The sequence below is a fragment of the Burkholderia sp. 9779_493 genome, from assembly GCF_015712215.1.
Lineage (GTDB): Bacteria > Pseudomonadota > Gammaproteobacteria > Burkholderiales > Burkholderiaceae > Burkholderia > Burkholderia cenocepacia.
Genome location: NZ_JACCQA010000010.1, coordinates 115,343 through 226,667 on the forward strand (window position 1 = coordinate 115,343; position 111,325 = coordinate 226,667).

93 protein-coding genes (1 of these 93 only partly in view) are annotated in these 111,325 nt (G+C 68.0%); 51 read left to right on the top strand and 42 right to left on the bottom strand.

All coding sequences use genetic code 11. The features are described 5' to 3' along the window. Together H0X95_RS12710 and H0X95_RS12715 are read right to left on the bottom strand one after the other, a co-directional pair. Positions 1-632, bottom strand: partial view of a diguanylate cyclase gene (locus H0X95_RS12710; protein ID WP_059722682.1) — the 5' portion only. The gene continues 430 nt to the left of window position 1, outside the view; the window shows 632 of its 1,062 coding nt (coding positions 1-632); its start codon is at positions 630-632; the stop codon falls past the left edge of the window. Between the two features lie 67 nt (positions 633-699). Beyond that, positions 700-1,704, bottom strand: coding sequence for a chemotaxis response regulator protein-glutamate methylesterase (locus H0X95_RS12715; RefSeq protein WP_006495190.1), 1,005 nt, complete (start codon positions 1,702-1,704; stop codon positions 700-702). A gap of 313 nt (positions 1,705-2,017) precedes the next feature. On the opposite strand from H0X95_RS12715, the gene H0X95_RS12720 reads away from it, so the two are divergent. Then, a complete protein-coding gene (locus H0X95_RS12720) occupies positions 2,018-2,446 on the top strand; it encodes a hypothetical protein (protein WP_059722684.1) in 429 nt (142 codons plus the stop codon). A gap of 49 nt (positions 2,447-2,495) precedes the next feature. Here H0X95_RS12720 and H0X95_RS12725 read toward each other — a convergent pair whose 3' ends face one another. Then, a complete protein-coding gene (locus H0X95_RS12725) occupies positions 2,496-2,720 on the bottom strand; it encodes a hypothetical protein (protein ID WP_006491315.1) in 225 nt (74 codons plus the stop codon). A 275-nt stretch (positions 2,721-2,995) separates the two neighbouring features. On the opposite strand from H0X95_RS12725, the gene H0X95_RS12730 reads away from it, so the two are divergent. The 4 genes from H0X95_RS12730 (at position 2,996) to H0X95_RS12745 (ending at position 6,116) form a co-directional block, all read left to right on the top strand. Continuing rightward, on the top strand, positions 2,996-3,685 hold the full coding sequence (locus tag H0X95_RS12730) for a DUF969 domain-containing protein (RefSeq protein ID WP_006491314.1): 690 nt from the start codon (positions 2,996-2,998) through the stop codon (positions 3,683-3,685). Then, on the top strand, positions 3,682-4,632 hold the full coding sequence (locus tag H0X95_RS12735; protein WP_006491307.1) for a DUF979 domain-containing protein: 951 nt from the start codon (positions 3,682-3,684) through the stop codon (positions 4,630-4,632). Before H0X95_RS12730 ends, H0X95_RS12735 begins: the two co-directional genes overlap by 4 nt. 21 nt (positions 4,633-4,653) lie before the next feature. After that, on the top strand, positions 4,654-5,676 hold the full coding sequence (locus H0X95_RS12740; RefSeq protein WP_059722743.1) for a DUF2891 domain-containing protein: 1,023 nt from the start codon (positions 4,654-4,656) through the stop codon (positions 5,674-5,676). A gap of 116 nt (positions 5,677-5,792) precedes the next feature. Beyond that, the gene (locus H0X95_RS12745; RefSeq protein ID WP_006495187.1) at positions 5,793-6,116 is read left to right on the top strand and encodes a hypothetical protein; all 324 of its coding nucleotides are present in this window, start codon (positions 5,793-5,795) and stop codon (positions 6,114-6,116) included. A 39-nt stretch (positions 6,117-6,155) separates the two neighbouring features. Here the strand turns inward: H0X95_RS12745 and H0X95_RS12750 are convergent, their stop codons facing one another. Then, positions 6,156-6,980, bottom strand: coding sequence for an IclR family transcriptional regulator (locus H0X95_RS12750; RefSeq protein ID WP_006495186.1), 825 nt, complete (start codon positions 6,978-6,980; stop codon positions 6,156-6,158). 187 nt (positions 6,981-7,167) lie between these two features. Here H0X95_RS12750 and H0X95_RS12755 point away from each other — a divergent pair, with 187 nt between their 5' ends. The 7 genes from H0X95_RS12755 (at position 7,168) to H0X95_RS12785 (ending at position 18,566) form a co-directional block, all read left to right on the top strand. After that, positions 7,168-8,823: a GMC family oxidoreductase gene (locus tag H0X95_RS12755; RefSeq protein ID WP_059722686.1), complete on the top strand. Its 1,656-nt coding sequence runs from the start codon at positions 7,168-7,170 to the stop codon at positions 8,821-8,823. Between the two features lie 119 nt (positions 8,824-8,942). Continuing rightward, entirely contained in the window at positions 8,943-10,247 is a 1,305-nt protein-coding gene (locus H0X95_RS12760) for an MFS transporter (protein WP_006483640.1), read from the top strand. Positions 10,248-10,647: 400 nt separating this feature from the next. Next, positions 10,648-12,063 (top strand): NAD(P)/FAD-dependent oxidoreductase, encoded by a 1,416-nt coding sequence (locus tag H0X95_RS12765; RefSeq protein ID WP_006481990.1) that lies wholly within the window; start codon positions 10,648-10,650, stop codon positions 12,061-12,063. Positions 12,064-12,247: 184 nt separating this feature from the next. Then, positions 12,248-13,672, top strand: a complete 1,425-nt coding sequence (locus H0X95_RS12770) for an amino acid permease (RefSeq protein ID WP_006491514.1) — start codon at positions 12,248-12,250, stop codon at positions 13,670-13,672. 212 nt (positions 13,673-13,884) lie between these two features. Next, positions 13,885-16,821: a molybdopterin oxidoreductase family protein gene (locus tag H0X95_RS12775; protein WP_059722745.1), complete on the top strand. Its 2,937-nt coding sequence runs from the start codon at positions 13,885-13,887 to the stop codon at positions 16,819-16,821. Between the two features lie 16 nt (positions 16,822-16,837). Then, positions 16,838-17,581: a 4Fe-4S dicluster domain-containing protein gene (locus H0X95_RS12780; RefSeq protein ID WP_006481995.1), complete on the top strand. Its 744-nt coding sequence runs from the start codon at positions 16,838-16,840 to the stop codon at positions 17,579-17,581. 37 nt (positions 17,582-17,618) lie between these two features. Continuing rightward, positions 17,619-18,566, top strand: coding sequence for a dimethyl sulfoxide reductase anchor subunit family protein (locus H0X95_RS12785; protein ID WP_059722687.1), 948 nt, complete (start codon positions 17,619-17,621; stop codon positions 18,564-18,566). Between the two features lie 26 nt (positions 18,567-18,592). Here the strand turns inward: H0X95_RS12785 and H0X95_RS12790 are convergent, their stop codons facing one another. Beyond that, a complete protein-coding gene (locus H0X95_RS12790) occupies positions 18,593-19,345 on the bottom strand; it encodes an IclR family transcriptional regulator (protein WP_006481989.1) in 753 nt (250 codons plus the stop codon). A 185-nt stretch (positions 19,346-19,530) separates the two neighbouring features. Between H0X95_RS12790 and H0X95_RS12795 the strand changes: the two genes are divergently transcribed. Together H0X95_RS12795 and H0X95_RS12800 are read left to right on the top strand one after the other, a co-directional pair. Continuing rightward, positions 19,531-20,520, top strand: a complete 990-nt coding sequence (locus H0X95_RS12795; RefSeq protein ID WP_006491513.1) for an AAA family ATPase — start codon at positions 19,531-19,533, stop codon at positions 20,518-20,520. Continuing rightward, positions 20,517-22,238 (top strand): cobaltochelatase CobT-related protein, encoded by a 1,722-nt coding sequence (locus tag H0X95_RS12800; protein ID WP_059722689.1) that lies wholly within the window; start codon positions 20,517-20,519, stop codon positions 22,236-22,238. Before H0X95_RS12795 ends, H0X95_RS12800 begins: the two co-directional genes overlap by 4 nt. A gap of 12 nt (positions 22,239-22,250) precedes the next feature. On the opposite strand, the gene H0X95_RS12805 is transcribed toward H0X95_RS12800, so the two are convergent. From H0X95_RS12805 to pdxR, 5 genes are all read right to left on the bottom strand, one after another. After that, on the bottom strand, positions 22,251-23,018 hold the full coding sequence (locus H0X95_RS12805; protein ID WP_006491153.1) for a sulfite exporter TauE/SafE family protein: 768 nt from the start codon (positions 23,016-23,018) through the stop codon (positions 22,251-22,253). Beyond that, positions 23,015-24,049 carry a phosphate acetyltransferase gene (pta, locus tag H0X95_RS12810; RefSeq protein WP_059722690.1) on the bottom strand — a complete coding sequence of 345 codons (1,035 nt, stop codon included), beginning with the start codon at positions 24,047-24,049 and terminating at the stop codon, positions 23,015-23,017. The genes H0X95_RS12805 and pta overlap by 4 nt, the downstream gene beginning before the upstream one ends. 117 nt (positions 24,050-24,166) lie before the next feature. Continuing rightward, positions 24,167-25,984, bottom strand: a complete 1,818-nt coding sequence (gene xsc, locus H0X95_RS12815) for a sulfoacetaldehyde acetyltransferase (protein WP_059722692.1) — start codon at positions 25,982-25,984, stop codon at positions 24,167-24,169. Positions 25,985-26,155: 171 nt separating this feature from the next. Then, complete coding sequence (locus H0X95_RS12820; protein WP_006491152.1) at positions 26,156-26,554, bottom strand: nuclear transport factor 2 family protein; 399 nt, start codon at positions 26,552-26,554, stop codon at positions 26,156-26,158. Positions 26,555-26,714: 160 nt separating this feature from the next. Then, positions 26,715-28,241 (bottom strand): MocR-like pyridoxine biosynthesis transcription factor PdxR, encoded by a 1,527-nt coding sequence (gene pdxR / locus H0X95_RS12825; protein ID WP_196446071.1) that lies wholly within the window; start codon positions 28,239-28,241, stop codon positions 26,715-26,717. A gap of 263 nt (positions 28,242-28,504) precedes the next feature. Between pdxR and H0X95_RS12830 the strand changes: the two genes are divergently transcribed. Beyond that, a complete protein-coding gene (locus tag H0X95_RS12830; RefSeq protein ID WP_059722694.1) occupies positions 28,505-28,840 on the top strand; it encodes a GNAT family N-acetyltransferase in 336 nt (111 codons plus the stop codon). A gap of 45 nt (positions 28,841-28,885) precedes the next feature. Continuing rightward, positions 28,886-30,340, top strand: a complete 1,455-nt coding sequence (gene phnY / locus H0X95_RS12835; protein ID WP_196446072.1) for a phosphonoacetaldehyde dehydrogenase — start codon at positions 28,886-28,888, stop codon at positions 30,338-30,340. A gap of 45 nt (positions 30,341-30,385) precedes the next feature. Here phnY and H0X95_RS12840 read toward each other — a convergent pair whose 3' ends face one another. Continuing rightward, positions 30,386-32,605, bottom strand: a complete 2,220-nt coding sequence (locus tag H0X95_RS12840) for a TonB-dependent receptor (RefSeq protein WP_034202508.1) — start codon at positions 32,603-32,605, stop codon at positions 30,386-30,388. A gap of 325 nt (positions 32,606-32,930) precedes the next feature. Between H0X95_RS12840 and H0X95_RS12845 the strand changes: the two genes are divergently transcribed. Next, complete coding sequence (locus tag H0X95_RS12845) at positions 32,931-33,992, top strand: asparaginase (protein ID WP_059723126.1); 1,062 nt, start codon at positions 32,931-32,933, stop codon at positions 33,990-33,992. A 56-nt stretch (positions 33,993-34,048) separates the two neighbouring features. Here the strand turns inward: H0X95_RS12845 and H0X95_RS12850 are convergent, their stop codons facing one another. Continuing rightward, the gene (locus H0X95_RS12850; protein ID WP_012493259.1) at positions 34,049-35,023 is read right to left on the bottom strand and encodes a LysR family transcriptional regulator; all 975 of its coding nucleotides are present in this window, start codon (positions 35,021-35,023) and stop codon (positions 34,049-34,051) included. 141 nt (positions 35,024-35,164) lie between these two features. Between H0X95_RS12850 and aspA the strand changes: the two genes are divergently transcribed. Then, positions 35,165-36,571 carry an aspartate ammonia-lyase gene (aspA, locus tag H0X95_RS12855; protein WP_006491136.1) on the top strand — a complete coding sequence of 469 codons (1,407 nt, stop codon included), beginning with the start codon at positions 35,165-35,167 and terminating at the stop codon, positions 36,569-36,571. Positions 36,572-36,648: 77 nt separating this feature from the next. Further along, positions 36,649-38,154, top strand: coding sequence for an amino acid permease (locus tag H0X95_RS12860; protein ID WP_059723130.1), 1,506 nt, complete (start codon positions 36,649-36,651; stop codon positions 38,152-38,154). 65 nt (positions 38,155-38,219) lie between these two features. On the opposite strand, the gene H0X95_RS12865 is transcribed toward H0X95_RS12860, so the two are convergent. Beyond that, positions 38,220-38,903 (bottom strand): alpha/beta hydrolase, encoded by a 684-nt coding sequence (locus H0X95_RS12865; RefSeq protein WP_059723132.1) that lies wholly within the window; start codon positions 38,901-38,903, stop codon positions 38,220-38,222. 258 nt (positions 38,904-39,161) lie between these two features. On the opposite strand from H0X95_RS12865, the gene H0X95_RS12870 reads away from it, so the two are divergent. Together H0X95_RS12870 and H0X95_RS12875 are read left to right on the top strand one after the other, a co-directional pair. Beyond that, on the top strand, positions 39,162-39,404 hold the full coding sequence (locus H0X95_RS12870) for an antitoxin (protein WP_006491146.1): 243 nt from the start codon (positions 39,162-39,164) through the stop codon (positions 39,402-39,404). After that, on the top strand, positions 39,401-39,808 hold the full coding sequence (locus tag H0X95_RS12875; protein WP_059723134.1) for a type II toxin-antitoxin system VapC family toxin: 408 nt from the start codon (positions 39,401-39,403) through the stop codon (positions 39,806-39,808). Before H0X95_RS12870 ends, H0X95_RS12875 begins: the two co-directional genes overlap by 4 nt. Positions 39,809-39,923: 115 nt before the next feature. Here H0X95_RS12875 and H0X95_RS12880 read toward each other — a convergent pair whose 3' ends face one another. Continuing rightward, positions 39,924-40,151: a hypothetical protein gene (locus tag H0X95_RS12880; protein WP_080403584.1), complete on the bottom strand. Its 228-nt coding sequence runs from the start codon at positions 40,149-40,151 to the stop codon at positions 39,924-39,926. A gap of 57 nt (positions 40,152-40,208) precedes the next feature. Here H0X95_RS12880 and H0X95_RS12885 point away from each other — a divergent pair, with 57 nt between their 5' ends. The 6 genes from H0X95_RS12885 (at position 40,209) to H0X95_RS12910 (ending at position 45,899) form a co-directional block, all read left to right on the top strand. After that, the gene (locus H0X95_RS12885; protein WP_059723136.1) at positions 40,209-42,584 is read left to right on the top strand and encodes an MCP four helix bundle domain-containing protein; all 2,376 of its coding nucleotides are present in this window, start codon (positions 40,209-40,211) and stop codon (positions 42,582-42,584) included. Between the two features lie 22 nt (positions 42,585-42,606). Beyond that, positions 42,607-43,335 (top strand): methyl-accepting chemotaxis protein, encoded by a 729-nt coding sequence (locus H0X95_RS36170; protein WP_059723489.1) that lies wholly within the window; start codon positions 42,607-42,609, stop codon positions 43,333-43,335. Beyond that, positions 43,332-43,913, top strand: a complete 582-nt coding sequence (locus H0X95_RS12895) for a hypothetical protein (protein ID WP_059723139.1) — start codon at positions 43,332-43,334, stop codon at positions 43,911-43,913. The genes H0X95_RS36170 and H0X95_RS12895 overlap by 4 nt, the downstream gene beginning before the upstream one ends. 22 nt (positions 43,914-43,935) lie before the next feature. Next, positions 43,936-44,895, top strand: coding sequence for a chemotaxis protein CheX (locus H0X95_RS12900; protein ID WP_059723142.1), 960 nt, complete (start codon positions 43,936-43,938; stop codon positions 44,893-44,895). A 36-nt stretch (positions 44,896-44,931) separates the two neighbouring features. Continuing rightward, entirely contained in the window at positions 44,932-45,297 is a 366-nt protein-coding gene (locus tag H0X95_RS12905) for a response regulator (protein ID WP_006486240.1), read from the top strand. 143 nt (positions 45,298-45,440) lie between these two features. After that, a complete protein-coding gene (locus H0X95_RS12910; protein WP_059723144.1) occupies positions 45,441-45,899 on the top strand; it encodes a DUF3592 domain-containing protein in 459 nt (152 codons plus the stop codon). Between the two features lie 30 nt (positions 45,900-45,929). On the opposite strand, the gene H0X95_RS12915 is transcribed toward H0X95_RS12910, so the two are convergent. Then, on the bottom strand, positions 45,930-46,820 hold the full coding sequence (locus H0X95_RS12915; protein WP_006491368.1) for a LysR family transcriptional regulator: 891 nt from the start codon (positions 46,818-46,820) through the stop codon (positions 45,930-45,932). A gap of 137 nt (positions 46,821-46,957) precedes the next feature. Between H0X95_RS12915 and H0X95_RS12920 the strand changes: the two genes are divergently transcribed. Together H0X95_RS12920 and H0X95_RS12925 are read left to right on the top strand one after the other, a co-directional pair. After that, on the top strand, positions 46,958-48,391 hold the full coding sequence (locus H0X95_RS12920) for an MFS transporter (protein WP_059723147.1): 1,434 nt from the start codon (positions 46,958-46,960) through the stop codon (positions 48,389-48,391). A 183-nt stretch (positions 48,392-48,574) separates the two neighbouring features. After that, the gene (locus H0X95_RS12925) at positions 48,575-49,369 is read left to right on the top strand and encodes an enoyl-CoA hydratase (RefSeq protein ID WP_059723151.1); all 795 of its coding nucleotides are present in this window, start codon (positions 48,575-48,577) and stop codon (positions 49,367-49,369) included. Between the two features lie 204 nt (positions 49,370-49,573). On the opposite strand, the gene alr is transcribed toward H0X95_RS12925, so the two are convergent. After that, positions 49,574-50,695, bottom strand: coding sequence for an alanine racemase (alr, locus tag H0X95_RS12930; RefSeq protein WP_059723153.1), 1,122 nt, complete (start codon positions 50,693-50,695; stop codon positions 49,574-49,576). Positions 50,696-50,996: 301 nt separating this feature from the next. Between alr and H0X95_RS12935 the strand changes: the two genes are divergently transcribed. Next, a complete protein-coding gene (locus H0X95_RS12935; protein WP_006495095.1) occupies positions 50,997-51,368 on the top strand; it encodes an MAPEG family protein in 372 nt (123 codons plus the stop codon). A 42-nt stretch (positions 51,369-51,410) separates the two neighbouring features. Here H0X95_RS12935 and H0X95_RS12940 read toward each other — a convergent pair whose 3' ends face one another. Beyond that, positions 51,411-52,358 (bottom strand): LysR family transcriptional regulator, encoded by a 948-nt coding sequence (locus H0X95_RS12940; RefSeq protein WP_059723155.1) that lies wholly within the window; start codon positions 52,356-52,358, stop codon positions 51,411-51,413. 118 nt (positions 52,359-52,476) lie between these two features. Between H0X95_RS12940 and H0X95_RS12945 the strand changes: the two genes are divergently transcribed. The 9 genes from H0X95_RS12945 to H0X95_RS12985 all read left to right on the top strand — a co-directional run bounded on the left by H0X95_RS12945 (position 52,477) and on the right by H0X95_RS12985 (position 63,687). Further along, the gene (locus H0X95_RS12945; RefSeq protein WP_196446073.1) at positions 52,477-56,016 is read left to right on the top strand and encodes an ABC transporter ATP-binding protein/permease; all 3,540 of its coding nucleotides are present in this window, start codon (positions 52,477-52,479) and stop codon (positions 56,014-56,016) included. Positions 56,017-56,413: 397 nt separating this feature from the next. Beyond that, on the top strand, positions 56,414-57,166 hold the full coding sequence (gene glnH, locus H0X95_RS12950; protein ID WP_006486224.1) for a glutamine ABC transporter substrate-binding protein GlnH: 753 nt from the start codon (positions 56,414-56,416) through the stop codon (positions 57,164-57,166). A 15-nt stretch (positions 57,167-57,181) separates the two neighbouring features. Further along, positions 57,182-57,889: a glutamine ABC transporter permease GlnP gene (glnP, locus tag H0X95_RS12955; RefSeq protein WP_020979474.1), complete on the top strand. Its 708-nt coding sequence runs from the start codon at positions 57,182-57,184 to the stop codon at positions 57,887-57,889. Then, complete coding sequence (glnQ, locus tag H0X95_RS12960) at positions 57,886-58,614, top strand: glutamine ABC transporter ATP-binding protein GlnQ (RefSeq protein ID WP_006486238.1); 729 nt, start codon at positions 57,886-57,888, stop codon at positions 58,612-58,614. The genes glnP and glnQ overlap by 4 nt, the downstream gene beginning before the upstream one ends. Before the next feature lie 20 nt (positions 58,615-58,634). Next, the gene (locus tag H0X95_RS12965; RefSeq protein WP_059723162.1) at positions 58,635-59,684 is read left to right on the top strand and encodes a C45 family autoproteolytic acyltransferase/hydolase; all 1,050 of its coding nucleotides are present in this window, start codon (positions 58,635-58,637) and stop codon (positions 59,682-59,684) included. Between the two features lie 15 nt (positions 59,685-59,699). Further along, positions 59,700-61,034: an aspartate aminotransferase family protein gene (locus H0X95_RS12970; RefSeq protein WP_059723165.1), complete on the top strand. Its 1,335-nt coding sequence runs from the start codon at positions 59,700-59,702 to the stop codon at positions 61,032-61,034. Positions 61,035-61,059: 25 nt separating this feature from the next. Beyond that, positions 61,060-61,614 carry a carboxymuconolactone decarboxylase family protein gene (locus H0X95_RS12975; protein WP_006486233.1) on the top strand — a complete coding sequence of 185 codons (555 nt, stop codon included), beginning with the start codon at positions 61,060-61,062 and terminating at the stop codon, positions 61,612-61,614. A gap of 207 nt (positions 61,615-61,821) precedes the next feature. After that, complete coding sequence (gene lpxO, locus H0X95_RS12980; RefSeq protein WP_006486222.1) at positions 61,822-62,721, top strand: lipid A hydroxylase LpxO; 900 nt, start codon at positions 61,822-61,824, stop codon at positions 62,719-62,721. 168 nt (positions 62,722-62,889) lie between these two features. Continuing rightward, positions 62,890-63,687, top strand: a complete 798-nt coding sequence (locus tag H0X95_RS12985) for a hypothetical protein (RefSeq protein WP_048989112.1) — start codon at positions 62,890-62,892, stop codon at positions 63,685-63,687. Between the two features lie 94 nt (positions 63,688-63,781). Here the strand turns inward: H0X95_RS12985 and ahpF are convergent, their stop codons facing one another. The 4 genes from ahpF to H0X95_RS13005 form a co-directional block, all read right to left on the bottom strand. Continuing rightward, on the bottom strand, positions 63,782-65,383 hold the full coding sequence (gene ahpF / locus H0X95_RS12990) for an alkyl hydroperoxide reductase subunit F (protein WP_048989113.1): 1,602 nt from the start codon (positions 65,381-65,383) through the stop codon (positions 63,782-63,784). 117 nt (positions 65,384-65,500) lie between these two features. Further along, the gene (ahpC, locus tag H0X95_RS12995; RefSeq protein ID WP_006488685.1) at positions 65,501-66,064 is read right to left on the bottom strand and encodes an alkyl hydroperoxide reductase subunit C; all 564 of its coding nucleotides are present in this window, start codon (positions 66,062-66,064) and stop codon (positions 65,501-65,503) included. Between the two features lie 173 nt (positions 66,065-66,237). Further along, positions 66,238-66,447 carry a hypothetical protein gene (locus H0X95_RS13000; protein ID WP_059723166.1) on the bottom strand — a complete coding sequence of 70 codons (210 nt, stop codon included), beginning with the start codon at positions 66,445-66,447 and terminating at the stop codon, positions 66,238-66,240. Between the two features lie 115 nt (positions 66,448-66,562). Then, entirely contained in the window at positions 66,563-67,459 is an 897-nt protein-coding gene (locus H0X95_RS13005; RefSeq protein WP_006488686.1) for a LysR substrate-binding domain-containing protein, read from the bottom strand. A 178-nt stretch (positions 67,460-67,637) separates the two neighbouring features. Here H0X95_RS13005 and H0X95_RS13010 point away from each other — a divergent pair, with 178 nt between their 5' ends. Genes H0X95_RS13010 through H0X95_RS13020 form a run of 3 tightly spaced genes read left to right on the top strand, consistent with a single transcriptional unit; the run spans position 67,638 to position 70,597 of the window. Then, a complete protein-coding gene (locus H0X95_RS13010; RefSeq protein ID WP_059723169.1) occupies positions 67,638-68,804 on the top strand; it encodes a branched-chain amino acid ABC transporter substrate-binding protein in 1,167 nt (388 codons plus the stop codon). A gap of 25 nt (positions 68,805-68,829) precedes the next feature. Beyond that, positions 68,830-69,354, top strand: coding sequence for an L-2-amino-thiazoline-4-carboxylic acid hydrolase (locus H0X95_RS13015; RefSeq protein ID WP_059723172.1), 525 nt, complete (start codon positions 68,830-68,832; stop codon positions 69,352-69,354). After that, entirely contained in the window at positions 69,347-70,597 is a 1,251-nt protein-coding gene (locus H0X95_RS13020; protein ID WP_006493440.1) for a Zn-dependent hydrolase, read from the top strand. The genes H0X95_RS13015 and H0X95_RS13020 overlap by 8 nt, the downstream gene beginning before the upstream one ends. A 30-nt stretch (positions 70,598-70,627) precedes the next feature. Here H0X95_RS13020 and H0X95_RS13025 read toward each other — a convergent pair whose 3' ends face one another. The 10 genes from H0X95_RS13025 to H0X95_RS13070 form a co-directional block, all read right to left on the bottom strand. Continuing rightward, complete coding sequence (locus tag H0X95_RS13025; protein ID WP_006488689.1) at positions 70,628-71,464, bottom strand: c-type cytochrome; 837 nt, start codon at positions 71,462-71,464, stop codon at positions 70,628-70,630. Positions 71,465-71,743: 279 nt separating this feature from the next. Further along, positions 71,744-73,000 carry a hypothetical protein gene (locus H0X95_RS13030; protein ID WP_006488680.1) on the bottom strand — a complete coding sequence of 419 codons (1,257 nt, stop codon included), beginning with the start codon at positions 72,998-73,000 and terminating at the stop codon, positions 71,744-71,746. An 8-nt stretch (positions 73,001-73,008) separates the two neighbouring features. After that, on the bottom strand, positions 73,009-74,832 hold the full coding sequence (gene glmS, locus H0X95_RS13035) for a glutamine--fructose-6-phosphate transaminase (isomerizing) (RefSeq protein ID WP_059723176.1): 1,824 nt from the start codon (positions 74,830-74,832) through the stop codon (positions 73,009-73,011). A gap of 118 nt (positions 74,833-74,950) precedes the next feature. Next, positions 74,951-75,439 (bottom strand): hypothetical protein, encoded by a 489-nt coding sequence (locus H0X95_RS13040; RefSeq protein WP_006488692.1) that lies wholly within the window; start codon positions 75,437-75,439, stop codon positions 74,951-74,953. After that, entirely contained in the window at positions 75,417-76,688 is a 1,272-nt protein-coding gene (gene pgaC, locus H0X95_RS13045; protein WP_006488682.1) for a poly-beta-1,6-N-acetyl-D-glucosamine synthase, read from the bottom strand. The genes H0X95_RS13040 and pgaC overlap by 23 nt, the downstream gene beginning before the upstream one ends. After that, positions 76,685-78,778 carry a poly-beta-1,6-N-acetyl-D-glucosamine N-deacetylase PgaB gene (gene pgaB / locus H0X95_RS13050; protein WP_034178464.1) on the bottom strand — a complete coding sequence of 698 codons (2,094 nt, stop codon included), beginning with the start codon at positions 78,776-78,778 and terminating at the stop codon, positions 76,685-76,687. Before pgaB ends, pgaC begins: the two co-directional genes overlap by 4 nt. 17 nt (positions 78,779-78,795) lie before the next feature. After that, positions 78,796-81,429 (bottom strand): poly-beta-1,6 N-acetyl-D-glucosamine export porin PgaA, encoded by a 2,634-nt coding sequence (pgaA, locus tag H0X95_RS13055; protein WP_196446074.1) that lies wholly within the window; start codon positions 81,427-81,429, stop codon positions 78,796-78,798. Between the two features lie 104 nt (positions 81,430-81,533). Beyond that, complete coding sequence (locus H0X95_RS13060) at positions 81,534-82,292, bottom strand: hypothetical protein (protein ID WP_059723183.1); 759 nt, start codon at positions 82,290-82,292, stop codon at positions 81,534-81,536. 62 nt (positions 82,293-82,354) lie between these two features. After that, on the bottom strand, positions 82,355-82,780 hold the full coding sequence (locus tag H0X95_RS13065) for a hypothetical protein (RefSeq protein ID WP_034178463.1): 426 nt from the start codon (positions 82,778-82,780) through the stop codon (positions 82,355-82,357). A gap of 633 nt (positions 82,781-83,413) precedes the next feature. After that, positions 83,414-84,409 carry a LysR substrate-binding domain-containing protein gene (locus H0X95_RS13070; protein ID WP_006481636.1) on the bottom strand — a complete coding sequence of 332 codons (996 nt, stop codon included), beginning with the start codon at positions 84,407-84,409 and terminating at the stop codon, positions 83,414-83,416. 588 nt (positions 84,410-84,997) lie between these two features. On the opposite strand from H0X95_RS13070, the gene H0X95_RS13075 reads away from it, so the two are divergent. The 7 genes from H0X95_RS13075 to H0X95_RS13105 all read left to right on the top strand — a co-directional run bounded on the left by H0X95_RS13075 (position 84,998) and on the right by H0X95_RS13105 (position 96,225). Further along, a complete protein-coding gene (locus H0X95_RS13075; RefSeq protein WP_006481635.1) occupies positions 84,998-86,413 on the top strand; it encodes a circularly permuted type 2 ATP-grasp protein in 1,416 nt (471 codons plus the stop codon). A 64-nt stretch (positions 86,414-86,477) separates the two neighbouring features. Next, positions 86,478-87,419 carry an alpha-E domain-containing protein gene (locus H0X95_RS13080; RefSeq protein WP_196446075.1) on the top strand — a complete coding sequence of 314 codons (942 nt, stop codon included), beginning with the start codon at positions 86,478-86,480 and terminating at the stop codon, positions 87,417-87,419. An 8-nt stretch (positions 87,420-87,427) separates the two neighbouring features. Next, complete coding sequence (locus H0X95_RS13085) at positions 87,428-88,411, top strand: transglutaminase family protein (protein WP_006481639.1); 984 nt, start codon at positions 87,428-87,430, stop codon at positions 88,409-88,411. 93 nt (positions 88,412-88,504) lie between these two features. Continuing rightward, positions 88,505-91,918, top strand: coding sequence for a transglutaminase family protein (locus tag H0X95_RS13090; RefSeq protein ID WP_059723187.1), 3,414 nt, complete (start codon positions 88,505-88,507; stop codon positions 91,916-91,918). Between the two features lie 202 nt (positions 91,919-92,120). Further along, complete coding sequence (locus H0X95_RS13095; RefSeq protein ID WP_059723492.1) at positions 92,121-94,727, top strand: circularly permuted type 2 ATP-grasp protein; 2,607 nt, start codon at positions 92,121-92,123, stop codon at positions 94,725-94,727. Continuing rightward, complete coding sequence (locus tag H0X95_RS13100) at positions 94,721-95,776, top strand: transglutaminase family protein (protein ID WP_059723190.1); 1,056 nt, start codon at positions 94,721-94,723, stop codon at positions 95,774-95,776. Before H0X95_RS13095 ends, H0X95_RS13100 begins: the two co-directional genes overlap by 7 nt. A 176-nt stretch (positions 95,777-95,952) precedes the next feature. Continuing rightward, positions 95,953-96,225, top strand: a complete 273-nt coding sequence (locus H0X95_RS13105; RefSeq protein WP_006492692.1) for a hypothetical protein — start codon at positions 95,953-95,955, stop codon at positions 96,223-96,225. Between the two features lie 68 nt (positions 96,226-96,293). Here H0X95_RS13105 and pip read toward each other — a convergent pair whose 3' ends face one another. Then, positions 96,294-97,226, bottom strand: a complete 933-nt coding sequence (gene pip, locus H0X95_RS13110) for a prolyl aminopeptidase (RefSeq protein ID WP_006484702.1) — start codon at positions 97,224-97,226, stop codon at positions 96,294-96,296. Positions 97,227-97,550: 324 nt separating this feature from the next. Here pip and H0X95_RS13115 point away from each other — a divergent pair, with 324 nt between their 5' ends. Continuing rightward, entirely contained in the window at positions 97,551-98,702 is a 1,152-nt protein-coding gene (locus tag H0X95_RS13115; protein ID WP_059723192.1) for an acyltransferase family protein, read from the top strand. A gap of 27 nt (positions 98,703-98,729) precedes the next feature. On the opposite strand, the gene H0X95_RS13120 is transcribed toward H0X95_RS13115, so the two are convergent. The 9 genes from H0X95_RS13120 to H0X95_RS13160 form a co-directional block, all read right to left on the bottom strand. Further along, complete coding sequence (locus tag H0X95_RS13120) at positions 98,730-99,548, bottom strand: hypothetical protein (RefSeq protein ID WP_059723194.1); 819 nt, start codon at positions 99,546-99,548, stop codon at positions 98,730-98,732. Between the two features lie 169 nt (positions 99,549-99,717). After that, on the bottom strand, positions 99,718-100,158 hold the full coding sequence (locus H0X95_RS13125) for a lysozyme inhibitor LprI family protein (RefSeq protein WP_080403585.1): 441 nt from the start codon (positions 100,156-100,158) through the stop codon (positions 99,718-99,720). Positions 100,159-100,420: 262 nt separating this feature from the next. Beyond that, a complete protein-coding gene (locus H0X95_RS13130; protein WP_048985784.1) occupies positions 100,421-101,485 on the bottom strand; it encodes a 2-aminoethylphosphonate aminotransferase in 1,065 nt (354 codons plus the stop codon). After that, on the bottom strand, positions 101,485-102,666 hold the full coding sequence (gene aepY / locus H0X95_RS13135; protein WP_006484696.1) for a phosphonopyruvate decarboxylase: 1,182 nt from the start codon (positions 102,664-102,666) through the stop codon (positions 101,485-101,487). The genes H0X95_RS13130 and aepY overlap by 1 nt, the downstream gene beginning before the upstream one ends. After that, positions 102,663-104,351 carry a phosphoenolpyruvate mutase gene (aepX, locus tag H0X95_RS13140; protein ID WP_006484687.1) on the bottom strand — a complete coding sequence of 563 codons (1,689 nt, stop codon included), beginning with the start codon at positions 104,349-104,351 and terminating at the stop codon, positions 102,663-102,665. Before aepX ends, aepY begins: the two co-directional genes overlap by 4 nt. Next, a complete protein-coding gene (locus tag H0X95_RS13145; RefSeq protein ID WP_006492690.1) occupies positions 104,348-105,115 on the bottom strand; it encodes a phosphocholine cytidylyltransferase family protein in 768 nt (255 codons plus the stop codon). The genes aepX and H0X95_RS13145 overlap by 4 nt, the downstream gene beginning before the upstream one ends. Before the next feature lie 35 nt (positions 105,116-105,150). Then, positions 105,151-106,152 carry an HpnL family protein gene (locus H0X95_RS13150; RefSeq protein ID WP_006484682.1) on the bottom strand — a complete coding sequence of 334 codons (1,002 nt, stop codon included), beginning with the start codon at positions 106,150-106,152 and terminating at the stop codon, positions 105,151-105,153. After that, positions 106,149-106,958 carry a HalD/BesD family halogenase gene (locus tag H0X95_RS13155; RefSeq protein ID WP_058902992.1) on the bottom strand — a complete coding sequence of 270 codons (810 nt, stop codon included), beginning with the start codon at positions 106,956-106,958 and terminating at the stop codon, positions 106,149-106,151. The genes H0X95_RS13150 and H0X95_RS13155 overlap by 4 nt, the downstream gene beginning before the upstream one ends. Then, complete coding sequence (locus H0X95_RS13160; RefSeq protein WP_058902993.1) at positions 106,955-107,638, bottom strand: CDP-alcohol phosphatidyltransferase family protein; 684 nt, start codon at positions 107,636-107,638, stop codon at positions 106,955-106,957. The genes H0X95_RS13155 and H0X95_RS13160 overlap by 4 nt, the downstream gene beginning before the upstream one ends. A gap of 650 nt (positions 107,639-108,288) precedes the next feature. Here H0X95_RS13160 and H0X95_RS13165 point away from each other — a divergent pair. Then, complete coding sequence (locus H0X95_RS13165) at positions 108,289-109,803, top strand: acetyl-CoA hydrolase/transferase family protein (RefSeq protein ID WP_006495070.1); 1,515 nt, start codon at positions 108,289-108,291, stop codon at positions 109,801-109,803. A gap of 30 nt (positions 109,804-109,833) precedes the next feature. Here H0X95_RS13165 and H0X95_RS13170 read toward each other — a convergent pair. Beyond that, positions 109,834-111,325: DHA2 family efflux MFS transporter permease subunit (locus H0X95_RS13170; RefSeq protein WP_230878199.1), on the bottom strand; the 1,492-nt coding region annotated here is incomplete at its 5' end.

Below are 111,325 nucleotides of genomic sequence, written 5' to 3' on the forward strand. Positions count from 1 at the left end.
TCGATCATCAGCAGCGACAGCTCGCTGCGCTCGCGCGTGCCGCGCCGCCACTCGGCGGCCAGGTATTCGTCGAGATAGCGCCGGTTCGACAGTCCGGTCAGGCCGTCGGAATGCGTGAGGCGCCGCAGTTCGAGATTGGCCTCGAGCAGTTGCTGCTGCGATTGCCGCAGCGCGCGATAGGCTTCGTCGCGCTGCAGCAGGTTCAGGTACGAGCGCGAATGGTAGCGGATGCGCGCGACGAGCTCGATGCGATCGGGCAGCTTGACCAGGTAGTCGTTCGCGCCGGACGCGAACGCGGCGCTCTTGATCACCGGTTCCTCCTGCGTCGACAGCACGATGATCGGCACGTCGCGCATCGCCGGATTCGCGCGGTACGCCTTGACGAGGCTCAGCCCGTCGGTGCCCGGCATCACGAGGTCCTGCAGGATCACGGTCGGGCGCGTCTCGATCGCGGTGGCCATCGCGTCGTCCGAGCGCGGGCAGTAGTGGAAGTCGATGCCTTCCTCGTCGACGAGCGCGCGCCGCACGGCTTCCGCGACGATCGTCTGGTCGTCGACCAGCAGCACCATCGCCGGCACGTCGGCGGGCGACGCGGTCGGGCCGCCGGGCGGGCGAGTCAGGTCAATCGTCATGGTCGATGCGGGTTGTTGCGGTCGTTGCAAGGGCGGGCATGGGTGTTGCGGACGGTCATCGTCGGGCTCAGATCCGTGCGAGCGCCGCCAGTTCGCCCGCGATGCGCCCGAGCGGCAGGATCGCACGCGCCGCGCCGAGCGTCGCGGCCGCCTTCGGCATCCCGTATACCGCGCTGGTCGCCTCGTCCTGCGCGATCGTATGGTAGCCCTTCATCCGCAGCGCCTTCAGGCCGATCGCGCCGTCGCGGCCCATCCCCGTCAGCAGCACGCCGATCACGCGGCCGGGCCAGTGCTCGGTCAGGCTGTTGAAGAACACGTCGACCGACGGACGATACGGCGTGGCGGCCGGCTCCCGCGTGTATTCGAGCGTGCCGGCGCGCGTGATGCGCAGGTGATCGTCGGTCGCGGCGAGCAGCGCGACGCCCGGCTGCGGGCGGTCGCCTTCGCGGGCGACGCGCACGGCGAGCCGGGTCTGGCCGTCGAGCCATTGCGCCATGCCTTCGGCGAACGCGCGATCGACGTGCTGCACGATCACGATCGGCGCATTGAAATCGGCGGGCAGGCTACCGAGGATCGACGCGAGCGCGCCGGGGCCGCCGGCCGATGCGCCGATCGCGACCAGCGGGCCGCCGCCGTTGCGCGCGGCCGTGCCGGCGATGCGCGGGCCGCCCGGCGCGTCGAGCAGGCGGCCGATCTGGTCGATCTTCGCGAGCAGCAGTTTCGTCGTGTCGCCGGCCGCGCCGTCGCCGAGCCGCGGCGTGTCGACCGCGTCGAGCGCGCCGGCGCCCATCGCCTCGAACACGCGCCACGCGTTCGCGCCGATGCAGCTCGTCACGATCAGGATCGCGCATGGTCGTTCGGAGCGCATGATCCGCCGCGTCGCTTCGATCCCGTCGAATTTCGGCATGATCAGGTCCATCAGCACGATGTCGGGCGGCTGCGCGGCGCACAGTTCGACGGCCTGCGCGCCGTCGGTCGCGACCCACAGCACGCGGTGCTCGGGCCGTCGCGCGATCGCGCGGCGCATCGCCTCGACGGCAAGCGGGAGGTCGTTGACGATGCCGATGTTCACAAGCGGAATTCTCCGGTCGGTTCGTAGTGTTGGAGGTGGGCCGGGTTCATGGAAGGGCGTAGCCTGTTCGGCGCTGCCGGGCGGCATCGGCGGCCGGACGGCGCGGCATTCTTTTCGGTTGGCGACGCCCGAATGCTGTCATGCGGCGCGGGCGGCGGCAATCGAAAAATGTGCGCATGATGCCGTTTCAGTGCGTTTCCTCTATGGCCGTGCGGCATTGCCCGCAAGCGGGCCGGTCGATCCTGCCCGGACCGGCCGTGAAAGTCCGCATGTTACCGTGTCGGCATCGACAAAAAAGAAAGGAGGGAGCCGGATGACCGCGCCCCATACCGTACTCGTCAGCCGCAACCCGCATGCGCCGATCGTGATCGAGCAGGACGGCCGTTTGCTGTACCGGATCTACATCGAGAGCGGACACGCGTCGTTCTACCGCGATTTTCCGGTCGAACCCGATGCGGTGCGCGTGCTGCGCGACGATGCCGAGCGCTACTACTTCCTGTTCGCGGCGCTTCACCATCCGTACCAGTTGAGCGGGACGAACCTCTCCGACGCGGAACGCGCGCGCTATTTCGGCACGATCCTGTTTGCCGGCCGCGACGAGGTCGAAGCCTTCATGACGGAGCGCGATCGCGCCAGCCACGGCGCGGTGGCGAATCTGCTGCAAATCTTCACGCAGGCCGACTACCGGCAACTGCGCGAGGGCCGGTGGTTCGGCATGGGCGCGGGCACGCCGGCCGCGTAGCGGTCGCGACCGGGTCGCCGGCGGCACGCGGGGACGCGCCGCCGCGTCGTCAATGGCTGCGCGCGTAGCCCTGGATCAGCGCGCGCATCATCCCTTCGACCGTCGCGTCGAGCAGGTCGTCTTCCTGCTCGGCTTCCTCGACGAGCGCGGCATAGGCGGTCGCGAGCGTCACGCGGTCGACTTCCTGGCGTTGCTCCATCAGCGTCACCATCCCGTCCTTCGCCAGATGGGCGGAGAACGCGCGGCTGCCGATGGTCTGGAATACGTCAATCATGGCGGCTCTCCCGTACGTTGCCGATGCTTTTCAGTGTAGTCGGCGTCCCGGGCCCGCGCCACGCGCGCCGGCCGGCCCGCCCGATTCGTCCGATGAAATGTGGCCGACACACGGCGCGGGCACGGTGTCCGTCGGCTTCAACGTTTACCCGAACCGGCAAATTGTCGACTTTTTATCGATAAAGTCTCGTGTTAGATTTCGCCGTCCGAGCCCGATGCAAACCGGGCCGGCCGCGCGTGGCCGACGTGCCGCACGTCCAGACACAAGGAGGGGAAATGCTGGTGCTGATTGGGGTGCCGATCGTCGTGATCGGCTTCGCGCTGCGCTTCAATGCGCTGCTGGTGGTCACGATCGCGGGGCTCGCGACGGGGCTGGCGGGCGGGCTGAATCTCGTCGACATCGTCAGCGCGTTCGGCAAGGCGTTCACCGAGAACCGCTACATGGGGCTGATCTGGCTCACGCTGCCGGTGATCGCGCTGCTCGAGCGCAACGGGCTCAAGGAGCAGGCGAAGCGGATGATCTCGCGGGTGCAGGCGGCCACCACGGGCCGCGTGCTGATGCTGTACTTCGTGCTGCGCCAGGCGACGGCCGCGCTCGGCCTCACGTCGCTCGGCGGCCACGCGCAGATGGTGCGGCCGCTGATCGCGCCGATGGCCGAGGCCGCCGCGGTCAGCCGGCACGGCGAGCTGCCCGAGTCGGTGCGCCAGCAGATCCGCGCGCATGCGTCGGGCGCCGACAACGTCGCCGTGTTCTTCGGCGAGGACATCTTCATCGCGATCCAGTCGATCCTGCTGATCAAGGGCTTTCTCGAACAGAACGGCCTGTCCATCGAGCCGCTGCACCTGTCGGTGTGGGCGATCCCGACCGCGATCGCCGCGCTGCTGATCCATTGCACGCGCCTCGCGCTGCTCGACCGCCGGCTCGCGCGCGGCTTCGGCCTGGTGAAGCAGGAGGGCGCGCGATGATCGGCCTCGAATCGCTGTACACGCTCGCGGGACTGATGTTCGCCGCGTTCGCGTATTTCAACCTGACGGACCGCACGAACCCGCGGCGCGTCGTCAATTTCGCGTTCTGGGCGATCTACGCGGTCACGTTCCTGTTCGGCGCGCTGCTGCCGCATGTCGTGACGGGCTGCCTCGCGATCGCGCTCGCGGTGATCGCCGGCTCCGGCAAGCTCGGCCGCGGCCAGTCCGACGAGGCCGGCGAAGCGGCGGCCGTGCGGCGCGAGACGCTCGCGCAGCGCTTCGGCAACCGGCTGTTCCTGCCCGCGCTGCTGATTCCGGTCGTCACGCTGATCGGCACGTTCGCGTTGAAGAGCGTGCCGTTCGTCGAGTCGAAGAGCGTGACGCTGATCTCGCTCGTGCTCGGCACGATCGTCGCGTTCGTCGTCGCGCTCGCGATGCTGCGCGATTCGCCCGTGCATGCGCTGAAGGAAGCACGCCACACGATGGACGCGGTCGGCTGGGCCGCGATCCTGCCGCAGATGCTCGCGGCGCTCGGCGCATTGTTCGCGGTGGCGGGCGTCGGCGGCGTGGTGTCGGGGCTCGTGAAGGAGTGGGTGCCGATCGATTCGCCGTTCGCGGTGGTCGCGGCCTATACGGTCGGCATGGCGCTCTTCACGATGATCATGGGTAACGGCTTCGCCGCGTTTCCGGTGATGACGGCCGGCATCGGCCTGCCGCTGATCGTCCACCAGTTCCACGGCAATCCGGCGATCATGGGCGCGATCGGGATGCTGAGCGGCTTCTGCGGTACGCTGATGACGCCGATGGCCGCGAACTTCAACATCGTGCCCGCGGCGCTGCTCGAACTGAAGGACAAGAACGGCGTGATCAAGGCGCAGTGGCCGACGGCCGTGCTGCTGCTGGCCGTGAACACGCTGCTGATGTACGCGTTCGTATTCCGCTTCTGATTCGATGGACGAGAGATGCTCATGACCGACCGACTCACCCCCGAACTCGCTTCGAAATTCGCGTCGCTCGCGCTCGCGCACCTGACCCGCGAATATCCGAACAAGCTCACGCATGCGCTCGAAGGGCCGCACGACGTGCAGGGCCCGCGCGCATTGCACCCGATCTTCTACGGCAGCTACGACTGGCATTCGTGCGTGCACGGCTACTGGCTCGTGCTGCGCGTGCTCGAACGCTACCCGGCACTGCCGGAGGCCGAGCGCATCGTCGCGATCGTCGACGCGCATTTCACCGACGCGAACGTCGCCGGCGAGCGCGCGTATCTCGCGCTGCCGCACAACAGCGGCTTCGAGCGGCCGTACGGCTGGGCGTGGCTGCTCGCGCTATCCGCGCAGCTCGAGCGGCTCGCGCTGAAGGGCGTGTTGCCGCAGGCCGCGCGCTGGGCGAAGACGATGGCGCCGCTGGCCGATTTGTTCGTGTCGCGCTTCGAGACATTTCTGCCGAAGGCGACTTATCCGCTGCGCGTCGGCACGCACTTCAACACCGCGTTCGCGCTGGCGCTCGCGCTCGATTTCGCGCGCGATACGCAGCGCGACGGGCTCGCGGCGCTGATCGTCGATACCGCGAAGCGCTGGTACCTGAACGATGTCGCGTGCCAGGCGTGGGAGCCGTCCGGCGACGAATTCCTGTCGCCCGCGCTGATGGAGGCCGAGCTGATGCGGCGCGTGCTGCCGGCCGCCGAGTTCGACGGCTGGTTCGCGCGCTTTTTGCCCGACCTCGCGCGCGGCGAGCCGGCGACGCTGTTCCAGCCGGCGACCGTCAGCGATCGCAGCGACGGCAAGATCGCACACCTCGACGGGCTGAACCTGAGCCGTGCATGGTGCCAGCGTTCGCTGGCCGGCGCGCTGCCGGAAGGCGATGCGCGGCGCGCGAAGCTGCTCGACGCGGCCGACCGGCATCTCGCGAGCGCGCTCGCGCACGTGGCCGGCGATTACATGGGCGAGCACTGGCTCGCGACGTTCGCGTTGCTCGCGCTGGACGCGTAGCGCGCGAAACCCCGCCGGCCGCAAGATCTTCGGCCCGCGGCTATACTCGCCGCTCGGGCCGCTTCGCGCCGCATGCGCGGCGCGAAGCGCGCCATCCGCCAGTTCGCCGCCTCGCCATGGACAAGCTCATCTCCTATGTCGCCGCGATCCACGGGCTCGCCGGCCCGGTGCAGATCGTGTCGCACGCCACGTCGCACGACCGCTGGACCGACGACGACGTCGAGGTCACGCGCGACGAAACCGAATACCGTTTCGACAACGGCGCGATCGTGCGCCGCTCGGTCGAGCAGGACCGCGCGCCGTCCGACCTGCTGTGCGCCGAATGCTGGATCGACTACGACGTGCTGCGCCATCCCGATGCGCAGCCGATCAATCCGTCGCGGCTGACGTTCGACAACGCATGCCGCGAAACCTTCTGGCTGCGCTACCACCTCGCATGAGCGCGCGACCGCGCGCAGGCACGAGCGCGCGCGGCCGCATCAACCCGGCGACGCGCCTTCAGTCGCATGCAGCAGCGGCGCGAGCCGCGTGGCCGCGTCGCGCATCTTCTGCACGTTCTCCAGCAGATCGTTGAGCGTCGCGCGCGCGGTCGGTGCATGCACGGCGAGCGCCGCGAGCACGCGACCGCTCGCCGCATCCTTCACCGGCACCGCGACGGCCACCATTCCGCGTACGAATTCCTCGTTGTCGATGCCGACGCCGCGCGCGGCCAGCCGGTCGAGCTCGGCCGCGAGCAATTGCGCATCGGTCAGCGTCCGGTAGGTCATCTTCTGCAACGTGAGCCGCGCGAGCAGCGCGTTGCGCTCCAGCGCATTCATCTGCGACAGGAACAGCTTGCCGCTCGCCGTGCAATGCAGCGGCACGCGCATGCCGGGCCGCATCTCGAGCCGCAGCGGTTCGGTGGTCTCGACGCGTTCGACGTACAGCACCGTGTCGCCGTCGAGCGCGGTGAGGTTGCAGGTCTCGCCGAGCACGTCGACGAGCGTGCGCAGCACCGACCGGCAACCGCGCGTAAACGTGTTGTTCGACAGCGCCGCGAGCGCGAACTGCGCGGCGCGCGGGCCGAGCGCGATGCCGCGGTCGTGGCCGCGCGAGTCGGGCATGTGGATCACGTAGCCGCGCGTTTCGAGCGATTCGATCAGGCGCAGCAGCGTCGCCTTCGGGATGTGCAGCCGTGCGGCGAGCTGCGACAGCGTGTACGGCTGTCCGGCCGCGGCCAGCGCTTCCAGCACGGCGAGCGCGCGCAGCACGCGCGCATCGTCGGCGGGCGCGCCGTCGGGCGGCGCGGGGGCGGTGTCGCGCATGTGTCTCCTCCGTCGGGATCGGCGTGCGTCCCGGGATGGTGTGTGCGAGAGAAATGAAACGAATTGAACGGTTTTTGTACCACATTCGCGGCGTGGACAATAAATCGGCTTGTACGTGGTCCGTGTGCTCAATAAATTTGGACAAAACATACCGGATTTTTCGCATACCCCGGAACGGAGACACGGAATGACACGCAGCTTCGACTATGTCGTGGTCGGCGCAGGATCGGCCGGTTGCGTCCTCGCCAACCGGCTGTCCGACGGCGGCCGCCATACGGTGTGCCTGCTGGAGGCGGGCCCCGCCGACAACTACATGTGGATCCACGTGCCGATCGGTTATGGCAAGACGATGTTCCACCCGGTGTACAACTGGGGCTTTCATACCGATCCCGATCCGAACATGCACAACCGCCGCCTGTACTGGCCGCGCGGCCGCACGCTCGGCGGCTGCAGCTCGATCAACGGGCTGATCTACGTGCGCGGGCAGCAGCAGGACTACGACCACTGGGCCGCGCTCGGCAATCGCGGCTGGAGCTGGCGCGACTGTCTGCCGTATTTCCGGCGGCTCGAACACAACACGCTCGGCGAAGGCCCGACGCGCGGCACCGGCGGCCCGCTGTGGGCGTCGGCGATCCGGCAGCGGCACGAACTCGTCGATGCGTTCGTCGCCGCGTCGAACCGGCTCGGCGTGCGCACGGTCGACGACTTCAACACGGGCGACCAGGAGGGAGTCGGCTACTACCAGCTGACGACGCGCAACGGCCTGCGCTGCTCGACCGCGGTCGCGTACTTGAAGCCCGCGCGCGGACGGCCGAACCTGCACGTCGAGACCGACGCGCAGGCGCTGAAGGTGCTGTTCGACGGCGCGCAGGCGTCCGGCGTGCGCTACGTGCAGCACGGCAAGGTGCACGAGGTGCGCGCGCTGCGCGAGGTGATCCTCGCGGCCGGCGCGCTGCAGTCGCCGCAATTGCTGCAGGTGTCGGGCGTCGGGCCCGCCGCGCTGCTGGACCGGCACGGGATTGCGGTCGTGGCCGATCGGAAGGGCGTCGGCGAGAACCTGCAGGATCATCTGCAGGTACGGCTGATCTACGAGGTGACGAAGCCGATCACGACCAACGACGAGCTGCATTCGTGGGTCGGCCGCGCGAAGATGGGGCTGCAATGGGCGCTGTTCCGAGGCGGCCCGCTCGCGATCGGGATCAATCAGGGCGGGATGTTCTGCCGCGCGTTGCCGGACGAATCGGCGACGCCCGACATCCAGTTCCATTTCTCGACGCTGTCGGCCGACTCGGCGGGCGGCAGCGTGCATCCGTTTCCCGGCTGCACGTACTCGATCTGCCAGTTGCGGCCCGAATCGCGCGGGACCGTACGGATTCGGACCGACGATGCGCGCGACGCGCCGTCGATCCAGCCGAACTATCTCGACACCGAGCGCGACCGCCGCACGACGGTGGCCGGCGTGCGCTTCGCGCGCCGTGTCGCGGCCGCCGAGCCGATGGCGCCGCTGATGAAGCGTGAGGTGCGGCCCGGCGCGGACGCGCAGACGGACGACGAGCTGCTCGAGTTCTGCCGCGAGTACGGACAGACGATCTTCCATCCGTCCGGCACCGCGAAAATGGGCGTCGCGAGCGATCCGCTCGCGGTCGTCGACGAGCGGCTGCGCGTGTATGGGACGCGCGGCTTGCGCGTGGTCGACTGCTCGATCATGCCGACGCTCGTATCGGGCAATACCAACGTGCCGATCGTGATGGTCGCCGAGAAGGCGTCCGACATGATCCTCGAGGACGCGCGCGAGGCCGATCGCGACCGCAGCGTCGCGCCGGCCGCCGAGGCGCTCGCGTAGCGCGCAGTGCCCGCGCGGCCCGTGCTCCTGCGCCCGGACGGCCGCCGCGCGCTCATCGATGCCCCCGCCGGCACGGCGTCGGGGCAGGTTGCGGCGCATCCTTACCTGGAGAAGCTCGCATGGCAATCGATTCCCGGGTCGTCCGACGCGTGGCCGCGGCCAGCGTGATCGGCGCGACCGTCGAGTGGTACGACTTTTTCCTGTACGGCGTGGTCGCCGGCATCGTGTTCGACAAGCAGTACTTTCCGTCCGGCGACGCGTTCGTGTCGACCATGCTCGCGTATGCGACGTTCGCGGTCGGCTTCGTCACGCGGCCGCTCGGCGGCTTGCTGTTCGGCCATCTCGGCGACCGCGTCGGGCGCAAGTCGGCGCTGATCCTGACGATGCTGATCATGGGCGTGTCGACGGCCGGCGTCGCGTTCCTGCCGACCTACGCGCAGATCGGCATGTGGGCGCCCGTGCTGCTGCTGACGCTGCGCGTGCTGCAGGGGATCGGCCTCGGCGGCGAGTGGGGCGGCGCGGTGCTGATGGCATACGAATACGCGCCGCCGCACCGGCGCGGACTGTATGCGAGCCTGCCGCAGATCGGTCTCGCGATCGGGCTGTGTCTCGCGGCCGGCGTCGTCGCCGGGCTGTCGCGCGCGCTGCCGGACGCCGCGTTCCTCGCATGGGGCTGGCGCGTCGCGTTCGCGGCGTCGCTGCTGCTCGTCGCGGTTGGCTTCTACATCCGCACGCGCGTGGCCGACACGCCCGAGTTCGTCGCGCTCAAGCGTCAGCGGCGCGACACGAAGCTGCCGGTGGTCGAGCTGCTCGGCAACTACCGGCAGGCGATCCTGCTCGGGATGGGCGCGCGCTATATCGACGGCGTGTTCTTCAACGTGTTCGCGGTGTTCTCGATCGGCTACATGACGCGCAACCTGTCGATCTCGCGCGGCGACGCGCTGCTCGGCGTGATGAGCGCGGCCGTCGTGATGTGCGGGTTCATCCCCGTGTTCGGCAGCCTGTCGGACCGGCTCGGCCGTGCGCGCGTGTACCGGTGGGGCGCGACGCTGTGCGGGCTGTCGGTGCTGCCCGCGTTCTGGCTGCTGCAGACGCAGTCGACGAACCTGCTCGCCGTGTGGCTCGCGCTGGTGATTCCGTTCGGGATCTTCTATGCGATGGCGTACGGGCCGGAGGCCGCGCTGTTCGCGGAGCTGTTCGACGCGAACGTGCGTTACACGGGCATTTCGTTCGTCTACCAGGTGTCGGGCATCTTCGCGAGCGGCCTCACGCCGATCGTCGCGACCGCGCTGCTGCGTGCGAACGGCGGCGCGCCGTGGCTCGTCGGGGTTTACGTGATGTTGTCTGCACTCCTGTCGATCGTGTCCGCGCGGGCGATCGAGAAACGCGGCGGCGTGGCCGGCGTCGCGGTACGCGCGACGTGACGCCCGCGCCGGGCGGGCGGTGGTGTGCGGGGTCGTATCGGCGCCGGGGCGCCGGCGGCCTCGCGTTCGCGCTGGCCGCGCGCCACCGGTCGCTCCGCGTTGCCGGCCGCCAGGCGGCCGGCGCGCTGGCCTGACTGCCGGCCCAGGCGCTGGTCCAAGCGAATCCGGCCCACTGGCCCTACCTGCGGTAAATCGGCCTGCCTACACTTTCCTCGACAGATCGCCGCATGGAAGCATCTGCACACGATCGACCCGAAGAGAACGATCAGGAGACAGGCATGACCAACAGGCAGTCGGCAGCATCCGCCCGCGCGGCGGACACGCGCCCCGCATCAGTCAGTCGAATCGCCTCGCGCGCCGGTTGCGGCGCAACGGGCATGCCCGCAACGGAGGGCTGACCATGTCGACCCCTTCCATCGAACGCACCACGAGCGGCTTCGCCGGCGGCCGGCCGAACGACACGCGTTACGACCCGACCTACGATCCGCTCGTGTCGCCAGGCCCCGGCTGCGGCAAGCAATACGCGCCGACCTACTGGGTCGCGACGGCCGGCACTCCGCCGGCCGACGACGGCCCCGTCACGCGCGATCTCGACGTCGACGTCGCGATCATCGGCGCCGGCTATACGGGCCTCGCGACCGCGCTGTGCCTCGCGCGGGATCACGGCATCAAGGCCGTCGTGCTCGAGGCCAACCGCACCAGCTGGGGCTGCAGCAGCCGCAACGGCGGGCAGGGGCAGAACGCGTCGGGCCGGCTGTCGCGCTCGCAGTGGATCGAGCGCTGGGGCAAGGACGTCGCGCTGAAGATGCACGACGAGATTCTCGAAGGCTTCGAGCACTTCAAGTCGCTCGTATCGGAAATCGACTGCGATCCGCAGCCGGGCGGCCATTTCCTGATCGCGCATCGCCCGCGCATCATGGCGAAGCTCGCGGCCGAGGCGAAGGTGTGGAAGGACGTGTTCGGCTATCCGTCCGAACTGCTGAGCGCGGAGACGTTCCGCCGCGAATTCATCAACGACCACGAGGCGGCCGGCGCGCTGCACGAGCCGGAAGGCATCGGCATCCATGCGCTGAAACTCGCGTTCGGCTACCTGCGTCTCGCACGCGAAGCCGGCGCGAAGGTGCATACGAGCAGCCCCGTGCTCGGCTTCGAGACGATCGACGGCGTGCACCACCTGCGCACGCCGGGCGGCGTGGTGCGGGCTCGCGCGGTCGGCATCGCGACCGGCGCGTACACCGCGCAGACGCTGCATCCGTCGCTGCGCAGCAAGGTGATGCCGATCCTGTCGAATTCGATGGTCACGCGGCCGCTGACCGACGCCGAGATCGATGCGTGCAACTTCCGCACGACGCAGGTGCTGACCGACACGCGCACGCTGCGCTTCTACTATCGTTTCCTGCCCGATCGCCGGCTGCAGATCGGCAGCCGCAGCGCGATCACCGGCGACGATGCGCCGAACCCGCGCCACCTCGATTTGCTGAAGGAAGGCATGGCGCGCAAGTTTCCGGCGCTGCGCGGCGTCGAGATCGATTACTCGTGGTGGGGCTGGGTCGACGTGAGTCACGACATGATGCCGCGCGTGTGCCAGCCCGATCCGCGGCAATCCGTGTACTACGCGCTCGGCTACGGCGGCAACGGCGTGTCGTATTCGCAGCAGGCCGGCCGTCGGCTCGCCGAGCAGATCGCGGGGAAGGGCGCACGCCAGACGCTGCCGATCTTCACGTCGCCGCTGCCCGGTCACCCGTTCGCGCCGTTCCGGCGTATCGGGCAGCGGATGCTCTACCTGTCGTACTTCAGGAACGACGAAAAGCCCTGAGCGCGGGGCGCACCACCCGGCGCGACGCAAGACCGCGCGCGCGCCGGGCAACCCGACACAATAAAAGCCACGGAAATCCGTGCGGCCGGGGCTGCAGGTGCCCCTGCACGCGCCGTCGCCGGCGGCGCCCGCGTTCACCCGAAGGTGACGCGGGCGGCGCCGGACAACTGGATATGGAGAAGACATGCAACCCTCGATGAACCAGAGTGACCTGAAGTGTGGGCTCAAGCAGCGCCACATGACGATGATCGCGCTTGGCGGCGTGATCGGTGCCGGGCTGTTCGTCGGCAGCGGCGTGGTGATTCAGCAGACCGGGCCGGCCGCGATCCTGTCGTTCCTGATCACGGGCGGGCTGGTCGTGCTCGTGATGCGGATGCTCGGCGAGATGGCGTGCGCGATGCCGGCCGTCGGCTCGTTCTACGAGTACGCGCGGCTCGCGTTCGGCAACTGGCGCGGGCCCGGCAGGATGGCGGGCTTCCTGACCGGCTGGATGTACTGGTATTTCTGGGTGATCGTCGTCGCGCTGGAAGCGGTCGCGGGCGCCAGGCTGATCCAGTTCTGGCTGCCCGACACGCCGGCGTGGATCATCAGTCTCGCGCTGCTGGTCGTGCTGACGCTCACGAACCTGATCTCGGTCGGCAGTTACGGCGAATTCGAATTCTGGTTCTCGTCGATCAAGGTCGGCGCGATCGTCGTGTTCCTGTTCCTCGGCGGCCTCTACGTGCTCGGCATGTGGCCCGCGTCGATGCACACGACGGCCGTGCTGCCGACGCTGCTCGGTCACGGCGGCTTCATGCCGCTCGGCATCGGGCCGGTGATGAGCGGCGCGGTCGCGGCCACCGGGTTCTACTTCGGCGCGGAAATCGTCACGATCGCGGCGGCCGAGGCGAAGGAGCCGGCCAAGGCGGTTGCGAAGGCAACCAACTCGGTGATCACCCGCGTGCTGGTGTTCTACGTCGGCTCGGTCGCGCTCGTCGTCGCGCTGGTGCCGTGGAATTCCGCGCAGATGGCCACGCCGTACGTGAGCGCGCTGGAAGTGATGGGCCTGCCGGCCGCCGCCAACGTGATGAACGCGATCGTGCTGACCGCCGTGCTGTCCGCGCTCAACTCGGGCCTCTATGCGGCCTCGCGGATGCTGTTCGCGCTGACCCGCCACGGCGACGCGCCGGCCGCGCTCGCGAAGGTCAACAAGCGCGGCGTGCCGGTGCGCGCGATCCTGCTCGGCACGGTGTTCGGCTACGTGTCGGTCGTGATGTCGTACGTGTCGCCCGATACCGTGTTCGCGTTCCTCGTCAATTCGTACGGCACCGTCGCATTGTTCGTGTACGTGCTGATCGCGTTCTCGCAACTGCGCCTGCGCAAGCGTCTGGACCCGGTCGCCGCCAGCAAGCTGCGCGTGAAGATGTGGGCGTACCCGTACCTGACCTGGGTCGCGATCATCGGCATGGTCGGCATCCTCGTCGCGATGGCGTTCATCCCGGACCAGCGCAAGCCGCTCTGGCTCGGCGTCGCGAGCCTCGGCGTACTCGTGGTCGCGTACGGGCTGACGCGCCGCGGCCGCCGCGAGCATCTCGACGACAGCGAACTGCTCGCGTATCCGCCGCGTTGACGGGCGGCACCGCATGGCGCCGAAGGCCCGGTGCATGCGCCGGGCCTTCGCGCATGCGGCCCGCGGGGGAGCCGGCGCAACTATCGGGCCGACCGATAGCACCGATCAGAGGATGCGACTTTATGTCGGGCGCCGGCCGGCATAGCATGGATGAACCGATTCACCGGTGCGCGGCAGCGACGCGCACCGTCATCCGCGAACGAGGACAGACGATGGAACATCGGGCACGCGAGCGCGACGAGCAGGCCGAGATCAAGACGACGACCTGCTACATGTGCGCATGCCGCTGCGGCATCCGCGTACACCTGCGCGACGGCGAAGTACGCTATATCGACGGCAATCCGCACCATCCGCTGAACCAGGGCGTCATCTGCGCGAAAGGTTCGTCGGGGATCATGAAGCAGTACTCGCCCGCGCGGCTCACGCAGCCGCTGATGCGCAAGCCGGGCGCGGAGCGCGGCGATGCGCAGTTCGAGCCGGTGTCGTGGGAGGTCGCGTTCGACGTGCTCGAAAAGCGCCTGTCGCACCTGCGCGCGACCGATCCGAAGCGTTTCGCGCTGTTCACGGGCCGCGACCAGATGCAGGCGCTCACGGGCCTGTTCGCGAAACAGTTCGGTACGCCGAACTATGCGGCGCACGGCGGGTTCTGCTCCGCGAACATGGCGGCCGGGATGATCTACACGATCGGCGGCTCGTTCTGGGAGTTCGGTGGCCCCGATCTCGACCGCGCGAAGCTGTTCTTCATGATCGGCACCGCGGAGGATCACCATTCGAATCCGCTGAAGATCGCGCTCGGCAAGTTCAAGCGCGCGGGCGGCCGCTTCATCGCGATCAATCCGGTGCGCACCGGTTACGCGGCGATCGCCGACGAATGGATTCCGATCCGCCCCGGCACCGACGGCGCGCTGTTCATGGCGCTGATGCACGAGTTGATCGCGCGCGATGCGTTCGACCACGAATTCGTGTCGCGCTTCACGAACGCGGCGGAACTGGTCGACCGGCGCGACGGCGCCGACACGTTCGGGCTGTTCGTGCGCGACGCCGACGCGCCGGAGGTCAACCCGCTGTATCCGCAGAACCGGATGTGGTGGGACACGAAGACGAACCGCGCGGTGCTGCACCACACGGATGGCGCGGAGCCGGCGCTCGACGGCCGCTATACGCTCGACGACGGCACGCCGGTCGCGCCGTCGTTCACGCTGCTGCGCGAACAGGTGGCCGCTTGCACGCCCGAATGGGCGGCCGACATCACCGGCATCGCGGCCGACACGATCCGCCGCCTTGCCCGCGAGATGGAGACGGTCGCGCGCGAGCAGGCGATCGAGCTGCCGGTGCGCTGGACCGATTCGTGGGGCCACGCGCACGAATCGGTGAAGGGCGTGCCGATCGCGTTCCACGCGATGCGCGGGCTGGCCGCGCATTCGAACGGCTTCCAGACGATCCGTGCGCTCGCGGTGCTGATGTCGCTGCTCGGCACGATCGACCGGCCGGGCGGCTTTCGCCACAAGGCGCCGTATCCGCGCGCCGTGCCGCCGTCGGCGAAACCGCCGAACGATCCCGACCAGATCAAGCCGAACACGCCGCTCGCGAGCGGCCCGCTCGGCTGGCCGGCCGGCCCCGAGGACCTGTTCGTCCATCCGGACGGCACGCCCGCGCGGCTCGACAAGGCGTTCTCGTGGGAATACCCGCTCGCGGTGCACGGGCTGATGCATTCGGTGATCACCAATGCATGGCGCGGCGATCCCTATCCGATCGATACGCTGCTGATCTTCATGGCCAACATGGCGTGGAATTCGTCGATGAATACGACGGAAGTGCGCAAGATGCTGGTCGACAAGCGCGACGACGGCGAATACCGGATTCCGTTCCTGGTCGTATGCGATGCGTTCGCGTCGGAGATGACCGCGTTCGCCGACCTGATCCTGCCCGACACGACCTACCTCGAACGGCACGACGTGATGTCGGTGCTCGACCGGCCGATCTCCGAATTCGACGGGCCGGTCGATTCGGTGCGCGTGCCCGTCGTGCCGCCGACCGGCGAGTGCAAGCCGTTCCAGGAAGTGCTGATCGAGCTGGCGAGCCGGCTGAAGTTTCCGGCCTTCACGACGCCGGACGGGCAGCGCAAGTACCGCGACTATCCGGATTTCGTCGTCAATTTCCAGACCGCGCCGGATTCGGGCACCGGCTTCCTGATCGGCTGGCGCGGCAAGGACGGCGAGAAGGCCGTCGTCGGCGAGCCGAACCCCGACCAGTGGAAACGCTATGCGGAGAACGACTGCGTGTACCACCACCGGTTGCCGGAATCGCTGCAGTACATGCGCAACTGCAACGGGCCATACATGCAGTGGGCGGTCGACAACGGGATGCGCAAGTTCGGCGTGCCGATCGTGATCCAGCTCTACTCGGACGTGATGCAGAAATTCCGGCTTGCCGCGCAGGGCCGCACGTCGGGCCGCCAGCCGCCGGATCATCTGCGCGAACGCATCGCGCGTTACTTCGACCCGCTGCCGTTCTGGCATCCGTCGCTCGAAAGCGGGCTGACCGATGCGAACCGCTATCCGCTCGCGGCGATCACGCAGCGGCCGATGGCGATGTACCACTCGTGGGATTCGCAGAACGCGTGGCTGCGGCAGATCCACGGCGAGAACCACCTGTTCGTGAACCCGGTGACGGCCGCCGCGCAGCAGATCGACGACGGCGCATGGATCTACGTCGAATCGCCGTGGGGCAAGGTGCGCTGCCGCGCGCGCTACAGCGAGGCGGTCGAGCCCGGCACCGTGTGGACCTGGAACGCGATCGGCAAGGCGGCCGGCGCGTGGAACCTCGGCCCCCACGCGGGCGAATCGCAGCGCGGCTTCCTGCTCAATCACGTGATCACCGACGAGTTGCCCGACGCGGCCCGCGGCGGTGCGCGGCTGTCGAATTCCGATCCGGTGACCGGGCAGGCCGGCTGGTACGACGTGCAGGTGCGGATCTACCCGGCCGAAGCGGATGCGGCGACCACGCTGCCGCAGTTCGCGCCGATGCCGGCGCTGCCGGGCACGCCGCGCGTGCTGCAACGCGTGCAGGCGTATTTCGCGGGAACCGGCGCATTCGCCGCGCGGCTGCGGCGCGCGGCGTCGGCGGGCCCGAAGTCCGACGATCGCTAAGCGAAGGAGCGCAACCATGACCCAGATGGCCCTCGTCATCGACCTGAACGTGTGCGTTGGCTGCCATGCCTGCGTGACGAGCTGCAAGGAATGGAACACGTCCGGCGAAGCCGGCAGCCTTGCCGATCTGCGTCCGTACGACGACGATCCGTCCGGCACGTTCTTCAACCGCGTGCAGACCTACGAGGCCGGCGTGTTCCCGATGACGGACACGATCCACTTCCCGAAGTCGTGCCTGCACTGCGAGGACCCGCCGTGCGTGCCGGTCTGCCCGACCGGCGCGAGCTTCAAGCGCAAGTCGGACGGCATCGTGCTGGTCGACTACGACAAGTGCATCGGCTGCAAGTACTGCGCGTGGGCATGTCCGTACGGCGCGCGCGAACTCGACGAAGGCCGCAAGGAGATGACGAAGTGCACGCTGTGCGCGGACCGCATCGACAACGAAGCGCTGCCGGAGCGCGATCGCAAGCCGGCCTGCGTGCTCGCGTGCCCGACGTCGGCGCGGCTGTTCGGCGACGTGCACGACCCGGAATCGGACGTGTCGCGCGCGATCCGCGACCGCGGCGGCTATGCGCTGATGCCCGAGTGGGGCACGCGGCCGTCGAACCATTACCTGCCGCGCGTGAAGACCGAAGCATCGTGCGGATGCGGCAGCAGCGGCGGGTGCGGCAGCGCATCGAACGGGCGCGACGACGAATCGTTCGAGGCCCGCGCGGCGCGCGGCGACATCGATCTCGTGTCGCTGGCGACCCCGCGCTGAGCAACGCGCATTTCATTCAGACACAGACGGAGTTTCCATGCGCCCAGCCTTTTCGGTCGTTTTTCTCACCACGCTGTGCGGCGCCGCACAGGGCCTGCTGCTGACGCTCGTGATCGTCGAGGCGCTGGCGCGGCTGGCCGGCGTTGACGTCGGCGCCCCGTTCTACGTGACCGGGGCCGCGCTGTCGGTCGCACTCGGCGTGCTCGGCCTGTTCGCGTCGTTCTTTCATCTCGGCCACCCGGAGCGCGCGTGGCGCGCGATCGCGATGTGGCGTACGTCGTGGCTGTCGCGCGAGTGCATCGCGCTGCCGGTGTTTCTCGCCTGCGCGTTCGCGTATGGCGCGGCGCATCTGTTCGCGTGGCCCGGCACGCTGCTGATCGGTGCGGCGGGCGCGCTCGCGAGCGTCGCGCTGTTCGTCTGCACGGCGATGATCTACGCGTGCCTGCGCTTCCTGCAGGAATGGGCGAGCCCGCTGACGCTCGTGAACTTCGTGCTGCTCGGCTGCGCATCGGGCTGCACACTCGCGACGGCCTGCGCCGCGTGGCTCGCGCCGGCGCTGGTCGGCCGGCTCGCGGCGGCCGCCTGCGTGCTGACGTTCGCCGGTGGCGTGGCGCGGCTCGCGTCGCTCGCACGCAATGCTCGGCTGCGGCCGAAGTCGACCGTGCAGAGCGCGACGGGGATTCGTCACGCGAAGGTCGAACAGAAGTCGCGCGGCTTCACGGCCAGCGCGTTCAACACGAAGGAGTTCTTTCACGGGCAGGGCAACGGCACGCTGCGCGCGGTGAAGGCCGGCTTCCTGATCGGCGCATTCGCGGTGCCGTTCGTGCTGACCGGCGCCGGCGCGTTCGCGCCGACGTCGATCGCGGCGGCCGTCGCGCTCGGCGCGGCGTTCGTGATCCAGTACGCGGGGCTGGTGGCGGAACGCTGGTTCTTCTTCGCGGACGCGCGGCATCCGCAGAACCTCTACTACCAGCGCGCGTCATGACGCGGCCGGCGCGCCGCCGCGCGGCACTAGAAGGTCTTCGCGAGCGCGCGGGCCGCTTCCTGCAGCCGCGGCACGTGGTCGAGCAGCCGCGACAGCGGCGCGCGCGACACCGGCGCATGGACGGCGACCGCGGCGATGCACGCGCCGTCGTCGTCGAGCACCGGCGCCGCGATGCAGACGATCCCCGCGACGAATTCCTCGTTGTCGATCGCGATGCCCTTGTGCGCGGTGCGGTCGAGTTCGGCTTCGAGCAGTTCCGGGTCGGAGATCGTGTTCGGCGTATGGCGCGGCAGCGCCATCGTGCGCACCAGCGCCGCGCGTTCGTCGCGCGGCAGCAGCGCGAGCAGCAGCTTGCCGCTGGCGCTGCAGTAAGCGGGCACGCGCGAGCCGGGTTTCAGGTCGAGCCGCAGCGGCCAGTCGGCTTCCACGCGGTCGAGATAGACGACTTCCGTGTCGTGCAGGGCGGTCAGGTTGCAGGTCTCGGCGAGGTCGGCGACGAGCCGTTCGAGGATCGCATGGCGCAGCCGGCGCGTGCCCGCGTGCAGCATCACACCGGTGCCGAGCCGCGCGAGGCGCGGGCCGACCGCATACGCGTTCTTGCGGCCCGGCTCGCGGATCACGAGCCCGCCGGCTTCGAGCGACGCGAGCATCCGGTGCAGCGAGGCCTTCGGGATATCGACGTCGCGCGCGAGATCGGCGAGCGACACGGCGTCGCCGGCCTGGACGAGATGTTCGAGCAGCGCGAAGGCGCGCAGCGTGGGCGTATCCGCGGGCAGCATGTCGGGCGTTCCGGAAACTGGACTGCGGCCATTGTACCGAACGGTCCGGCAGGCTGGCCGCACGGGGCGGCGGGGGCCGGCAACCCGGCCCGCATTTTCGGCAGCGGAACGCATCGTTCCGTCAACAGGATCGACGCAGGCGCCATCGACGCCTGCGCAACAGGCAACGACAGGAGCGCCACGCGATGGATGGGGTAACGAACAAGCCGGACTGCATGGTGTCGGTCCGCGAACGGTTCGGTTTCGACTCGGACCTGATGGTGCCCGCGTTCGGCGCGCGCGACGATCACGTGCCCGATATCGACGACGCGTACCGCTTCAACCCGGACGTCACGCTCGCGATTCTCGCGGGCTTCGCGCGCAACCGCCGCGTGCTCGTGCAGGGGATGCACGGCACCGGCAAGTCGACCCATATCGAGCAGGTCGCGGCGCGGCTGAACTGGCCGTGCGTGCGCGTGAACCTCGACGGTCACATCAGCCGGCTCGACCTCGTCGGCAAGGACGCGATCGTCGTGCGCGACGACGTGCAGGTGACCGAGTTCCAGGAAGGGATCGTGCCGTGGGCGCTGCAGCGTCCGGTCGCGCTGATCTTCGACGAATACGATGCGGGTCGGCCCGACGTGATGTTCGTGATCCAGCGGATCCTGGAGCGCGACGGCAAGTTCACGCTGCTCGACCAGAATCGCGTGATCCATCCGCATCCGTCGTTCCGGCTGTTCGCGACCGCGAACACGGTCGGGCTCGGCAACCTGAACGGGCTCTACCACGGCACGCAGATGCTCAACCACGCGCAGATGGACCGCTGGAACGTGGTCGCGACGCTCGACTACCTGCCGCGCGACGAGGAGATCGGCATCGTGCGCGCACGCGTGCCGGCACTCGCGGACGAAGCCGGCCGCCCGCTGCTCGAATCGATGGTGAGCCTGGCCGAGCTGACGCGCAACGGTTTCGCGACCGGCGATCTGTCGACGCTGATGTCGCCGCGCACGGTGATCAACTGGGCCGAGAACTGCCAGATCTTCCGCGATCCGGCGCTCGCGTTCCGGCTGACGTTCCTGAACAAGTGCGACGACGCCGAGCGGCCGGTCGTCGCCGAGTATTACCAGCGCTGCTTCGGCGAGGAACTGGCGGTCGCGTCGCGCGCCGGCGGCGGCGAGCCGGGAGCGGGGCGGTGAGCGCCGATCGCGACGCGGCGCGCCGCGCCGCCGCGCGCGAAGCGCTGGGCGCGTCGACCGTGCGGGCGCTGACGCGCGATGCGGCGCTGCATTACCGTGCGGGCCGCGTGTGCCGCGACCTGCGGCCGCTGCCGATCCATGCGCCGCACCTGCGCGCGCAGGCCGCCGACGACGATCTCGCGTCGTGGCGCGGCGCGGCCGACGGCGCGGCGTTGCGCATCCTGCACTCCGATGCCGACCTGCATCGTGCGCTGTCCGGCGACGATCCGGTCGAACGCGTGCTGTTCGAGATGCTCGAGCAACTGCGCTGCGAATCGCTCGCGCCGGCCGCGCTGCGCGGCGTCCTGCTGAACCTGCGTCATCGTTTCGAAACCTGGTCGCGCGCGTTTCACCGGTCGGGGCAGGCCGATACGCATGTCGGAATCCTGGTCTACACGGTCGCGCAGATCGCGTGGTCGCGGCTGACCGGCTGGCCCGTGCTCGAGGAAACGGAAGACCTGATCGAAGCGCCGCGCGCGGCGATCGTGCCGGAAATCGGCGTGGCGCTTGCCGGGCTGCGCCGCTGCCGGCACGACCAGCGCGCGTTCGCCGGTCACGCGTTGGCGCTGGCGCGGCGCATTGCGTCGATGATCCGCGACGCGCGCGCGGCCGTCGTCGAAACACAGACGGAAGACGCGCGCGAGCAGGACGACGCGCTGACGAATTTCTCGCTGTGGGTCGATTTCGACGACACGGGCATCGACCTGCCGGCGCTCGTGGAGACCGGCGACAGCGTCGTGCTGCACGGCGGCGGCGCCACGTATCGGGCGTACACGACGCGCTACGACCGCGAATTCAAGCCGGCCGTGCAGATCCGCGCGGCGTTGCTGCGCGAGTATCGCGACCGGCTCGACGCGCAGGTCGCCGCGCAGCGGATCAACGTCACGCGGCTCGCGCGCGTGCTGCGCGCGGCGCTCGTCGTGCCGCAGGCCGACGGCTGGTCGTTCGGCGAGGAACACGGCCGCCTCGATGGCCGCCGGCTCGCGCAACTCGTCAGCTCGCCGGCCGAGCGGCGGCTGTTCCGGCTCGAACGCGTGCGGCCGCATGCCGACTGCGCGCTCACGTTCCTGATCGACTGCTCGGGGTCGATGAAGGCGTGGATCGACGGCGTCGCGCTGATGGTCGACACGCTGGCGCGCGCGGGCGACGCCGCGGGCCTCGCGACCGAAGTGCTGGGTTTCACGACGCTTGCGTGGAACGGCGGCCGCGCGCGCCAGGACTGGCTCGCGCGCGGCAAGCCGCGCCATCCGGGGCGCCTCAACGAAATCGGCCACCTGGTGTTCAAGGATGCCGACACGCGCTGGCGGCACACGCGCGCCGGCATTGCCGCGCTGTTCAAGGCCGACCTGTTTCGCGAAGGGATCGACGGGGAAGCGGTCGACTGGGCGTGCGCGCGGCTCGCGGCGCGGCCGGAAGCGAGAAAGATCCTCGTCGTGATCTCGGACGGCAGCCCGATGGACGGCGCCACCGCATTGGCGAACGATCCGTTCTACCTCGACAACCATCTGAAGCAGGTGGTCGCCCGCCAGCAAGGGGCCGGCCGCGTCGACGTGCTCGGGCTCGGCGTCGGGCTCGATCTCGGCCCGTACTACCGGCACCGGCTCGCGATCGATCTCGTATCGCCCCCGGACATGAAGCGGCTCGTCGAAATCGCCGGCTGGATCGGCGCGCGACGGTGAAGCCGGAAGGAATCAGCCGCGATGCAGCAGCGGCGGCAGCGACGTCGCGATCAGCCCGACGCCGATCGCCATCAGCACGCCGAACGCGAGCCGGCGCAGCGCGACCGGCGACAGCGGCGGCGGGTAGTGCCGGCCGGCGACCGTCGTCAGCATCACGACCGGGGTCGCGAGCGCGGCCAGCAGCCAGATGTCGCGATCGAGCTGGCCTTCGCACGCGCTGTACAGCACGCGCGTGGCCGACGTGGTCGTGAACAGCACGATCAGCGCGCAGCGGATCTGCACGAGCGTCAGCGGCTGCCGGTAGAACTGGAAGATCAACGGCGGCCCCGACACGCCGAACATCCCGCTCAGCAGCCCGCCGAAGATGCCGCTGACGAAGAAGCTGCGGTTGTCCGAGCGTTCCGTCAGCGGCGTCGGCCGCAGCGCCGCGCTCAGGCCGCCGTACAGCACGACCACGCCGAGGATCAGTTGCAGCAGGTCGGCCGCCGAGCGGCTCAGGCATTCGAGCAGCACCACGCCGGCGACGACCGACGGCAGGATGCCGAGCGTCGCCGCGCCGACCGCCCGCCAGTCGATGTGATGCAGCCGGCCCGGCAGCGCGGTCGCGCCGTTCGCGAGCGACACGACGCTCATCAGCGTCGCGACCGTGGCGAGCGGCGCGAGCCCGAAGCCGCTCGTCACGCCCATCACGATCATCCCGAGGCCGAAACCCGTGACGGTCTGGAAATAGCTGCCGGCGCCGATCACCGCGATCAGGATCGCCAGTTTGTCGGCCGTCATGCGGGTGCGACCTCGCCGGTCGCGGCCCGTTGCATGGCCGCTTGCGCCTGCACGGTGGTCGCCGCGATCACGTGATACACGTCGTCGGCGCCGCAGCCGCGCGACAGGTCGTTCGCAGGCCGGCGCAAGCCCTGCAACAGCGGGCCGACGGCCTTTGCGCGGCCGATCCGCTCGGCGAGCTTGTAACCGATGTTGCCGGCTTCGAGGCTCGGGAACACGAGCACGTTCGCGTGGCCGCCGACCCGCGAATGCGCAATCTTGCGCTCGGCGATTTCCGCGACGATCGCCGCGTCGAGCTGCACATCGCCGTCGATCGCGAGCGCCGGGCGCAGTTCGCGCACGCGCGCGGTCGCGGCCGTCACCTTGTCGACCGCCGCATGGTGCGCGCTGCCGCTCGTCGAGAACGACAGCATCGCGACGCGTGGTGCTTCGCCGAGCAGCGCGTGCGCGCTGTCGGCGGCGGCCATCGCGATCTCGGCGAGCTGGCCGGCGTCCGGATCGACGACGAGCGCGCAGTCGGAGAAGATCAGCCCGCCCTTGATCGTATGGAACGGCTCGCACAGCATCATCAGGAAGAAGCTCGACACGATCCGGAACGCCGGATCGACGCCGATCAGCTGGATCGCCGCGCGCACCACGTCGGCCGTCGCATGCACGGCGCCCGCGACCGAGCCGTCCGCGTCGCCGAGCCGCACCATCAGGTTCGCATGGCAGAGCGGGTCGAGCACCGCGTCGCGCGCGGCGTCGGCCGTCATGCCCTTGGCTTTGCGCAACGCGTGCAGCGCGTCGGCATACGCGTCGCGTTGCGGGGCGGTGGCCGGATCGACGAGCGTCATGCCGTCGAGGTCGAGCGCGTCGCGCGCGGCCGCCGCGTGGATGGCCGCACGGTCGCCGACGAGCACGATGCGGGCGATGCCGTCGCGTGTCGCGCGCGCGGCGGCTTGCAGCACGCGCGGGTCGTCGGCTTCGCACAGCGCGATGCGCATCGGCTGGCGGCGCGCGGATTCGAGAATGCGGTCGAGGGCTTTCATCGGGAATTCGAAGTAAAAAAGGCCGGATGCGGCGGCCCGCACGGGGCACGGCGTCCGGCCGGGTTCCGGCCGTGCGGGGAGGGCACGGCCGGACGCGGGTGCGTCAGCGACGCGGCATCACACGTAGTCCTTGTACTTGTCGAGCATGCGAACCGGCTTCGACAGCGCATCGCGGCGGAACGGATCGCCGAGTTCGCGCGTGCACATGATCTCGATGATCGTCGTCTTGCCTTCGTTCATCTGCATGTCGATCGCGCGCTTGAGCGCCGGCCCGACATCCTCCAGACGGTCGACCGTGATCCCTTCGGCGCCCATCGCACGGGCGATCGCCGCGAAACTCTGGTTGTCGAGTTCGCCCGCGACGAAGCGGCGGTTGTAGAAGTCGACCTGGTTCTTCTTCTCTGCGCCCCATTGACGGTTGTGGAACACCACGGCCGTGACCGGGATGTTGTGACGCACGCAGGTCATCGTTTCCATCAGGCTCATGCCCCACGCGCCGTCGCCCGCATACGACACGGCCGGGCGGTGCGGCGCGGCGACCTTCGCACCGATGATCGTCGGGAACGCGTAGCCGCAGTTGCCCCAGCTCATCGCCGCGAAGAAGCTGCGCGGCTTGTTGAAGCGCAGGTAGCTGTTCGCGACCGAGTTGATGTTGCCGATGTCGGTCGACACCATCACGTCCTCGGGCATCGCCTTTTCGAGCTCGCGCAGCACCTGGCGCGGATGCAGGTAGCGCCCGCCGTTGAAGGTTTTCTCGTTCTTCTGTTCCTCGATCATGTCGAGGCTGTAGGCGTCACGCTCGTGCGTCCAGTCGTCGAGTTCCTTTTCCCACGCGGCCTTCTCGGTCGCGATCTGGTCGGCGCGCTCGCCGCGCGAGCTGTCGCATGCGAGCGTGCGGCCGTCGAGGCGCTGCGTGAGCGCGACGGCCGCCGCCTTCGCGTCGCCGCAGATGCCGACCGAGATCTTCTTCACGAGGCCGAGCATCTTGTGGTCGGCGTCGATCTGGATGATCTTCGCGTCCTTCGGCCAGTAGTCCATCCCGTGCTGCGGCAGCGTGCCGAACGGCCCGAGGCGCGAACCGAGCGCGATCACGACGTCCGCGCGCGACAGCAGCTTCATCGCGGCCTTCGAGCCCTGGTAGCCGAGCGGGCCGCACCACAGCGGATGGTTCGCCGGGAACGAGTCGTTGTGCAGGTAGCTGTTGACGACCGGTGCGCCGAGCCGTTCGGCGAGCGCCTTGCATTCCTCGATCGCGTCGGCCATCACGACGCCGCCGCCCGAGATGATCACCGGGAATTTCGCCTGCGCGATCAGATCGGCCGCGTCGTTCAGGCTCTGTTCGCCGCCGGGGCCGCGATCGAGCCGGCGCGGTTGCGGAATCTCGACCTTGACCTTGCCGTAGAAGTAGTCGCGCGGAATGTTCAGCTGCGTCGGGCCCATCTCGGCCTGGGCGCGATCGAAGCAGCGCGCGGTGAATTCGGCCATCCGCGCCGGGTGCGTGACATGGCCCTGGTATTTCGTGAATTCCTGGAACATCGGCAACTGGTTCGCTTCCTGGAAGCCGCCGAGGCCGATGCCCATCGTGCCGGCCTCCGGCGTGACGATCACGACCGGGCTGTGCGCCCAGTACGCGGCCGCGATCGCGGTCACGCAGTTGCTGATGCCGGGGCCGTTCTGGCCGATCACGACGCCGTGGCGGCCCGACACGCGTGCATAGCCGTCGGCCATGTGGCCGGCGCCCTGTTCGTGCACGACCGGGATCAGGCGGATGCCGGCCGGCGCGAAGATGTCCATCGCGTCCATGAACGCGGAGCCCATGATGCCGAACATGTCGGTCACGCCGTTGGCCGCGAGGGTTTCGACGAAGGCTTCGGATGGCGTCATGTCCTGCGGGCCGCTGGTCGATGCACGCAGGGAAGTGGATTGTTCGCTCATGGGTTGTCTCCGATTGTTCAATTAACGGAACGTCTTGTTCCAGATGCTATTGGCTGGGAAAAGCCGGTCAAGTCATTCCGCCCGCTGGCGGGGAATGTGGAATGAAATGAAATGATTCGTTTCAAAATTCGCGCCCGGGGCGGGACGGCCGAAAGCGCGCGAGCGGCGCGCTCAGGCCGGCTGCTTCGGCCGTTCCTTGCGGAACGCGCGCTTGACGGCGATCAGCCCGTCGCGGAACTCGAACAGGTCGCAGCCTTCGGCTTCGATGCGCCAGCCTTCCGCGTGCGTGCCGGTGAACACCCATTCGGATACGCCGCGTTCGCCGGCCACGTAGTGGCGGCCGTGGCCCCAGTGCGCATCGGGGAAGGTCTTGAACACGGCTTCGAACGCGGCGCGCACCGCGTCGCGGCCGACGAAGCGCGTGCCGTGAATGTCGGGGCCGCCGGCCGCGTCGAACACGCAGTCCTCGGTCATGAAGCCCATCAGCGCGTGGGCGTCATGCCGGTTGAAGGCGTCGGAAAAAGCCGCGAGCGTGGCGGCCGTGACGGGGGCGGTAAGCGTGTCGGACATAACGTGTCTCCTGTCGAATGATGGACGGTGCGCGAGGCGCTGATGCGCATGCGGCACGCGGTATCGACACGTTAGTGAGCGCTCGTTTTTGGCGGTAGCGCCAGTTCAGGGGATTCGGTTGGGCCAGGGGCGAGCGTGACCGGCTGACGCGATGCCGCGTTCAGGCGTCGGGCTTCTGCGCCCGCACGCACCGCGCGAGCGCCCGCACGCCCGGCTCGATCCGTTCCAGCGGAATCGCGGAAAAGCCCATCCGGAAGCAGCGCCGCGCATTGCTGTCGTCGTTCATGAAGAACACGCCGCCGGGCTCGATCAGGATCCCGGCCTCCTGCGCGTCCGCCGCGAGACGCGCCGCGTCGAGCCACGGCGGCCCCTCGACCCAGCACGACGCGCCGCCCGTCACGGGCACATGGCGCGCTTCCGGCAGATGCGCATCGAGCGCGGCCATCAGCGCCTGCGAGCGCTCGCTGTACGCATGCGCGAGCCGGCGCAGCAACGCGTCGTGATGGCCGAGCGCAAGAAAGGTCGCGAACGCCCGCTGGATATACGCGACCGGATGGCGCACCATCAGCCGCCGCAGCGCGCGCAGCTCGCGGATCAGCTCGCGCGGCCCGACCACGTAGCCGAGCCGCAGGCCCGGCGCGAACGTCTTCGACAGGCTGCCGACGTAGATCACGCGGTCGGCCGTATCGAGGCTCTTCAGCGCCGGATGCGGCGGGCCGGAGAACGTGTTCTCGCTCTCGTAGTCGTCCTCGATGATCACGAAATCGTGCTGCTGCGCGCAATCGAGCAGCGCGCGGCGGCGCTCGACCGGCATCGTCGCGGTGGTCGGGCATTGATGGCTCGGCGTCACGTACACGTAGTCGCAGCGCGACAGCGTGTTGCCGAGCGAGTCGGGCGCGATCCCGTGCCCGTCGACGGGCAGCGGCAGCAGCCGCGCGTTGCGGTTCTCGAAGATGTTGCGTGCGTCCGGATAGCCGGGATTCTCGAAGCCGACCGTCGTGTGCTTGCCGCACAGCAGGTCCGCGATCAGGTACAGCGCCTGCTGGCAGCCGTTCGTGACGACGATCTCGTCGGGCATCGCGAACACGCCGCGCCGCGGCAGCACGCGCGTGCGGATCTGCTGGATCAGCGATTCGTCGTCGCGCTCGATCAGGTCGGGCGCCCAGTTGCGGATCTCCATCACCGACAGCGCCTTCAGGCAGCATTCGCGCCAGTCGTTGGTCGGAAACAGCGACTGGTCGAATTGCCCGTAGATGAACGGATATTCGTAGTGCTGCCAGTTCGCGGGCTTCACGATGTTGCGCTGCCTCGACGGCGGATGCGCGATGCGTTTGTCCCATGCGGGGCGGCCCGGCGTGTCGTCGCCGGCCTCCGTTTGCGCGGCGGGCCTGGCGGCCGCGAAGCCGGGCACGCCTTCGAGCATCTTCGGGTTCACGAAGTGCCCGCTGCGTTCGCGCGAGATCAGGTAGCCCTCTTCGACGAGCATCTGGTACGCGAGCACGACGGTGTTGCGCGCGACGCCGAGCTGGTCGGCGAGCTCGCGGCTCGACGGCAGCGCCGCATCGGGCGCGAGCTGGCCGTCGAGGATCGCGGCCACCAGCATGCGCCGGATCTGGTCCTGCAGGCTCGACGCCGACGACCGCCGGAACTGCTGGGCCCATAAGGCGGTCGGGGTACGACTCGGCATGCTTCCTCCTGTGATCGGTACGGGACACGCGAGGCGGCGCGCGCGGCGGATGCGCAGGCCCGCGAGGGCGCGGTGTGGCGAGAATACGCGCGTCGCGCCGCGGATGTGGACTCAATGAAATGTGGCGTCTGGCACTACTGCGCGTCGACGTGGCAAGACGATACTCAACTCGTCGCGCCCGCACGATCCGGATAACTCCCCGGTACGCGGGCGCAGGGAGGCGTGCGCGCGTCGCGCGCCGGCATCTTCACCGGAGGGGCGGCATGCACGTCGTCGTGTTCAGGGATCGTTGCGCACGCGTGATCCGCATCGTGTTCGACGACGCGCGCGCGACGGCGGTCGCGTATCGCGACGACGAGGCGATCGGCGAACTCGGCATCGACGCCGACGACGCGGTGCGCTCGCCGTCGCTCGCTCGTCTGTACGTCGAACCGGCCTACCGGCGCAGCGGCATCGCGCACACGCTGCTGGCGTGCGCGTCGCGCGAATTCGGCCGACCGATCCGCATCGACACCGCGGCGCGCGAATGGCCCGATTCGCCGGCGTGGGCGACGTTGTGCCGCTGCCTCGAATACGAAGGGTTGGTGGTGGTGCGCTAGCCCGACAGCGTGGCCACGACCACGCCTCACGAGAACGGAGACGACATGAGCACGGTTTTGAAGCCGATTCCCGCATCCGACGTGCGTCACGAAGCGTTGCGCATCGACGGGCAGCGCGTGTGGCGCGACGCGGTGATCGACGTGCGCAACCCGTACGACGGCGCGCTGGTCGGCACCGTGCCGAAGGCGACGCTCGACGACGTGCGCCGTGCCTTCGCGGTCGCGCGTGCGTACCGGCCGACGCTCATGCGCCACGATCGCGCGGCGATCCTGCGCCGCGCGGCCGACATCGTGCGCTCGCGCACCGCGGAGATCGCGGCGCTGATCACGGCCGAGGCCGGCTTGTGCATCAAGGATTCGACTTACGAGGCCGGCCGCGTGGCCGACGTGCTCACGTTCGGCGCCGGCGAAGTGCTGAAGGACGACGGGCAGATCTTCTCGTGCGATCTGACGCCGCACGGCAAGAAGCGCCGCGTGTACACGCAGCGCGATCCGCTGCTCGGCGTGATTTCGGCGATCACGCCGTTCAACCACCCGATGAACCAGGTCGCGCACAAGATCGTGCCGTCGGTCGCGACCAACAACCGGATCGTCGTGAAGCCGTCGGAGAAGGTGCCGCTGTCGTGTTATCTGTTCGCGGACATCCTGTACGAAGCCGGCCTGCCGCCGCAGATGCTGCAGGTGATCACCGGCGACCCGAAGGAAATCGCCGACGAGCTGATCACGAACCCGGCGATCGACCTGATCACGTTCACCGGCGGCGTGTCGATCGGCAAGTCGATCGCCGCGCGGATGGGCTACCGGCGCGCGGTGCTCGAACTCGGCGGCAACGATCCGATCATCGTGATGGAAGATGCCGATCTCGACGAAGCGAGCACGCTCGCGGTGTCGGGCTCGTACAAGAATTCGGGGCAGCGCTGCACGGCGATCAAGCGGATGCTCGTGCACGAGGCGGTGGCCGATCGCTTCACGGCGCTCGTCGTCGAGAAGACGCGCGCCTGGTCGTACGGCAACCCGTCCGATCCGTCGGTCGACATGGGCACGGTGATCGACGAAGCGGCGGCGAAGTTCTGCGAGCAGCAAGTCAACGACGCGATCGCGCGCGGCGCGCGGCTGCTGGTCGGCAACGTGCGCGACGGCGCGCTGTATTCGCCGACCGTCGTCGATCGCGTGACGCCCGACATGCCGCTGGTCAAGCACGAAACCTTCGGGCCGGTGTCGCCGATCATGCGCTTTCGCGATATCGACGAGGCGATCCGGATGTCGAACAGCACCGACTACGCGCTGTCGTCGTCGGTGTGCACGAACCGCTTCGACCACATCACGCGCTTCATCACCGAGCTGGAAGTCGGCAGCGTGAACGTGCGCGAGGTGCCCGGCTATCGGCTCGAACTGACGCCGTTCGGCGGCGTGAAGGATTCGGGGCTCGGCTACAAGGAGGGCGTGCAGGAGGCGATGAAGAGCTTCACGAACGTGAAGACGTATTCGCTGCCGTGGTGAACGCGGCGGGGAAGGGCGCGGCGCGCCCTCCCGTCGCCGGCGGCGTTACTGATAGAAGTTGAGCGTGACCATCGCCGAACGGCCCGGCGCCCACGTCGCGTAGATCGGATACGCGCTCGCGTAATACTGCTTGTCGAACAGGTTCTGCACGTTCAGTTGAACGTCCATCGTCTTGTTCACGCGCCACGTCGCGGCCGCGTCGAAGCGTGCATAGCCGGGCGTCCACTTCTTCACGGTCGGCGATACCGATGCATAGGTCTTGCTCATCACCGTCGCACCCGCGCCGAGCGTGAGCTTCGGCATCACGTCGTAGCTGGTCCACAGCGTGAAGTTGTGCTTCGGCACCATCACCATCGGCAGGCCCGATGCGCCCGGGCTGCCGGGGCCCGCGTCGGTCGTGATCGCGTTCAGGTACGAATAGCCGCCGAACACGTGCCACTTCTGCGTCAGGTTGCCCGCGAAGCCGAATTCGAAACCGCGCACGCGCTGCTTGCCCGCGTTGACCGTGTGACCGAGGCCGTCGCTGACGCGCGCGTTGGTCTTTTCGGTCTGGAACAGCGCGGACGTCAGCGACAGCTGATCCTGCAGCACGTCCCACTTCGCACCGATCTCGATGTTGCGCGCGCGTTCGGGCGCGAGATCCTGGTTGGTCGCGGTGATCTGGTCGGTGCCGCCGCCGAGGCCGCCGTTCGAGCCCGGCGGGTTCGACGACGTGCCGTACGACGCGTACAGGCTCACGTTGGTCACCGGCTTGAACACGAGGCCGAACTGGTAGCTGAACAGGTTCGACGTGTTCGACAGGTCGGCGACGCCGGCCTGCTTGCCGGTCGTGTCGTAGCGGTCGAAGCGCAGCCCCGTGTTGAACTGCCAGCGCTCGGACAGCTTCACCGTGTCGAAGATGTACGCGGAGACCGTATCGGTGCGCGTGTTCGTCGTCGCGCCGGGGAAGCCCTTGTCGCCGTTCAGTACGATGCTGCCGGTCCACGGCATGTTCGGGTTCCAGCCGCCGGCGAGCGGCGTGCAGTTGCCGACCACCGCGCACGGGCTGTTCGAGCGGATGTTGTTGCCGGCCGAATCCGACACGAGATAGCCCTCGTAACGTGCCTGCTCGTGGCTGAACTCGACGCCGGCCGTCAGCGTGTGCTTCATCCCGAACAGGCTCGCGCTGCCCGTCACTTCGGTCTGGTTCGAGAAACCGTTCAGCGCGTACTTGCCGCTCTTCGCCTGCAGCCCGAGCATGTTCGGGTTCGACGCGAGGATCTGCGGATTCGTCGCCACGTAATCGAGCGTCGAGCGGCCGAACATCGTCGTGTTCTTCAGCTTCCACGTGTCATTGAGCTTGTGCTCGACGCGAATTTCGCCGGTATCGGTCTGCCCGTAACGGTAGTCGCGCGTGTTGAGCCCGAAGAACTGCCCGCGATCGGTCGGCACCGGCGTGCCGCCCGATGCGCGGAACGGCACGCTGAAGTCCGGCATGTCGTAGGAGTTCATGTGGTAGTAGCTGACCGTGACCGTGGTCGGCGTGTTCAGCCCGAACACGATCGACGGCGCGACGCCCCAGCGCTTGTTGTACACGTCGTTGCGGCCGGCCTGGTTCGCGTCGTGGCCCATCACGTTCAGGCGCACGGCCGTCGTGTCGTTGATCTTGCGGTTCGCGTCGACCGTCGCGCGCTTGTAGCCGTCGGTGCCGAAGCCGATGCTGCTGTTGATGAAGTTGTCGTTCTGCGGCGTCTTCGTGACGATGTCGATGCTGCCGCCCACCGAGCCGCGGCCCGCGTAGACCGAATCGGGGCCCTTGATCACGCTGATCTGCTCGACCGCGAACGTCTCGCGATTCTGCAGGCCGGAGTCGCGCATGCCGTCGACGAAGATCGAGTTGCGCGATTCGAAGCCGCGGATCACCGGACGGTCGGCCGACGGGTTCGCCGCCGCATCGCCGCCGAGGAACGTGATGCCCGGCACCGAGCGCAGCGCGTCCGCGAAGGACGTGACGTTCTTCTCCTTGATCAACTGCTCGGGGATCACCGTGACCGAGCGCGGCGTATCGAGCAGCGGCGCGGTGAACTTGTACGACGGCGAGCGTTTCACCTGCATGTCCGACAGCGCGGACGACTGCACGGCAATCGTCGGCAGCGTCGCCGGGACGTCGGCGGCAGGAGCGGAAGCGGGAGCGGTTTCGGCGGAGGCGAGCAGCGGCGTCAGGAACACGGAGCAGGTCAGTGCCGATACGAGGGTGCGAGGCCTCGTCTTGAACTGGGCGGGCATATCGGGAAGCAGCGGAAGGTTCGGTGATCGGACGCGTTTTTCTCGATGCCGGCGGGGCGTGCCCGAAACATCGGAAAACGTCAATGTAAATGCGTATGATTCGCGTTTGCGGTCGCAATTCTACGGATTAGTGTCAAATCTGTAAACGATTGAATGGTTTTTGTACTCATTCGGTCGGGCTTTCGTGGGGGCGCGATCGCCTTTGCGTCGCGTGCAACACCGCTTTCCATGACAGGGCCGCCGCGCGGCGGCGGCGACTCGCTACACTGCCGTACCGGTTGAGGGGCCCCGGCAGTCAGGCCCCCAGGCAAGGAGACAGGACACGATGGACACCCCACGCGCAGCAGTCGTCACATACCGCGGCAATGCGATCGAGAACACGTACGTCGCCCATGTGGCGGTCGTCGATGCACGCGGCAGGCTGCTGTCCCGGTTCGGCGATCCGTTCCGGATCACGCTCGCGCGGTCGGCGGCCAAGCCGGCCCAGGCGCTGTCGGTGATCGAGACGGGCGCGCCGGAACGCTTCGGCTTCGACGACGCGGACATCGCGCTGATGTGCGCGTCGCACAGCAGCGAGGACCGTCACATCGCGCGCACGCGCGCGATGCTCGAGAAGGTCGCCGCGCACGAAGCGGATTTGCGCTGCGGCGGCCATCCGCCGCTGTCCGACGCGGTGTACCGGTCGTGGATCAAGCGCGACTACACGCCGACCGGCGTGTGCAGCAACTGTTCCGGCAAGCATGTCGGGATGCTGGCCGGCGCGCAGGCGATCGGCGCGGCGATCGCCGATTACCATCTGCCCGACCATCCGATGCAGGTGCGCGTGAAGCACGTGGTGGCCGATGCGTGCGGGTTGCGCGACGACGAGGTCGACTGGGCGATCGACGGCTGCAACCTGCCGACGCCGGCGTTCTCGCTGGATCGCCTCGCGCGCCTTTATGCGTCGCTGGCCGACGGTGCGGACGCGGTGGAAGCCGGCGGCGCGGTTACCGATCGCGTTCGCGCGCTGGCGCGCATTCATCGTTCGATGACCGCGTATCCGGAACTGGTGGCGGGCGAAGGGCGCTATTGCACGGTGCTGATGAACGCGTTCGGCGGGCAGGTGGTCGGCAAGCTCGGCGCGGATGCATGCTACGGGATCGGCGTGCGTGCGTCGGAACGCACGCGGGAACTCGGTGCGGACGGCGCGCTCGGCATTTCGGTGAAGATCGAGGACGGCAATCTCGACGTGCTGTATATGGTCGTCAGCGAAATCCTCGAACGGCTGCGGATCGGCACCGCCGAGCAGCGCGCGCAACTGGCCGGCTTCCACCGGCCGCGGATGCTCAACACGCAGGGCGTCGAGTTCGGGTACGCGACGTTCCCGTTCGAATTGCAGGCGGCCTGAACGCCGTTACCGAGCCGTCACCGCGCCGATGCCGCCGGCCCGCGCGTCGGCGCGCACTATGCGCGCAGGTCGCGAATCTTCGCCAGCTCCCGCTCCGACAGCTCGCCGATCTGCGCGAGATGTTCCGCGAGAAAATCCTTCAGCACGCGCAGCTTCGCCGAGCTGCGCCGGTTCGCCAGATACGCGATGTAGATGAATTCGCCGGTCAGCCGGTTCTGCAGCCGGTAGCGCGGCAGCACGGCTTCGAGCTGGCCGCTCGCGAGCAGGTCGCGCACCAGCCAGATCTCGAATTCCGCGATGCCGAGCCCCGCGCAGGTCGCATCCAGCAGCAATTCCGAATGGTCGGTGACGAGATTGCCGGCCGGCAGCACGCTGTGGTGCGCGTCGCCGCTCACGAGATCCCAGCGCGGATCGCCTTCCGGGTGCACGTAGCGCAGGCAGTTGTGATGCTTGAGGTCGTCCGGCGTCGCCGGCCGCCCGCAGCGGTCGAGGTAGGCGGGCGTCGCGCACAGGATGCTGTCGTTGCGCGACAACCGGTGGACGACGAGGTTATCCAGGTAGTTCTCGCCTTCGTGGATGTCGAGGTCGAAGCCGCCGGCCACGAGGTCGTTGTGGTTGTCGGTGAGCCGCACGTCGAGCTGGATGGTCGGATAGCGCGCCAGGAACGGCGCGATCAGCGGCGCCAGATGACGCCGCCCGAACGCGACCGGCGCGGTGAGCTTCAGCGGGCCGCTCGGCCGCGCATTCAGCTCGGCGACGACGCGCAGCGTGTCGTCGAGATCGGCGATCAGCGTGACCGCGCGCTCCAGGTAGATGTGGCCGGCCTCGGTGAGCGTCACGCTGTGCGTCGAGCGGTGCAGCAGCGCGACGCCGAGCGCTTCCTCGATCGCCGTCACCTTGCGCGCGACGGTCGACGTCGACACGTGCATCTCCTTCGCGACCGCCGAAAAACTCCCCGTTTCGACCACGCGCACGAACGCGCGCATCGCGCCCAGGTGATCGATGCCGGTTTCCCTCGCGCCTGTTTTCATTCGATTCTCGCTATTGCGTCCCACGCAAAACCGCTTTCGATAATACAGAAGCGAGGTTGTTTTTGCAAAGGCATAGAATGCGAACCCGTCGCGTCGGGAAGCGGCGCACGACGAGCGGCACGAGACATTCAGGAGGGCACGATGGCAGAAAACGGCTTCCGCGTCGAAGCGGATCTTTTAGGGAAACGAAGTATTCCGGATGCCGCCTACTACGGCGTCCACACGCTGCGCGCGAAAGAGAATTTCGACATTTCGGGCCGCACCATTGCGTCGCTGCCGTACCTCGTGATGGCGCTCGCGGCCGTGAAGGAAGCGGCGGCCGACGCCAACTGCGAACTCGGGCTGCTGCCGCGGCCGTACCGCGATGCGATCGCCGCCGCGTGCGTCGAGATCCGCGAAGGGCGGCTGCACGACCAGTTCGTCGTCGACGTGATCCAGGGCGGCGCCGGCACGTCGACCAACATGAACGCGAACGAGGTGATCTGCAACCGCGCGCTCGAAATCATGGGACACGCGCGCGGGCAGTACGAATACCTGCATCCGAACGAACACGTCAATCTCGCGCAGAGCACCAACGACGTCTATCCGACCGCGATCCGGATCGCGACGTGCTTCGCGGTCGAGCATCTGCTCGAAGCGATGGCGCGGCTGCGCGATGCGTTCGCGGAGCGCGCCGACGCGTTCGCCGGCTTGCTGAAGCTCGGCCGCACGCAGTTGCAGGACGCGGTGCCGATGACGCTCGGCCAGGAGTTCTCGACCTACGCGGTGATGCTGACGGAGGACATCGCGCGGCTGCAGGAGGCCGGCTGGCTGATTCGCGAGATCAACCTCGGCGCGACCGCGATCGGCACGGGCATCACCGCGCATCCGGAGTATGCGGAGAAGGCGCTGGCCGCGCTGCGGCGCATCACCGGGCTCGACCTGAGCACCGCGCCGAACCTGATCGAGGCGACGCAGGATTGCGGCGCGTTCGTCCAGGTGTCGGGCGTGCTCAAGCGGATCGCCGTCAAGCTGTCGAAGATCTGCAACGACCTGCGACTGCTGTCGAGCGGCCCGCGCGCGGGCTTCGGCGAGATCAACCTGCCGCCGGTGCAGGCCGGTTCGTCGATCATGCCCGGCAAGGTGAATCCGGTGATCCCGGAAGTCGTCAACCAGGTCGCGTTCGAGGTGTTCGGCAACGACCTGACCATCACCTTCGCGGCCGAAGCCGGCCAGCTTCAGCTCAACGCGTTCGAACCGGTGATCGCGAGCGCGCTGTTCCGCAGCTTCAGCCACCTGACGGCCGCCTGCACGACGCTCGCGCAGCGCTGCGTGAGCGGCATCACCGCGAACCCCGAGCGGCTGCGCGAAACGATGGAGCGCTCGGTCGCGCTCGCGACCGCGCTGAATCCGTACATCGGCTACAAGCGCGCGACCGCCGTGGCCGCCGAAGCGCATGCGACCGGCAAATCGATCCGCGAGGTCGTGCTGGCCCGCGAGCTGATGACCGCTGCGCAACTCGACGAAGCGCTGCAACCGGAAGCGCTGATCCGGCCTCGGGCGCGCTGACGCCAGCCGGTTCGCGACCGTACCGAAAGCGCCCCCGAAGCGGGGCGCGACACATCAACAAACGACGGAGACTCACGATGAAACACACCAGCGAACGCCCGGCCAGCCCGGCCGGCGGCGCGGATGCCGCTCATGCCGATCCCGATGCGATGTTCGCGTCGCACGAAGCCGGCTATGCGAAGCAGTTGAAGCCACGCCACGTGCAGATGATCGCGATGGGCGGGGCGATCGGCACCGGCCTCTTTCTCGGCGCGGGCGGGCGCCTGCAAAGCGCGGGGCCGGCGCTCGCGCTCGTGTATCTCGTGTGCGGCGTGTTCGCGTTCCTGATCATGCGCGCGCTCGGCGAGCTCGTGATGCACCGGCCGACCAGCGGCAGCTTCGTGTCGTACGCACGGGAGTTCATGGGCGAGCGCGCGTCGTTCGTCGCGGGCTGGATGTACTACCTGAACTGGGCGACGACCGGCATCGTCGACATCACCGCAGTCGCGATCTACATGAAGTACTGGGCCGTGTTCACCGACGTGCCGCAATGGGTGTTTGCGCTCGGCGCGCTCGGGATCGTATCGGTGATGAACATGATCGGCGTGAAGGTGTTCGGCGAGATGGAGTTCTGGTTCTCGCTCGTCAAGGTCGGCACGCTCGCGGTGTTTCTCGCGGTCGGCTCCGTGTTTCTCGCGAGCGGCCATCCGGTCGCGGGGCAGATGACGGGGCTGCATCTCGTCGCGGATCATGGCGGGATCTTCCCGCACGGCATCCTGCCGGCCGTGCTGATCGTGCAGGGCGTCGTGTTCGCTTACGCGAGCATCGAGCTCGTCGGCGTCGCCGCGGGCGAGACGGCGGACGCGCGCAAGGTGCTGCCGAAGGCGATCAACAGCGTGATGTGGCGCATCGCGCTGTTCTATGTCGGCTCGGTCGTACTGCTGACGCTGTTGCTGCCGTGGACCGCGTACAGCGCGCACGAAAGCCCGTTTGTCACGTTCTTCAGCAAGCTCGGCGTGCCGTACGTCGGTACGGTGATGAACGTCGTGGTGCTGACCGCCGCGCTGTCGAGCCTGAATTCCGGCCTCTATTCGACGGGCCGCGTGCTGCGCTCGCTCGCGATGGGCGGCTCGGCGCCGCGTTTCGTGTCGCGGATGAATGCGCGCGGCGTGCCGTACGGCGGCATCCTGATCACGGTCGCGATCAACGCGATCGGCGTGCCGCTCAACTACATCGTGCCGGCCCAGGCGTTCGAGATCGTGCTGAACATGGCGTCGCTCGGGATCATCACGACGTGGGGCTTCATCGTGATGTGCCAGATCCTGTTCCGCCGCGCGGTCGATCGCGGCGAGATGAAGGCCGTGTCGTTCCGGATGCCCGGCGCGCCGTTCACGTCGTGGCTCACGCTCGCTTTCCTGGTCGGCGTGCTGGTGCTGATGGCGTTCGACTATCCGGGCGGCACGTGGACCATCGCGACGATTCCGGTCGTCGTGCTCGCGCTGGTGATCGGCTGGAAGCTGGCGAAACGCGGCGCCGAGCGCGAGCGGGCGGCGGCGATGCCCGCATCCGTGCGTGGCGTTGCGGACCCTGCGCGGAACGCGTGACGGCATGTACCGGGGGGTGGTCCGTTCGCGGGCCGGCGCCCCTGGTGCGTTCGGTTCACATTCAGTTAGTTCAACCCGGCGCGCTCACCGACCCATCGGCCGAAATCGCCGGCCATCTCCGCGGTCAGCTCGTGGCCGGCCGCATACAGCCGCGTGTCGTGCGCGACGCCGAGCGCCGTCAGCTTCGTGTCGGCCTTGTCCGCCCACGAGACGGGCAGCTTGTCGTCGAAGCGGCCGTGCATCACCAGCGCGTGCAGCGTGCTCAATGCATCGCGCGGCGCGATCAGCGGATCGATTTCCGGCAGGATGCGCCCGCACAGCACGGCGAACGCACTCACATCGCCCGGCGACGTGAGGCCGACGCTCGCGCTCATGATGCCGCCCTGGCTGAAGCCGGCGATCACGGTCGGCAAAGCCGGTGCCGCGCCATCCTGCTTGCGCAATGCATGCAGCAGCGTGATCAGTTGCACGCGGCTCTCGTCCGCGCGCGCCGCATCGATTTCAGGGCCGTTCGGGCCGAAACGCACCGGAAACCACGCATGCTGACTGGGCCCGAACGTGAGCGGGCCGCGCAGGAACGCGATTTCGATGCGCGAATCGATCACGTCGGCCACGTTCAGCAGGTTGGTTTCGTTGCCGCCGACGCCGTGCAGCAGCAACAGGCGCGCGGCGGGGCGGCCAGCGGCCGGGCGCAGCCGGTACTGCAGGCCGGAATCGGGATCGGTGGTCAGCGGCAGGGCGTCGGTCATCGCGTGGGTCCGGAAAGAGGTCGATGCGACAGTCTAGAGCGGGCGGATCGGCAGGGGAATCGCCGGGGCGGGATTGATTGTTTCCTGGGCGGAATGAATCGGGGCACCGTTCGTTGCGGGAACGGATCGCGATGTCACGCGGCCAGGCATGGCCGGACGGCCCGGATATACGCCGACGACAGGCCAAGTGGACGACTCGTCATTCTCACGTACAGTTGATAAAATAGATACATTCTGTAGATACGTGAGGATGGGGCGATGGATACTGCAAAGCTCTTCAAGCATGGCGGCTCGCAGGCTGTCCGGCTACCGAAGGATTTCCGCTTCGATACGGCCGAGGTTCGCATCCGCCGCCACGGGGCGGCCGTCATTCTCGAGCCGATGCCGCAAGACTGGGCTTGGCTGGCACCGCTGATCGGTCCGGTGGACGCCGATTTCGAGGCTGCAGCGACCACACAGCCGTCCGCTCAGGAGCGCTCGGGCCTGGACGTGTTCGAATGAAGTTCCTGCTGGATACCAACGCGGTGATCGCCATTCTCAAAGGCGAGCCGGCGATACTGGCCCGTTTGCATGCCTGGCACCCGGCCGATTTCGGGATTCCCGCGATCGTCGCGCACGAGCTTTACTACGGCGCGTACAAGAGCCAGCGAGCGGCTGCGAACGTCGCGCGTGTCGACGCGCTGCAGTTCGAGGTCGTATCGTTCGACACCGAGGATGCACAGCATGCGGGTGAAATTCGTGCGCACCTGATCGCGGCCGGCACGCCGATCGGTCCATACGACGCCTTGATCGCAGGGCAGGCGCGTGCGCGGCATCTGGTGCTGGTCACGCACAACGTCCGCAAATTCGAGCGCGTTCCGCGGCTGCAATTCGAAGACTGGCTCGCCGAACCGAGCGCAGACTGAACGGCAGGTCATGCAAGGTCGACATTAACGAACCTGCCCGACAAACCCCGCGTAGAGCATAAAAAGATGCCAGGAAAAACGACTCGCCGATAATACGCAAACGTTTTGCCGGCATTCAATAGAACGGAGTTTGCGGAGCATGAATAAAACAATGAATATCCGCTATTCGTGCGATTCGTCGAACGCCGCATCCATACGGGGTATGGCGGCGGAAAGTTAACGGCAAGCCGACCAAAAACTTTAGGATTTTCCCCGCACAATTATTCATTTCATTTTTCTCAATGACCGATTGATTTTCGGTCATCGGACAGTCATACACCATCCCCGATAATTCGGCGCTCATATTCTTTCAATAGACCAGAGGGCGATCGAACCCGGATCGCTGCGGGGAGCTGTACTCATGACCATCCGTCATCGCATTACGCTGCTAGTCGTCCTGACGTTCTTCGCGCTGTCCGCGATCGGCGCTTATGCCGTGTACCAGACGCGCAAGAGCGCATCCGAGGTGCGTCAGGTCACCCAGGGAATCGTGCCGAGCGCGCTCGCGTCGGCGGATCTCGTCGCCGATGTGAAGAACATCCAGATCGCGACGATGACGCTCGTCTACGCGCCCGACGCGAACACCGCCGCCCAGGCGCGCGACGAGCTGAAGGCGAAGCAGGCGGCGCTGCGCGCCGCACTCGACGCGCAGGCGAAATCGGCGGTCGGCCGCGCGCAGGAAGGGCTCGTCACGCAGGCGAAGGACAGCGCGGTGAACTACTTCGCGGCGATCGACGACACCGTGAAGATGAAGACGGACGGCAAGGCCGAGATGGCGCAGGCCTACCTGTTCGCGAACGTCGCGCAGTATCGCGATGAGCTCGAAAGCATCGTCGACACGCTGCGCGTCGAGAAGAACCGCCAGAAGGACGACGCGATCGGCGCGCTGAACGGGATGCTCGCGACCACGGCGACCGCGATCGCGGGCGTCGCCGGCACGGTGATCGTGCTGCTGACCGCGCTCGGCTTCGTGCTGTATCGCCAGATCACGCGCCCGTTGATCGGGATGCAGACGGCGATGAGCGAGATCGCGACGAGCCAGGATTTCACGCGCCGCGTGCCGGTGGGCCGGATGGACGAAATCGGCCACTCGATCGTCGCGTTCAACGGGATGATCGAGAAGATCCAGGAGAACGCCGCGCAACTGAAGCAGAAGACGGCCGACATCCAGGCGATGCTGCAGAACATGCAGCAGGGCATCCTGACCGTCGTCGAAGGCGGCGTCGTGCATGCGGAGTATTCGGCGTACCTCGAAACCATCTTCGAGACGAACGACATTGCCGGCCGCGACCTGATGGCGCTCGTGTTCGACGATTCGGCGATCGGCGCCGACGCGCGCTCGCAGGTCGACGCGGCCGTGCACGCATGCCTCGGTGAAGACAGCATGAACTTCGCGTTCAACGAGCACCTGCTCGTCAACGAGGTCGCGAAGCGGATGCCGGACGGCCGCGAGAAGTGGCTCGACCTGAGCTGGTCGGCGATCACCGATGAGACCGACACGGTCGTGCGCCTGATGCTGTGCGTGCGCGACGTGACCGAGATCCGCGAGCTGACCGCGCAGGCCGGCGAGCAGCAGCGCCGCCTGGAGATGATCGGCGAGATCCTGTCGATCAGCCAGGACAAGTTCCACGACTTCGTGCACAGCGCGAAGGGCTTCCTCAGCGAGAACGAGCGGATGATCCGCCAGCACGAGCGCGCCGATCACTCGATCGTCGCCGCGCTGTTCCGCAACATGCACACGATCAAGGGCAATGCGCGCACGTACAGCCTGCAGCATCTGACGAACATCGTCCACGAAGCGGAGCAGGCGTACGAATCGCTGCGCCGCGCGGACAGCGGCCCCGAGTGGAACCGCGACGCGCTGATGGAGGATCTGGCGCGCGTACGTGAAGCCGTCGACCACTACGCGACGATCAACGCGGTCACGCTCGGCCGCAGCGGCGAGCCGGCGCAGCATGGCGCCGACTACCTGATGGTCGAGCGCGCGCACATCAGCGAGAGCCTGCGCGTGCTCGACGGCGCCGATCCGGCGAACGCGTCCGACTGGCACGCGGCGCGCGATGCGGTGCGGCGCATGCTGAGCCAGCTCGGCACGCAAGGGATCGGCGACGCGCTCGGCGGCGTGATCGAGTCGCTGCCGTCGCTCGCGGCCGAGCTCGGCAAGCCGGCGCCCGTCGTGCATATCGACAGTCACGGCCAGCGCGTGCGCAGCGAGATCGTTGCGACGCTGAAGAACGTGTTCATGCACCTGCTGCGCAATGCGATCGACCACGGGATCGAATCGTCCGACGAGCGGCGCGCGGCCGGCAAGGCGGCGTCCGGCACGATCGACATCGCGGTCGGCGTGGGCGGCGGCGAGCTGTGGTTCGTGCTCGGCGACGACGGCCGCGGCCTCGCGCTCGACCGGATTCGCGGCATCGCGCGCGAGCGCGGCTGGATCGATGCCGACAGCGAAGCGGCGCTGTCCGACGAGGAGGTCGCCGAGCTGATCTTCCGGCCGGGCTTCTCGACCGCGCGGACGGTGACCGAAGTATCGGGGCGCGGCGTCGGCATGGAGGCGGTGCGCAATTTCCTGAAGCGCGACGGCGGCGATATCGCGCTGCGCTTCACCGACGATCGCGTCGGGGCGCCGTATCGCGCGTTCGAGACGATCGTGTCGCTGCCGGCGCGCTTCGCGGCGGACGGTGCCGCGCACGCGCAGCGGGCGCGCATCGCGGATATCGGCGCAGCGGAGTGATGGCGTGATCGAGCAGGCGTGGATGATTCAGGTGGCCGCCGCGCTGGCGGGCGGCGTGGTCGTCGCGGTGGCGGCGGCGGTCGTGTTGCGCGTGACGCGCAGGCGGCTCGTCGCAGCGCTCACGCGCGAGGCCGATGCGTTGCGCGACGCGCTCGATGCAGCCGGCGCACGCGCCGATGAAGCGGCGTCGGTGCATGCGGAAGCGGCCGACGCATGGGCGCAACGCGAGGCGCAACTGGCGGAGGCGCTGACGCGCGAGACCGCCGCGCACGGCGCGCAGCGCGACGCGTTGCAGGCGCTGTCGGCCGACCGCGCGGCGCTCGCGCAGCACGCGCTGAAGATCGCCGACGAAGCCGCGCGCCTGCGCGGGCTCGCCGGCACGTTCGAGCGCTGGCACGAGCAGATGATCTCGCTGACCACGCAGAACCAGGACATGCGCACGAAGAATCAGGAACTGTCCGCGATCGTCGCGCACGTATCGATCGTGTCGCTGAACGCGTCGATCGAGGCCGCGCGCGCGGGCACGGCCGGGCGCGGCTTCTCGATCGTCGCGAGCGAGGTGCGCGGGCTGGCCGCGCGCTCGCAGCAACTGTCGAACAGCTATCGCGACAGCCTGAACCGCAACGATCTCGTGACGGCCGCGACGTTCCAGGACATCCAGGCCGGCGGCAAGATGATCACGGCCGCGCTCGCGACCGTCGAGACGCTGGCCGGGCAACTGCACGCGCGAATCGAAGGGGAAGCCGCGTGATCAGTGCGCAGGCGAGGGCCGGTTTCGAACGGATCTTTTTCGATGCCGCGCGCACGCGGCTCGCGGCCGGCGGCGCGTGCGAGATCCGGCCGGCCGCCGGTCACGATCCCGACGCGCCCGATCGCGTGCTCGCGAAATCGCGATCGAAGCCGAAGGTGCCCGAACACGTGGCCGTGCTGACGATCTCGGCGCTGCATTTTCGCCTGCTGCTCGCGCTGCGCTTCAGCGACGACGACGCGACGCGCCGCCATTTCGCCGGCACGACGGCGGGCACGAGCAGCCAGCGGCCGTTGACCGAAGCGTTCATGGAGATCGCGAACCTGTGTTGCGGCGCGATCAACCAGGCGCTGACCGCGCCGTTTCCCGATCTCGGGATGTCGACGCCTTACATGCTGAGCGGCGCGAGCATCGACTACCTGCACGCGCTGGCACCCGATTACGTGGCCGCGTACGACGTGACGCTCGACGGCGATGTGCGGGTCGGCGCGACGCTGTGCATATGCGCGAACGCGCCGGTCGATTTCCACGTGCCGGAAACGGCCGCGGTGGACACCGGCGGCGAGCTCGAACTGTTCTGACCGACCATCAGGAATCGATGAGATGACCGAAGACCAACCCGTCAGCAAGGTGCTCGTGCTTGATGACAGCCGCGTGCACGCCGATGCGATCAAGCGTTTCTGCGACGCGCACAACCTGGTCGGCCTGACCGTGCGGCGCAGCCGGCTGCTGAAGGTGCTGCGCTCGAACATCGATCTCGGCGCGATCCTGCTGGCCGAGGATTACGGCGGCTCGCCGGCCGAGAGCGCGATCATCGCGACGCAGATCGACGCGCTGCGCCCGGAGCTGCCGATCATCCTGCGCCGCGAATCGCTGGCGTCGCGCGACGGGCTGCCCGATGCGCTCGCGCGGGTCGCGTGCGCGGCCTACGTCGCCGACGACATGACGCCGCTCGAGCGCGCGATCGACGAATACCTGTTCGGCCGCGACTACCCGAACGCGCTGGTGCGCGGCATCTCGGAGATCACCGAGGCGCGCATCGACAGCCTGTTCCCGGGCATGACGATCGAGCACGACACGCCGTGCATCGTGCGCGACCAGATCATCTTCGGCGAGGTGTTCAGCCTGATCGCGCTCGAAAGCGCATGGTGCCGCGGCTACATGCTGCTGCAGACGAGCGAGCAGCCGCTGCTCGACATGCTCGGCGGCACGCGCGACGGCGGCCGCGCGCCGGATTTCCGCGACGTGAACAGCGTGCTCGGCGAGCTGACCAACCTCGTGTGGGGCGCGTTCAAGAACCGCTATCTCGGCGACGCCGAGGCGCTGGCGCGCCATCCGGTGCAGGTGCCGCTCGTCGTCAATCACAAGCAGAAGTTCATCTCGTTCGGCGGCGACTGTCCGCAGCTCTGTTTCAAGTACCGGATGACCGATCCGGCATCGGGGCGTTCGGTCCGTCTCGACCAGCGTTTCGTGTTCAGCCTGAGCTGGTCGCCGGAGGATTTCCGCGAATCGGTGCAGGACGTCGGGCCGATGGTCGAGGCGGGCGAACTCGAACTGTTTTGAATGTTGAAGTCAGCAACGACGAAAGGGGAATACGACATGGCAAAGATTCTGGTGGTCGACGATTCGGGCACGGTGCGCGACGAAGTGGCAGGCTTCCTGCGCAATCACGGGCTCGACGTCGCGACGGCCGTCGACGGCAAGGACGGGCTTGCGAAGCTCAAGGCGACGCCCGGCGTGCGTCTCGTGATCAGCGACGTGAACATGCCGAACATGGACGGCCTGACGATGGTCGAGAAGATTCGCGGCGAACTGGCGAACACGGCGGTCAACGTCGTGATGCTGACGACCGAAAGCAGCCCGGCGATGAAGGAGCGCGGCAAGGCCGCCGGCGTGAAGGGCTGGATCGTGAAGCCGTTCAAGGGCGATGCGGTGCTCGACGCGCTGAAGAAGCTCGCGGGCTGACGCGCGCGGCCGGCGAGCCGCTTGCGTACGCAATTTACAGCGTGCCGGGATGTCCGTATCCTGCCGGATGCCGAAGGCGGCGTGGCGGCGCATCGTGTGCCGCACGCCCGGCATTGACGAACATCAGGAGCGGAACGAAGCAGATGGCATCCGAAATCGGGCGACCCGCTGCGCAGCACATCGAGTGGCGGATCGCGAAGGGCATCGTTTTTACCATCGTGGGCACGTGCATGCTGATCGGCACTGCGTTGTACGCGCAGTCGACACGCGAATTCCTGCGAACCTCGGTCGTCGTACCGGGGCGCGTGGTCAAGCTGAACGCAGGCCCGCATCATCCGGAGATCACGTTCACGACGCTCGCGGGCGAGCAGGTCGACTATGCGCAAGGCGGCGAAGTCAGCGTCGAGGACGGCGCAACGGTCGAAGTGCGCTACGCGCCGGACGCGCCGAGGACGACCGCGCGGATGAACACGTTCGGCGCGATCTGGGGCACCGTGCTGACCATCGGCGCGATGGGTATGGTTTTTTTCGCCGTCGGCGTCGGTCAGGTGTGGTCGGGCGTGCGTGCCTCGCGTAGCCGGAGACACCCCCCGGTGCGCTGACGCAGAAGCCTGAAAAGCCTGAAACCCGCGTTATCGGGCAGCGGTCGTCGCGCTCGCCGCCGTCGCGAATTCGTCGACGACCGCCTCGATCACCGCCTGCACGCGCGCGGTCTTGTAGAGATCGGTGTGGGCGACGAGCCACACGTCGAAATGATTGCATCGCTGCGGCATGAGGCGCACCAGTTCCGGCTCGGTGTCGGCGCGGAAGCACGGCAGCTCCGCGATGCCGAGCCCCGCGAGCGTGGCCTCCACCAGCATCATCGTCGACGACGTCTGGAACATCACGCGGCCGCGCGAAGTCGGTTCGCCGCACAGCGCGTCCCACATCGTCGGCACCACCGGTTGCTGGTACATCACCAGATCGTGCCCGTCGAACGCGCTGCCGGCGACCGGCTCGCCGCGTTCGGCCAGGTAGCGGCGCGATGCGTAGATGCCCGTTTCGAGATGACCGAGCCGCCTGACGATCAGGTCCGGCGATTCCGGCCGCAACGTGCGAATCGCGAGATCCGCCTCGCGGCGCGTGAGGTTGGTGATTTGCGCCGACGTCACGCATACCACGTCGATGCCGGCATGCTTGCGCCGCACGCGGGCGATCGCCGGAACGACGAAGCGCTTGCCGAGCGTGTCGGTCGTGGCGATGCGCACCGACCCGGCCAATTGCTCGTCGAGCCCCATTACCCGGCGCTCGATCGTCAGCGACGCTCGTTCCATCGTTTCGGCCGGTTCGAGCAGTGCTTCGCCCGCGGTCGTCAGCACATAGAGGGTCGGCGTGCGCAGAAACAGCCGGGCCGACAGTTCGTCCTCGAGCGCGGCGATCCGGCGCCCGACCGTCGCCTGGTCGACGTTCAGCTGCGCCGCGGCGCCGCGCAGCGTGCCGGTGCGCGCCAGCGCGAGGAAGAAGCGGGCGTTGTCCCAGTTCATGCGGATCGATTGTGTCATCGGGCTGGTGGCGACGGGCGGGAATCGGTGATGCAGATCTGCATCAGGCAAATGCGAAATTATCACTTTTCCGCATCGCGCGGCCGGTCCTAGACTCCCGGCATCTGCCTGGAGGTGTCATGTCCGACTGCCATTCCGTTTCCGTCCCCGCACCCGTCTCGGTGGCGACACCGAACCACCCGACGGCGCGCGAGCAGCGCCTGACGCTGGCGCTCGTCGCGGTCGGCATGTTCATGGCGGTGCTCGATTCGACGATCGTCAATGTGGCGCTGCCGGCGATGCGCACGAGCCTCGGCGCGACGGTCGCGGAACTCGCGTGGATCGTCGACGCGTACACGCTCAGCTTCGCCGCGCTGATCCTCGCGGGCGGCGCGCTGTCCGACCGGTTCGGCGCGAAGCACGTGTATCTGGCCGGGCTGGCGCTGTTCGTCGCCGCGTCGGCGGCGTGCGGGGGCGCGTCGTCGGTGGCGATCCTCGTGGTCGCGCGTTTCGGGCAGGGCATGGGCGCCGCGCTCTTCCTGCCCGCGTCGCTCGCGATCGTGCGCAGCACCTTCGACGTGCCGGCCGAGCGCGCGCGGGCGATCGCGGTGTGGGCCGGCATCGCGTCGGTCGCGGTCGCCGTGGGGCCGGTACTCGGCGGAATCCTGGTCGACGATTTCGGTTGGCGCAGCGCGTTCCTGATCAACGTGCCCACCGGCGCGGTCGCCTTTGCCGGCGCGGCGGCGCTCGTTCGGGCGTCGGCCGCGCGGGACGTGCGCCCGTTCGACTGGGCCGGCCAGTGCGTCGGCGCGACGGCGCTCGGTGCGCTGTGTTTCGCGGTGATCGAACTGCCGACGCGCGGCGTCGGCGCCACGGAGGTCCGGGGCGCGCTGCTGGTCGCCGCGCTCGCCGCCGCGGTGCTGGTCGTCATCGAGCGGCGTGCCCGCCATCCGATGGTGCCGCTCGCGTGGTTTCGCAATCGCGTCTTCGTCGCGATGAACCTGATGGGCAGCCTCGTCTATGTCGGCTACTTCGGGCTGCTGTTCGTGCTGAGCCTGTACCTGCACGGGCGCTTCGGCATGAGTGCGCGGCAGACGGGGCTGACGCTGTTGCCGTTCGCGCTGAGCCTGTCGCTCGGCAATCTGCTGTCGGGAAAACTGCACGGCCGGGTGCGTCCGGTCAGGCTGATGGCAAACGGCCTCGCGATGGCGGCGCTGGCCGTCCCGGCGATCGCGCTTGCGCTCGCGCTGCGTGCGCCGTGGCCGGTGGTCTGGACGGCCATGGTCGCATTCGGCACCGGAACCGCGCTGTCGGTGGCGCCGATGATCGCGACGGTGCTCGAACAGGTGCCTGCCGACGCGGCGGGCGTGGCATCCGGGTTCCTCAACGCGGCGCGGCAGGCCGGCAGCCTGCTCGGCGTGGCCGTCGCAGGCGCCGCGACGATCCTGTTGCCGGATCCGACCGATGCGCTGTGGGCGGTCGCGGCGCTCGGATGCGTCGCCTATGCGATAGCCGCGCTGGCGGCGAGGACGGCAGGCCGCGTGGAAGCCGCGCAGCCGCAGCCGCGCCGTTGACGCACGAGCGGCAAGGGTGTGGCGTAGTGGCCGGCAGGCCGCCGCGCACGCGCATGCGGCGACGCGGCTGGACGCGGTGCGCAATGTGGAGGACCATTTCCGGGATATGCCGCGAGCGAGCGGGCGCGATGACCACTCGCCCGCCTCGCCGCGCAACCTGTCGACCCTGTCCAGCGGAGCCCCATGGAACCCGATCAACAGACCGCCGAGCCGATCCTGCTGCGCGACGCGCACGACGGCGTCGTCACGCTGCGGCTGAATCGCCCGCAGCAGTTCAACGCGTTGTCCGAAGCGATGCTGTCGGCCCTGCACGATGCGTTCGATACGCTGGCGGCCGATCCGCACGTGCGCTGCGTCGTGCTGGCCGCCGAAGGCAAGGCGTTTTGCGCCGGCCACGACTTGCGGCAGATGCGCGGCAAGCCCGAACTCGACTACTACCGCACGCTGTTCGCGCAGTGCAGCCGCGTGATGCTCGCGATGCGCGCGTTGCCGGTGCCGGTGATCGCACGCGTGCACGGCATCGCGACGGCGGCCGGCTGCCAGCTCGTCGCCGCGTGCGACCTTGCGGTCGCGGCCGATACCGCGCGCTTCGCGGTGTCGGGCATCAACGTCGGGCTGTTCTGCTCGACGCCGGCCGTCGCGCTGAGCCGCAACGTCGCGGCCAAGCGCGCGTTCGACATGCTGATGACCGGGCGCTTCGTCGATGCGGCGACGGCCGCCGCGTGGGGGCTCGTCAACGAAGCCGTGCCCGAGGACGCACTCGATGCAGCCGTCGCGCGCAAGGTCGCGGAGATCGTCGCGAAGAGCCCGGCCGCGGTGCGTTATGGCAAGCAGATGTTCTATCGTCAGCGCGAGTTGCCGCTCGACGAAGCGTATGCGTATGCGGGCGACGTGATGGCGCGCAACATGATGGAAGAGGATGCGGGCGAGGGGATCGACGCGTTCCTCGAGAAGCGGAAGCCGACGTGGCGTTCGTGATGCGTTGACGGAGGCGAATAAGAGAACGCGTCGGCGTCCGTCGTTGTGCAACGCGCAACGGCGGACCGTGTCGTCGTCGGTCTGCGTAAGCGGTTCGCCGCAGAGCTGACGGCCTGCCCGAGGCGGCCCGCCAGCAAGAAGCACGGCATGCGCGGCGACGTGGTCACGTACCGCAGCACCGCAGCACTGTAGTACCGGCGCCGGTCAGCGTCCGTAACTCCCCGTCCGCAGCGGCGCTTGCACGGTCGATGCGCCGGGCGGCACGATCACGACCGGCACGCGGCGCGCGAGCGCGCACATCAGCTCGTAGCCGATCGTGCCGCTGGCTTCCGCGACGTCGTCCACCTTCACCTGGTCGCCCCACAGCTCGACGCTCGAGCCGATGCCCGCGTTCGGGCAAGGCGTCAGGTCGACGGTCAGCATGTCCATCGACACGCGGCCGACGACGCGCGTCATCACGCCGTCCACCGCGATCGGCGTGCCGGTCGGCGCGTGGCGCGGATAGCCGTCCGCGTAGCCGCACGCGACGACGCCGATCCGCATCGGCCGGTCGGCCGTGAAGCGGCGGCCGTAGCCGACGGTCTCTTCCGGCGCGAGCGTCTGCACGCCGATGATCTTGCTGGTCAGCGTCATCGCGGCCACCAGCGGCGTGTCGGCGATATGCCGCGCAGCACCCGTCGGCGACGCGCCGTACAGGATCGTGCCGGGCCGCACCCAGTCGCGATGCGCGCGCGGATGCCACAGCACGGCCGCCGAATTCGACACCGAGCGCTCGCCCGGAATCCCGGCCGTGGTCGCGTCGAACTGCTCCAACTGCCAGTCGACTTCGCCTTCGTCGGCGTTCGCGAAATGCATCATCAACGTGATCTTGCCGATCGACGGGGCATTCGCCGCGCGTTCCCACGCGGCGCGGAACGCGGCCGGCCGATAGCCGAGCCGGTTCATGCCGGAATTCATCTTGAGCTGGATGTCGATCGGCTGCTTCGGCTTCGCGGCGATCAGCAGGTCGAGCTGTTCGTCGCAGTGCACGGCGACCGTCAGCCGGTAGCGATCGGCGAGTTCGACGTCGGCCGGCTCGAAGACGCCTTCGAGCAGCAGCACGGGCTTGTCCCAGCCGAGCTCGCGTACGCGCACGGCTTCGTCGAGATCGAGCAGCGCGATGCCGTCGGCGGCCGCGAGGCCCGGATAGATCCGTTCGATGCCGTGGCCGTACGCATTGGCCTTGATCACGGCCCACACGCGCGATGGTGCGACGGTGCGGCGGATGAAGTCGAGGTTGTGGCGGACGGCGTCGGGGCGGATATGGGCGACGATGGGACGGGGCATGGCAAGGGCTCGGGTCGGATGTCGTTCGGTGCGCGGTTGGCGCGGCGTGAAACGGTGGGCTGGCGCGATCGCGCCAAGCCAGTGTTGAACGCTATCTTATTGGTGTTCGACCAGTTTTAATTAACGTATTTGTCGACGATTTGGTGGAAATTTTGGCGCCGCAGCGGGCCGCACGCCGTCTCCCGCGGCTTGCCCGGCCGAGTCTCCCGTCTAGAAAACCGGTGCGCGAACGGCATGCCGCAATGCTAAGCTCTCGGCGATCTTGTCATTGATCAATGTAACCATAACGGAGGAGACTTTGATGACGACGTCCCAGCTGTGCCTGTTCATCGTGGCGCTGTTGCCGTTCCCGATGACGTTTCTCGCCAAGGCCCGCAAGGGTTACGACAACCGCGCGCCGCGCGAGTACCTGGCGAAGCTCGAAGGCTGGCGTGCCCGCGCCCAGGCCACGCATCAGAATTCGTGGGAAGCGCTCGCGCTGTTCACGGCCGCGCTGGTGGTGGCGTGGCACAACGGCGCGAACGTGCATCGCGTCGACCAGCTCGCGATGGCGTTCGTCGCGATCCGCGTCGTCTATGCGCTGATGTACCTGCTGAACTGGGCGTCGCTGCGCTCGCTCGTGTGGTTCGGCGGGATGGCGTGCGTCGTCGCGCTGTTCTTCGCGACGCCGTAAGCGGTTCGCCGGCAACGCGGGCCGGCTTCGCGAGCCGGCGCGTCAGGCGCCGCCCGCGCCCCGTGCGTGACTGTCGTTGGATGCGGGGGCAACCTTCTTCGAGACGAACGGCGGCGCGTCCGCTTCGTTGCGCAGGAACGCGATCAACGGATCGAGCAGCCGGTGTCGCGTCGACGGATGGCGGCGCAGCACGAAGCGCCACGACGCATCGCGCGAGAGGCTCGGCACCAGCGGCACCAGGCGCCCGCTGCGCAGTTCGGGCTCGATCAGCGGTACGCGCCCGAGCGCGATGCCCGCGCCGCCCACGGCCGCGCCGATCACCTGGCTGAAACTGCTGTAACGGACGATCTTCGTCTCGAAGTCGTCTGGCAAGCCGAAGTGCACCGCCCAGTTGCGCCAGTCGATTTCGGGGCTGTCCTCGTGCATTTCCTGCAGCAGCCGCGAGCGGCACACGTACCCCGAGGCGTACGGAAACAGTTCGGGACTGCAGACCGGAAACACGGTTTCCCGCATCAGCACGTCGTCGTCGGCCCGCAGCCGGTGCGCCGGTACGTGCACGATCGCCAGGTCGACGCCGCTGCGCGCGAAATCCGGCTCGTCGTCGAGCACGACCGCATGCAGCGGGGTGTCGGGATGAAGCGACGAGAATTCCGCGAGACGGCGCGCGAGCCACATCGACGAAAACGGCGCGTTGGCGGACACGGTGAGCCGTTGCGCGGTGCCGCGAATCTCGGCGCATGCGTCGGTCAGACGCGACAGCGCATCGCTGACGGCCGGCAGCAGGCGCGTGCCGGCCGGCGTGAGGCTGATGCCGCCGAGCCCCGTGCTGCGTTCGAGCAGCCTGGCGCCCAGCGATTCCTCGAGCGAACGGATCTGGTGACTGACCGCGCTGGTCGACACGTTCAGCTCGGCCGCCGCGCGCGCGAACCCGCCGAGGCGGACGGCCGCCTCGAAAGCTCGCAGTGCGCTGAGGGGAGGAAGGTGCGACATGCGGGGTATTGTAGTTGACTCAACACCCGTTGAAAAATCATCTTTTGCCGCGCGCGGGCGGCGCGGGTAGCCTCGATCCGGTCAAGAAAAACGCAACGAAACACCGACTGGAGGCTTCATGTATTTCGACCGACGACTATGGGCAATGATGGCGGGATTGCGCTGGCGGGTGGCGGCGGCCGTCGCGCTCGGGCTGCTCGCGATGGGTGTCGGCATCCTCCGTTTCGTCTTCCTCGGCCGCGTGCTGGCGCTGGTTTTTTCCGGCGCGCCGGCGCGCGGCATCGGCGAAGCCGTCGTTGCAACGGCGGCCTGCGTGCTGCTGCGTGCATGGCTCGATCATCGCCGCACGGTGCTTGCGCAGCACACGGCCGGCCGCGTGCAGGCCACGCTGCGCGCGCGGCTGTTCGACCGGATCGCCGCGCTCGGCCCCGCATGGTTCAGCGGCGAACGCACGGGCGGCGTGATGCTGGCCGTCGTCGATGGCGTCGAGCAGTTGCAGACCTTCTTCGGCGTCTACCTGCCGCAACTCGCGATCGCCGCGTGCGCGCCGCTGATGATCTTCGCGGTGCTCGCGTGGTGGGACGTGCCGACGGCCGCGGTCCTGCTGGTCGCGGCGCTCGTCACGCTCGCGCTGCCGCAGCTCGTGCATCGCGCCGACAAGCGCGCGGCGCTCGCCCGTTCGGCCGCGTTCAAGGCGTTCGGCGAGGAGTTTCTCGACGCGGTGCAGGGCCTCCCGACGCTGAAGGCGTTCGGGCAGAGCACCGCGTTCGGCGCGAAGCTGGCCGCGAAGGCGCGCGCGCTGTCGGACAGCACGTTCTGGGTGCTCGCGCTCGGGTTGCTGACGCGGCTCTTCACGGATCTCGGCACCGGCCTCGGCGCGGCCGCGGCGATCGCGGTGGGCGCGTGGCGCGTGCGGCACGGCGACATGAGCCTCGAAGCGCTGCTGATCGTGCTGATGGCCGGCAGCGAGATCTTCCGGCCGCTGCGCGACCTGCGCGCGGTGCTGCATCAGGGGATGATCGGCCAGTCGGCGGCGAATGCGATCCATGCGCTGCTCGACGCGGGCAGCCATGCCCCTTCCGTCGACGCGCCGCGCGTACCCGGCCTGCGGCCGGAGATCGCGTTCGATCGCGTCAGCTTCGCGTACCCGGGGCGCCGCGCGGATGCCCATGCGGCGTTGAGCTTCACCGTGCGCGAGGGTGAGACGGTCGCGATCGTCGGGCCGAGCGGGGCCGGCAAGTCGACCATCGTGCGCCTGCTGCTGCGCCAGCACGACGCGCAGGGCGGCGCGGTCCGGATCGGCGGCCACGACGTGCGCACGCTCGATGCCGACCAGGTGCGCGAGATGATCGCGGTCGTCGCGCAGGATGCGACGCTGTTCGACGGCAGCGTCGCCGACAACCTGCGGCTCGGTCGCCCGGACGCGAGCGACGCGGACATGATCGCCGCCGCGCGCGCGGCCAATGCGCACGACTTCATCTCGGCGCTGCCCGACGGCTACGCGACGCGCATCGGCGAACGCGGGCTCATGCTGTCGGGCGGCCAGCGCCAGCGCATCGCGATCGCCCGCGCGCTGCTGCGCGATGCGCCGATCCTGCTGCTCGACGAGGCGCTGTCGTCGGTCGATGCGGAAAACGAAGCGCTGATCCAGCAGGCGCTCGACCGGCTTACGCGCGGGCGGACGACGCTCGTGCTCGCGCACCGGCTGTCCAGCGTGATCGGCGCCGATCGCATCCTGGTGCTCGACCAGGGGCAGGTGGTCGACGAAGGGACCCATGCGGCGCTGATCGCGCGCGACGGCCCGTATCGCCGGCTGATGGGGCCGCAACTGGAAGCGGTCGCCGAATCCGTCGGCGCGACGGCGGCGGCCGGCGCGACCGCGCGCGCGTCGTCGGGCCCGCAGGTGCGGCCGCTGAACGACGACGCGGCGACGATCGGCTGGCCGGAAACGTTGCAGACCCTGCTGCGCTTCGTGCGTCCGTGGAAGGGCAAGGTGGTGCTGACCGTACTGTTCGGGATCGGCCGCGTGCTCGCGTTCATCGGCGTCGGCGTGCTCGGCGCGCGGGTGGTCGGCGCGGTGCCGAGCGGTCACGTCGGCACGGGGCTGGTGACCGCGCTGCTCGTGATCGCGCCGGTCGCGGCCGTGCTGCACTGGCTCGAATCGTGGCTCGCGCACGACATGGCGTACCGGCTGCTCGCGGAAATGCGCATCGCGCTGTTCGCGACGCTCGAACGGCTCGCGCCGGCCGGGCTGCTGCGCCGCCGTTCCGGCGATCTCGTGTCGCTCGCGACGCAGGACGTCGAGACCGTCGAATACTTTTACGCACACACGCTGGCGCCGGCATTCGTCGCGGTGCTCGTGCCGGCCGGCGTGCTGGTGTTGCTCGCGTCGGTCGCGTGGCCGCTCGCGATCGTGCTGCTGCCGTTCCTGCTGTGGGCCGGGCTCGCGCCCGTGCTGGCCCGGCGCGACGTCGACCGGCTCGGCACCGGCGCGCGCGAAGCGCTCGGCCAGCTTGGCGCGCACCTGACCGAAACGATCCAGGGGCTCGCGGAACTGACCGCGTTCCAGGCGATCGGGCGCCGGCGCGCGGCGTTCGTGGCCGAGGTCGATGCGTACCGCCGGCAGCGCGCGAAGCTGCTCGACGATCTGTCGACGCAAAGCGCCGCGCTGGAAGTCGCGAGCGGGCTCGGCGGGCTGGCGGTCGCGGCGCTCGGCGCATGGTTGTGCGCCCGCGGCGGGTTCCCGCGCGAGTCGTTGCCGCTGCTGGTGCTGGTCGCGGTGGCCGCGTTCATGCCGGTCGCCGAAATCGGCCAGGTCGCGCGCCAGCTGGCCGACACGATCGCGTCGACGCGCCGCTTGCGCGCGCTGGAGAAGGAGCCCGTGACGGTGACCGACGGCGCGCACGCGATGCCAGGCGATCCGGCGGTGCGGTTCGAGGCCGTGTCGTTCACGTATCCGGGGCGCGGCGTGCCCGCGATCGACCGCGTGAGCTTCGAGGTGCCGCCCGGCAGCACGGTCGCGCTGGTCGGCGCGTCGGGCGCCGGCAAGTCGACGGTCGCCAGCCTGCTGCTGCGTTTCTGGGACCCGCAGCAGGGCCGCGTGACGCTCGGCGGCGTCGACCTGCGCGACCTGCGGCTCGACGACCTGCGGCAGCACATCGCGCTCGTCGCGCAGGATACCTATCTGTTCAACGACACGCTCGAAGCGAACATCCGGCTCGCCGCGAACGATGCGTCCGACGCGGACGTGCGGCGCGCGATCGACCACGCGGCGCTCGGCGACTTCGTCGCGCGGCTGCCGGACGGGCTCGCGACGCGCGTCGGCGAGCGCGGCGTGCAATTGTCGGGCGGCCAGCGCCAGCGTGTGGCGATCGCGCGCGCGTTCCTGAAGGATGCGCCGGTGCTGATCCTCGACGAGGCGACGTCGCACCTGGACACGATCAGCGAGCAGCAGATCCGCGCGGCGCTGGAGGACCTGATGACGCAGCGCACGTCGATCATCATCGCGCACCGCCTGTCGACCGTGCGCAATGCCGACCTGATCCTCGTGATGGAGCAGGGCGCCGTGATCGAGGCCGGGCGCCACGCGGAACTGATCGCGCGGCAGGGCGCGTATGCGCGGCTCGTGTCGCATCAGGCGAGCGGGGTCGCGGCGTGAGCGGCGCGGCGTCGGCGCGTTGCCCGTTGGCCATTGCCCGGGCGTTTCGCCACCAGCATTGAGCCGAGCCGGCGGTTGCCGGCTCGGCGCGCACGGCCATCGCGGCACGGCGCACCCATCTTCTCTCCCCGTGCCGCCGCCCCTCGGCGCGGCGCGATCCGGCGGAGCGTTCTGCACCGCCGTCCCCCCGTTTTCTTCCGATCTATCCGCGCCGCGCGGCCCGGGTTTGTCTCGATGCATTTACCTGTTGCGGACTTTTTTGTTGTCGTAGTATCGCCATTGACAACACTTGTTGCACTAAGGTCTAATTCGACATCGCATGTTGCGGTGCGGCTTGATGTCGTCGTTCCGCCGGCCTGTTGGCCGGCTACATCGCTCAATCATGCGGAGAGAAACCATGAGTCGCCGTTCCTTCCTGAAAGCCGTCGCGGTCGTCGCCGCGCTCGGCGCCAGCCTCGCGCACGCGGATACCAAGACGCTCGTCGTCGGGACCGATACGTCGTTCATGCCGTTCGAGTTCAAGCAGGGCGACAAGTACGTCGGCTTCGATCTCGACCTGTGGGCGGAGATCGCGAAGGACCAGGGCTGGAAATACACGATCCAGCCGATGGATTTCGCGGGTCTGATTCCGGCGCTGCAGACGCAGAACATCGACGTCGCGCTGTCCGGGATGACCATCAAGGAAGAGCGCAAGAAGGCGATCGACTTTTCCGCGCCGTATTACGACAGCGGGCTCGCCGCGATGGTGCAAGCCGGCAATACGTCGATCAAGTCGATCGACGACTTGAACGGCAAGGTGATCGCCGCGAAGACGGGCACCGCGACGATCGACTGGATCAAGGCGCACCTGAAGCCGAAGGAGGTCCGCCAGTTCCCGAACATCGACCAGGCGTATCTCGCGCTGGAAGCCGGCCGCGTCGACGCGGCGATGCACGATACGCCGAACGTGCTGTTCTTCGTGAACAACGAAGGCAAGGGCAAGGTGCAGGTCGCCGGCCAGCCGGTCAGCGGCGACAAGTACGGGATCGGCTTCCCGAAGGGCAGCCCGCTCGTGCCGAAGGTCAATGCGTCGCTCGTGAAGATCAAGGCCGACGGCCGCTACGCGCAGATCTACAAGAAGTGGTTCGGCGCCGAGCCGCCGAAGATGTGAGCGTGACCACGCAGCATGGCGCGGCCGAACGGCCGCGCCGGTCTTGAATCGAACGGGGAGCGACAAGTGAATTTCGATTGGTCGGCGATCTGGGCGGCGCTGCCGGACCTGATGGACGGGGTCCGGTTGACGGTGTTCATCGCATTTTTCGGGCTGGTGGGCGGCTTCGTCGTCGGAATGATCGCGGGGATGTTCCGCGCATACGGACCGAAGGCGATGAACGTGCTCGCACAGGTCTATATTGAATTGATCCGCGGCACGCCGATCGTCGTGCAGGTGATGTTCCTGTACTTCGCGTTGCCGTTGCTCGCGCATATCCGCATCGACGGCCTGACGGCCGCGATCATCGCGATCACGGTGAATTCCGGTGCGTATCTCGCGGAAGTGGTGCGCGGCGCGCTGCTGTCGATCCCGAAGGGGCTGACGGAAGCGGGGCTCGCGATGGGCCTGTCGATGCCGCGCGTGCTGCTCAAGGTGGTCGGGCCGCTCGCGTTCCGGCGGCTGATTCCGCCGCTCGGCAACCAGTGCATCGTGAGCCTGAAGGACACGTCGCTGTTCATCGTGATCGGCGTCGGCGAACTGACGCGCAAGGGGCAGGAAATCATCGCGGGCAATTTCCAGGCGGTCGAGATCTGGACGGCGGTGGCCGTCATCTATCTGCTGCTGACCGGCGCGATGACGCTGACGCTGCGGCTCGTCGAAAAGCGGATGAAAATCTTATGAGCATGATCGAATTCCAGAACGTGTCGAAGAGCTTCGGCCACGTGCCGGTGCTGAAGAACATCGACCTGAAGATCGACGCGGGCGAGGTGGTCGTCGTGGTCGGTCCGTCGGGCTCGGGCAAATCGACGATGTTGCGCTGTATCAACGCGCTGGAGAAAATCACCGGCGGCGAGCTGCTGGTCGACGGCCAGAGCGTGCGCGGCAACGCGACGACGATCCGCAACATCCGGCTCGAAGCGGGCATGGTGTTCCAGCAGTTCAACCTGTTCCCGCAAATGACCGCGCTCGAGAACGTGATGTTCGGGCCGATCCAGGTGCGCGGCGCGTCGCGCGCCGACGCGCGCGACCAGGCGATGGCGCTGCTCGACAAGGTCGGCCTCGAATCGCGCGCGAATCATTACCCGTCGGAGCTGTCGGGCGGCCAGCAGCAGCGAGTCGCGATCGCGCGGGCGCTCGCGATCCGGCCGCGGTTGATGCTGTTCGACGAGCCGACCTCGGCGCTCGATCCGGAGCTGCGCCACGAAGTGCTGAAAGTGATGCAGGATCTCGCGACCGAAGGGATGACGATGATCGTCGTCACGCACGAGATCGGCTTCGCGAAGCGGGTCGGCACGCGGCTGCTGTTCATGGATCAGGGCGGCATCGCCGAGGACGGCCATCCGGTCGACCTGATCGACCGGCCGCCGACGCCGCGCCTGAAGGAATTCCTGAAACACGTGTCCTGAACGAAACCGAAACTTCCGACATGCCGCTTTCCCTTTCTCCCGTCATCGCCGGCACGCCGTTCGACATCGGCGTGCGCCTGGGCGAGCTTGCCCGCCCGGTATTCGACGCGTACATGCAGCAGAGCAGCGCATGGCAGGCCGTGCGCCGCTGGCGCGGCCATCCGTTCGTCGACGCGTTGCGGCGGGCCGCGCTCGCCGCGTACCCCGACCTCGTCGCGGAGCTGGACGGGATCGCGGCAGGCATCGGCTGGCCGGCCGAGGACATCTTCCTGTGGAACTGCCGCGGCGAACTGATCCACAACGCGCCGGACGGCTGCACGACGCTTGCCGCGCGCGATGCGGACGGCAAGCGCTGGATCGCGCACAACGAGGACGGCGATCCGTACCTGCGCGAACGGTGCCTGCTCGTCGACGTGCAACCGGCCGGCAAGCCGGGCTTCGTCAGTTTCTACTACCCCGGCTCGCTGCCGGGCCATACGTTCGCCGCGAACCGCGCGGGTATCGCGCAGGCGATCAACAACCTGCGGATCCGCACGCCGGCGCCGGACGTGCCGCGCATGATCCTCGCGCGTGCGGTGCTCGACGCGACGTCGCTCGATGCGGCCGTCGACGTGCTGCGCCGGCACGCGCGCGCGAGCGGCTTTCATCACACGCTCGGGGCGACCGGCGATGCGCGATTGCTGAGCATCGAGGCGAGCGTCGCGCGCTGTTCGGTCATCGACGTCGCGCGGCTCGCCGGCCATGCGAACCATCTCGTGCATCCCGGCTGCGACGCGCAAGCGCAGATCGTCACGCAGTCGTCGGCGGACCGCCAGCGTCGCGTCGACGCGTTGACGCCCGGCATCGACACGATCGACGAAGCCGCGCTGCTGCGCGTGCTCGGCGATCGCGCGCCTGAAGGATTGCCGATCTACCGCGACGATCCGGCCGATCCGGACGACGAGAACACGCTGGCGACGGCCGTGTTCGCGATCGGCGCGGCATCGATCGATTTCACCGTTCACCAACACGGCACGCAGCGCTTCGCGACGCGCATCGTGCCGTCCGGACGCGCTCACCGCGCATCCTGATCCATGAGGCCACGCATGACGACCGTTTTCCATCGCGCCCCGCGCGCCACCTTGCCCGTTGCCGTCGCAGGCGACGGCATCGAGATCATCGATTCGACCGGCAAACGCTATATCGACGCGTGCGGCGGCGCGGCCGTATCGTGTCTCGGCCACAGCAACCAGCGCGTGATCGACGCGATCAAGCGGCAGGCGCAGCAATTGCCGTACGCGCATACGTCGTTCTTCACGACCGACGTGGCCGAGGAACTGGCCGACCGGCTCGTCGACGGCGCGCCGGCCGGGCTCGATCACGTGTATTTTGTGTCGGGCGGCTCCGAGGCGATCGAAGCCGCGCTGAAGCTCGCGCGCCAGTATTTCGTCGAGAAGGGCGAGCCGCAGCGCCGTCATTTCATCGCCCGGCGCCAGAGCTATCACGGCAACACGCTCGGCGCGCTCGCGATCGGCGGCAACGCATGGCGACGCGAGCCGTTCCTGCCGCTGCTGATCGAGGCGCACCACGTGAGCCCGTGCTATGCGTACCGCGACCAGCAGGCCGGTGAAACCGACGAAGCGTATGCGCAGCGCCTCGCGGACGAGCTCGAACGGAAGATCGTCGAACTCGGCGCGGAAAACGTCGCGGCGTTCGTCGCGGAAACGGTGGTGGGCGCGACGGCCGGCGCCGTGCCGCCGGTGCGCACGTACCTGCAGAAGATTCGCGCGGTGTGCGACAAGTACGGCGTGCTGCTGATCCTCGACGAGATCATGTCGGGGATGGGGCGCACCGGTTACCGGTATGCCTGCGACGAAGACGGCGTCGCGCCCGATCTGCTGACGATCGCGAAAGGGCTCGGCGCGGGCTACCAGCCGATCGGGGCGACGCTGGTGAGCGACCGGATCTATCGCACGATCGTCGACGGCTCGGGCTTCTTCCAGCATGGTCACACGTACCTCGGCCATGCGACCGCCTGCGCGGCCGCGCTCGAAGTGCAGCGCGTGATCGCCGAGGACAAGCTGCTCGACAACGTGAAGGCGCGCGGCGAGCAGTTGCGTGCGTCGTTGCGCGAGCATTACGGCGCGCACCCGCACGTCGGCGACGTGCGTGGCCGCGGGCTGTTCGTCGGCGTCGAGCTCGTGCGCGATCGCGACACCAAGGCGACGTTCGCCCCCGCGCTGAAGCTGCACGCGGCGGTCAAGCGCGAGGCGATGCAGCGCGGGTTGATGGTGTATCCGATGGGTGGCACGATCGAGGGCGTGCACGGCGATCACATCCTGATCGCGCCGCCGTTCGTGTGTACCGCGCAGCAGATCGATACGATCGTCGAGCGGCTGTCCGGTGCGATCGGCGCGGCGCTCGCGTCGGCCGGTGCATGAACCCCGATCTCATCGAATCTTCACCATGACAGACAGACTGCCTCCTTTCGATCCCGCGTCGGCCACCGACGAACAGAAGGCCGTGCTCGCAGACATTCTCAGCGGCCCGCGCGGCAACCTGAACGGGCCGTTTCTCGGCTGGATCGCGAGCCCCGAGCTGGCCCAGCACGCGCAGAAGCTCGGCGCGTTCTGCCGCTATCGCACCGGGCTGCCGCTGCGCCTGTCGGAGCTCGCGATTCTCGTGACGGCCGCGCGCTGGCGCTCGCAGGCGGAGTGGCACATCCATCATCCGATCGCGCTCGAGGCCGGCGTGCCGGCCGCGACGGCCGACGCGATCCGGCTCGGCGTCGCGCCTGCCTTCGAATCGGACGACGACGCGCTGATCCATGCGTTTGCCACCGAGCTGTACGACACGCGCCGCGTGAGCGACGCGACGTTCGCGCGCGCGCAGGCGCGTTTCGGCCACGAGACCGTGGTGAACCTCGTCGCGCTGCTCGGCTACTACGCGCTCGTCGCGATGACGCTGAACACGTTCGGTATGCGCGCAGACGGACAAACTGATTTGCCGTTTCCGGAATAATCGCCGCCGGCGCGTGTGTCGGCGGCATGCCGCGCACGCGCCGGATGGCCCGAAAAGCGCGTATACGCGGGCTTTTCGGCGTTTCGGAGCGGATCGTTCCGGCATCTCGCCGCATCGTGACGACGCCCGCCGCGCGGCCTGCGCGTCAGTGCAAGAAATTTTTCCCGTACCTAGAATTCTGGCAAACAGCTTACGGGGGAAATATCGATGCGTTGGGTCCTGTTGATCGTGTTCATTGCGTGTGTCGTGTACACGCATCGGCGCGGCAAGGTTCGGCACGGGTTGTTCCGGCAACTCTCCGACCACTCGACCTTTACCGCGCCGCTGAACTGCTTTTCATACGCGTTCTCGTCGGTGCCGACCACGCCGTTTCTCGACACGGATCACTTTCCGGAGCTCGCGGTGCTGCAGCGCGAATGGCGCACGTTCCGCAGCGAAGCGCTCGCGTTGCGCGACGCGAGCCGGATCAAGGCATCGGGCGAGTACAACGACATCGGCTTCAATTCGTTCTTTCGCAACGGCTGGAAGCGTTTCTACCTGAAGTGGTACGACGCGCCGCATCCGTCCGCGCAGGCATTGTGTCCGCGCTCGGTCGAGATCCTGTCGCGGATTCCGTCGATCAAGGCCGCGATGTTCGCGCAGTTGCCGCCGGGCGGCAAGCTCGGGCTGCATCGCGATCCGTATGCGGGCTCGTTGCGCTACCACCTCGGGCTCGATACGCCGAACGACGACGCGTGCCGGATCGTCGTCGACGGCGAATCGTATGCATGGCGTGACGGCGAGGCCGTGATGTTCGACGAGACGTACCTGCACTGGGCCGAAAACCGCACCGCGAACGATCGCGTGATCCTGTTCTGCGACATCGAGCGCCCGATGAAATATCGCTGGGCGCAGCGCATCAACGACGCGTTCGGGCAACTGCTGATGCGCGCGGCCGCATCGCCGAACGAAACGGGCGATCGCACGGGCGGGCTCAATCGCGCGTTCCGGTATCTGTATGCGATTCGCCGCGCCGGCAAGCGGTTGAAGGCGTGGAATCGCACCGTGTACTACATCGTCAAGTGGCTGCTGTTCGGCGGGATCGCGGTCGCGATCTTCTGTATCTGACGGGCGAGGGCGGGCAATTTTTTCCCGTCTGACGATAGTGCGGCGCGGCATCGGACGGCCCCCGCCGGCCTGCGCCGACATCAATGCAACCAAATGTATTCATGCGGGATCAACGGACGTTGGCCGCGTATCATGGCTTGTTCACGTCGATATGATCGGTGAGCAAGCATGACGAGTACCCGTAAAACCATGATGATCGCCGGCGGGCTCCTGGTCGCCGCAGCCGGCACCGCGTACGTGATGCTCCTGCGCGCGGACCACCGTGCGATCGAGGACGCCGGCATCGGCGATTCGGCCGCGCCTGTTGCCGCAGCGCCCGCGGGCAACGACCACGCGGTGCAGGGCGCGATCGCGCCGCCGGCACCGGCTGCCGCGACGGCGCCGAAGCAGGCGGCTGCCGCGCCGCCTCCCACCGCTCCCACGCCCGCGCCGGCCGCCACTGCCCGCGTCGTCGCCCCGCCTGCAGCGGTTGCCGCGGTTCCGGTGGTCAGCGACAAGCCGCAACCGGTGACGAAGCCGGCTGCCCCACCGCCGAAAGTCAACGTCGTGACGGTCGACGCTCAGGATTCGACCCCGGCGACGCCGCCCCCCACGCCGGCCGCCAAGCCCGCTCGGTCGGCTCAGTCCGCCGCACCCGCACAGGTCACGCAACGCGCGCCGCGCAAGCGCGACGGCCTCGAACGCCACGCCGCCGCCGCGCCGCCGGCCGCGACGAAATCCGAAACGCCGGAGACGGCGGCGCTCGTCAGGGAATCGGCGAAGCTCGACCCGTCGTTGCCGCCGCCGCCGATGTCGTCGATGCAGTCGATGCCGTCGGCGAGCACCGGTTCGTATCGGCAGGGCGGTTCGTCGTCCGGCGCGAATCCGGTAGCCGCCGCGATGACCGAGCAGCTCGTCAGGGAGTCGAGCCATTTCAAGACCACGACGCCCGTGCCGGCGAACGGCGGCCCGACCGCGACCAAGTAGCCGCGGGCGTCCTCGGCATAAAAAGGGCCCCGCACGCCGACCAAAGCATGCGGGGCCAAGAGAGACAAACTGTTTGCCGTCGGGCTGACGTCCGTCAGGCGGCGACCGCTTCTTCGACTCGCGGCTGCGCGGTGGCGGCCGGCGCCGCCACGTCCTGCCGGATCAGGTGGTCGAACGCGCCGAGCGACGCCTTCGCCCCTTCGCCGACCGCGATCACGATCTGCTTGAACGGCACCGTCGTCACGTCGCCGGCCGCGAACACGCCCGGCACCGACGTCGCGCCGCGCGCATCGACGACGATCTCGCCGTGCTTCGACAGTTCGACCGTGCCTTTCAGCCATTCGGTGTTCGGCACGAGGCCGATCTGCACGAACACGCCTTCGAGGTCGACGCGCTTCGTGTCACCCGAGCGCAGATCCTTGTAGACGAGCCCGTTCAGCTTGCTGCCGTCGCCGGTCAGTTCGGTCGTCTGCGCCTGCGTGACGATCGTCACGTTCGGCAGGCTGCGCAGCTTGCGTTGCAGCACTTCGTCCGCGCGCAGCTGCGCGCCGTATTCGATCAGCGTGACTTCCTTCACGATGCCGGCGAGGTCGATCGCGGCCTCGACGCCCGAGTTGCCGCCGCCGACCACCGCGACCCGCTTGCCCTTGAACAGCGGGCCGTCGCAGTGCGGGCAGTACGCGACCCCGCGGTTGCGGTATTCGCGCTCGCCCGGCACGTTGATTTCGCGCCAGCGTGCGCCGGTCGCGAGGACGATCGTCTTCGCTTTCAGCACCGCGCCGTTCGCGAGACGGATCTGGTGCACGTCGCCCGGGATCAGCGCGTCGGCGCGTTGCACGTCCATGATGTCGACGTCGTACTGCTTGACGTGCTGCTCGAGTGCGGCGGCAAACTTCGGCCCTTCGGTTTCCTGCACCGACACGAAATTCTCGATCGCCATCGTGTCCAGCACCTGGCCGCCGAAACGCTCGGCGACGACACCCGTCGCGATGCCCTTGCGTGCGGAGTAGATCGCAGCAGCCGCGCCCGCCGGGCCGCCGCCGACGATCAGCGTGTCGAACACCGGCTTGTTTTCGAGCGACTTCGCCGCGCGTTCTCCGGCGCCCGTATCGAGCTTCGCGAGGATTTCCTTCACGCTGCTGCGGCCCTGGCCGAACGACGCGCCGTTCAGGAACATCGTCGGCACGGCCATGATCTGGCGCGACTCGACTTCATCCTGGAACAGCGCGCCGTCGATCGCGACGTGGCGGATGCGCGGGTTGATCAGCGACATCACGTTCAGCGCCTGCACGACTTCCGGGCAGTTCTGGCACGACAGCGAGAAAAACGTTTCGAATGCGTAGTCGCCGTCGAGCGCGCGAATCTGTTCGATCACGTCGTCGTCGAGCTTGATCGGATGGCCGCCCGTCTGCAGCAGCGCGAGCACGAGCGACGTGAATTCATGGCCCATCGGGATGCCGGCGAAACGGATGCCGGCCGGCTTGCCGGGCTCGCCGATCGAGAACGACGGCTTGCGCTCGGCGTCGTCGCGGCGTTCGGTCACGGTCACGCGATCCGTCAGCGACGCAATCTCGTTCAGCAGCGCCAGCAGTTCCTGCGATTTCGCGCTGTCGTCGAGCGAGGCGACGAGTTCGATCGGGCGCGTGATTTTTTCGAGGTACGCTTTGAGTTGGTTCTTGAGATTGGCGTCGAGCATGGCGTTTCGGATTCCGTATTGATTATGCTGGTCGGGCACGTCGTGCCGGAGGAGGGGCGGGGCGCGCAGTGCGTGGCCCGCCGTCGCGCGCCTCGTTCGAGGCGCGCGGAGCGATCGTCAGATCTTGCCGATCAGGTCGAGCGACGGGGTCAGCGTTTCCGCACCCGGCGTCCACTTGGCCGGGCACACTTCACCCGGGTGCGCCGCGATGTACTGCGCCGCCTGGACCTTGCGCAGCAGTTCGCCTGCGTCGCGGCCGATGCCGTTGTCGTGGATTTCGCACAGCTTGATCTCGCCTTCCGGGTTGATCACGAACGTGCCGCGCAGCGCCATCCCTTCTTCCTCGATCAGCACGTCGAAGTTGCGCGACAGCGTGAGCGTCGGGTCGCCGATCATCGGGTACTTGATCTTGCCGATCGTGTCCGACGTGTCGTGCCATGCCTTGTGCGTGAAGTGCGTGTCGGTCGACACACCGTAGATTTCGACACCCAGCTTCTGGAATTCCGCGTAACGGTCGGCGAGGTCGCCCAGTTCGGTCGGGCACACGAACGTGAAGTCGGCCGGGTAGAACACGACGACGGACCATTTGCCCTTGAAGTTCTCTTCCGAGACCGGCACGAAATCGCCGTTGTGGTAAGCGGTTGCCTTGAACGGCTTGATTTGGGTGTTGATGATCGGCATCTGGACAATTCCTTTTCTTCAGTGGTGAGTGGAGTGTTGCCAGTATCCGGGTTCACCCTGAGCTTGTGAAATTGCTTGTTTCAATCCGCGGCATCGGGATTTTCTATCTGCTTCCGGCCCTTGATTGGCGGGGGCCGAAGGCGATTCGGGCGGGGCAGAGGTTGTACATGCCTTCACCATTCCGAGCGCAGGTCCTCCTGGCCGGCAATCTCGCGCCCCTTCCGTAGACCGAACCCATTGTTGACAAGTGTGTGTCCGTGTCGCGTGATACAGGCATCGATTGCGTCGCCGATGATTTCGGCGCGGGGGCGGCCCCTGGCCCCTGCGATGATGCTCAACGCGGCATGCTGGTCATCCGACAGGTCGATCGGGATGGTGGGCATTGCAACCTCCCTGACTTGACGCAGCCATCATCGACATGCGGCCGCGTAAATGCAGGATCGCCGCCTGTCCGAAGCGAATGCCGATTCGCGGTTCGGTGGCGGGACGCGCCTCCGCTCAAATCCCCGCCATCTCCCGCAACCATGCCGCCAGCCGCCGCGCCCCGTCCGGCATGTCCGCGTCCTCGCGCGTGCATAGGTAGTAGTCGCGTCCGTCGTCGAGCGCGTGATCGAACAGTTGCACGAGCTCGCCGTTCGCCAGTTCGCGCTGGACCAGCGGCGCGCGCAGCAGCGCGGCGCCGAGATCCGCGCGGGCGGCGCTCAGCGTGAGCTGGCCATCCTCGAACATCGGCCCCACCGCGTGCGACACGTGCCGCACGCCGGCGCCCTGCAGCCAGTTGACCCACGTGCTGCGATCCTCGTCATGCACGAGCGGCGCGCGGGCGAGATCGGCCGGCGTGCGGAACGGCCCGTGACGCTTCAGGAACGACGGGCTGCACATCGGCACCATCGCGCCCGGCAGCAGCCGCTCGCAGCGATAGCCGGGCCAGTCGCCGGTGCCGAAGCGGATCGACAGATCCGACGCATCGCTTCGGTAGTTGCGGTGATGCGCGTACAGCACCGTGACGTCGACGTCGGTGTTGTCGGCCAGGAACGCATGCAGCCGGGGAATGAACCAGCCGATGCCGAGCAGCGGAATCAGGCTGACGGTGATCTGGCGCAGCGACGAACGGTCGCGCACGAAGCGCGTCGCGCTGCGCAGCACCGAGAATGCCGCGCTGATCGACCGGTAGTAGTCGCGCCCTTCGTCGGTGAGCGCAAGCAGCCGGCCTTCGCGTACCGTCAGCGGCGTCTGGATGAACGCTTCGAGCAGTTGCAGCTGATGGCTGACCGCCGACGGCGTGATGTCGAGTTCGCCGGCCGCCGCGGTGACCGAACCGAGACGCGCGAATGCTTCGAACGCACGCACCGCGCGCAGCGGTGGATCGTGCGGCAATTGTTCGATATTTTTCATGTATCGAATTTTATCGAAAAGTCAGGGTAAGCGACAACACAAAAATATCCCGTATTTACAAAGATATACGCTAATGTGTGGAGAACGGCATAAGCATCCAACAATTGGATATTTGGGGTTTGAATGTCGAATATTTAATATTTTTCATGTTTTTGATCCGATTGACCGGCCCCCGCACATGAAAATCGCTTTCCTCCCCGCCAGCCTCGCCTTCTCGGCGGCCGCCCTGGTCGCCTCCGTTCCCGCGTTGGCGCAGTCCGCTCCGCAGACGGTCCTGATCGGTCTCGCCGCGCCGCTCACCGGCCCGTCCGCGCGGATCGGCAAGGACTTGCAGAACGGCGCGCAACTCGCGATCGACGACGCGAACGCGAAGCATCCGACCATCGGCGGCAAGCCGGTCGTCTACAAGCTCGTCGCGGCCGACGACCAGTCCGACCCGCGCACGGCCGTCGCGGTCGCGCAGCAACTCGTCGACCAGCACGTGATCGGCGTCGTCGGTCACTGGAACACGGGCTGCAGCGTGCCGGCGTCGCGCGTGTACCGCGATGCGGGCATTCCGCAGATCGCGCCGGCGTCCACCGGCCATCAATACACGCAGCAGGGCTACGCGACGGCGTTCCGCATCATGGGTCACGACGATGCGGGCGGCCATTTCACCGGTGCGTACGCGGTGAAGACGCTGAAGGCGAAGCGCATCGCGGTGATCGACGATCGCACGTCGTTCGGCGCGGGGCTGGCCGAGCAGTTCATCAAGGGCGTGCAGGCGAACGGCGGGACCATCGTCGATCGTCAGTACGTGAACGACAAGACGACCGACTTCAGCGGCGTGCTGACCGCGATCAAGGGCAAGCGCGCGGATCTCGTGTTCTTCGGCGGCCTCGACGCGCAAGCCGCGCCGATCGCGCGCCGGATGCGCCAGCTCGGCGTGAACGCGCCGCTGCTCGGCGCGGGCGGCTTCGTGAGCCAGACCTTCCTGTCGCTCGCCGGCAAGGACGGCGACGGCGTGACGGCGCTCGAACCGGGCCTGTCGCTCGACCGGATGCCGGGCGGCAAGGCGTTCGACACGCAATACCAGGCCCGTTTTCATGCGCCGATCGAGCTGCATGCGCCGTTCGCGTACGACGCGGCCGCCACGCTGATCGCGGCCGCGCAGAAGGCCGGCACGACGCAGCCGGCGAAGCTGGTCGCGGCCGTTCGCGCGATCGACCGGCCCGGCGTGACGGGGCGCATCGCGTTCGACGCCGAAGGCAACCTGAAGGACCCGGCCTTCACGATCTACCAGGTGCGCGGCGGCACGTGGGCCGTCGTCGACGTGCTCGGCGGCTCGCGCACCGCAGCCAAGTAACGACAAAACGACCAACACGATCCCCATGACCGAAGCGAACCAGACATCCGCCGCCGCCCCCGAGGACTCGCGCCTCGGGATCCTCGCGCGGCGCCGCATCGAAGCGGAAATCATCAAGCCGATCTACGAGATCATGAAGCGCGAGTTCGGCACCGAGCGCGCGCAGGCCGTGATCGCGGAAGCCGTGCGCGGCGCGGCCGTCGACGCGGGCCGGACGTTCGCCGCGCAGGAGCCGGACGGCACGAGCGTGAAATCGTTCATCGCGCTGCAGGTGCTGTGGGAGAAGGACGATGCGCTCGACGTCGAGGTGCGGCGCGCGGACGACGCGCACTACGACTACGACGTGCATCGCTGCAGTTACGCGGAGATGTATCACGCGATGGGGCTCGGCGAGATCGGGCACCTGCTGAGCTGCGCGCGCGACAGCTATTTCATCCAGGGCTATGCGCCGGACATCGCGCTCACGCGCACGAGCACGATCATGCAGGGCGGCAAGCGCTGCGATTTCCGCTATGCGCTGCAACCCGCGCCGGAGAACGGCGATGCGTGACGCTCCCGCAAGCATGCCGCGCGTCGACGGCGACCGCCTGTGGGCGTCGCTCGAACGGATGGCGCAGATCGGCGCGACGCCGAAGGGCGGCGTGTGCCGTCTCGCGCTGACCGACCTCGACCGCGAGTCGCGCGACCTGTTCGTGCAGTGGGCGCGTGAAGCCGGCTGCACGGTGCGCGTCGATCGGATGGGCAACGTGTTCGCGCGCCGCGCCGGTCGCCGTCCCGACGCCGCACCGGTGATGACGGGCTCGCATGCCGATTCCCAGCCGACCGGCGGGCGTTACGACGGCATCTACGGCGTGCTCGGCGGGCTCGAAGTGGTGCGCGCGCTGAACGACGCGGCCATCGAGACCGAGCGTCCGGTCGACGTCGTGATCTGGACCAACGAGGAAGGCTCGCGCTTCGCGCCGGCGATGGTGTCGGCCGGCGTGTTCTCGGGCGTCTATACGCTCGAATACGGACTGTCGCGCACCGACGGCGCGGGCCGGACGATCGGCGAGGAGCTCGAACGGATCGGCTACGCGGGCGCGGAGCCGGTCGGCGGCTATCCGGTGCACGCGGCATATGAGCTGCACATCGAGCAGGGCGCGATTCTCGAACGGGCAGGCAAGACGATCGGCGTCGTGACGGCCGGGCAGGGGCAGCGCTGGTACGAGGTGACGCTCACCGGTGTCGACGCGCACGCGGGCACGACGCCGATGGCGTTCCGCCGCGACGCGCTGGTCGGCGCGGCGCGGATGATCTCGTTCGTCGAAGTGCTCGGCCGCCGCTACGCACCGGATGCGCGCGCAACGGTCGGCATGATCGAGGCGCGGCCGAATTCGCGCAACACGGTGCCGGGCGGCTGTTTTTTCACGGTGGAATTCCGGCATCCCGACGATGCGGTGCTCGACGAACTGGACGCGGCGTTGCGCGCGGAGCTCGCGCGCGTGGCCGACGAAACCGGCCTCGGCGCGCAGATCGAGCAGATCTTCACGTATGCGCCGGTGCCGTTCGCGCCACGCTGCATCGACACGGTGCGCGACGCGGCGCGCTCGCTCGGGCTGTCGCACATGGACATCGTGTCCGGCGCGGGCCACGACGCGTGCTATGTCGCGCGTGTCGCGCCGACCGGCATGATCTTCGTGCCGTGCGTCGACGGGCTGAGCCACAACGAGGCCGAAGCGATTACGCCCGAATGGGCGACGGCCGGCGCCGACGTGCTGTTGCGCGCGGTGCTGCAGAGCGCGCAGGAAGCGTAAGCGCGACGGGTGCGGCCGGGGTGGCCCGCGTTACTTCCCCGCGTTGCGCCGCGCCATGTACGCGAGATACGCGACGATCTGGTCGAGTTCGCGGTCGCTCAGTTGATCGGGCGGAAATGCCGGCATGCTGCGGCCCGGCCAGTCGCGCACCGACGCCGGGTTGCGGATGTAGCGACGCAGCGCGGCCGGCTGGAAGTAGTCGACCGGATTCATCGGCGTGTTCAGGTCGGGGCCGGCGTGGCTGCTGCCCGCGCCGTCGATGCGGTGGCACGCGAGACATTGCGTGACGAACAGGTGCTGGCCCGCGCGGGCCGGATCGTTCGCGGGCAACGCGGCGTCGACGGCGAGCGACGGCCAGCGCGCGAGCGGCGACGATTCGATCGTGATGCGCACGATCTGGTACGGCCACTGCTCGCCGCGCACCGACGACGCGTCCGGCCCGAGCCACACGAGATAGAACGGCCCCGCGCTGACCTGCTTGCCGGGCAGTTTCGGCCACGGATGGGCCGGATCCTCGATCGCGAGCCACGGGATCGCGCCGGCCGGCGCGCGGCGGCGCACGAGATCGAGCGGCAGTTGCGCGGCGAAACCGTCGGCCGCGCGCGTTTCGAGCACCCCGTCGGCCGGCAGCGGCGTGTCGCCGAGCAGCGCGGCGAACGGCACGGCGCGGAACGTCATCGGCCGGCCGTACGCGATGTCGCGCGGCACGTGGATGTCGGTCGCGTCCGTACGGGCGAGCAGCGTCTGGCGGGTGACGGCGCGGGCCGTGCCGTCGGTGTCGAGTTCGAGCGTGGACTGGGCCGACGCGCGTTGTCCGAGCAGGCAAACCGTCAGCAGCACAAGCGAAAACCACTGGCGCTTCAGCATTCGTTCTCCGGGAAAGGGCGTTCCGGCGGCGGCAGGAGGCGGGACGCCGCGGCCGATGGAAGGAATCGGGCGACAGTCTATCCGGTACGGGCGGCGCTGGCGAATTCGGCGCGGGAAACGCGCGGCGGCGATGATTGGACCAGCACGCGCCGGCGCCCGACTACCGGGCGCGTGACGGGGCGAGCGCGCGTCGTCGCGCGATCCGGACGGGGAAAACGACAGGCACGGTGGCGGCACGCGATCTGCCCGCGCCCGCGACATGGCGTGACGCGCCCGCCTTCAATGACTCGAACACGACACTTCGTTCTTCGGCATCGGCGTGTCGCGCGCCGGTTCGAAATCGGCTTCGCGCATCCCCGACGGCGTCAGTGACACGAAATGCATCGCCGTGCCGCGCGCCGGGAAACCGGCGACGCCGGTCGAGCCCCACGGAACGGGTGAGCGCTGCACGCCGCTCACCGCCATGTTCGCCGGCGCCAGCGCGAGCGTCAGCAGCCGCCCGTCGCGGGTCGGCACATACGCATGTGTGCCGGCGACGCCGATGCCCGATTCGCGCACCGACGCGGGCAGGCAATCGAGCGTCGCCGTGCGGCGGCCGTCCGGCGCGATCAGCATCGCGACGCCGCGATCGTCCGCGGTCGTCGTGACGACGATGAAACGGTCGATCTCCGGCACATAGGCGGCCGAATACACGTAATACTGGATCGCGTCGTTCAGCGAGCCGAGTTTTTCCAGCTTCGCGGTGACCGGATCGAACATCGCGTATTCGAGTGTCGCGTCCGTGCTGCCGTCGATGAACTTCTGCCACACGAGCAGCGCGTTGCGCGGCGAGCCCGCGATCACGGGCCACCACTCGCGGCGATGCGGCGCGACCGCGACGTGGTTCAGCACGCGCCCGGCCGCGTCGTAGGTTTTCAGGTATACGCCGTTGCCGCTGCCGAGGTTGTCGACACCGCCGCCGTTGACCCAGTCGGTCGAATAGAACACGACGAAGCGGTCGGCGACCGTCGCGACGTGCCCCGAATGACCGCCCGATTCGACGTCGTTCGGGTAGGGCTTGACCGGCTTCAGGTCGCGGCGGTAGATGCCGTAGCGCTGGCTGACTTCCTGCGACGTGTTCCAGCCGTCCTCGAACGTGACGAAGATGTCGCCGTGTGCATTCTGCGCGATCGACACGGGTTCCTGCGCCTCCGGGCGGCTGATGAACGTACGGACGTGCAGCACGCGCGGCTTGTCCGGCTGCCATTCGCCGACGTACACGTCATGCGGCCAGCTGCCGCTGCGCAGCGCACCGCGCGGCATGATGCCCGAGCTGCTGAAGAACACCCAGCGTTTGCCGTCGCCGGCGTCGGCCACGCCGATCCCGTGCATGAAGCGCCGCGGGTCGCCGGTGTCCTGCGGCGACGGGGCGCTCGGCACGGTGACCGTATGCACGGCCGGCGCGCCGGCAAAGGCAAACGGTGACACCGCGCCGACGCCGCACGCGCCCCCGAGCACGGCCGCGGCCAGCCGCATGACCGTCTGCGCCGGACGCATTCGCCGCTTCATTCGACGGTCACCGATTTCGCGAGGTTGCGCGGCTTGTCGACATCGGCGCCGCGCGTACAGCCGACGTGATAGGCGAGCAATTGCAGCGGGATCACGTTGACGATCGGCGACAGCAGGTCGCCCGATTCGCGTACGCGGATCAGGTGCGTGTCGCGGTCGGCGTCGATTTCGAGCTGATTGCCGGCCAGTACGTAGAGCCGCCCGCCGCGCGCGCGCACCTCGGCCATGTTGGATTTCAGCTTCTGGAACAGACGGTCGTCCGGCGCGATCGTGACGACCGGCATCGCGCTCGTGACGAGCGCGAGCGGCCCGTGCTTCAGTTCGCCGGCCGCATAGCCTTCCGCATGGATGTACGACACCTCCTTGAGCTTCAGCGCGCCTTCCATCGCGATCGGGAAATGGATGCCGCGGCCGAGGAACAGCGCGTTCTCGGTGCGGGCGAACTTCGCGGCCCAGCCCATGATCTGCGTTTCCAGCGCGAGCGCGTGGCCGATGCGGTCCGGCAGCGCGCGCAACTGCTTCAGGTGCGTCGCGACCTGCGCGGCATCGAGCCGGCCGCGCAGCTGCGCGAGCGTCAGCGTCAGCACGAACAGCGCGACGAGCTGCGTGGTGAACGCCTTGGTCGATGCGACGCCGAGCTCGATGCCGGCCCTCGTCAGGAACCGCAGCGGCGCATTGCGCGCGATCGTGCTGGTCGCGACGTTGCAGATCGCCATCGATAGTTCCTGGCCCATCGATCGCGCCTGCTCGATCGCGCCGATGGTGTCGGCCGTTTCGCCCGACTGCGAGATGCCGACGACGAGCGTGCGTGGATCGGCCACCGTGTCGCGGTAGCGGAATTCGCTGGCGATCTCGACCTGCGCGGGCACGCCGGCGATGCTTTCGAGCCAGTATTTCGCGGTCAGGCCCGCGTAGTAGCTGGTGCCGCAGCCGAGCAGCAGCACGCTTCTGACCCGCGACAGCAGCCCGCGCGTGGCTTCCGTCGCGTCGAACAGCACCGGCGAGATCGTGTCGATGCCGTCGAGCGTGCTGTCGATCGCCTTCGGCTGCTCGAAGATCTCCTTCTGCATGAAGTGCTGATACGGCCCGAGCGCGGCGTCGTCCGCGCGCGCCTTCACTTCGCACAACGGGCGCCGCGCTTCCTGTCCGCCCGCATCGACCACGGCGATGCGCTCCGGCGTGATCAGCGCGACGTCGCCGTCCTCCAGGTACACGAAGCGGTCGGTCAGGTCGCCGAGCGCCGCGCAGTCGGACGCGAGGTAGTTCTGCTCGGCGCCGATGCCGATCACGAGCGGCGAGCCGGCGCGCGCGGCGACGAGGCGCTGCGGCTCGCGCGCGCCGAGCACCGCGATCGCGTACGCACCGTGCAGCCGTTTGACGGCGCGCACGACCGCGTCGAACAGGTCGTCGCGATAGAGGCTGTGGATCAGGTGCGCGATGACTTCGGTGTCGGTCTGCCCGCGAAACGTGTAGCCGCGCTCACGCAGCTCGGCGCGCAGCGTGTCGTGGTTCTCGATGATCCCGTTGTGCACGACCGCGATCGTGTCGCCCGACATGATCGGGTGCGCGTTCATTTCCGACGGCGCGCCGTGCGTCGCCCAGCGCGTATGCGCGATGCAGGTCTGCGCTTCGAGACCGAGCGTCAGCACGCGATCCTGCAGGTCCGTCACGCGTCGCAGCGTGCGTTCGCTGCGCAGGCGCCCGTCGCGCTGCACGGCGATGCCGCACGAATCGTAGCCGCGATATTCGAGCCGGCTCAGTGCATTGACCAGTTGCGGCACCTGATTGTTCAGGCCGCTTGCTCCGACGATTCCGCACATGATTCACCTCGTCTCCAGGAAGTTGCCGGCTGGCGCGCGACGCGCGGCAGCACGATGCCGCAAGCGGTGCCACGTCGCGCGGCAGGCGTCGCGCGCGGCGCGGCACGTCTCCGGCGATTTATTCGCGGGGCTGCGGGCCGGCATGCGCGACCCATTCGATGCCCGAAATCGACCCGTTCGCGTCGTGCGACGCGACCAGAATGCGCGTGGTGCGCCGCGTGCCGCGCCGGCGCTCGCTTGCCAACGCGGTCGGCGGCACCGAGCGCACCTTCACGCTGGCCGAGCGCCGCAGCATCTTCGACACGCGCAACCGGTAGGCGAACGGATGCACGACGCGCCCCGCGATCAGCCACATGACGATCGTGCCGGCGATCAGCGCGATGCTGGTCACGTAGAACACGATCTGCTCGATCGGCATCTCGGCCTCGTTGAACGGCAACAGGTAACGGTACGTATAGATGCAGATCGATGCCCAGACGCCCCCGACCAGCGCGGGCCGCACGAGGCGGAACCATGCGACGAGCACGGGCCCGACGATGTTGCCGCGTTCGGCGATCATGTCGCGCGGGGCGCGCAGGGAAAGGTCAATAATCGGCGCGTTCTTCATGTTGAATGCCTCGGTCGGGACTGACCCATACGGCGCGCTTGCCACGGCCCCGCAGCACGACGGCGGGCAGGGCGATGACGGTGGTGATCATGCTGATCAGCCAGAACGCGACGGGGTACCAGATGGTGTCAAGGAAGTACATCAGGAGTTTTTCGTCGTAACGACGATCGATCATGCTGCCGATGATCAGCTGCAGGATGCAGGTCGCGACCAGCAGCATCCCGTGCCAGTGCGGCACCACGGACACATGCCAGTTCGGCGGAAGCGGGTAGACGACGTCGATCAGCGCGAGCAGCAGGATGAACGACATCGAGTACGCCCACGCGATGCCGATCAGGTATTCGGCGAACAGCGGCCACATCATCATCTGGGTCGGCCGCATCAGCGTGCCCGCGTACTTGAGCAGCACCTGGATGCCGCCCTTGGACCAGCGCAGCCGCTGCCGGTAGAGCCCCTTGATCGTCTCCGGCATCAGGATCCAGCTGAGCGCGTGCGGCTCGTACACGACGCGCCAGTCGCGGCACTGCAGCTTCCAGCTGATGTCGATGTCCTCGGTGAGCATGTCCGAGCTCCAGTAGCCGACATCGGCGAGCGCGGTCTTGCGGAACATCGTGATCACGCCCGACACCGTGAAGATGCGGCCGTACACCTGCTGCGTGCGCTTGATCAGCCCGACGATCGACGAGAATTCGCCGACCTGCATGCGGCCGAGCAGCGACGTGCGCGTGCGGATGCGCGGGTTGCCGGTCACCGCGCCCACGCCCGGATCGGTCAGGAAATGCTCGAGCATCCAGCCGATCGCATCGTGCGCGAGCAGCGCGTCGCCGTCGATGCACAGCAGGTATTCCGCGTTCGACACGGCCGCCGCGGTCGTGAGCCCGACCGCCTTGCCTTCGTTGCGCGCGTGATGGATCACGAGCAGCCGCGGAATCTCGACGGCCAGCTCGTTGAGGATCTCGCCGGTGCGGTCCTTGCTGCCGTCGTTGACCGCGATGATGTCGTAGTTCGGATACTGCATCCCGTTCAGGTGGCCGATCACGCTGCGCGCGTTCGCGGCTTCGTTGAAGCAGGGCACGACGATCGAGACTTTCGGGATGCCGCTCGACGCGATCGTGCGCGTCGACAGCTCGCGGCCTTCCTCGAGCAGGAAGTAGTGCACGACGCCGCCGATCATCCACAGATACGACATGAAGAACGGATAGTAGAAGACGAAATCCTGCAGGCGCTGGATCAGGCTGTGGGTGGTCATGGCGTCTTGGTTCCGTGCGACTGCTGCATCTGCATCAGCGCGTTGATCGAGGTGGGGTCGAGGCGCGACTTCAGCGACATCACGTCGCGCATCGCGTCGAGCTCAGGCTGGCCGTTCAGGAAGTTGTCGGGGTAGTAGCCGAAATTCACGGCGCCCTCGCTGCGCAGCCGCCGCATCTGCGCGAGCAGCGTGCCGGCCGGCACCGCCTTCTGCCCGTGCCAGTCGTACGCCTGCAGTTCGAACACGGTGCGCTGCAGCCCGCGCTGCTTCGTGCGTACCGCCTTCACGAGCTGGTCGAGCCAGCCGTCGGGGTCCTTCGCCTGTTCCATGTACGGCATCGCCATCAGCGCGACGTAGTCGTAGGCGGCGAGGAAATCGTCGTAGTTCTGCGCGAACCACGCTTCCGATTCGGGCTTGAGCACCGGCATCGCGAAGATGTTGCGCGCGGTCAGCACGTCGCCGACGTTCTGGTGGGCCAGCACGATCTGCTCGAGCTGCCGGGTCATGTCGATCAGGTAGCGCGTCTTCTGGTGCGTCCAGCGCTTCATCAGGTCGGGGTTCTCGCGGATCTTGCCGATGTCGGCCGGCAGCCCCCATTGCGAATAGGTGCGCAGCGCATGCCGGCCCCCATCCTCGTAGTCGTCGAGCACCGCGTCGTCGCTGAACAGGATGCCGCTGAACGACGCGTGCTTGCTGAGATCCTCGTAGATCTGCTGGATCATCAGGCGCGCATCGGGATCGAACGGGCTCAGCCGGAACACGCGCGTGCCGTTCTCGCGGGCCGGCGCGCCGCCGAATGCGCTGACGGCTTCGAGCGAGCGGAGCTTGTCGGCGGGCGGCCGGAACGCGAGCACCGGCATCCATGCGTACACCTGCACGTTGGCGCGCGTATTGAGCTGCCACGCGGCACGCGAGAACAGGTCGGAACGCATCGGCAGGTGCCGGTTCGGGAAATACACCGCTTCGGCCACGCCCGTGCCCTTCGGGTCCGCATACGCCTGCAGGTACACCGATTTCGGCTGCATCCGGTAGATGCGCTCGATCAGCTTGCCGAGATTCGCTTCTTGTCGCGCGGGATCGGGGTCGTAGACCTGGTCGAGATCGACCTGCACGGTGCGCTCGGGCACGTCGACGTCGCCGCGGTTGGACGCCGGCTCGCGCATCGAGCGCTCGAAACCGCCGATATCGACGTCGTACATCATCAGGATCCGTCTCAGCCGGTCCAGCGGCACGTCCGGCGTATTCGGGCCGGCGTCGAGACTGAACTGGATGTCCATGCCGAGCGACGTCGAGATCTGGCGCACCGGCTGGTTTTCCGCGCCGTACGGCCACACCATCGAGCGTGCGACGAGGCCGGTGCGCTCGCGGATCTGCCGCACGCACGTCTGCAGGTCGTCGTGCACGCGGGCGTGGAATTCGGCGTCGGTTTCATAGCGTTTCTGGTCTTGCAGGTAGAGATGCGACGTGGTCGCCGGTAACTCGTTGCCTTGCGGATTCGCGATCGCACCGTGGTGGAGATTGTGGGTGTGGCAGCCGAGCTCGACGAATTCCGACTGCCCGAGCTTCTTCACCTCGTCCCACGACAGGAAGTAGTCGCGCGGCACCTGCACCTTGTCGCTGATGCGGATCGGCGTATCCGCCGGGGTATCGATCCACGCGGTGACGAGGCCCATCACGGCCGGATACTTGAAGCGCTCGAGCAGCGGCAGCACCTTCGTGTAGTGGCTGCGAAAGCCGTCGTCGAACGTGAGCAGCACCGAGCGCGGCGGCAGCGGCTTGCCGCCGTGCCGCGATTCCTCGATCTGCTTGACCGTGATGGTGTGGTAGTTGTTGGTCTGCAGCCACGAGAAGATCGCGGTGAGCGTGCCGGTATCGACCGCGAACGGATCGATGATCGCCGTCGGCGACGAAAACGACGCCATCAGGTTGTCGCGCACGTCGTGCATGCAGATCACGCGGAACGTCTTGCCGTCGGCCGGATCGGACGGCGGCAGCAGGTCGATCATCTTGGCGTTGGTCACGCCCGGGAACAGCGAACAGGCGGCAAACGTGCCGAGGCATCCGCACATGAAGGTCCGTCTGGATTGCAGCATTGCCGATCTCCTTGCTAAAACGGCAGGTTGAGCGACAGGAAGCCGGTTTCGGAGCGCTCGCGCTGGCCGTCGTATGCGTGGCTGCTGACCTCGACGCCGTAGCTCAGCGTGATGTCGTGCTTGAACGTCCACGCGTGCTCGAGACGCGCGCTCCACAGCGGGCTGGTGCCGAAGCCGCGCTCGTTGTACACGCCGCCCGACACCGACACGCGCTGCTGCAGCCCCGTGTCGCCTTTCTTCCACAGCGTCAGCTGATGCATGACGGTCGCCGCGGCCGCGTAGTCGCGACCGGGGCTGAAGTAGGGCGCGTCATGGCGCGTGTTGCTGTCGGTGCCGAGATTCAGCGAGACGTTGACGAGCTGGTTCGCGGACGTGTACACGCGCTGCGTGGCGGTCGCCGCGATTTCCTGGTGCAGGTTCGAATCGCTGTAGCGGCTCACGCCGTAACTCAGCTTGACTTCGCGCCGGTCGTTCTGGCGATACACGACCTCGACGTTCGCGGAGCGGCCCCAGATGTGCGCGGCATACGCTTTCCACGGCAGCGAGTTGTCGTTGGTGTCGAGCCCCGCGCTGACCGTCCAGTAGTCGTTCAGCGCGTACGCGATCGTGCCGCGGCCGCCGGTTCGGCCGTCTCCGCCCAGCGAGCGCGTGACCTCGCCCAGCACGGTGAGCGGCCCGTGCCGGTAGTCGCCGCCGATGCCCGTGCGTGTGCGGCTGACGCTGCCGCCGTCGGTTTGCGCATGGCCGTAGAACGTATGCGCGAAGACCCGCCAGTTGTCGCCGAACGGTTGCGAGTAGATGTAGCTGTCCGACGTGAAGCTGTTGTCGGCCAGCGCGCTGTTGCCGTGCTCGAAGCCCAGGTCGGTCGTGAACACGGGGCTGCGGTAGGCCTTGTAGTCGCGCTTGAAGCCGCGCACGGCGCCGGTGTCCGGGAACGTGTTGCCCAGCGTCTGGTCGACGGTCTTCGCGGTCGCGTAGTCGTCCGCCGTGAGCGATGCGCGGCCGAGGCCCGCGAGCATCTCGACGCTGTCCGGGTGATCGGTCAGCGACGCGCGATACATCGAGATCGCCTGGCGTGGATGCGATTGGCCCGACACCGCATCGGCGTGCGCGGCGCGGATCTCCGCGTTGAACGGCACCTCTTTCTCGAGCTGTTCGAGGGCGGCGATCCCCTGGTCGGCGTGACCCGTGAAGATCAGGTATTGCGCGCGCAACCGGTAGTAACGCAGATAGTCGCTTTCTCCGGGACCGACGTTGGTCACCTGCTTGGCGGGCGGCAGCGACTTCTCCATGTCGTCGAGCACCTGCTTCGCTTCCGGCGCGCGTGCCTGGTCGACGTACGACCAGAACAGCCCTTCGCGCAGCTCGATCGGCTGCGTGCGGGCGCCATACTGGAAGCCGCGCGTCGCGCGATCGCTCGGCGATGCGGTGGCCTGCTTCAGCGCACGCGCGTACACGGCGTTCGCCTTGGCCGGCTCGCCCAGGTACAGGTACGCGTCGCCGACGGCCGCCAGTGCGTCGATCGAGATTTCCGCGTTGGACGGAATCGTCTCGAACGTCGCGACGGCCGTCTTCATGTCGCCGCGTGCCGCAAGGGCGACGACCCGGTCGCCCGCGAGCGCGGTGCGGACCGGCGTGTACTCGGGCGTGGGCGGTATCCGCTTGTCGAGGTCGTCCGCCGCACGCAGGGCGCTGTCGATTCCGTCGAAGCGGTCCGAACTCGTCATCGAGCGCGACTTGTCGCGTCCGCCGCGCACTTGCTGGCGAATCGACAGTTCTTCCAGTTGCGCGATGTCGACGGCGGAGAACGCGTCGGGCCGCGCCTTCGCTTCGTCGAGCGCCTTGACCGCGCCGCCGCTCGCCGCGAGGCCGAACACGTCGTTGCGCACCGTCGCGACATCGGCCGTGCGGAGGTTCGGCGCCTGCGCATTCGGTGCCTGGACGTCGGGCCCTTGCGATCGCTGGATCGGCTCGCCGGGGAGCTGCGCGCCGGGCGACTGCGAATTCGGTTGCCGGGACGACGGCGGTTCGGCGCCGGACGGCTGGGTCATGGGCGCGGGCGAATTCGGCATCGGCGTGCCGGATGCCTGCGCGGTGAGCGTCGGCGTAGCGGGTGTGGTCGGTGTAGCCGGCGGTGCGGTGGTCGTGGCCTGGGCGCGCTGCCGCGGTGCCTCGGACGTTTGCGTGCGTGGCCGCGGCGTACCCGGCGGCGTGTCGAATGCCTGCGCCAGCAGCATCGGCGCATTCGACGCTTGCGCGGCCGGCGTGGGTGCATTCGTCGATGGCGCGCCCGGCTGCGGCGCATCCGGGTCCACCACGACCGTGGTCGGCATCGCCGGGTTCGGCGCCTGCGCGATCTGCATCGATGCGTCCGACGCTTGCGCGATCGGCGTTGGCGCAAGCGGCGGCTGCGTGCCCGAACCCGGCGCGGCCTGCGTCGACGCGCCCGTCGGCTGCAGGTCGGGCGGCAACGCGTCAGGCGCGCCGCGGGACCCGGCGATTTCGCTCGCGCTGCCCGGTTCCGCGTCGCCTTCGGCGGCAAGACACGGGCCGGACGCGACGAGCAGGCACAGCAACGGCGCATGCAGGAGGATCCGCCGGTTCGGCGGAGCGACGGTGGTGCATTGTTGTTGACGATTGTTGGCCACGGTGTGTCCTCACTTTGAAACGATCACATCGGTTGCACGCCCGACGGCGCTCGTCGCCGGCCGTCGCCCCGTCGGGCGGCGAGGCCCGGCGGGATCCGGCCAGGTCACAGGCGGTTGCGGATCGCTTGTCCAAGCAGCGCGCGCGATTCGCTGTTCTTCGGGTCGATGGCGAGTGCACGGCTCGCGTTTTGCTCCACACAGCTCCATTCGTCGATCTGTGCGCACCAGCGCGCCTTGGCCAGAGCGCGGGCGCCTTCCAGCTCATCGTGCGTGACGCTGGTGGCCTCCATGTGCGACGTGCCCGCGACATACGACTGCGGTTGCGGTTTCGGCACGGGGTCGGGGTGTTTTCTCGTGCGCGCCAGCGTCTGCGAACGTGACGTCCGGTGCGTGTCGCCCGGGCGCGTCGTGCGACTGCCGGTCGACGCGGCGTGCGGATTGGCCGCCAGCCTCGTCGGCGGCACGTGCGCGGGGCGCGTACGTGTCGTGTCGGAGCGGGCCGCCGTTTGCGGCGGCACGGCCGGTTCGACCACGGCCGACACGGCGGGGGGCGCGGAGGCGGACGGCGGAACCGGTCCGGCCTGCGCGAACGTCGAGGTCGAGCCGGCTGGCGCGGCGGTGCCGGACACGCGGCCGGTTGCCGCCACGATGAGCTCGCGGGACTTGCCGACGGCGTTTCCGATCACGCGGGCGATATCGTGCGTCACGCTCGCATGGCCGACCCTCGTGTCCCGCTCGACGTACGCGAAGGCACCGAAGATCGCGGCAAATGCGGCGACGCTGAGCGCCGCGTTCTTTCCCGGACCCCACGAGGGTTTCGGCTGACGGGCGGGCGAGCCGTCCGGTCGTTCTGCACGAGGCATGCAAGACTCCTTGATTCGATGCGGTCCACGATTGGCGCGATCGGAGAGGGGCGGCGCGACGTTCACCAGCGCAACTGCGTCGTGAGCGTGCCCGTCTCGACGATCGCGAACTGGGTTGCTCCCTGATAGGTCCCTTCGACCCGGTAGCTCGCATCGGGCACGCTGAACAGGCAGCGCGATCCCGATGCGGCGAATTCGACCAGCACGCGCCCATGTCGGCGCAGGCGCACCTGCACGTTGGAGAGCGGCTGCCCGGTATGTTCCGAGACGAACGACACGCCCAGGTTGTACGGACGCCCGTCGGGGGGAAGCGGTGCGGTGCCGTCGATCCGCGCATCGCCGCAGATATACGAAATCACGTACCGGTTCGCCCCCGGCCCGGACGCCGGTGAGGAGGCCGCCGGTGTCTGGGCCATGGCGTTCATGCATAGCGTGGAGACGAAGACGCTCAGGAAAGCGCGAGCATGCTGTCGAAGCGAGGGTGACATTGCAATCTCCCGTCCGGAATCGATGACGTGCATCGACTCCGAGTCGAATTTGCCAACGTTCTTTTTGCGACACGCTATTGATACACGATGGTTTTTGAACCAACAACCGCGTGTGGTCGGAATGGGACGGGGGTGAAAGATCCTATTTAAATAGGATAAGGATGGATTGCTGAGGATCACTTAATGCTGAATAAAGTCGATATTGCCGAACATGAAAATTGCTCTTCGGTAGCGATGATCGAGCACGCTTTGAATCACGTCGGAGGTATCGACGTTCGTGCCGAAAAATAACGACTGATAAAAGAAACTCTTGCGCCTGTATTCGAGGCGAATCGATGAAGGTCCGGATACAGGTCGCACATCGTGAAATGAGGGTGCGACGTTTTTGATGATTCCGGCAGTTACAGGTAAATCGAAACTTGTGTAACAAGGTATTTCTGTCTGGAAAGGCGGGCCGATTATTCTTACTTAATACCGAAAACAGTAAAAAATACGACATGAATCGCAAACGTTTGCGTGTTCGGGAGATCGATTAAGAGCCGTTGAGGGATTTTACGGAGTCCGACGGGATTATCGATTGCTATCGGGAGAACGCGTATTCGCGCCGCGGATATCCACGGCGCGAATATGCCATCAGCGGCTGCCGCCCGCGCTTCGCCGCGCGCTGCGCATCGCCGGGGCGGCCGCTTCTTCAATGCCTGTCGCACCGTCGATCGCCGCGTGCGGCCGGTTCATGATGTAGGTCCACAGCTGCTCCGCCGCGAGCCCGCGTTTGCGCGCCGACCGATACAGGCGGATTTCGAGTTCGGTGATCCAGTCGCCGGTGCCCGCGCACACGAGCGTGCCGTCTGCGAGCTCCTTCGCGACGCAGCTTTCCGGCAGCCAGCCGATGCCGTGCCCGGCCACGACCATGCCTTTCAGCGCCTCGGACATGTGCGTTTCGAAACACCGGTGCAGCACGTACGGCTCGGTCGCATTCAGCAACAGCATCTCGACGATGTTGCCGAGAAAGGCGCCCGACGAATACGCGAGCAGCGGCAGCGGGGCATCGGGCGTGCCGGGCAGCTGGAACACCGGCTCGCCGCGTGCATCGGGTGTCGACACGGGCAGGATGCGTTCGACGCCGAGACTGACGAACGGGAAGTGATTCGGGTCGAGCACGATCGGCAACTGCGGATGGTGATAGCCGAGCAGCAAATCGCATTCGCCTTCGACCAGTTGCTGGACGCCTTCCGGCACGTTCACCGCATTGACGCGGGCAGTGACGTGGCCGACCTCGCCGTTGAGCTGCTTGAGCCATTCGGGAAACAGCGTGAACACGAGCGTATGCGCGACGGCGAAACGCACAACCTGGTCGCTCGCCGCGAACTGGTCGTAGCCGTTCACGAGGTTGCGCGCCGCATACATGCTGCGCAGGATGTCCGCGGCCAGCCCGCGGAACATCTGGCCGGCGGGCGTCAGCGTGATCGGGTTGATGCTGCGGTCGACCAGCTTCGCGTCCATCCAGGTTTCGAGCGCGGCGATTCGTCTGCTGAATGCCGACTGCGTCAGGTGCCGGTGACGCGCGGCCCGGGAAAAGCTCTTGGTATCCGCAAGGCTCAGGAAATCTTCCAGCCACTTTGCTTCCATTTCGATCTTCGCTTTTTATAGTCGGGCGCCTGAAAGGCGGCGCCGTCTGCCGCACCAACGTTCTAGCGTACCGCGCCTCGCGCCGGTCGAGCCGATGTTTTTTTTCGATCGGTGTCAGTCGAAATATGCATGGGCGTTGTCGCCGGGATTACGGCTGCATAGCGTTGAGGTGCCGGACCCGGCTTAACCGGACAGTTCACCGCGTCGGACTGTCCGCGCCGCCGCGGACGGTACTTCCCCCCAGGGCCGGCTGCGCCGTGCGCGCGCCGGCCCGCCCGCCCCGATCGTTCCGGGGCGCGGGCCCGCCACTTTTGGTGCAGTGCAGATTGCACATTCATGACACGCGGGAGAACTATGTTCGTCGAACGCGGCGCAGCATCGGCCGTGCGCGTTCACGGCGCACCGCAAGCGCCCGTCGCGTCGGGGGTTGCACCGTTGTGGTGCGCAATGCCGCGCCGGCGTGCCTGGCGCGGCGCAAAAACAGGGGGATATCGACGGGGTCGAGCAAGGCACGTTCCTTGCAAAGCATTCAGTACGCCGGTCCGGCATGCGCAATGCCGGGGAAAACGATCGATGGAGAAAAGATCGATGAAGCCATTCGATGAAATGCTGCAATCCGGCGACATGGTAAGGGCGCCTTACGCGCGCCTGAAGCAATGGCTCGACACGCAGAATCCCGCGAGCCTCGCCCAGAAGGCCCACGACGCGGAAGGCGTGTTCCGCAAGACGGGCATCACGTTCGCCGTGTACGGCGACGCGGAGGCCGCCGAGCGGCTGATTCCGTTCGACATCGTCCCGCGCATCATCTCCGGGGCGGAATGGAGCCGGCTGTCGCTCGGCATCGAGCAGCGCGTGATGGCGCTGAACGCATTCCTCGACGACATCTATCACCGCCAGGAAATCGTGCGCGCGGGCATCGTGCCGAAGCACCTGATCGCGCACAACGAAGCGTTCATCCCGGAGATGATCGATTTCCGGCCGCCGGGAAACGTTTACACGCACATCATTGGCGTCGACATCGTGCGCACCGGCGAGAACGCGTTCTACGTGCTGGAGGACAACGCGCGCACGCCGTCCGGCGTGTCCTACATGCTGGAAAACCGCGAAACGATGATGCAGCTCTTTCCCGAGCTGTTCCAGCAGGTGAAGGTGCGCCCGGTCGAAACCTACCCGCAGATGCTGCGCCAGTCGCTCGCGGCCGTATGCCCGCCGGGCGGCAACGCCGACAATCCGACCATCGCCGTGCTTACGCCCGGCATCCACAATTCCGCGTACTACGAACATTCGTTCCTCGCCGACCAGATGGGCGTGCACCTCGTCGAGGGCAGCGACCTGCAGGTGATCGACGGCCGCGTCGCGATGCGCACGACCGAAGGCTTCCAGCCGATCGACGTGCTGTACCGCCGCGTCGACGATGCGTTCCTCGATCCGCTCACGTTCCGCCCCGATTCGGTGCTCGGCGTGGCAGGCATCATGGACGTGTACCGCGCGGGCAACATCACGATCGCGAATGCGCCCGGCACCGGCATCGCCGACGACAAGGCGATCTACTCGTACATGCCGGAGATCGTCGAGTTCTACACGGGCCGCAAGGCGCTGCTGGAGAACGTGCCGACCTGGCGCTGCGGTGAGGCCGACAGCCTGAAGTACGTGCTCGAGCATCTCGACGAACTGGTCGTGAAGGAGGTGCACGGCTCGGGCGGCTACGGGATGCTGGTCGGGCCGTGCGCGTCGAAGGCCGAGCTCGAGGCGTTTTCCGCGAAGCTGCGCGCGCGCCCCGCGAACTACATCGCGCAACCGACGCTTGCGTTGTCCACGACGCCGATCCTGACCGACGCCGGCCTCGCGCCGCGCCACGTCGACCTGCGGCCGTTCGTGCTGGTGTCGGACCGGATCCGCATCACGCCGGGCGGGCTCACGCGCGTCGCGCTGAAGGAAGGATCGCTCGTCGTCAACTCGAGCCAGGGCGGCGGCACCAAGGACACCTGGGTGCTGGCCGACTGAGCCGGATGCGACCGCGCGCGCCGGAGCCGGCGCGCGAACCGAACGAAGACGGAGTGGACACGAGATGCTTCTGGGACGAACTGCGAGCGGGCTCTACTGGATGTACCGCTATATCGAGCGCGCGGAGAACATCGCGCGCATCGTCGATGCCGGGCTGCGGATGGCGCTCACGCGCACGTCCGACGCGCCGGCCGAATGGTCGTCGGTGCTGGTCAGCTCGGGCGCGGACGACGGCTACCGGCAGAAATACGAAGCGTATGCGGCCGATACCGTGACCGACTACCTGCTGCGCGACCGCGACAACCCGTCGAGCGTGCTGTCGTGCATCGAGGCCGCGCGCTCGAATGCGCGGATGGTGCGCACGGCGCTGACGCGCGAGGCGTGGGAGAGCGTGAACGGCGCGTGGCTCGCGCTGCGCCGCGCGTTCGCGCAGCCGGTGCCGGAAAGCGAGCTGCCGGCCGTGCTCGACCAGGTGAAGCGCGAAACCGCGCTGATCCTCGGCAGCTTCTACAGCACGATGCTGCGCAACGAGATCTTCGATTTCGCGCAGATCGGCGCCTTCATCGAACGCGCGGACAACACCGCGCGGATCATCGACGTGAAGTACCACCTGCTGCTGCCGTCGGTGTCGCACGTCGGCACGATCCTCGACAACTACCAATGGGAGACGATCCTGCGCTGCGTGGCCGCGCATCGTTCGTACCGCTGGGTGTACGACGTGCAGTACAAGCCGCTGAACATCGCCGACTACCTGATCCTGAACGGCCGCATGCCGCGTTCGCTGCGCTATTGCTACGGGCGCGTCGTGTCGAGCCTGAACCTGCTCGCGAAGGATTACGGCGTGACACACCCGTGTCACGACACGGCCACGAAGATCCTGCAAATGCTGTCCGATACCTCGGTCGAGCGGATCTTCAAGAGCGGCCTGCACGAGTTCCTGACCGACTTCATCGGCCGCAACAACAGCCTCGGGCTCGAAGTCGCCCAGGCTTACAACTTCGACTGAGACTTGCCATGCGACTCGCCATCCGACACATTTCGCGTTATCAGTTCGACGATCAAGCTTCCCACGCACTGCAACGGTTGCGGCTGCGCCCGCAGTCGGGCCCCGGGCAGACGGTGCGCGCGTGGCAGGTCACGATCGACGGCGTCGAGCCGACGCTGTCGTACGCCGACGGGCTCGGCAACCGGATCGACCTCGTGCGCCACGATCGCGGCGCGAAAGACGAGATCGTCGTCGTCGCGGCCGGCGTCGTCGAGACGCAGGACCGCGCGGGCATTCTCGGGAATCCCGAGGGCTATGCGCCGCCGTGGATCTTCGAGCGCGAGACCGCGCTCACGAAAGCGGGCGACACCGTGCATGCGCTGACGCAGGCGCTGCCGATCGAGCCGCACGGCCTCGACGCATTGCACTGGCTGATGACGGAGGTGCACGGCCGCATCGCGTACGCGCCGAACCTGGCCGCCGATGCGCCCGTCGATGCGGAAACCGCGCTGCAAAGCGGCGAGGGCACGAGCCGCGACCATGCGCACGCGTTCATCGCGGCCGCCCGGGCGCTGAAGATCCCCGCGCGCTACATCTCGGGCTACGTGCTGGCCGACAGCGCGATGCAGCGCATCGCCGATGCGAAGCAGCAGGCGGGCGACGTCGAGGAAGAGGAAGCACTCGCGCTGCAGAGCGGCGACGGGATGCACCAGATGCTCGGCGCGTCGCATGCGGTGCAGTCGCAATCGCAGGGGCAGCCGCAACCGGCGCTCGGCGCGCAGCCGCAAGCCGCCGCGCTGATGCAGCAGCCGGCCGGCCATGCATGGGCCGAAGCCTATGTCGAAGGGCTCGGCTGGGTCGGCTTCGACCCGTTCATGAACCGTTGCCCGGACGAACGCTACGTGCGCATCGCGGTCGGCCTCGACCATCGCGACGCGCAGCCGGTGACGGGGCTCGGCGCGACGGCCGTCGGCGTCGAGATCAGCGTCGTGCAGACGCCGGAACTCGTCTGACCCGCCGCGCGCTTTCGCCGAATCCGCCATGCCGGGCCGCCGCGTCGACAGCGACGCGGCGCGCGCGGCCGGCCCAACCCGATCCGAGCTCCCATGTCCATCCACGTCGCGCTGCATCACACCACCCGCTATCGCTACGACCGGCTCGTCAACCTCGGCCCGCAGGTCGTGCGGCTGCGGCCCGCGCCGCATTGCCGGACGCCGATCCTCGCGTATTCGATGACGGTCGAGCCCGCGCAGCACTTCATCAACTGGCAGCAGGACCCGTTCTCGAACTATCTCGCGCGGCTCGTGTTTCCGGAGCGAACCGAGCACTTCGAGATCACGATCGATCTCGTCGCCGAGATGTCGGTGTACAACCCGTTCGATTTCTTCCTCGAAGCGAGCGCGGAACAATACCCGTTCAGCTATGACGACGCGCTGAAGACCGAGCTCGCGCCGTATCTCGCGTGCGACCCGCAGACGAGCGCCGCGCCGCTGTTCCGCACGTATCTCGACGCCGTCGACCGCACGCCGGCCGGCACCGTGAACTTCCTCGTCGCGCTGAACCAGCAGCTTCAGCGCGACATCGGCTATCTCGTGCGGATGGAGCCGGGCGTGCAGACGCCCGCGCAAACGCTCGAACTCGCATGCGGCTCGTGCCGCGACAGCGCGTGGCTGCTCGTGCAGCTGTGTCGCCATCTGGGCATCGCCGCGCGCTTCGTGTCGGGCTACCTGATCCAGCTCACCCCCGACGTCAAATCGCTCGACGGCCCCAGCGGCACGTCGGTCGATTTCACCGACCTGCACGCATGGTGCGAGGTCTACTTGCCGGGCGCCGGCTGGATCGGCTTCGATCCGACGTCGGGCCTGCTCGCCGGAGAAGGGCATATTCCGCTCGCCTGCACGCCGCAGCCGACGAGTGCCGCGCCGGTCGAAGGGCTGATCGACGAGTGCGAGGTGTCGTTCGAGCACGAGATGAGCGTGACGCGCGTGTACGAATCGCCGCGCGTGACGAAACCGTATACGGAAGCGCAGTGGGACGCCGTGCTCGCGCTCGGCACGCAGGTCGACGGTGCGCTGGCGGCCGGCGACGTGCGGCTCACGCAGGGCGGCGAGCCGACCTTCGTGTCGATCGACGATCGCGACGGCGCCGAGTGGAACACCGATGCGCTCGGCCCGACCAAGCGCGGTTACGCGACCGAACTCGTGCAGCGGCTGCGCGCCGAATACGGCGACGGCGGCTTCCTGCATTTCGGGCAGGGCAAGTGGTACCCGGGCGAGCAATTGCCGCGCTGGGCGTTGTCGATCTTCTGGCGCGCGGATGGCCAGCCCGTGTGGCACGATCCGTCGCTGTTCGCCGACGAGCGCGAACCGTCCGCGTACACGACCGACGACGCGAAGCGTTTCATCGATGCGCTCGCCGCGCGGCTGAACCTGACCGGCGAATTCATTCGGCCCGGCTACGAGGACGTGTGGTACTACCTGTGGCGCGAGCGCCGGCTGCCCGTCAACGTCGATCCGTTCGACGCGCGCCTCGACGACGAGCTCGAACGCGCGCGGCTGCGCAAGGTGTTCGAGCAGCAGCTCGATAGCGTGGTCGGCTACGTGCTGCCGGTGAAGCGTGTGGACGACATGCCGGGCCTCGACGGGCCGCGCTGGCAGACGGGCCCGTGGTTCTTCCGCGACGAGCGAATGTACCTCGTGCCGGGCGATTCGCCGATGGGCTACCGGCTGCCGCTCGATTCGCTGCCGTGGACCGCCAGCGCCGATTATCCGTACCTGGTCGAGCGCGATCCGTTCGCGCCGCGCGACGCATTGCCGGATGCCGCCGCCATGCGCGCCCGCTACGCCGGCCCGGCCGACGCGCCGCGCTACCTGGCCGGCGTGCATCGCGAAGCGTCCGCGCAGACCGTGATGCAGTGGCGCGACGACGGCGCGGCCGCGAGCGGCCGACCGGGCGCCGGGGATCCGCATCGCCGCCCCGAGCGCTTCGAATCGGCCGCGTGGATCACGCGCACCGCGCTGTGCGTCGAAGTGCGCAACGGCATCCTGTACCTGTTCATGCCGCCGCTCGCCGCGCTCGAGGATTATCTCGACCTGCTCGGCGCGATCGAGCTGACCGCGCACACGCTCGGCGTGAAGCTCGTGCTCGAAGGCTATCCGCCGCCGCGCGACGCACGGCTGAAACTGCTGCAGGTGACGCCCGATCCCGGCGTGATCGAGGTGAACATCCATCCGGCCGCGAGCTTCGACGAACTCGTCGACCACACCGAATTCCTGTACGACGCCGCGTGGCAATCGCGGCTGTGCAGCGAGAAGTTCATGGTCGACGGGCGGCACGTCGGCACGGGCGGCGGCAACCACTTCGTGCTCGGCGGCGCGACGCCGGCCGACAGCCCGTTCCTGCGCCGCCCCGATCTGCTCGCGAGCCTGATCGCCTACTGGCACAACCATCCGTCGCTGTCGTATTTGTTCTCGGGGCTGTTCATCGGGCCGACGAGCCAGGCGCCGCGGGTCGACGAGGCACGCAACGACCAGCTTTACGAGCTCGACATCGCATTCGCGGAGATCCAGCGCAACAAGCTGCTGTTCGGGCAGGACATGCCGCCGTGGCTCGTCGACCGCGTGCTGCGCAACCTGCTGATCGACGTGACGGGCAACACGCACCGCAGCGAGTTCTGCATCGACAAGCTGTATTCGCCCGACTCGTCCACCGGCCGGCTCGGCCTGCTCGAACTGCGTGCTTTCGAGATGCCGCCGCATGCGCGGATGAGCATCGTGCAGCAACTGCTGCTGCGTGCGCTGGTCGCGCGTTTCTGGGCCACGCCGTACACGACGCCGCTCACGCGCTGGGGCACCGCGCTGCACGACCGCTTCATGCTGCCGGAATTTCTCCAGATGGATTTCGACGACGTGCTGGCCGAGTTGCGCGACGCCGGTTTCGCGTTCGATCCGGCGTGGTTCGCGCCGCACTTCGAATTCCGTTTTCCGCTGTTCGGGCAGATCGCGGTGAACGGCATGCAACTGTCGCTGCGCGGCGCGCTGGAACCGTGGCACGTGATGGGCGAGGAGGGGGCGATCGGCGGCACGGTGCGCTACGTCGATTCGTCGGTCGAACGGCTCGAAGTGCGCGTGACGGGGCTGAACGACAACCGGCACGTCGTGACCGTCAACGGCCGCGCGCTGCCGCTGCAGCCGACCGGCACCGTCGGCGAGTACGTCGCGGGCGTGCGCTACAAGGCGTGGGCGCCGCCGTCGGCGCTGCATCCGACCATCGGCGTGCACGCGCCGCTCACGTTCGACATCGTCGATACGTGGTTGCAGCGCTCGCTCGGCGGCTGCCGGTATCACGTCGCGCATCCGGGCGGGCGCAATTACGCGACGTTCCCGGTCAACGCGTACGAAGCCGAGAGCCGCCGGCTCGCGCGCTTCGTCGAGATGGGGCACACGCCGGGCCGGATGGAGGTCGCGGCCGCCGCGCCGAGCCGCGAATTTCCGTTCACGCTGGACTTGCGGCGGCCTTGATCGACCGATGACGGGGCGGACGACGATGCGCGGCGCGCAACCTCCCGGCGGCCTCGCCGGAGTGCTAGGATGCGGGCAGACTGCGGCCGCGCGCCGCGGCAGCTTGCCGCCGGTGCGGCGGCGCGCGTGCGCGGCCGCATCCTGACGACGGAACGACATCGTGCCGCCCATTGACCTCGATCATCTCGCCGCCCTCGACGCGATGCCCACGCTTTTCGATACCGGCGCGCAGCCGGACGCCGCCGAACTGGCCGCCGCGCTCGCGGCGCCGGCCGCCGCCGGCCGCTACGACGAACTGCGCGGCAGCGCGGCCGGCCTGAACGCGCCCGCGCTGGCGCCCGCGTGGCGCAGCTTCTTCACGTCGATCGGCAGCGACGGCGTGGCCGACCTCGACCGCCGCGCCGACGCGCTGCACCGGCGCATGCGCGAGAACGGCCTGTTCTACCAGTTGCACGAGCAACGCGCCGGCGACGGCGCGGCCGGGCCGTGGTCGCTCGACCTGCTACCGCTGATCGTCACGCCCGAAGACTGGGTCGTGATCGAGCGCGGCGTGCTGCAGCGCGTGCGGCTGCTCAACGCGACGCTGGCCGATTTGTACGGGCCGCAGACGATCCTGCAGCGCGGGCTGCTGCCGCCCGCGCTCGTCACCGGTCATCCCGGCTACCTGCGCGCGATGCGCGGCGCACGCGTGCCGGGCGATACGTGGCTGCACGTCGTCGCGTTCGATCTCGCGCGCGGCCCGGACGGGCAGTGGCGGATCGTCGCGCAGCACACGCAGGGCGCGGCCGGGCTCGGATACCTGCTCGAAAACCGGCTGATCGTGTCGCGGCTCTTTCCGCGCGGGTTTCGCGGGCTGCGCGTGCAGCGGCTGGCGTCCGCCTACCGTGCGCTGTTGCAGAGCATGCAGTCGCTCAGCCCCGCCGCGAAGAACTCGCGGATCGTGCTGCTGACCCCGGGACCGCACAGCGCGACCTATTTCGAGCATGCCTATCTCGCGCGCTATCTCGGCCTCACGCTCGTCGAAGGCGGCGACCTGACCGCGCGCGACAATCACGTCTTCCTGAAGACGCTGAGCGGGCTCGAACCGGTGCACGGCATCCTGCGGCGCGTCGACGACGCGTGGCTCGATCCGCTCGAACTGCGGCCCGATTCGATGCTCGGCGTGCCGGGGCTGCTGCAGGCCGTGCGCGCGGGCAACGTGCTGCTCGCGAACGCGCCGGGCTCGGGCTTCCTCGAATCGCCGGCGATGCTCGGCTTCATGCCGCGTCTCGCGGAAGGCCTGCTCGGCGAAACGCTGACGCTGCCGGCCGTGCATTCGTGGTGGTGCGGCGAGGCGGCCGCGTGCGACGACGCGCTGCCGCAACTCGCGCGTGGCATCGTCAAGGCATCCTATCCACCCGACGTGCAGGCAGGCGGTGCATTCGAGCCGGTGATCGGCGCGCGGCTCACGCCGGCGCAACTGGCGGAATGGCGCGCACGGATTCTCGCGCGGCCCGAACACTACACGGTGCAGGCCGATCTGCCGCTGTCGCAGGCGCCGACCTGGCCGCGGCCCGACGCACCCGACGGCAACGGCAGCGCGCGGATCGTGCCGAAACCGCTGTTGCTGCGCGTGTTCGCGCTCGCCGACGGCGCGCAGCGCTGGCGGCTCCTGCCGGGCGGACTGTCACGGGTCGGCACGCGCGACACGCTGTTCAACGCGCCGATGCCGCGTGGCGGCAGCACCGTCGATACGTGGGTGATGACCGAGGGCATCGTCGATTCGACGACGCTGTTGCAGACGCACCTCGGCCCCGACGATCTCGTCGAGCGGCCGCGTGCGATCGCGAGTCGCGCCGCGGAAAACCTGTTCTGGCTCGGCCGTTATACCGAGCGCGCGACCAACCTGATGCGCCTGGCGCGTGCCGCGCTCGAACGGCTGCGCGGCGAAGACGACGTCGACAGCCCCGCGCATCTCGAACTGATCGACACGCTGTGCCGCGACACCGGGCTGATCGCGGCCGACGCGCCGCACGCCGTCGATGCGCCGCGCGCGTTCCAGCACGCGCTGGCGACATCGCTGACGCGCGGCGCCGATCGCACGTCGGGGATCGCGTCGTGCCTGTTCGGCATGCGCGGCGCGGCTGCCGCGATCCGCGAACGGCTGTCGAGCGATCAATGGCGGTTGATCGACGACGCGACGCAACTGTTCGCGGATAGCGCAGGACAACCGGAAGCGGAGGAGCAGATCGGCAACGACGCGCTGCAGCTGCTGGAACGCCTCGGCCTGCTGCTCGGCGCGATCACCGGTGCGCAGACCGACAACATGACGCGCGACGACGGCTGGCGCTTGCTGTCGATCGGCCGGCAGATCGACCGGCTCGATTTCCTGTGCAGCGTGCTGAAGTTCGCGTTCGACGAAGGGGCCGTGCACCGGCAGGACGGTTTCGAACTCGTGCTGGAACTGTTCGACAGCACGATCACGTTTCGTTCGCGGTTCCAGCGCGGCTTCGACGTCGCGCCGCTGTTGTCGCTCGTCGTGCTCGATACCGACAACCCGCGCTCGCTCGGCTGGGTCGTGCAGGCGCTGCGTGGCCGGCTGACGAAGGTCGAGCGCAGCGAAGGCTATGCGCTGTCCGAACTGGCCGAGACGGTGCCGGACATCCCCGCGTGGTCGCTGCACGAGCTGTGCGAGACCACCGAAGGCGGTCGGCACGACAAACTGCTCGCGGCGCTCGACACGACGGCGAAGGCGGTGTGGGAACTGTCGAACCGGATTGGCGAGCGCTATTTCAGCCACGTGCGCGAAGCGGGCAGGACGCTATGGTGACGACGAAAGGCGTACCGAAAACGCCGTCCGGTTCCGGCTCCGGTAACGCACGGCAGGCAGCCGCATCGACGGCGGCCGCAAGCGACGCACGGGCTGCCGTCGCGCCGGGCCGGTTGCTGCGCGTCACGCACGACACCGAATACCGTTACGCGGCGCGCGTCGAATCCGCGCAGCACCAGGCACGCCTGCAACCGCTCGCGACGCCGCGCCAGCAGGTGCTGTCGTTCTCGCTCGACATCGAGCCCGCACCGGAATCGGTCGGCACCGAACTCGACGCGTTCGGCAATGCGCGTGCGTCGTTCGCGCTGAACCTGCCGCACGACACGCTGCTAGTGCGCAGCCGCAGTACCGTGCGCGTGACGCCGCCCGTGTGGTCGCTCGGCGCGCGCGGCGAGCCGCCGCCTGCGATCGCGAACCCGGACGCCGCGCATGCCACCGCATGGGAGGCCGTGCGCGAGCGCTTGCGGTTCCGCGCGGGGCAGCCTTACGACCCGGCGAGCGAGTTCGTGTTCGCGTCGCCGCACGTCGCGTGCGACGCCGAGCTTGCCGCGTACGCGACCGCGAGCTTCACGCCGCAACGGCCGCTCGTGCAGGCGGCATGGGACTTGATGCGGCGCGTGCATGCCGATTTCGCGTACACGCCGAACAGCACCGACATCACGACGTCGGCGCTCGACGCACTGCGGTTGCGCAAGGGCGTGTGCCAGGATTTCGCGCACGTGATGATCGGCGCGCTGCGCTCGCTCGGGCTGGCCGCGCGCTACGTCAGCGGCTACCTGCTCACGCAGCCGCCGCCGGGCCAGCCGCGGCTGATCGGTGCGGACGCGTCGCATGCGTGGGTCGACGTGTACGACCCGGCGTGGCCCGAGGATGGCGGCTGGCTACAGCTCGATCCGACCAACGATCGTGCGCCGGGCGACGACTACGTGATGCTGTCGATCGGGCGCGACTACGCGGACGTGACGCCGCTGCGCGGTGTGATCCGCGGTGGCGGGGCGGATCAGGAGCTGAAGGTCGGGGTGACGGTTGAGCCGCTCGATGCGGCTTGAGGGTGCCGCCAGGCGGGCTCAGCCGCTTTAAGTCTTCATTAATTCTGCACGCCTAGCATGGTGATGCCGGCAGCGATTCGGACTCCGGTCCGACGCGCCGGCGGCACGCGCGGGTGCGTCGACGTCACGGCGCCGCGCCGTCGCGCGTCGCCATTTCCATGCAACGGCGGCAGACCATGATCAAGCACTTCGACTACACGCTCGGCAACGAGACGATCGCGCTTTGTGCGAGCTTCGGCGCGGGCCCGGCATTCCGCCGCGTGCTCGTGAGCCGCGCGGATTCGATGGAGACGCTGGTGGTGCTCGACGCACGCGGGCTGTCGGGCCTGCTGAAGGTTGCGACCGAGGAGCCGGAAGGGTTGCTCGACGACGCGATCCGCAAGGTCGGCGACGAACAGCTCGTCGAGCGGGCGATCAGCGGCCGGACGATCGTCGAAGCGGCGCTGTGATCGGCGGCGCGTGGGCATGCCGGTAGGCATGGCAGCACGCGCCGCGTCGTGTCGCGTTGTTATGATGCTCAGGCGGCGAACCGGTCCGTCGCCGCGACCAGCGCCTCCAGAATCCCCGGCTCGTTGTACGCATGCCCGGCGCCCGGCACGATCTCGAACGTCGCGTCCGGCCACGCTTTCGACAACTCCCATGCCGTGCGTGCGGGTGTCGCGATGTCGTAGCGGCCCTGCACGATCACGCCCGGAATCCCCGCGAGCCGATGCGCGTCGCGCAGCAACTGGCCTTCCTCGACGAAGCCCTTGTTCACGAAGTAGTGGTTTTCGATCCGCGCGAACGCGAGTGCGTAGTGGCCGTCCGCGAAGTGCGCGGCGAGCGCGGGATCGGGCAGCAGCGTGATCGTGCGGCCTTCCCAGATGCTCCACGCGCGCGCGGCTTCGAGCTTCGCGGCTTCGTCGTCGCCGGTCAGCCGACGATGGTAGGCGGCCATCAGGTCGCCGCGCTCGGCTTCCGGAATCGGTGCAAGGAAGTCTTCCCAGTGATCGGGGAACAGCCACGACGCGCCTTCCTGGTAGTACCACAGCAATTCCGCGCGACGCATCGTGAAGATGCCGCGCACGATCAGCGCGCTCACGCGTTCCGGGTGGGTTTCCGCGTACGCGATCGCCAGCGCGCTGCCCCACGAGCCACCGAACACCAGCCATTGCTCGGCGCCGACCATCTCGCGCAGGCGTTCGATATCGGCGACCAGGTCCCACGTCGTGTTGTTCTCGAGGCTCGCATGCGGCGTCGAGCGCCCGCAGCCGCGCTGGTCGAACAGCAGGATGTCGTAGCGCTCGGGATCGAACAGGCGGCGATGGTCGGGTCCGCAGCCGGCGCCGGGGCCGCCGTGCAGGAACACGGCGGGCTTGCCGGCCGGGTTGCCGCAGCGCTCCCAGTAGATGCGGTGGCCGTCGCCGGTGTCGAGGTGGCCGTGGGCGTAGGGTTCGATCGGTGGGTACACAGGCAGGCTCCGGGTGAGGGTGGACACGAGGCGGACGAGGCGCGGGCCCGCGTGCGGACGGTACGGTACGGCCTGGATTGCTGCGCCGCAAAATTCGTTGCGTGGGCATCGGACCGGCCGCCGCCGGCAAGGCTTGTCATTATGCCCATTCGCCGCGCCGGACGCTGGCCCGCTGTGGCGCGTGTCGCCGGCGAGGTTTGCCGCGCGGATTTTTGAAGCAATTTCATTCCGATATTTTTCATACAAAATCCCGGCGGCAGGTCGGCGGGCCAAGCGGGCGCCGGCCCATTCCCGCTCTTCCACCGTGCCAACGGAAACCAGCCGATGAACCATCGCGTCACGCAGTTGACCGGGTTGCGCGCCGTCGCGGTCGCGATGGTCGTCGTCGGTCATGCCGAGCATGTGCTGCCCGGCGGCTATACGGGCTGGTATGCGCCGTTGCGGCTGATCGCCGACGGCCGGCTCGGTGTGCTGATCTTCTTCGTGCTGAGCGGCTTCCTGATCACCAACGTGCTGCGTGCCGAATTCGCGCGTACGGGCGGCATCGCACTGACGTCGTTCTACGTGCGCCGTGCGTTGCGCATCTGGCCGGCCTGCTACGTGTATCTCGCGGCCGTCGCGATCGTGGCGTTCGTCGGCGGGTTCGACGTCGATCGCCGGCAATGGCTCTATGCGGCGCTGCACCTGTGGAATTACTCGGCGTGGTTCGGGCTGACCGGCGACAACGCGCTGCATCCGGACGGCGCGTGGTATCTCGGCCATTTCTGGTCGCTCGCGCTCGAGGAGCAGTTCTACTGGTTCTGGCCGCTGCTGTTCGTGTTCGGCATGCGCCGCACCGGCACGCGCTGGCTGGCCACGTTGATCCTCATCGTGCCGCTGGCGCGTGCCATTACGTATTTCGTCGCGCCCGCACTGCGCGGGCAACTCGGGATGATGCTGCACACGGGTGTCGACCCGATCCTGATCGGCTGCTATGCGTCGCTCAACCGCGAACGGCTCGAAGCGTGGATCGGTTCGTGGCGCGGCGAGGCGCGCATCGTGACGGCGCTCGTGTTCGTCGTGCTGCTCGGCATGCCGCTCGCCGAACACCGGCTCGGCGGCTTCTGGAATGCGACGTACGGCGTGACGATCGAAGCCGCGCTGATCGCGATCGTGATCGTCGTGCTGAATTTCCGCAGCGGGTTCTGGTGCGCGCGCTGGCTGCGCGCCAGGCCGGTGGTGTTCGTCGGCACGATTTCGTTCAGTCTTTATCTGTGGCAGCAGCCTTTTGCGAATCCGCGCGTGCCTGTGCCGCACGCGTTTCCGCTCGGTATCGTATGGGCATTGATTGCCGCGACCGCCAGCTATTTCCTCGTCGAAAAACCGTTCCTGAGGCTGAAGGATCGCTATACGGCGCGCGAGGGGCGACGCGTGCGGGACGACGCGTTGCGGATGCCTACGCCGACCGACGCGATCGGGGCGAAGGCGGTGGAGTAGGCGGGCGGGGCGGCGATTTCCCCGGCCTTAATTGAAGCGCTTCATCGCGGCGGGTGAGTACCAGAAGTTACGGAACATATCGATGCCGTACGACTTGCCGTCGTAGTGGACGATCGTGCGTGCCGTGCGCTTGCCCGTATCCGAGTAATCGCCGTTCTTGCGCTGCGTCTTCGTGATGTGCGCCGTGATCGACAGGTCGGCGAAGCCGTGGCTCGACGTTTTCTCGACGGCGATCGTCATGCGGGCCGCTTCGCTGCGCGCATCGCCCGCACCCGGCCCGCAGGCGTCGCCTTCGACGCTGACCCAGCCGTACAGATTCGTGCCGAACACCGGGCGGATACGGCCGCCTTCACGCACCCACAGCGTCAACTCTTCACCGGTGTTCGCATCCGGGCAACTCGGCCCACGCGCGTTGCTGGTAAACACGACGCCGAACGCACGCACGTCGGGCGACAACCGATAGGGCGCCGTATCGATGCGGTAGCTGTTCTCGTCGATCTCCGTCACCACGTCCTCTTCGACCACCGATCGATCGGCCGCCACGACCTTGCCACCTTCGACGAGCGCGACGACCTGCAGCTTTTTGCTTTCGTCCGGGTTCTTGCTCTTCGGCAGCGAATCGAACGCGACGGCCGCGATCGTCGTTTCCGGTGCGTTCGGCATGACCTTGCACGACGACGCGACGACGAGCCGGTCCGCGTCGCGCGTGGCGATGCGGGCGCTCGCGATGCCGGCCCAGCGGGCGATGGCTGTCACGGTTTCGTCGCTGCAAGGCTGGCTGTCGGCGGCGTGAACGATGGGGGCGGCGGCGAGTGCCAGCAGCGGGGCGAAGCGCAGGATGCTCATTATTGTCCTCGGAAATGTTTCTTCATGGGTGTTCGTGGGCGTCGCCTCTGACCGGGCGGAGACCTTCAGCAATCCCGTCAGCGAACGTTCGCAGCCGTTATTTGACTCGCTGAGCGTCAACGTTCTCTATGTCCTGATCATGCTGCTTTTATCCAGCACCGAGCTCATCCTAGCTAACCTGCTTAAGCCACGTGTTTAATTGACGCGTACGATCACGCGTTCTTTCGATTTCGCAAGTCAGTAGATCAAGATTACGATCCGCGCCTGCCTCGTTTGTCAGATACCAAGCAGAACACTCGTTGTCGATAAAACGGAGCCATTGCCGCTGAGCCTCGACGAATTTCGCCTTGAGTGCCGGATAGTTGACGTACTCGTCACGTGGCCGAGACAGCGATTTCAAAACCTTTCGGTAAGTGCGGTTCAATTCGTCGTCGGCTTGCTGCAACTCATCCTGACTACGCTGCAGCAAACACTCCGGCGCCACGCTGTCAGGTGCGCAACTCTGCGCTTGTGCAGCGGCGACTCCAGAAAATGTCAGCACCATGGAGACGCCGAGCATTGCGCGACGGAAGCGGGAACCCGATACGTGGACAGGAATTTTTGCTCCCATTTCTGTTTTCTCCTTGATATGGCGATCGATGGATTTCCGGCGTCGATCGCGTTCGACAGCATCGTCTGAAGCGCGTATCGTCGACTTGCTTTAAAGAGGCGCGATCAGATTTGGAAAAACCGATTGTCTGGGAATGACGCGGCCATGTCGAGTGACTGAAATGCGCGAATGCCGACAACGTGTCCCATGTTTCCCCAAATTTGCAAATAACAATAAAAAAGGCCCTTGCGGGCCTTTTCGTAGACGAAGGTGCGGACAACGCTCACCGCGTCAGCGCCGTAAACCCTTCCAGCAACCGCTCGACATCGGCCGCCTGAATCGCGCCCATCGTCGAGATCCGGAACAGTTCCTTCGACAGCCCGCCTTGCCCCGCGTAAATCACGAAGCCGCGCGCCTTCAACCCGTCGTGCAGCGTCTCGTACGTGACACCCTGCGGCAACCGATACGCACGCAGCACGACCGACGACGCACCTTCCGGCAGCACCAGCGGCATCCCGCGCGCAGCAAGCCCTGCCTGCGCCTGATCGGCAAGCGCCTTGTAATGCGCATGCCGGGCACGCCAGCCGCCAGCCTCGTCAAACTCGCGCAACGCCTCGACGAGCGCGTAATACGCATGCACGGAAGGCGTAAACGGCGTATTGCGCTGATCCTGCAGCTTCGCGAGCCGACCGAGATCGAGGTAGTAAGTCCGGCTTGCGGCCTTCGTGAGCGCACTGCGGCGCACGATCACGAACGCCGCACCCGGCACGCCGTGCAGGCATTTGTTCGCGGTCGCGGCAACCGCATCGATGACGCCGCCGGCGAAGTCGATCGCTTCCGCGCCGAAGCTGCTGACGCCGTCCACGAGCATCTTCACGCCGCGCGCACGGCACACTTCTGCAATCGCGCCGAGATCGTTCAGCCGGCCCGTCGTCGTTTCATGATGGATCACCGCGACGTGCGAATACCCGCCCGCATCGAGCTTCGCCCCGATCTGCGCGAGATCGGGCGCCTGCATCCATTCATGCTTCAACACGTCATGCGCGATGCCGTACTGCGTCGCGATCTGCGTGATCCGCTCGCCGTACACGCCGTTCTCGATCACGAGCAGCTTGCCGTCCTGCGGCACGAGCGCCGCGATCATGCTCTCGACGGCGGCCGTGCCCGAGCCCGTCATCAGTACGGCCGCCCATTCGGCCGGATCGAGTTCGTACGCGGCGACGAGGCGCGTGCGCGCTTCATCCTGCAGGTCGAAGAATTCGCTTTCGCGGTGGCACAGATCGGGTTGCAGCAGGCTGCGGCGCACGCGTTCGGTGAGCGTGACCGGGCCGGGGTTCAGCAGCAGCATCAATGGGCTCCTTCAACGTGGGCTTCGGTCTGCGCGGCGCCGATGTGCCGCATCAGACGGGTCTTGACCTCGACCGGCGTGACGGTCGGGCGGGGCAGGCCGTCGGGCACGCCCGTGCGGATCGCCACGCGGACGAATTGCGCACCGTCACTCGTTGCGGCGAGCGTCGCATCGAGCACGTCGAGCGTATCGCCTTCGACCGCCGACGCGTAGCCGCAGGCGGCCGCGACGCCGGCGAACGACACATGTTGCGACACCGTCGCCTGGCCGCCCGTCGATTCGTGCGCGCCGTTGTCGAGCAGCACGTGCGTGAGGTTGGCCGGGCCGTAGGTGCCGAGCGTCGCGAACACGCCCATCCGCATCAGCGCGGCGCCGTCGCCGTCGACGGCCACCACGCGCAGGTCGGGGCGCGCGAGCGCGAGGCCGAGCGCGAGCGGCGTCACGCAGCCCATCGAGCCGACCATGTACAGCTGGTTCGGGCGATCGTCGAGCGCATAGAGCTCGCGACCGCAGAAACCGGTCGACGCGAGCACGACGGTCGAATCGACCGGCGTATGCGCGATCACGCGCTGCAGCGCGTCGTGACGGGTCGGCCACGCGTCGGTCGATGCGGCGCGCGACGCCGATTGCGCGGCGACGTGCGCACGCGGCTTCGCGGCCGGGTTCGCCTTCAGTTCATACGGCGCAACGCTGCCTTTCTGCATCACGAGCGCGTACGGGCGGCCCGTCGCGTCCATGTGCGCGATCGCGCGGTCGAGTGCCGGGCCGACCTGTTCGGGGTCGGTCGGGAACGTCTCCCACGGGATCTCCATCGTGTCGAGCATCGCGGGCGTGATCGGTCCCATCAGTGCGTGCTGCGGCTCGTCGGCCACGCCCGGCTGGCCGCGCCACGTGACGATCAGCAGTTGCGGCAGGCGGAACGTCCAGGTCAGCGACGTGAGCGGGCTTACCGCGTTGCCGAGCCCCGAGTTCTGCATCATCGCGATTCCGCGCTTGCCGCCGAGCGTTGCACCCGCGATCAGCGCGACCGCGTCGCCTTCGTTGGCGGCCGATACGTAGTGCAGCGTCGGGTCCTGCAACACGTAATTGATGAACGGCGTCAGGTACGAGCAGGGTACGCCCGCGTACCAGTCGAAGCCGCGTTCGCGCGCGGCCTCGACGAACTGGGCCGCTTCGATCATTGCGCGCCCCCGTTGCCGGCGCCCGGCTCGGACAGCGGCGTCTGGCCGTGTGCGAAGTCGCCCGCGCGGCGGAAGTCTTCCAGATCGTTGACGCCGCGCCAGTGGCCGTGCACGTACTGCACCTCGATCTTCTCGCCCGCGGCGACCAGCTCGTTGAGCAGCGACGGGATGTCGAGCGTGTCGAAATCAGGGCGCGCCTGCAGCGTCGCGAGCATCGCCTTCAGCCGGTCGACGCCGGCGCCGCGCACGTTCAGCAGGCCGATCCAGCGGCCGTGCGGGGTGCCCGCGGCGACGTCGCTCGATACGCGTTGCAGGTAGGTCTTCTGGCCGAACAGGCCGCGATCGTCGGCCGCCGAGCAGAGGGCGAAGTCGCGCACGCTCTGGTTCGTCGACTCGGTGAGCGACGAATCGACCACGACGCTGAATTCGGCTTCGCTTTCCGCGAGGTCGCGCACGATGTAGCTGCGGAACAGCAGGTCGCCGTACGAGATCACGGTGTCGCCGGTCAGGCGTTCGGCCGCGCACGCGAGCGACGCGAGCTCGCCCGTCTGCGCATGGCGCTCGTTGACGACGAGCTTGATGCCCGACGTGTCGATCGCGTCGGCGCGATAGCCGCCGACCACGGTGATGTCGTTCACGCCATGCGTCTTGAAGCCGTCGACGAGCCAGCGCAAGAGCGGCTTGCCGGCGACCGGCAGCATGACCTTCGGCTTGTCTTCGGTCACGGCTTCCAGGCCCTTGCCGCGGCTCGCGGCGAGCACGATCGCCGCGTTCGACGCACGCGACGACGACGACAGGTAGATGCGCTCGGCCGCCGAGTATTCGTCGGCGTCCTGCAGGCGGAAGATCTCGTTGACCGATGCGACGCGGTCTTCGACGTTGATCAGCGTTTCGCTTTCGTGGATCTCGCGCGCGGTCGCCTGCATTGCGGAGGCCGACGCGCGGATCAGGTGGTTCGCCCAGATCACGGTGCTGATGCCGGCCTGGCGGAACACGTCGGTCGGCGTGCTGTAGTACTTGGTCGGCACGATCACGAGCGGCGCCTTGCCGCTCCATTCGCGCGCGAACTGCAGGATCTCGTCGGGGCGCGACAGCTTGCTGTGGATCAGGATCGCATCGGCGCCGGCTTCCGCGTACGCGTTCGCGCGGCGCAGCGCCTCGTCCATCCCCCAGCCGGCGATCAGCGCTTCGACACGCGCGACGATCGAGAAGTCGGGATCGGTCTGCGAATCCTTGCCGGCCTTGATCTTGCCGCAGAATTCGTCGATTTCCGCAAGCGGCTGGCGCTCGCCACCGATGAAGCTGTTCGTCTTCGGGAACTGCTTGTCCTCGATGCAGACGCCGGCGATGCCGCGCTGTTCGAGCTTCTTCACGAGGCGGCGCACGTTGTTGAAGTTGCCGTAGCCGGTGTCGCCGTCGAGCAGGATCGGCAGGTCGCTCGCGTCGGCCATGAACTCGAGCACGTCGACGACCTGGGTCCAGCTCGCTTCGTTGTTGTCGCGCACGCCGAATTGCGCGGAGATCGCGAGGCCCGACGCCCAGATCCCCTTGAAGCCGGCCTCGCGGACGATCCGCGCGGACAGGCCATTGTGCGCTTCCATCAGGAATTCGAGGTCGCTGCTGACGAGCATGCGGCGCAGGCGCGCGCTGCGCGATTCGGTGAAGTTGGGTTCGCGTGCGTTCATCGTGCGGCTCCTGCGGTGGTGCGTTGAATCAGGGGAAGGATGTCTTGCGTCGCGCGGGCGACGTCGTTCGGGAAGTCGATCTCGATCCACGGCGAACCGGTGACGTCGGCGACGTCGAACGAATGGCCGCCTTCGAGCAGCAGGTCGCGTACGGCTTCCTCGTGCGGCATGTTCGCGCGGCCGCTGTCGACGTAGCCCGCGACGATCGTCGCGAGGCGGCGCGCGGTGCCTTCGGTGAAGCGGAAGAAGCCGACCGATTCGCCGATCGTGTCGTAGTCGAGATCGACCGCGAGCTGCTTGCGCAGCTCGACCGGCACGCCGTTCTTCAGGCACAGCTTGACGGGCTCGTCGCCGGCCTCGAAGTCGCGGTCGATCAGCAGGCGGTCGACCGCCTGGTCGGCATCGGCCACCAGCGCGTGCAGGATGTTCTCGTCGTACAGCACGTCCGCGTCCATCAGCAGCACGTCGCCGCCGCGCGTCATCGCATCGGCGACGGTATGCACGGTCAGCACGCTGCCGAGGTCGTAGCGCTCGTTGATCACGATTTCGGCCTGGCGGCCGAGACGCTTCAGTTCCTGCTCGACCTTCTCGTGCTGAAAGCCGAGCCCGAGCACGATCTCGTCGACGCCCGCGGCGTCGAGCACGCGCAGATGGCGCTCGAGCAGCGACACGTCGTCGAAGCGCAGCAGGCACTTCGGGAACTGCGCTTCGGGCGGTTGTTGCAGGCGCAAGCCGAGGCCTGCCGCAAGAATGATGGCTCGCATGGGTTCTCCAACCAAAAAGCCGGCGATCTGAACGATCAGTCGGCGAGCGGCTGCGGCGCACGGCGCCGCTGCCAGTTTCTTTCACTGAAATGCAGATAGAGCAGGCCGGGCAGGCCGAGCGCGAGTTCGCGCGCGCGCTTCGCGAGCGACAGCGCAAGCGCCGCGTCGGGCGGCAAGCCGACCAGCGGCGCGAGCAGCAGGTAGCCGCCTTCCTGCGCACCGAGCGAGCCCGGGATCGCGAAGGCCGCGCCGCGGATCGCCTGGCCGACGCTTTCCAGCAGCAGCGCGTCGAGCCAGCTCACCGGATGCCCGAGGAAGTGCAGCGCGAGCCACACTTCCGCGGTGCCGACGATCCAGCCGACGAGACTCAATGCGAAGGTCTTCGCGACTTTCGCGCGATCGCGGTACAGCGCACCGACCGCGTCGTCGATCGCGTCGGCCCGCGTGGCGAGCGACGACCAGTCGCGCGGGCCGAGCAGTTTCGACGCGAGGCGCAGGCCGCGGCCGAACAGCCCGCGCCGCTGCGCCAGATAGAACATCACCGCGAGCGCGCCGAGCACGCCGGTGGCGATCAGCGCGGGCGTACGCAGGTGCGCGACCGATTCGTGCGTTGCATACAGGCTGAACGCGGCGATCCCGATCAGCGCGAACGCCATCTGCGCGAGCGCCTGCATCGTCGTGCCGACGGTCACGGCGGCGGCCGCGTCGGCCATCCGCGTGCCGCGCTGCGCGAGGTGGCGCACCATCAGCACGGGGCCGCCGATCTGCCCGGCAGGCAGCAGGCTGTTCACCGATTCGCCGACCCAGCGCGCGCGCAGCGCGTTGCCGAGTTCGGCGCCCGGCTGCCCGCGGCGGAACATCACGGAGATCGCGAACGCATCGATCACGAGCGGTACGACGTGGAACGCCGCGACGAGCGCGAGGCCCCAGCCGGCCGCGAGGAACGTGGACGCGACCGCGCCGACGCCCTGCCAGGCCAGGAGTGCGATGAAGAGTGCGGTCCCGAGGGACAGCAGGATGAGGCCGGCGCGTGTCATGACCCGGTCGTGCGTCGCGTCGCCAGTTGCTTGAACACCTGGCGGAAACCGAAATACGCGATCGCATCCTTCATGTTCGAGATGAAGCGCTTCCACGGCCGCATGCCCGGGTTCGTCACGTATTCGAACGTGAGCGACACGCGCATTTCGTTCTGGCCGAGCGGCGTGATGCGGTGGCGCAGCTTGTCGCCGTCGAACAGCACGATGCCGCCGTCGGCGATCTGCACGGAGCCCGGTTCGTCGGCGACGTCCGGGTTGCGCGTATGCAGCTCGTAGTCGAGCCGGCACGACGATTCGTCGATCACGCCGATCAGCAGCGTGTAGCGCCGGCCGTCGTAGTACGACGTGTCGTAGTGCCAGCCGATGTGGTCGCCGGGCTTCGTGTAGTAATACAGCGCGTACGCGTGCGGATCGTCGTCCGGCGACAGCATCAGCTTGTCGCCGGTGATCTTCTCGAGGAAGGAGATGAGTGCCTTCGAGCGATACAGCTCGGCGATGTACGGCGCCTGCTCGTCGATCGTATGGCGGCTCACGCTGCCGCCCTGCTTGTGGCCGGGCAGGTAATTGCGGTTCAGGCCGGCCTGCATCGCGCGGGCGGCGTCCGCCAGCTTCGCGTGCGCGTCGGGCGGCAGGAAGGCGTCGAGGTAGAGGAACGAGCCCTGGCGCGTGTAGTCGCCGCGCAGGCGGTCGAGGTCGAGCTGGCCGACACAGTCGGCCACGGTGCGATCGGGATCGGCCGCGGCCGCGCGCACGGGCGCGGGGCGTGCCGGGCTCAGCACGGTATCGTCGCGCGTGCTAGAAGTCATTTGGAAGCCTGGATTTCAGAGGGGTTCTGCGGAACAGTGCTGCCGCGGCGCACGATGCGCCACCAGTCGATCACGACCCATGCGGCGAACAGCGGGGCGCCGATCGATGCGGCGAGCAGGAACGGCTCGACGCCGTCGACGAGCGTCACGATCGGCAGCAGGTACAGCACGTCTTCGGTCTCGAAGCCGCCGGCGAACGCCTGCTTGGTGCCGGCCTTGCCGGCGATCGATTCGATCCGCATGCGCAGGAAGAAAATCAGCGCGACGGCCGCGCCGGCCACCGCACCGAGCAGCACCGGCGACGCGGCCATCTGGCCGCCCTGGGCGACGATGCCGACCCCCATGCTGACGAACAGCGCGACCGTGACGAGCGCATCGGCCGCCAGGTCGTAAAAATGACCGATCTTGCTGGATTTGCCGCTGATGCGCGCGAGCTCGCCATCGGTGTGGTCGACGAAGTTCGACAACACGATCAGGAACGCGCCTGCATTGCTCCAGCCGAAGCCGCCGTGCGCGAGGCACCAGGCGCCGGCGAGGCCGATCAGCAGACGAAGGGTGGTGAGGTGATTCGGGGTGACCGGCGTATCGACGAGCGGTCGGACGAGCGAGCGCGCGAGCCGCGCATCCCAGGTGCGTGGCAGCGGTGGCTCGGGGCGTGTGGCGGTTTTTCTTTGGTCCATCGGCGAAATATATACGGAATTGTAATTTGTTGCTTTTTATTCGATCAATGTCCTGACATGCGGGAGTGTTACGGCGTCTTGCGCGCATCGGCCGGTTCAAAAACGCACGTGCGAGCGGGGCGGCCGACGGGGTGGCCGGACTCGTCTTCCAGTGTGGTCCGCATCGCGCGACTGTCAAGGCCGGACGGGCCTTGCAGGGCGGCGAGGCGGTGTTTTTCACATCGGCTGGCGGGCGGCGCGCAGCATATGCGACCTTGATCTCGGTCAGGCCCGGAAAAGCCGCATCGGGCGACAATCGGCCGCGCCGGGCAGGTATCGGCCATTACCGAGCCACAGGTCGTCAATGTCGACGGAAATCCGTCGATTGAAGCGCGCGGCGCGATGATCGGGAGCCCGCGATTCGCGTCGATGCTTTCGCGCACCTTTCGCGTGCACGCGGCGCGGGCGAATCGCCTGTCACAGAACGGTCGTTCGATACCCGGCAAATCCGGCAAGGATCTTTTGCATCCAGCGGACATTTCGCGGCGATGGCCTCTGCGATACTCCGACCGTGCCTGTGGTGCCGGCCGCCCCTGGCGGCCCCAAGGGCTTCATGTCGCTCAGGAGACACCCCCCGCGACGTCAACAGATCAAAGCGTCAGAAACCAGCCATGTCTTCATCACGCATCCTCGCTCCCGCCCTGCGTTCGCTCGTCCGCACCGCCGACGAAGCCGCCGCGCTGATCCGTCCCGGCATGACCGTCGCCATGAGCGGCTTCACCGGGTCGGGCTATCCGAAGGCCGTGCCGGCCGCGCTTGCCGCCCACATCGATGCGGCGCACGCGCGCGGCGAGGACTTCCGGATCAACGTGCTGACGGGCGCGTCGACCGCCCCGGAACTCGACGGCGCGCTCGCCCGCACCGACGGCATCTCGATGCGGCTGCCGTACCAGTCCGACCCGACGTTGCGCGACAAGATCAACGGCGGCGAAGTCGATTACCAGGACGTCCACCTGAGCCACGTCGCGCAATATGCATGGTTCGGGCTGTACGGCGATCTCGACGTCGCGATCGTCGAAGTCGCGGGCATCCGCGAGGACGGCCTGCTGATCCCGTCCGCGTCGATCGGCAACAACAAGACCTGGCTCGAGCGCGCGAAGCACGTGATCCTCGAAGTGAACGCGCGCCAGCCGCTCGGCCTCGACGGGATGCACGACATTTATTACGGCACCGCGCTGCCGCCGCATCGCAAGCCGATTCCGCTGACGAAGAGCGACGACCGGATCGGCGAGCCGTACCTGCGCTGCCCAGCCGACAAGATCGTCGCGATCGTCGAGACCGACGCGCCCGATCGCAGCAATGCATTCACCGCGCCGGATGCGACGTCCAAGCAGATCGCGCTGCAACTGATCGACTTCCTGCGTCACGAAGTGAAGCGCGGCCGCCTGCCGGAAAACCTGCTGCCGCTGCAGTCGGGCGTCGGCAACATCACGAACGCGGTGCTCGCGGAACTCAGCTCGGCCGGTTTCTCGAACCTGACGGCCTACACCGAGGTGATCCAGGACGGCATGCTCGACCTGCTCGACGACGGCACGCTGAGCTTCGCGTCGGCCACCGCGCTGTCGCTGAGCCCGGCCGCCGTGCAGCGTTTCGCCGACGAGATCGCGACGTTCCGCGAGAAGATCGTGCTGCGTCCGCAGGAGATCAGCAACCATCCGGAGCTCGTGCGCCGCCTCGGCTGCATCGCGATGAACGGGATGATCGAGGCCGACATCTACGGCAACGTGAACTCGACGCACGTGATGGGCACGAAGATCCAGAACGGCATCGGCGGCTCGGGCGACTTCGCGCGCAACGGCTACCTGTCGTGCTTCATGTCGGCGAGTACCGCGAAGGGCGGGGCGATCTCGCGGATCGTGCCGATGGCGAGCCACGTCGACCATACCGAGCACGACGTCGCGGTCGTCGTCACCGAGCAGGGGCTGGCCGACCTGCGCGGCCTGTCGCCGAAGCAGCGCGCGCGCAAGATCATCGCGACCTGCGCGCACCCCGACTACCGTCCGATGCTCGAGGACTACTTCGAGCGCGCGTCGCGCGACAGCTTCGGCAAGCACACGCCGCATCTGCTCGCCGAGGCGCTGTCGTGGCACGAGCGCTACGTGCGCACCGGGACGATGAAGGCCTGACGCGGCTGCGGACGGGCGCATGCGCGCCCGTCAGTCCATCGCCGCGTGCGCGACGTCGACGCTCGCCGTTTTCTGCGGCGGGCGGATCAGCAGCAACAGCGGAATCATCAGCAGCGTCGCGACGAACATCAGCTTGAAGTCGTTCAGGTACGCGATCATCGTCGCCTGCTGGTTGATCGTGCGGTCGAGCAGCGCGAGATCGACGCGGCTGCCGGCGATCGCCTGCACGGCCGGGTTGAACGGCGTGACGTGGGTCGCGAGGTCGGCATGCGCGACCTGCGTGTTGCGCGTCATCAGCGTCTGCACGATCGAGATGCCGATACTGCTGCCGATGTTGCGCATCAGGCTGTAGGTGGCCGTGCCGTCCGCGCGCAGCTCGGGCGGCAGCGTCGAGAACGACAGCGCGCTCAGCGGCACGAACACGAGCCCCAGGCCGAAGCCCTGGATCACGCCGGGCCACACGATGTCCGCTTCGGACAGCACGACCGTGTACTGCATCATCTGCCACAGCGCGAGCGCGGAAATCGACAGCCCCGCGAGCAGCAGCATCCGCGCATCCACGTATTTCAGCAGCCGGCCGACGAACAGCATCGCGATCATCGTGCCGGCGCCGCTCGGCGCGGTGACGAGGCCCGTCGTCGCGACCGGGTAGCCCATCAGGTTCTGCAGCATCGGCGGCAGCAGCGCGCGCGTCGCGTACAGCACCGCGCCGACCACGAAGATGAACAGCGTGCCCGTCGCGAAATTCGGGTCGCGCAGCAGTTCCGACTTGAAGAACGACGCCTTGCCGACGGTCGCCGTATGCGCGAGGAAGAACGCGAAGCCGAGCGCCGCGACGAGCGCCTCGATGCGGATCTCGTACGAACCGAACCAGTCGAGCTGTTCGCCGCGGTCGAGCATCGCCTGGAACGCACCGATTGCGAGCGCGAGCGTCGCGAAGCCGAATGCGTCGAATTTCACGTGCGGACGCGGCGCGCGCGCCGGCAGGAAGGTCATCACGCCGGCGAGCGCGAACGCGCCGATCGGCACGTTGATGAAGAACACCCAGCGCCAGTTGTAGCTGTCGGTGAGCCAGCCGCCGAGCGTCGGGCCGAGGATCGGGCCGACCATCACGCCCATTCCCCAGATCGCCATCGCCTGGCCCTGTTTCTCGCGCGGGTTGATGTCGAGCAGGATCGATTGCGACAGCGGCACCAGCGCCGCGCCGAACACGCCCTGCAGCAGCCGCGCGCCGACGATCTGCACGAGCGTCTCCGACAGCCCGCACAGCGCCGACGCCACCGTGAAGCCCGCGATCGACACGATCAGCAGCCGCTTCACGCTCAGCCGGTCGGACAGCCAGCCGGTGAGCGGCGTCGCGATCGCCGCGGCGACGATGTAGGAGGTCAGCACCCACGTGATTTCGTCCTGCGACGCGGACAGCGTGCCCTGCATGTGCGGCAGCGCGACGTTCGCGATCGTGCTGTCGAGGGTCTGGATCAGCGTGGCGAGCATGATCGACAGGGTCAGCATCGGCCGGTTC

Bases quoted from the DNA above. Each gene is read 5' to 3' on its own strand.
- H0X95_RS12720 (WP_059722684.1), top strand. From the start codon at position 2,018: ATGACCGCGCCCCATACCGTACTCGTCAGCCGCAACCCGCATGCGCCG.
- H0X95_RS12725 (WP_006491315.1), bottom strand. From the start codon at position 2,720: ATGATTGACGTATTCCAGACCATCGGCAGCCGCGCGTTCTCCGCCCAT.
- H0X95_RS12730 (WP_006491314.1), top strand. From the start codon at position 2,996: ATGCTGGTGCTGATTGGGGTGCCGATCGTCGTGATCGGCTTCGCGCTG.
- H0X95_RS12735 (WP_006491307.1), top strand. From the start codon at position 3,682: ATGATCGGCCTCGAATCGCTGTACACGCTCGCGGGACTGATGTTCGCC.
- H0X95_RS12740 (WP_059722743.1), top strand. From the start codon at position 4,654: ATGACCGACCGACTCACCCCCGAACTCGCTTCGAAATTCGCGTCGCTC.
- H0X95_RS12745 (WP_006495187.1), top strand. From the start codon at position 5,793: ATGGACAAGCTCATCTCCTATGTCGCCGCGATCCACGGGCTCGCCGGC.
- H0X95_RS12750 (WP_006495186.1), bottom strand. From the start codon at position 6,980: ATGCGCGACACCGCCCCCGCGCCGCCCGACGGCGCGCCCGCCGACGAT.
- H0X95_RS12755 (WP_059722686.1), top strand. From the start codon at position 7,168: ATGACACGCAGCTTCGACTATGTCGTGGTCGGCGCAGGATCGGCCGGT.
- H0X95_RS12760 (WP_006483640.1), top strand. From the start codon at position 8,943: ATGGCAATCGATTCCCGGGTCGTCCGACGCGTGGCCGCGGCCAGCGTG.
- H0X95_RS12765 (WP_006481990.1), top strand. From the start codon at position 10,648: ATGTCGACCCCTTCCATCGAACGCACCACGAGCGGCTTCGCCGGCGGC.
- H0X95_RS12770 (WP_006491514.1), top strand. From the start codon at position 12,248: ATGCAACCCTCGATGAACCAGAGTGACCTGAAGTGTGGGCTCAAGCAG.
- H0X95_RS12775 (WP_059722745.1), top strand. From the start codon at position 13,885: ATGGAACATCGGGCACGCGAGCGCGACGAGCAGGCCGAGATCAAGACG.
- H0X95_RS12780 (WP_006481995.1), top strand. From the start codon at position 16,838: ATGACCCAGATGGCCCTCGTCATCGACCTGAACGTGTGCGTTGGCTGC.
- H0X95_RS12785 (WP_059722687.1), top strand. From the start codon at position 17,619: ATGCGCCCAGCCTTTTCGGTCGTTTTTCTCACCACGCTGTGCGGCGCC.
- H0X95_RS12790 (WP_006481989.1), bottom strand. From the start codon at position 19,345: ATGCTGCCCGCGGATACGCCCACGCTGCGCGCCTTCGCGCTGCTCGAA.
- H0X95_RS12795 (WP_006491513.1), top strand. From the start codon at position 19,531: ATGGATGGGGTAACGAACAAGCCGGACTGCATGGTGTCGGTCCGCGAA.
- H0X95_RS12805 (WP_006491153.1), bottom strand. From the start codon at position 23,018: ATGACGGCCGACAAACTGGCGATCCTGATCGCGGTGATCGGCGCCGGC.
- pta (WP_059722690.1), bottom strand. From the start codon at position 24,049: ATGAAAGCCCTCGACCGCATTCTCGAATCCGCGCGCCGCCAGCCGATG.
- xsc (WP_059722692.1), bottom strand. From the start codon at position 25,984: ATGAGCGAACAATCCACTTCCCTGCGTGCATCGACCAGCGGCCCGCAG.
- H0X95_RS12820 (WP_006491152.1), bottom strand. From the start codon at position 26,554: ATGTCCGACACGCTTACCGCCCCCGTCACGGCCGCCACGCTCGCGGCT.
- pdxR (WP_196446071.1), bottom strand. From the start codon at position 28,241: ATGCCGAGTCGTACCCCGACCGCCTTATGGGCCCAGCAGTTCCGGCGG.
- H0X95_RS12830 (WP_059722694.1), top strand. From the start codon at position 28,505: ATGCACGTCGTCGTGTTCAGGGATCGTTGCGCACGCGTGATCCGCATC.
- phnY (WP_196446072.1), top strand. From the start codon at position 28,886: ATGAGCACGGTTTTGAAGCCGATTCCCGCATCCGACGTGCGTCACGAA.
- H0X95_RS12840 (WP_034202508.1), bottom strand. From the start codon at position 32,605: ATGCCCGCCCAGTTCAAGACGAGGCCTCGCACCCTCGTATCGGCACTG.
- H0X95_RS12845 (WP_059723126.1), top strand. From the start codon at position 32,931: ATGGACACCCCACGCGCAGCAGTCGTCACATACCGCGGCAATGCGATC.
- H0X95_RS12850 (WP_012493259.1), bottom strand. From the start codon at position 35,023: ATGAAAACAGGCGCGAGGGAAACCGGCATCGATCACCTGGGCGCGATG.
- aspA (WP_006491136.1), top strand. From the start codon at position 35,165: ATGGCAGAAAACGGCTTCCGCGTCGAAGCGGATCTTTTAGGGAAACGA.
- H0X95_RS12860 (WP_059723130.1), top strand. From the start codon at position 36,649: ATGAAACACACCAGCGAACGCCCGGCCAGCCCGGCCGGCGGCGCGGAT.
- H0X95_RS12865 (WP_059723132.1), bottom strand. From the start codon at position 38,903: ATGACCGACGCCCTGCCGCTGACCACCGATCCCGATTCCGGCCTGCAG.
- H0X95_RS12870 (WP_006491146.1), top strand. From the start codon at position 39,162: ATGGATACTGCAAAGCTCTTCAAGCATGGCGGCTCGCAGGCTGTCCGG.
- H0X95_RS12875 (WP_059723134.1), top strand. From the start codon at position 39,401: ATGAAGTTCCTGCTGGATACCAACGCGGTGATCGCCATTCTCAAAGGC.
- H0X95_RS12880 (WP_080403584.1), bottom strand. From the start codon at position 40,151: ATGAGCGCCGAATTATCGGGGATGGTGTATGACTGTCCGATGACCGAA.
- H0X95_RS12885 (WP_059723136.1), top strand. From the start codon at position 40,209: ATGACCATCCGTCATCGCATTACGCTGCTAGTCGTCCTGACGTTCTTC.
- H0X95_RS36170 (WP_059723489.1), top strand. From the start codon at position 42,607: ATGATTCAGGTGGCCGCCGCGCTGGCGGGCGGCGTGGTCGTCGCGGTG.
- H0X95_RS12900 (WP_059723142.1), top strand. From the start codon at position 43,936: ATGACCGAAGACCAACCCGTCAGCAAGGTGCTCGTGCTTGATGACAGC.
- H0X95_RS12905 (WP_006486240.1), top strand. From the start codon at position 44,932: ATGGCAAAGATTCTGGTGGTCGACGATTCGGGCACGGTGCGCGACGAA.
- H0X95_RS12910 (WP_059723144.1), top strand. From the start codon at position 45,441: ATGGCATCCGAAATCGGGCGACCCGCTGCGCAGCACATCGAGTGGCGG.
- H0X95_RS12915 (WP_006491368.1), bottom strand. From the start codon at position 46,820: ATGAACTGGGACAACGCCCGCTTCTTCCTCGCGCTGGCGCGCACCGGC.
- H0X95_RS12920 (WP_059723147.1), top strand. From the start codon at position 46,958: ATGTCCGACTGCCATTCCGTTTCCGTCCCCGCACCCGTCTCGGTGGCG.
- H0X95_RS12925 (WP_059723151.1), top strand. From the start codon at position 48,575: ATGGAACCCGATCAACAGACCGCCGAGCCGATCCTGCTGCGCGACGCG.
- alr (WP_059723153.1), bottom strand. From the start codon at position 50,695: ATGCCCCGTCCCATCGTCGCCCATATCCGCCCCGACGCCGTCCGCCAC.
- H0X95_RS12935 (WP_006495095.1), top strand. From the start codon at position 50,997: ATGACGACGTCCCAGCTGTGCCTGTTCATCGTGGCGCTGTTGCCGTTC.
- H0X95_RS12940 (WP_059723155.1), bottom strand. From the start codon at position 52,358: ATGTCGCACCTTCCTCCCCTCAGCGCACTGCGAGCTTTCGAGGCGGCC.
- H0X95_RS12945 (WP_196446073.1), top strand. From the start codon at position 52,477: ATGTATTTCGACCGACGACTATGGGCAATGATGGCGGGATTGCGCTGG.
- glnH (WP_006486224.1), top strand. From the start codon at position 56,414: ATGAGTCGCCGTTCCTTCCTGAAAGCCGTCGCGGTCGTCGCCGCGCTC.
- glnP (WP_020979474.1), top strand. From the start codon at position 57,182: ATGGCGCGGCCGAACGGCCGCGCCGGTCTTGAATCGAACGGGGAGCGA.
- glnQ (WP_006486238.1), top strand. From the start codon at position 57,886: ATGAGCATGATCGAATTCCAGAACGTGTCGAAGAGCTTCGGCCACGTG.
- H0X95_RS12965 (WP_059723162.1), top strand. From the start codon at position 58,635: ATGCCGCTTTCCCTTTCTCCCGTCATCGCCGGCACGCCGTTCGACATC.
- H0X95_RS12970 (WP_059723165.1), top strand. From the start codon at position 59,700: ATGACGACCGTTTTCCATCGCGCCCCGCGCGCCACCTTGCCCGTTGCC.
- H0X95_RS12975 (WP_006486233.1), top strand. From the start codon at position 61,060: ATGACAGACAGACTGCCTCCTTTCGATCCCGCGTCGGCCACCGACGAA.
- lpxO (WP_006486222.1), top strand. From the start codon at position 61,822: ATGCGTTGGGTCCTGTTGATCGTGTTCATTGCGTGTGTCGTGTACACG.
- H0X95_RS12985 (WP_048989112.1), top strand. From the start codon at position 62,890: ATGACGAGTACCCGTAAAACCATGATGATCGCCGGCGGGCTCCTGGTC.
- ahpF (WP_048989113.1), bottom strand. From the start codon at position 65,383: ATGCTCGACGCCAATCTCAAGAACCAACTCAAAGCGTACCTCGAAAAA.
- ahpC (WP_006488685.1), bottom strand. From the start codon at position 66,064: ATGCCGATCATCAACACCCAAATCAAGCCGTTCAAGGCAACCGCTTAC.
- H0X95_RS13000 (WP_059723166.1), bottom strand. From the start codon at position 66,447: ATGCCCACCATCCCGATCGACCTGTCGGATGACCAGCATGCCGCGTTG.
- H0X95_RS13005 (WP_006488686.1), bottom strand. From the start codon at position 67,459: ATGAAAAATATCGAACAATTGCCGCACGATCCACCGCTGCGCGCGGTG.
- H0X95_RS13010 (WP_059723169.1), top strand. From the start codon at position 67,638: ATGAAAATCGCTTTCCTCCCCGCCAGCCTCGCCTTCTCGGCGGCCGCC.
- H0X95_RS13015 (WP_059723172.1), top strand. From the start codon at position 68,830: ATGACCGAAGCGAACCAGACATCCGCCGCCGCCCCCGAGGACTCGCGC.
- H0X95_RS13020 (WP_006493440.1), top strand. From the start codon at position 69,347: ATGCGTGACGCTCCCGCAAGCATGCCGCGCGTCGACGGCGACCGCCTG.
- H0X95_RS13025 (WP_006488689.1), bottom strand. From the start codon at position 71,464: ATGCTGAAGCGCCAGTGGTTTTCGCTTGTGCTGCTGACGGTTTGCCTG.
- H0X95_RS13030 (WP_006488680.1), bottom strand. From the start codon at position 73,000: ATGCGTCCGGCGCAGACGGTCATGCGGCTGGCCGCGGCCGTGCTCGGG.
- glmS (WP_059723176.1), bottom strand. From the start codon at position 74,832: ATGTGCGGAATCGTCGGAGCAAGCGGCCTGAACAATCAGGTGCCGCAA.
- H0X95_RS13040 (WP_006488692.1), bottom strand. From the start codon at position 75,439: ATGAAGAACGCGCCGATTATTGACCTTTCCCTGCGCGCCCCGCGCGAC.
- pgaC (WP_006488682.1), bottom strand. From the start codon at position 76,688: ATGACCACCCACAGCCTGATCCAGCGCCTGCAGGATTTCGTCTTCTAC.
- H0X95_RS13060 (WP_059723183.1), bottom strand. From the start codon at position 82,292: ATGCCTCGTGCAGAACGACCGGACGGCTCGCCCGCCCGTCAGCCGAAA.
- H0X95_RS13065 (WP_034178463.1), bottom strand. From the start codon at position 82,780: ATGTCACCCTCGCTTCGACAGCATGCTCGCGCTTTCCTGAGCGTCTTC.
- H0X95_RS13070 (WP_006481636.1), bottom strand. From the start codon at position 84,409: ATGGAAGCAAAGTGGCTGGAAGATTTCCTGAGCCTTGCGGATACCAAG.
- H0X95_RS13075 (WP_006481635.1), top strand. From the start codon at position 84,998: ATGAAGCCATTCGATGAAATGCTGCAATCCGGCGACATGGTAAGGGCG.
- H0X95_RS13080 (WP_196446075.1), top strand. From the start codon at position 86,478: ATGCTTCTGGGACGAACTGCGAGCGGGCTCTACTGGATGTACCGCTAT.
- H0X95_RS13085 (WP_006481639.1), top strand. From the start codon at position 87,428: ATGCGACTCGCCATCCGACACATTTCGCGTTATCAGTTCGACGATCAA.
- H0X95_RS13090 (WP_059723187.1), top strand. From the start codon at position 88,505: ATGTCCATCCACGTCGCGCTGCATCACACCACCCGCTATCGCTACGAC.
- H0X95_RS13095 (WP_059723492.1), top strand. From the start codon at position 92,121: ATGCCCACGCTTTTCGATACCGGCGCGCAGCCGGACGCCGCCGAACTG.
- H0X95_RS13100 (WP_059723190.1), top strand. From the start codon at position 94,721: ATGGTGACGACGAAAGGCGTACCGAAAACGCCGTCCGGTTCCGGCTCC.
- H0X95_RS13105 (WP_006492692.1), top strand. From the start codon at position 95,953: ATGATCAAGCACTTCGACTACACGCTCGGCAACGAGACGATCGCGCTT.
- H0X95_RS13115 (WP_059723192.1), top strand. From the start codon at position 97,551: ATGAACCATCGCGTCACGCAGTTGACCGGGTTGCGCGCCGTCGCGGTC.
- H0X95_RS13120 (WP_059723194.1), bottom strand. From the start codon at position 99,548: ATGAGCATCCTGCGCTTCGCCCCGCTGCTGGCACTCGCCGCCGCCCCC.
- H0X95_RS13125 (WP_080403585.1), bottom strand. From the start codon at position 100,158: ATGGGAGCAAAAATTCCTGTCCACGTATCGGGTTCCCGCTTCCGTCGC.
- H0X95_RS13130 (WP_048985784.1), bottom strand. From the start codon at position 101,485: ATGCTGCTGCTGAACCCCGGCCCGGTCACGCTCACCGAACGCGTGCGC.
- aepY (WP_006484696.1), bottom strand. From the start codon at position 102,666: ATGATCGAAGCGGCCCAGTTCGTCGAGGCCGCGCGCGAACGCGGCTTC.
- aepX (WP_006484687.1), bottom strand. From the start codon at position 104,351: ATGAACGCACGCGAACCCAACTTCACCGAATCGCGCAGCGCGCGCCTG.
- H0X95_RS13145 (WP_006492690.1), bottom strand. From the start codon at position 105,115: ATGCGAGCCATCATTCTTGCGGCAGGCCTCGGCTTGCGCCTGCAACAA.
- H0X95_RS13150 (WP_006484682.1), bottom strand. From the start codon at position 106,152: ATGACACGCGCCGGCCTCATCCTGCTGTCCCTCGGGACCGCACTCTTC.
- H0X95_RS13155 (WP_058902992.1), bottom strand. From the start codon at position 106,958: ATGACTTCTAGCACGCGCGACGATACCGTGCTGAGCCCGGCACGCCCC.
- H0X95_RS13160 (WP_058902993.1), bottom strand. From the start codon at position 107,638: ATGGACCAAAGAAAAACCGCCACACGCCCCGAGCCACCGCTGCCACGC.
- H0X95_RS13165 (WP_006495070.1), top strand. From the start codon at position 108,289: ATGTCTTCATCACGCATCCTCGCTCCCGCCCTGCGTTCGCTCGTCCGC.